116 protein-coding genes, 2 tRNA genes, 2 pseudogenes and 1 riboswitch (1 of these 121 only partly in view) are annotated in these 109523 nt (G+C 63.5%); of the genes and pseudogenes, 59 read left to right on the top strand and 61 right to left on the bottom strand.

Translation table 11 applies throughout. The features are described 5' to 3' along the window. The 4 genes in view from NMG46_RS05515 to NMG46_RS05500 are tightly spaced (at most 37 nt apart) and all read right to left on the bottom strand, a layout consistent with a single transcriptional unit that may run on beyond the window. A protein-coding gene (locus tag NMG46_RS05515; protein WP_254816701.1) for a DUF1178 family protein crosses the window boundary here: on the bottom strand, window positions 1-235 show its 5' portion. It extends 191 nt beyond the left edge of the window; 235 of the gene's 426 nt are visible here — the first part of the coding sequence; the start codon lies at window positions 233-235; its stop codon lies beyond the left edge, outside the window. Continuing rightward, a complete protein-coding gene (locus NMG46_RS05510; RefSeq protein ID WP_254816700.1) occupies window positions 232-1116 on the bottom strand; it encodes a carbon-nitrogen hydrolase family protein in 885 nt (294 codons plus the stop codon). The genes NMG46_RS05515 and NMG46_RS05510 overlap by 4 nt, the downstream gene beginning before the upstream one ends. A 10-nt stretch (window positions 1117-1126) precedes the next feature. Further along, on the bottom strand, window positions 1127-1396 hold the full coding sequence (grxC, locus tag NMG46_RS05505) for a glutaredoxin 3 (RefSeq protein WP_254816699.1): 270 nt from the start codon (window positions 1394-1396) through the stop codon (window positions 1127-1129). A 37-nt stretch (window positions 1397-1433) separates the two neighbouring features. After that, a complete protein-coding gene (locus NMG46_RS05500; protein WP_254816698.1) occupies window positions 1434-2234 on the bottom strand; it encodes a ComF family protein in 801 nt (266 codons plus the stop codon). A gap of 54 nt (window positions 2235-2288) precedes the next feature. Here NMG46_RS05500 and NMG46_RS05495 point away from each other — a divergent pair, with 54 nt between their 5' ends. Beyond that, the gene (locus NMG46_RS05495) at window positions 2289-3161 is read left to right on the top strand and encodes a methyltransferase domain-containing protein (RefSeq protein WP_254816697.1); all 873 of its coding nucleotides are present in this window, start codon (window positions 2289-2291) and stop codon (window positions 3159-3161) included. 48 nt (window positions 3162-3209) lie between these two features. Here the strand turns inward: NMG46_RS05495 and NMG46_RS05490 are convergent, their stop codons facing one another. The 5 genes from NMG46_RS05490 to argJ form a co-directional block, all read right to left on the bottom strand. Continuing rightward, complete coding sequence (locus tag NMG46_RS05490) at window positions 3210-3389, bottom strand: Flp family type IVb pilin (protein WP_254816696.1); 180 nt, start codon at window positions 3387-3389, stop codon at window positions 3210-3212. Window positions 3390-3515: 126 nt separating this feature from the next. Beyond that, window positions 3516-3821, bottom strand: coding sequence for a hypothetical protein (locus NMG46_RS05485; RefSeq protein ID WP_254816695.1), 306 nt, complete (start codon window positions 3819-3821; stop codon window positions 3516-3518). A gap of 128 nt (window positions 3822-3949) precedes the next feature. Then, window positions 3950-4372, bottom strand: coding sequence for a (deoxy)nucleoside triphosphate pyrophosphohydrolase (locus tag NMG46_RS05480; RefSeq protein ID WP_254816694.1), 423 nt, complete (start codon window positions 4370-4372; stop codon window positions 3950-3952). Then, window positions 4369-5148, bottom strand: a complete 780-nt coding sequence (locus NMG46_RS05475; RefSeq protein WP_254816693.1) for an N-acetyltransferase — start codon at window positions 5146-5148, stop codon at window positions 4369-4371. Before NMG46_RS05475 ends, NMG46_RS05480 begins: the two co-directional genes overlap by 4 nt. Further along, entirely contained in the window at window positions 5148-6389 is a 1242-nt protein-coding gene (gene argJ, locus NMG46_RS05470) for a bifunctional glutamate N-acetyltransferase/amino-acid acetyltransferase ArgJ (protein WP_254816692.1), read from the bottom strand. Before argJ ends, NMG46_RS05475 begins: the two co-directional genes overlap by 1 nt. Before the next feature lie 180 nt (window positions 6390-6569). Here argJ and NMG46_RS05465 point away from each other — a divergent pair, with 180 nt between their 5' ends. Then, window positions 6570-7796: a caspase domain-containing protein gene (locus NMG46_RS05465; RefSeq protein ID WP_254816691.1), complete on the top strand. Its 1227-nt coding sequence runs from the start codon at window positions 6570-6572 to the stop codon at window positions 7794-7796. 3 nt (window positions 7797-7799) lie between these two features. Here NMG46_RS05465 and NMG46_RS05460 read toward each other — a convergent pair whose 3' ends face one another. Further along, entirely contained in the window at window positions 7800-8036 is a 237-nt protein-coding gene (locus NMG46_RS05460; RefSeq protein WP_254816690.1) for a hypothetical protein, read from the bottom strand. Window positions 8037-8146: 110 nt separating this feature from the next. Here NMG46_RS05460 and NMG46_RS05455 point away from each other — a divergent pair, with 110 nt between their 5' ends. Then, window positions 8147-8803, top strand: coding sequence for a TetR/AcrR family transcriptional regulator (locus NMG46_RS05455; protein WP_254817069.1), 657 nt, complete (start codon window positions 8147-8149; stop codon window positions 8801-8803). Between the two features lie 43 nt (window positions 8804-8846). On the opposite strand, the gene NMG46_RS05450 is transcribed toward NMG46_RS05455, so the two are convergent. Then, window positions 8847-9764: a peptidylprolyl isomerase gene (locus NMG46_RS05450; RefSeq protein WP_254816689.1), complete on the bottom strand. Its 918-nt coding sequence runs from the start codon at window positions 9762-9764 to the stop codon at window positions 8847-8849. Between the two features lie 252 nt (window positions 9765-10016). Here NMG46_RS05450 and secA point away from each other — a divergent pair, with 252 nt between their 5' ends. Beyond that, window positions 10017-12749, top strand: coding sequence for a preprotein translocase subunit SecA (gene secA / locus NMG46_RS05445; RefSeq protein ID WP_254816688.1), 2733 nt, complete (start codon window positions 10017-10019; stop codon window positions 12747-12749). Window positions 12750-13089: 340 nt separating this feature from the next. On the opposite strand, the gene NMG46_RS05440 is transcribed toward secA, so the two are convergent. After that, on the bottom strand, window positions 13090-13275 hold the full coding sequence (locus NMG46_RS05440) for a hypothetical protein (protein ID WP_254816687.1): 186 nt from the start codon (window positions 13273-13275) through the stop codon (window positions 13090-13092). Between the two features lie 275 nt (window positions 13276-13550). Between NMG46_RS05440 and NMG46_RS05435 the strand changes: the two genes are divergently transcribed. Next, window positions 13551-14951 (top strand): lipopolysaccharide biosynthesis protein, encoded by a 1401-nt coding sequence (locus NMG46_RS05435; protein ID WP_254816686.1) that lies wholly within the window; start codon window positions 13551-13553, stop codon window positions 14949-14951. Then, on the top strand, window positions 14951-16231 hold the full coding sequence (locus NMG46_RS05430) for a GNAT family N-acetyltransferase (protein WP_254816685.1): 1281 nt from the start codon (window positions 14951-14953) through the stop codon (window positions 16229-16231). Before NMG46_RS05435 ends, NMG46_RS05430 begins: the two co-directional genes overlap by 1 nt. Before the next feature lie 10 nt (window positions 16232-16241). On the opposite strand, the gene NMG46_RS05425 is transcribed toward NMG46_RS05430, so the two are convergent. Then, window positions 16242-16586, bottom strand: coding sequence for a hypothetical protein (locus NMG46_RS05425; RefSeq protein WP_254816684.1), 345 nt, complete (start codon window positions 16584-16586; stop codon window positions 16242-16244). 396 nt (window positions 16587-16982) lie between these two features. Here NMG46_RS05425 and NMG46_RS05420 point away from each other — a divergent pair, with 396 nt between their 5' ends. After that, window positions 16983-17591: a hypothetical protein gene (locus tag NMG46_RS05420; protein WP_254816683.1), complete on the top strand. Its 609-nt coding sequence runs from the start codon at window positions 16983-16985 to the stop codon at window positions 17589-17591. 112 nt (window positions 17592-17703) lie between these two features. Here NMG46_RS05420 and NMG46_RS05415 read toward each other — a convergent pair. Continuing rightward, window positions 17704-17788: transfer RNA gene (locus NMG46_RS05415), tRNA-Leu, on the bottom strand. A gap of 274 nt (window positions 17789-18062) precedes the next feature. Between NMG46_RS05415 and NMG46_RS05410 the strand changes: the two genes are divergently transcribed. After that, window positions 18063-18650: a YqaA family protein gene (locus NMG46_RS05410; RefSeq protein ID WP_023721063.1), complete on the top strand. Its 588-nt coding sequence runs from the start codon at window positions 18063-18065 to the stop codon at window positions 18648-18650. A 19-nt stretch (window positions 18651-18669) separates the two neighbouring features. Beyond that, window positions 18670-19188 carry a disulfide bond formation protein B gene (locus NMG46_RS05405; protein WP_254816682.1) on the top strand — a complete coding sequence of 173 codons (519 nt, stop codon included), beginning with the start codon at window positions 18670-18672 and terminating at the stop codon, window positions 19186-19188. A 219-nt stretch (window positions 19189-19407) separates the two neighbouring features. Here the strand turns inward: NMG46_RS05405 and NMG46_RS05400 are convergent, their stop codons facing one another. After that, entirely contained in the window at window positions 19408-19965 is a 558-nt protein-coding gene (locus tag NMG46_RS05400; RefSeq protein ID WP_254816681.1) for an HNH endonuclease, read from the bottom strand. Window positions 19966-20094: 129 nt separating this feature from the next. Beyond that, window positions 20095-20736, bottom strand: coding sequence for a DNA-3-methyladenine glycosylase (locus NMG46_RS05395; RefSeq protein ID WP_254816680.1), 642 nt, complete (start codon window positions 20734-20736; stop codon window positions 20095-20097). Window positions 20737-20859: 123 nt separating this feature from the next. Here NMG46_RS05395 and gluQRS point away from each other — a divergent pair, with 123 nt between their 5' ends. Further along, complete coding sequence (gene gluQRS / locus NMG46_RS05390) at window positions 20860-21735, top strand: tRNA glutamyl-Q(34) synthetase GluQRS (RefSeq protein WP_254816679.1); 876 nt, start codon at window positions 20860-20862, stop codon at window positions 21733-21735. Between the two features lie 149 nt (window positions 21736-21884). Further along, the gene (locus NMG46_RS05385; protein WP_254816678.1) at window positions 21885-22760 is read left to right on the top strand and encodes a DMT family transporter; all 876 of its coding nucleotides are present in this window, start codon (window positions 21885-21887) and stop codon (window positions 22758-22760) included. A 44-nt stretch (window positions 22761-22804) separates the two neighbouring features. Here NMG46_RS05385 and NMG46_RS05380 read toward each other — a convergent pair whose 3' ends face one another. Continuing rightward, the gene (locus NMG46_RS05380; RefSeq protein WP_254816677.1) at window positions 22805-23656 is read right to left on the bottom strand and encodes a YihY/virulence factor BrkB family protein; all 852 of its coding nucleotides are present in this window, start codon (window positions 23654-23656) and stop codon (window positions 22805-22807) included. A 57-nt stretch (window positions 23657-23713) separates the two neighbouring features. Between NMG46_RS05380 and NMG46_RS05375 the strand changes: the two genes are divergently transcribed. The 7 genes from NMG46_RS05375 (at window position 23714) to NMG46_RS05345 (ending at window position 29261) form a co-directional block, all read left to right on the top strand. Beyond that, the gene (locus NMG46_RS05375) at window positions 23714-24580 is read left to right on the top strand and encodes an SDR family oxidoreductase (RefSeq protein ID WP_254816676.1); all 867 of its coding nucleotides are present in this window, start codon (window positions 23714-23716) and stop codon (window positions 24578-24580) included. 23 nt (window positions 24581-24603) lie between these two features. Beyond that, a complete protein-coding gene (locus tag NMG46_RS05370; protein ID WP_023677950.1) occupies window positions 24604-24795 on the top strand; it encodes a twin transmembrane helix small protein in 192 nt (63 codons plus the stop codon). A 25-nt stretch (window positions 24796-24820) separates the two neighbouring features. Then, a complete protein-coding gene (locus NMG46_RS05365) occupies window positions 24821-25402 on the top strand; it encodes a cob(I)yrinic acid a,c-diamide adenosyltransferase (RefSeq protein ID WP_254816675.1) in 582 nt (193 codons plus the stop codon). Window positions 25403-25424: 22 nt separating this feature from the next. Then, complete coding sequence (locus NMG46_RS05360) at window positions 25425-26228, top strand: rhomboid family intramembrane serine protease (protein ID WP_254816674.1); 804 nt, start codon at window positions 25425-25427, stop codon at window positions 26226-26228. Between the two features lie 205 nt (window positions 26229-26433). After that, a complete protein-coding gene (locus NMG46_RS05355) occupies window positions 26434-27183 on the top strand; it encodes an electron transfer flavoprotein subunit beta/FixA family protein (protein WP_254816673.1) in 750 nt (249 codons plus the stop codon). A gap of 155 nt (window positions 27184-27338) precedes the next feature. Beyond that, window positions 27339-28268 carry an electron transfer flavoprotein subunit alpha/FixB family protein gene (locus NMG46_RS05350; RefSeq protein WP_254816672.1) on the top strand — a complete coding sequence of 310 codons (930 nt, stop codon included), beginning with the start codon at window positions 27339-27341 and terminating at the stop codon, window positions 28266-28268. A gap of 114 nt (window positions 28269-28382) precedes the next feature. Then, complete coding sequence (locus NMG46_RS05345) at window positions 28383-29261, top strand: 3-hydroxybutyryl-CoA dehydrogenase (protein ID WP_023677945.1); 879 nt, start codon at window positions 28383-28385, stop codon at window positions 29259-29261. 9 nt (window positions 29262-29270) lie between these two features. On the opposite strand, the gene NMG46_RS05340 is transcribed toward NMG46_RS05345, so the two are convergent. Together NMG46_RS05340 and NMG46_RS05335 are read right to left on the bottom strand one after the other, a co-directional pair. Next, a complete protein-coding gene (locus tag NMG46_RS05340; protein ID WP_254816671.1) occupies window positions 29271-29909 on the bottom strand; it encodes an NrsF family protein in 639 nt (212 codons plus the stop codon). 2 nt (window positions 29910-29911) lie between these two features. Then, window positions 29912-30454 (bottom strand): sigma-70 family RNA polymerase sigma factor, encoded by a 543-nt coding sequence (locus NMG46_RS05335; protein WP_254816670.1) that lies wholly within the window; start codon window positions 30452-30454, stop codon window positions 29912-29914. 201 nt (window positions 30455-30655) lie between these two features. Between NMG46_RS05335 and NMG46_RS05330 the strand changes: the two genes are divergently transcribed. The 3 genes from NMG46_RS05330 (at window position 30656) to NMG46_RS05320 (ending at window position 34492) form a co-directional block, all read left to right on the top strand. Continuing rightward, the gene (locus NMG46_RS05330; protein ID WP_254817068.1) at window positions 30656-31663 is read left to right on the top strand and encodes an iron ABC transporter substrate-binding protein; all 1008 of its coding nucleotides are present in this window, start codon (window positions 30656-30658) and stop codon (window positions 31661-31663) included. A 166-nt stretch (window positions 31664-31829) separates the two neighbouring features. Next, on the top strand, window positions 31830-33413 hold the full coding sequence (locus NMG46_RS05325) for an iron ABC transporter permease (protein WP_254816669.1): 1584 nt from the start codon (window positions 31830-31832) through the stop codon (window positions 33411-33413). Continuing rightward, a complete protein-coding gene (locus NMG46_RS05320) occupies window positions 33410-34492 on the top strand; it encodes an ABC transporter ATP-binding protein (protein ID WP_254816668.1) in 1083 nt (360 codons plus the stop codon). The genes NMG46_RS05325 and NMG46_RS05320 overlap by 4 nt, the downstream gene beginning before the upstream one ends. Window positions 34493-34514: 22 nt before the next feature. Here the strand turns inward: NMG46_RS05320 and ugpC are convergent, their stop codons facing one another. The 4 genes from ugpC to ugpB all read right to left on the bottom strand — a co-directional run bounded on the left by ugpC (window position 34515) and on the right by ugpB (window position 38723). After that, window positions 34515-35582 (bottom strand): sn-glycerol-3-phosphate ABC transporter ATP-binding protein UgpC, encoded by a 1068-nt coding sequence (ugpC, locus tag NMG46_RS05315; RefSeq protein ID WP_254816667.1) that lies wholly within the window; start codon window positions 35580-35582, stop codon window positions 34515-34517. Window positions 35583-35589: 7 nt separating this feature from the next. Then, window positions 35590-36438 (bottom strand): sn-glycerol-3-phosphate ABC transporter permease UgpE, encoded by an 849-nt coding sequence (ugpE, locus tag NMG46_RS05310; protein WP_254816666.1) that lies wholly within the window; start codon window positions 36436-36438, stop codon window positions 35590-35592. A gap of 8 nt (window positions 36439-36446) precedes the next feature. Continuing rightward, a complete protein-coding gene (ugpA, locus tag NMG46_RS05305; RefSeq protein ID WP_254817067.1) occupies window positions 36447-37331 on the bottom strand; it encodes a sn-glycerol-3-phosphate ABC transporter permease UgpA in 885 nt (294 codons plus the stop codon). A gap of 81 nt (window positions 37332-37412) precedes the next feature. After that, the gene (gene ugpB / locus NMG46_RS05300) at window positions 37413-38723 is read right to left on the bottom strand and encodes a sn-glycerol-3-phosphate ABC transporter substrate-binding protein UgpB (RefSeq protein ID WP_254816665.1); all 1311 of its coding nucleotides are present in this window, start codon (window positions 38721-38723) and stop codon (window positions 37413-37415) included. 293 nt (window positions 38724-39016) lie between these two features. Between ugpB and NMG46_RS05295 the strand changes: the two genes are divergently transcribed. Next, window positions 39017-41449 carry an EAL domain-containing protein gene (locus NMG46_RS05295; protein ID WP_254816664.1) on the top strand — a complete coding sequence of 811 codons (2433 nt, stop codon included), beginning with the start codon at window positions 39017-39019 and terminating at the stop codon, window positions 41447-41449. 2 nt (window positions 41450-41451) lie between these two features. Here the strand turns inward: NMG46_RS05295 and NMG46_RS05290 are convergent, their stop codons facing one another. Then, entirely contained in the window at window positions 41452-42132 is a 681-nt protein-coding gene (locus NMG46_RS05290) for a TlpA disulfide reductase family protein (protein ID WP_254816663.1), read from the bottom strand. A gap of 35 nt (window positions 42133-42167) precedes the next feature. On the opposite strand from NMG46_RS05290, the gene argH reads away from it, so the two are divergent. From argH to lysA, 3 genes are all read left to right on the top strand, one after another. Then, window positions 42168-43568 (top strand): argininosuccinate lyase, encoded by a 1401-nt coding sequence (argH, locus tag NMG46_RS05285; protein WP_254816662.1) that lies wholly within the window; start codon window positions 42168-42170, stop codon window positions 43566-43568. Window positions 43569-43639: 71 nt separating this feature from the next. Then, window positions 43640-43846 (top strand): hypothetical protein, encoded by a 207-nt coding sequence (locus NMG46_RS05280; protein ID WP_023677931.1) that lies wholly within the window; start codon window positions 43640-43642, stop codon window positions 43844-43846. A gap of 17 nt (window positions 43847-43863) precedes the next feature. Further along, entirely contained in the window at window positions 43864-45132 is a 1269-nt protein-coding gene (gene lysA, locus NMG46_RS05275) for a diaminopimelate decarboxylase (protein WP_254816661.1), read from the top strand. Window positions 45133-45142: 10 nt separating this feature from the next. On the opposite strand, the gene NMG46_RS05270 is transcribed toward lysA, so the two are convergent. After that, a complete protein-coding gene (locus tag NMG46_RS05270; RefSeq protein WP_254816660.1) occupies window positions 45143-45445 on the bottom strand; it encodes a helix-turn-helix transcriptional regulator in 303 nt (100 codons plus the stop codon). 63 nt (window positions 45446-45508) lie between these two features. Between NMG46_RS05270 and NMG46_RS05265 the strand changes: the two genes are divergently transcribed. Further along, window positions 45509-46450 carry a threonine/serine dehydratase gene (locus NMG46_RS05265; protein WP_254816659.1) on the top strand — a complete coding sequence of 314 codons (942 nt, stop codon included), beginning with the start codon at window positions 45509-45511 and terminating at the stop codon, window positions 46448-46450. A 212-nt stretch (window positions 46451-46662) separates the two neighbouring features. Then, window positions 46663-49278, top strand: coding sequence for a TIGR02302 family protein (locus NMG46_RS05260; RefSeq protein WP_254816658.1), 2616 nt, complete (start codon window positions 46663-46665; stop codon window positions 49276-49278). 71 nt (window positions 49279-49349) lie between these two features. On the opposite strand, the gene NMG46_RS05255 is transcribed toward NMG46_RS05260, so the two are convergent. Further along, the gene (locus tag NMG46_RS05255) at window positions 49350-50207 is read right to left on the bottom strand and encodes a LysR substrate-binding domain-containing protein (protein WP_254816657.1); all 858 of its coding nucleotides are present in this window, start codon (window positions 50205-50207) and stop codon (window positions 49350-49352) included. A gap of 223 nt (window positions 50208-50430) precedes the next feature. On the opposite strand from NMG46_RS05255, the gene NMG46_RS05250 reads away from it, so the two are divergent. Continuing rightward, a complete protein-coding gene (locus NMG46_RS05250; protein ID WP_254816656.1) occupies window positions 50431-51381 on the top strand; it encodes a DMT family transporter in 951 nt (316 codons plus the stop codon). Window positions 51382-51399: 18 nt separating this feature from the next. Here NMG46_RS05250 and NMG46_RS05245 read toward each other — a convergent pair whose 3' ends face one another. The 3 genes from NMG46_RS05245 to NMG46_RS05235 all read right to left on the bottom strand — a co-directional run bounded on the left by NMG46_RS05245 (window position 51400) and on the right by NMG46_RS05235 (window position 52852). After that, the gene (locus NMG46_RS05245) at window positions 51400-51771 is read right to left on the bottom strand and encodes a response regulator (RefSeq protein ID WP_254816655.1); all 372 of its coding nucleotides are present in this window, start codon (window positions 51769-51771) and stop codon (window positions 51400-51402) included. A 61-nt stretch (window positions 51772-51832) separates the two neighbouring features. Further along, window positions 51833-52375 (bottom strand): hypoxanthine phosphoribosyltransferase, encoded by a 543-nt coding sequence (hpt, locus tag NMG46_RS05240; protein WP_254816654.1) that lies wholly within the window; start codon window positions 52373-52375, stop codon window positions 51833-51835. Window positions 52376-52561: 186 nt separating this feature from the next. Continuing rightward, a complete protein-coding gene (locus NMG46_RS05235; protein ID WP_254816653.1) occupies window positions 52562-52852 on the bottom strand; it encodes a hypothetical protein in 291 nt (96 codons plus the stop codon). Window positions 52853-53088: 236 nt separating this feature from the next. Here NMG46_RS05235 and ftsE point away from each other — a divergent pair, with 236 nt between their 5' ends. The 3 genes from ftsE to NMG46_RS05220 all read left to right on the top strand — a co-directional run bounded on the left by ftsE (window position 53089) and on the right by NMG46_RS05220 (window position 55574). After that, window positions 53089-53748, top strand: a complete 660-nt coding sequence (gene ftsE / locus NMG46_RS05230) for a cell division ATP-binding protein FtsE (RefSeq protein WP_023677923.1) — start codon at window positions 53089-53091, stop codon at window positions 53746-53748. Beyond that, window positions 53741-54724: an ABC transporter permease gene (locus tag NMG46_RS05225; RefSeq protein WP_254816652.1), complete on the top strand. Its 984-nt coding sequence runs from the start codon at window positions 53741-53743 to the stop codon at window positions 54722-54724. Before ftsE ends, NMG46_RS05225 begins: the two co-directional genes overlap by 8 nt. Before the next feature lie 88 nt (window positions 54725-54812). After that, window positions 54813-55574, top strand: a complete 762-nt coding sequence (locus NMG46_RS05220) for a YdcF family protein (protein ID WP_254816651.1) — start codon at window positions 54813-54815, stop codon at window positions 55572-55574. Between the two features lie 30 nt (window positions 55575-55604). Here NMG46_RS05220 and NMG46_RS05215 read toward each other — a convergent pair whose 3' ends face one another. Then, window positions 55605-56225, bottom strand: a complete 621-nt coding sequence (locus NMG46_RS05215; protein ID WP_254816650.1) for a pyridoxamine 5'-phosphate oxidase family protein — start codon at window positions 56223-56225, stop codon at window positions 55605-55607. 132 nt (window positions 56226-56357) lie between these two features. Here NMG46_RS05215 and NMG46_RS05210 point away from each other — a divergent pair, with 132 nt between their 5' ends. Continuing rightward, window positions 56358-57266, top strand: coding sequence for a LysR family transcriptional regulator (locus tag NMG46_RS05210; RefSeq protein ID WP_254816649.1), 909 nt, complete (start codon window positions 56358-56360; stop codon window positions 57264-57266). A 106-nt stretch (window positions 57267-57372) separates the two neighbouring features. Further along, the gene (locus tag NMG46_RS05205) at window positions 57373-58173 is read left to right on the top strand and encodes a 1-acyl-sn-glycerol-3-phosphate acyltransferase (protein WP_254816648.1); all 801 of its coding nucleotides are present in this window, start codon (window positions 57373-57375) and stop codon (window positions 58171-58173) included. Window positions 58174-58201: 28 nt separating this feature from the next. Here NMG46_RS05205 and NMG46_RS05200 read toward each other — a convergent pair whose 3' ends face one another. Together NMG46_RS05200 and NMG46_RS05195 are read right to left on the bottom strand one after the other, a co-directional pair. Then, window positions 58202-58822, bottom strand: a complete 621-nt coding sequence (locus tag NMG46_RS05200) for a LysE family translocator (protein ID WP_254816647.1) — start codon at window positions 58820-58822, stop codon at window positions 58202-58204. A 78-nt stretch (window positions 58823-58900) separates the two neighbouring features. Continuing rightward, a complete protein-coding gene (locus NMG46_RS05195) occupies window positions 58901-59848 on the bottom strand; it encodes an aldo/keto reductase (RefSeq protein WP_254816646.1) in 948 nt (315 codons plus the stop codon). A gap of 330 nt (window positions 59849-60178) precedes the next feature. On the opposite strand from NMG46_RS05195, the gene NMG46_RS05190 reads away from it, so the two are divergent. After that, a complete protein-coding gene (locus tag NMG46_RS05190) occupies window positions 60179-61159 on the top strand; it encodes a zinc-binding dehydrogenase (protein WP_254816645.1) in 981 nt (326 codons plus the stop codon). A gap of 44 nt (window positions 61160-61203) precedes the next feature. Here NMG46_RS05190 and NMG46_RS05185 read toward each other — a convergent pair whose 3' ends face one another. After that, a complete protein-coding gene (locus tag NMG46_RS05185; protein ID WP_254816644.1) occupies window positions 61204-61737 on the bottom strand; it encodes a gamma-glutamylcyclotransferase in 534 nt (177 codons plus the stop codon). A 113-nt stretch (window positions 61738-61850) separates the two neighbouring features. Here NMG46_RS05185 and NMG46_RS05180 point away from each other — a divergent pair, with 113 nt between their 5' ends. Further along, window positions 61851-62852 carry a DUF2125 domain-containing protein gene (locus tag NMG46_RS05180; RefSeq protein ID WP_254816643.1) on the top strand — a complete coding sequence of 334 codons (1002 nt, stop codon included), beginning with the start codon at window positions 61851-61853 and terminating at the stop codon, window positions 62850-62852. A gap of 31 nt (window positions 62853-62883) precedes the next feature. Here NMG46_RS05180 and NMG46_RS05175 read toward each other — a convergent pair whose 3' ends face one another. Together NMG46_RS05175 and hisC are read right to left on the bottom strand one after the other, a co-directional pair. Continuing rightward, the gene (locus NMG46_RS05175; RefSeq protein WP_254816642.1) at window positions 62884-63819 is read right to left on the bottom strand and encodes a prephenate/arogenate dehydrogenase family protein; all 936 of its coding nucleotides are present in this window, start codon (window positions 63817-63819) and stop codon (window positions 62884-62886) included. 6 nt (window positions 63820-63825) lie between these two features. Continuing rightward, window positions 63826-64935, bottom strand: coding sequence for a histidinol-phosphate transaminase (gene hisC, locus NMG46_RS05170; RefSeq protein WP_254816641.1), 1110 nt, complete (start codon window positions 64933-64935; stop codon window positions 63826-63828). A 138-nt stretch (window positions 64936-65073) separates the two neighbouring features. Then, window positions 65074-65151, top strand: a riboswitch (SAM riboswitch). Between the two features lie 95 nt (window positions 65152-65246). On the opposite strand from hisC, the gene NMG46_RS05165 reads away from it, so the two are divergent. Further along, the gene (locus tag NMG46_RS05165; RefSeq protein WP_254816640.1) at window positions 65247-66416 is read left to right on the top strand and encodes a homoserine O-acetyltransferase; all 1170 of its coding nucleotides are present in this window, start codon (window positions 65247-65249) and stop codon (window positions 66414-66416) included. Window positions 66417-66474: 58 nt separating this feature from the next. Beyond that, window positions 66475-67089 carry a methionine biosynthesis protein MetW gene (gene metW, locus NMG46_RS05160; protein WP_254817066.1) on the top strand — a complete coding sequence of 205 codons (615 nt, stop codon included), beginning with the start codon at window positions 66475-66477 and terminating at the stop codon, window positions 67087-67089. Between the two features lie 25 nt (window positions 67090-67114). On the opposite strand, the pseudogene NMG46_RS05155 reads toward metW, so the two are convergent. Next, window positions 67115-67433 (bottom strand): annotated as a pseudogene (locus NMG46_RS05155) (DUF1330 domain-containing protein). 270 nt (window positions 67434-67703) lie between these two features. On the opposite strand from NMG46_RS05155, the pseudogene NMG46_RS05150 reads away from it, so the two are divergent. From NMG46_RS05150 to NMG46_RS05140, 3 genes and pseudogenes are all read left to right on the top strand, one after another. Then, window positions 67704-68096: pseudogene (locus NMG46_RS05150) on the top strand (SDR family NAD(P)-dependent oxidoreductase); the annotation flags it as partial. Window positions 68097-68164: 68 nt separating this feature from the next. Next, window positions 68165-68449, top strand: coding sequence for a hypothetical protein (locus NMG46_RS05145; RefSeq protein WP_254817086.1), 285 nt, complete (start codon window positions 68165-68167; stop codon window positions 68447-68449). A 42-nt stretch (window positions 68450-68491) separates the two neighbouring features. Then, window positions 68492-69517 (top strand): RNA polymerase subunit sigma-70, encoded by a 1026-nt coding sequence (locus NMG46_RS05140; RefSeq protein ID WP_254816639.1) that lies wholly within the window; start codon window positions 68492-68494, stop codon window positions 69515-69517. Between the two features lie 18 nt (window positions 69518-69535). Here the strand turns inward: NMG46_RS05140 and NMG46_RS05135 are convergent, their stop codons facing one another. The 3 genes from NMG46_RS05135 to NMG46_RS05125 form a co-directional block, all read right to left on the bottom strand. Continuing rightward, on the bottom strand, window positions 69536-70342 hold the full coding sequence (locus NMG46_RS05135; RefSeq protein WP_254816638.1) for a DUF1194 domain-containing protein: 807 nt from the start codon (window positions 70340-70342) through the stop codon (window positions 69536-69538). Between the two features lie 77 nt (window positions 70343-70419). After that, window positions 70420-72252 carry an ABC transporter ATP-binding protein/permease gene (locus NMG46_RS05130; protein ID WP_254816637.1) on the bottom strand — a complete coding sequence of 611 codons (1833 nt, stop codon included), beginning with the start codon at window positions 72250-72252 and terminating at the stop codon, window positions 70420-70422. A 135-nt stretch (window positions 72253-72387) separates the two neighbouring features. Next, entirely contained in the window at window positions 72388-73170 is a 783-nt protein-coding gene (locus tag NMG46_RS05125; protein ID WP_254816636.1) for a class I SAM-dependent methyltransferase, read from the bottom strand. Window positions 73171-73268: 98 nt separating this feature from the next. On the opposite strand from NMG46_RS05125, the gene gloB reads away from it, so the two are divergent. Continuing rightward, the gene (gloB, locus tag NMG46_RS05120; protein ID WP_254816635.1) at window positions 73269-74036 is read left to right on the top strand and encodes a hydroxyacylglutathione hydrolase; all 768 of its coding nucleotides are present in this window, start codon (window positions 73269-73271) and stop codon (window positions 74034-74036) included. Between the two features lie 21 nt (window positions 74037-74057). Next, a complete protein-coding gene (locus tag NMG46_RS05115; RefSeq protein WP_254816634.1) occupies window positions 74058-74486 on the top strand; it encodes a cupin domain-containing protein in 429 nt (142 codons plus the stop codon). Window positions 74487-74490: 4 nt separating this feature from the next. Here the strand turns inward: NMG46_RS05115 and NMG46_RS05110 are convergent, their stop codons facing one another. The 3 genes from NMG46_RS05110 to NMG46_RS05100 are packed head-to-tail and all read right to left on the bottom strand — an operon-like array spanning window position 74491 to window position 76878. Further along, on the bottom strand, window positions 74491-75159 hold the full coding sequence (locus NMG46_RS05110; RefSeq protein WP_254816633.1) for a lysoplasmalogenase family protein: 669 nt from the start codon (window positions 75157-75159) through the stop codon (window positions 74491-74493). Continuing rightward, complete coding sequence (locus NMG46_RS05105) at window positions 75159-76046, bottom strand: DMT family transporter (RefSeq protein WP_254816632.1); 888 nt, start codon at window positions 76044-76046, stop codon at window positions 75159-75161. The genes NMG46_RS05110 and NMG46_RS05105 overlap by 1 nt, the downstream gene beginning before the upstream one ends. A gap of 40 nt (window positions 76047-76086) precedes the next feature. After that, window positions 76087-76878, bottom strand: a complete 792-nt coding sequence (locus tag NMG46_RS05100; RefSeq protein ID WP_254816631.1) for a DUF3108 domain-containing protein — start codon at window positions 76876-76878, stop codon at window positions 76087-76089. 600 nt (window positions 76879-77478) lie between these two features. Here NMG46_RS05100 and rpmB point away from each other — a divergent pair. The 3 genes from rpmB to NMG46_RS05085 all read left to right on the top strand — a co-directional run bounded on the left by rpmB (window position 77479) and on the right by NMG46_RS05085 (window position 79296). After that, a complete protein-coding gene (gene rpmB / locus NMG46_RS05095; protein ID WP_006328411.1) occupies window positions 77479-77775 on the top strand; it encodes a 50S ribosomal protein L28 in 297 nt (98 codons plus the stop codon). A gap of 82 nt (window positions 77776-77857) precedes the next feature. Continuing rightward, window positions 77858-78538, top strand: a complete 681-nt coding sequence (locus NMG46_RS05090) for a queuosine precursor transporter (protein WP_254816630.1) — start codon at window positions 77858-77860, stop codon at window positions 78536-78538. Between the two features lie 86 nt (window positions 78539-78624). Then, on the top strand, window positions 78625-79296 hold the full coding sequence (locus NMG46_RS05085) for a spermidine synthase (RefSeq protein ID WP_254816629.1): 672 nt from the start codon (window positions 78625-78627) through the stop codon (window positions 79294-79296). Window positions 79297-79403: 107 nt separating this feature from the next. Here NMG46_RS05085 and NMG46_RS05080 read toward each other — a convergent pair whose 3' ends face one another. The 4 genes from NMG46_RS05080 to NMG46_RS05065 form a co-directional block, all read right to left on the bottom strand. Continuing rightward, complete coding sequence (locus NMG46_RS05080) at window positions 79404-80429, bottom strand: esterase-like activity of phytase family protein (RefSeq protein ID WP_254816628.1); 1026 nt, start codon at window positions 80427-80429, stop codon at window positions 79404-79406. Further along, window positions 80426-82324, bottom strand: a complete 1899-nt coding sequence (gene cobT / locus NMG46_RS05075; protein WP_254816627.1) for a cobaltochelatase subunit CobT — start codon at window positions 82322-82324, stop codon at window positions 80426-80428. Before cobT ends, NMG46_RS05080 begins: the two co-directional genes overlap by 4 nt. Before the next feature lie 11 nt (window positions 82325-82335). Continuing rightward, on the bottom strand, window positions 82336-83322 hold the full coding sequence (gene cobS, locus NMG46_RS05070) for a cobaltochelatase subunit CobS (RefSeq protein WP_023721131.1): 987 nt from the start codon (window positions 83320-83322) through the stop codon (window positions 82336-82338). 122 nt (window positions 83323-83444) lie between these two features. Further along, the gene (locus NMG46_RS05065) at window positions 83445-84074 is read right to left on the bottom strand and encodes a J domain-containing protein (RefSeq protein ID WP_254816626.1); all 630 of its coding nucleotides are present in this window, start codon (window positions 84072-84074) and stop codon (window positions 83445-83447) included. Between the two features lie 133 nt (window positions 84075-84207). Between NMG46_RS05065 and NMG46_RS05060 the strand changes: the two genes are divergently transcribed. After that, on the top strand, window positions 84208-84510 hold the full coding sequence (locus NMG46_RS05060) for a BolA family transcriptional regulator (protein ID WP_254816625.1): 303 nt from the start codon (window positions 84208-84210) through the stop codon (window positions 84508-84510). Window positions 84511-84515: 5 nt separating this feature from the next. On the opposite strand, the gene NMG46_RS05055 is transcribed toward NMG46_RS05060, so the two are convergent. From NMG46_RS05055 to NMG46_RS05030, 6 genes are all read right to left on the bottom strand, one after another. Beyond that, the gene (locus tag NMG46_RS05055) at window positions 84516-84908 is read right to left on the bottom strand and encodes a type II toxin-antitoxin system VapC family toxin (RefSeq protein WP_254817065.1); all 393 of its coding nucleotides are present in this window, start codon (window positions 84906-84908) and stop codon (window positions 84516-84518) included. A 2-nt stretch (window positions 84909-84910) separates the two neighbouring features. Continuing rightward, entirely contained in the window at window positions 84911-85144 is a 234-nt protein-coding gene (locus NMG46_RS05050) for a type II toxin-antitoxin system Phd/YefM family antitoxin (protein ID WP_254816624.1), read from the bottom strand. Between the two features lie 162 nt (window positions 85145-85306). Then, the gene (locus NMG46_RS05045; RefSeq protein ID WP_254816623.1) at window positions 85307-86113 is read right to left on the bottom strand and encodes an alpha/beta hydrolase; all 807 of its coding nucleotides are present in this window, start codon (window positions 86111-86113) and stop codon (window positions 85307-85309) included. A 40-nt stretch (window positions 86114-86153) separates the two neighbouring features. Then, complete coding sequence (locus NMG46_RS05040) at window positions 86154-87050, bottom strand: HlyC/CorC family transporter (RefSeq protein ID WP_254816622.1); 897 nt, start codon at window positions 87048-87050, stop codon at window positions 86154-86156. Beyond that, on the bottom strand, window positions 87047-88189 hold the full coding sequence (gene aroB / locus NMG46_RS05035) for a 3-dehydroquinate synthase (RefSeq protein WP_254816621.1): 1143 nt from the start codon (window positions 88187-88189) through the stop codon (window positions 87047-87049). Before aroB ends, NMG46_RS05040 begins: the two co-directional genes overlap by 4 nt. Further along, entirely contained in the window at window positions 88186-88788 is a 603-nt protein-coding gene (locus NMG46_RS05030; RefSeq protein ID WP_254816620.1) for a shikimate kinase, read from the bottom strand. The genes aroB and NMG46_RS05030 overlap by 4 nt, the downstream gene beginning before the upstream one ends. Before the next feature lie 161 nt (window positions 88789-88949). Here NMG46_RS05030 and NMG46_RS05025 point away from each other — a divergent pair, with 161 nt between their 5' ends. From NMG46_RS05025 to NMG46_RS05005, 5 genes are all read left to right on the top strand, one after another. After that, entirely contained in the window at window positions 88950-89099 is a 150-nt protein-coding gene (locus NMG46_RS05025; protein WP_023677884.1) for a hypothetical protein, read from the top strand. Further along, on the top strand, window positions 89096-90013 hold the full coding sequence (locus NMG46_RS05020) for a site-specific tyrosine recombinase XerD (RefSeq protein WP_254816619.1): 918 nt from the start codon (window positions 89096-89098) through the stop codon (window positions 90011-90013). The genes NMG46_RS05025 and NMG46_RS05020 overlap by 4 nt, the downstream gene beginning before the upstream one ends. A gap of 99 nt (window positions 90014-90112) precedes the next feature. Further along, window positions 90113-91063, top strand: a complete 951-nt coding sequence (locus NMG46_RS05015; RefSeq protein ID WP_254816618.1) for an acetyl-CoA carboxylase carboxyltransferase subunit alpha — start codon at window positions 90113-90115, stop codon at window positions 91061-91063. Between the two features lie 210 nt (window positions 91064-91273). Continuing rightward, the gene (locus NMG46_RS05010) at window positions 91274-92602 is read left to right on the top strand and encodes a murein L,D-transpeptidase family protein (RefSeq protein WP_254817064.1); all 1329 of its coding nucleotides are present in this window, start codon (window positions 91274-91276) and stop codon (window positions 92600-92602) included. Between the two features lie 5 nt (window positions 92603-92607). Further along, window positions 92608-92877, top strand: coding sequence for a sulfurtransferase TusA family protein (locus NMG46_RS05005; protein WP_254816617.1), 270 nt, complete (start codon window positions 92608-92610; stop codon window positions 92875-92877). A 167-nt stretch (window positions 92878-93044) separates the two neighbouring features. Here NMG46_RS05005 and NMG46_RS05000 read toward each other — a convergent pair whose 3' ends face one another. Both NMG46_RS05000 and NMG46_RS04995 read right to left on the bottom strand, forming a co-directional pair. After that, window positions 93045-94184 (bottom strand): GTP-binding protein, encoded by a 1140-nt coding sequence (locus tag NMG46_RS05000; RefSeq protein ID WP_254816616.1) that lies wholly within the window; start codon window positions 94182-94184, stop codon window positions 93045-93047. A gap of 4 nt (window positions 94185-94188) precedes the next feature. Beyond that, window positions 94189-95367 (bottom strand): D-alanyl-D-alanine carboxypeptidase family protein, encoded by a 1179-nt coding sequence (locus tag NMG46_RS04995; protein ID WP_254817063.1) that lies wholly within the window; start codon window positions 95365-95367, stop codon window positions 94189-94191. 270 nt (window positions 95368-95637) lie between these two features. On the opposite strand from NMG46_RS04995, the gene NMG46_RS04990 reads away from it, so the two are divergent. Continuing rightward, complete coding sequence (locus tag NMG46_RS04990) at window positions 95638-96801, top strand: M20 aminoacylase family protein (protein ID WP_254816615.1); 1164 nt, start codon at window positions 95638-95640, stop codon at window positions 96799-96801. 15 nt (window positions 96802-96816) lie between these two features. On the opposite strand, the gene NMG46_RS04985 is transcribed toward NMG46_RS04990, so the two are convergent. From NMG46_RS04985 to NMG46_RS04975, 3 genes are all read right to left on the bottom strand, one after another. Continuing rightward, window positions 96817-97107, bottom strand: a complete 291-nt coding sequence (locus NMG46_RS04985; protein WP_254816614.1) for a hypothetical protein — start codon at window positions 97105-97107, stop codon at window positions 96817-96819. A 136-nt stretch (window positions 97108-97243) separates the two neighbouring features. Beyond that, entirely contained in the window at window positions 97244-97768 is a 525-nt protein-coding gene (locus tag NMG46_RS04980) for a hypothetical protein (protein WP_254817062.1), read from the bottom strand. A 127-nt stretch (window positions 97769-97895) separates the two neighbouring features. After that, window positions 97896-98222, bottom strand: coding sequence for a DUF1330 domain-containing protein (locus NMG46_RS04975; protein ID WP_023677873.1), 327 nt, complete (start codon window positions 98220-98222; stop codon window positions 97896-97898). Between the two features lie 173 nt (window positions 98223-98395). Here NMG46_RS04975 and NMG46_RS04970 point away from each other — a divergent pair, with 173 nt between their 5' ends. After that, window positions 98396-99088: a helix-turn-helix domain-containing protein gene (locus NMG46_RS04970; protein ID WP_254816613.1), complete on the top strand. Its 693-nt coding sequence runs from the start codon at window positions 98396-98398 to the stop codon at window positions 99086-99088. Between the two features lie 47 nt (window positions 99089-99135). Then, window positions 99136-99212, top strand: a tRNA-Arg gene (locus tag NMG46_RS04965). Between the two features lie 316 nt (window positions 99213-99528). Here NMG46_RS04965 and NMG46_RS04960 read toward each other — a convergent pair. Together NMG46_RS04960 and NMG46_RS04955 are read right to left on the bottom strand one after the other, a co-directional pair. Further along, window positions 99529-99951: a RidA family protein gene (locus tag NMG46_RS04960; protein WP_254816612.1), complete on the bottom strand. Its 423-nt coding sequence runs from the start codon at window positions 99949-99951 to the stop codon at window positions 99529-99531. Window positions 99952-100070: 119 nt separating this feature from the next. Beyond that, the gene (locus tag NMG46_RS04955) at window positions 100071-100919 is read right to left on the bottom strand and encodes an SDR family oxidoreductase (RefSeq protein WP_254816611.1); all 849 of its coding nucleotides are present in this window, start codon (window positions 100917-100919) and stop codon (window positions 100071-100073) included. A 97-nt stretch (window positions 100920-101016) separates the two neighbouring features. Here NMG46_RS04955 and NMG46_RS04950 point away from each other — a divergent pair, with 97 nt between their 5' ends. After that, on the top strand, window positions 101017-101919 hold the full coding sequence (locus tag NMG46_RS04950; protein WP_254816610.1) for a LysR family transcriptional regulator: 903 nt from the start codon (window positions 101017-101019) through the stop codon (window positions 101917-101919). Window positions 101920-102062: 143 nt separating this feature from the next. After that, entirely contained in the window at window positions 102063-102266 is a 204-nt protein-coding gene (locus NMG46_RS04945; protein ID WP_254816609.1) for a hypothetical protein, read from the top strand. Here NMG46_RS04945 and NMG46_RS04940 read toward each other — a convergent pair. Then, window positions 102263-102502 carry a VOC family protein gene (locus NMG46_RS04940; RefSeq protein ID WP_254816608.1) on the bottom strand — a complete coding sequence of 80 codons (240 nt, stop codon included), beginning with the start codon at window positions 102500-102502 and terminating at the stop codon, window positions 102263-102265. The genes NMG46_RS04945 and NMG46_RS04940 overlap by 4 nt on opposite strands. A gap of 212 nt (window positions 102503-102714) precedes the next feature. Here NMG46_RS04940 and NMG46_RS04935 point away from each other — a divergent pair, with 212 nt between their 5' ends. From NMG46_RS04935 to NMG46_RS04925, 3 genes are all read left to right on the top strand, one after another. After that, on the top strand, window positions 102715-104991 hold the full coding sequence (locus NMG46_RS04935) for a PAS domain S-box protein (protein ID WP_254816607.1): 2277 nt from the start codon (window positions 102715-102717) through the stop codon (window positions 104989-104991). A gap of 408 nt (window positions 104992-105399) precedes the next feature. After that, window positions 105400-107145 carry an adenylate/guanylate cyclase domain-containing protein gene (locus NMG46_RS04930; protein WP_254816606.1) on the top strand — a complete coding sequence of 582 codons (1746 nt, stop codon included), beginning with the start codon at window positions 105400-105402 and terminating at the stop codon, window positions 107143-107145. A 442-nt stretch (window positions 107146-107587) separates the two neighbouring features. Then, window positions 107588-108169, top strand: coding sequence for a dienelactone hydrolase family protein (locus tag NMG46_RS04925; RefSeq protein WP_254816605.1), 582 nt, complete (start codon window positions 107588-107590; stop codon window positions 108167-108169). 304 nt (window positions 108170-108473) lie between these two features. On the opposite strand, the gene NMG46_RS04920 is transcribed toward NMG46_RS04925, so the two are convergent. Then, window positions 108474-109430: an alpha/beta fold hydrolase gene (locus tag NMG46_RS04920; RefSeq protein ID WP_254816604.1), complete on the bottom strand. Its 957-nt coding sequence runs from the start codon at window positions 109428-109430 to the stop codon at window positions 108474-108476. Window positions 109431-109523 lie beyond the last annotated feature (93 nt).

The raw sequence follows: 109523 nt of genomic DNA, 5'->3' as shown, positions 1-109523 counted from the left end.
GCGCCTTGAGCTGCGCCAGCGCCTGCTTTTGTGCCTCGCCCATGGCCAGCGCGATCTTCTCCTGGCTGCGCCCGGTCGAGACGGCCGGCGCCATCAGCGCCTTCTCGACCTTGTGCGAGCCGCAGGCCGGGCAATCGATGAAACCGCGCCTCTTCTGCGTGTCGAAATCGTCGTTGCTGCGGAACCAGGCCTCGAATTCGTGCTCGTGTTCGCAGATCAGGGAAAAGCGGATCAAGAGGCGGCACCCCTGAGCGGCATTGTCTCCGCCGAACCAGCGTTTACGGCAAAATCGCGTGCGTTTTTGAGATTCGGTATCTTCTTGCGCGCGGCGACTGACTGCACCGGGTCGATCTCGGCGACGATCACCGCCGGCTCGTCATGCGGCGCCTCGGCGACGATGCGGCCCCACGGATCGACGATCAGCGAATGGCCATAGGTTGCGCGGCCGTCCTCGTGCACGCCGCCTTGCGCCGCGGCAATCACATAGGCGCCGTTCTCGATGGCGCGCGCCCTGAGCAGCACATGCCAATGCGCTTCGCCGGTCTGGCGGGTGAAGGCGGCGGGCACCGAAAGCAGATTGGCGCCGGCCAGCGCCTCGGCACGGAACAGCTGCGGAAAGCGCAGATCGTAGCAGACGGCAAAGCCGAGCTTCACGCCATTGATTTCGGCGACGACGGCCTCGGTGCCAGGCTCATAGGCGGCGGATTCGCGCCAGCTCTCGCCATTGTCGAGATCGACGTCGAACATGTGGATCTTGTCGTAGGTGGCAATCGTGGCGCCGTCCGGCCCGAACAGAAGGGCGCGGTTGGCAAGCTTGCCGTCGGCGCGCAGAATGGCGGTCGAGCCGATATGCAGGAAGATGCCGAGCTCCTTGGCCAGCCTCCGCGATGTCGAGACGACGATGTCCTTGTCTTCGGAGGTGAAGGAAGCGGCCCGCGCTTGGCTGTCGCGGATCAGCGCGCCGGTCATTTCCGGCGTCTGGACATAGGACGCGCCAAGACCTGCCGCCTCGCGGACCAGCCGTTCCAGATCGACCGCATTGCGCTCCGGGCTGGTTCCCGAACGCATCTGGATCGCCGCTGCCTTGAAAGCACCCCCCGACTTGATGGCACCCATCGTCATGTCCTTACCTGGTCGAGCCGTTGGCGAGCAATCCGTCCAGCCGTCCTTCCGCCTCCAATTCGTGGAGATCGTCAGAGCCGCCGACATGCGTATCGCCGATGAATATCTGAGGAAAGGTGGAACGGCCATGGGCCCGGGAAATCATTTCCTGGCGCAGTTCCGGCGAGAAGGAGGCGTCGTGCTCGGTATAGGCGACGCCCTTCCTGTCGAGCAGCCGCTTGGCCGCGGTGCAATAGCCGCACATCATCCGCGTGTAGATCGTCACATCGACCATCGGTCAGCAATCCTGCCTCGTTCTGCTGTCATATAGGCTATATAGGCGCCGATTCGTCGGCCCGAAAGTCCCCCGGCAGCACGCGCGCGAAGGTCAGTACGTCGACCGCGCCGGCACCGCCCTTCGTCAATGCCCTGGCGACCGCGCGGACGGTGGCGCCGGTGGTGTAGACATCATCGATCAACAGCACCCGGCGGCCGGCGATTTCGATCTCCGCCTCATCCGGCACTTTGAATGCGGCGCGCACATTTTCCTCGCGTTCCCGCCGCTCCAGCCCGACTTGCTGGCGCGTGAGTTTGACGCGCTTGATGGCTGATGGCGCGAACGGCCGCTCCCCGAGTTGCGCCACCGCCCGCGCCAGTTCCGCCGACTGGTTGAACTGCCGTCGGAAGAAACGCCGCCAGTGCAGCGGCACCGGCACGACCACGTCGGCCTCGGCGATGAGTTCGGCACCGGCGCGAAGCATCCAGCGCGCCATCCACGGCGCCAGATCGGTGCGGTCCTGGTATTTCAGCCCTTGCACCATCTGGCGGGCAACGCCGGAATAGGCAACCGCCGCCCGCGCGCGTTCGAACGGCGGCGGGTCGGCTATCGCCTCCGCCGACAGGAAACCCTCACCCATACTGTGGGTGAACGGCGTGCCCATCACCGGGCACCACGGCCGTTCCAGCAGCCTGAGTTTCGGCCAGCAGGCGCCGCACAACACGCCGGGCTGCGAGACATGGCGGCGGCAGCCGGCGCAGACCGGCGGGAACAAGAGGCGCGCTGGCCAGCCCAATGCCTTGCGGGCAATGCTCTTGATCGCAATACGCTTGATCTCTGGCATGGGATCGGCCACGTGGTTGGTCCTCCGCATCACTATATCAGAGAGCGAAGCACAAGGACCTGCCCATTGCAGCCTGTAATCGACACCTCGCTCTGGCTGGCGCGCAAGCGCCGGGCACTGGCCCGTCCCATCGTCGGCGCGGATTTCCTCATGCGGCGGGCGGCCGAGGATCTTGCCGACCGGCTCGACGCCGTCGAACGCAGGTTCGGCAAGGCGGCCTCATTGTTTTGCCAGACGCCGGCAGCAGCAGAAGTGCTCGCCGAAAGCGGCAAGGTGACGGAAAACGTGCGCGTCGAGGCCGACGCCGCTTTCCTCGGTGGCCAGCCAGGACTGTTGGCGCCGTTGGAAACCGTGCCATTCGAACCGGAAAGCCTCGACCTCGCAGTCTCGCTGCTGTCGCTGCAGGCGATGAACGACATTCCCGGCATGCTGGTGCAGATCCGCCGGGCGCTGAAACCGGACGGGCTTTTCCTCGGTGCCTTCGCCGGCACAGGCACGCTTTCCGAGCTGCGCGAAAGCCTGCTTGCCGCCGAGACCGAGCTCTATGGCGGCGCCAGCCCGCGTGTGATCCCATTCACCGACGTCCGCGACGCCGGCGCGCTGCTGCAGCGCGCCGGCCTGGCACTGCCGGTGGCGGACGTCGAGACGATCACGGTGCGCTACGATTCGGTATTTGGCCTGGTCGCAGACCTGCGCGCCATGGGCGAGACCAGCGCGCTGGTCGACCGCAGCAGGCGGCCGGGCACGCGAGCGCTGTTCGCGCGCGCCGCCGAAATCTATGCGGAGCGGTTTTCGGATGCGGATGGCCGCGTCAGGGCCAGTTTCTCGGTGGTCTGGATGTCAGGCTGGGCGCCCGATGCCTCTCAGCAAAAGCCGCTGAAGCCGGGCTCCGCAAAAATATCGCTGAAGACAATCCTGGAAAACCCCGGCGGCCCCTGAGCGTATCCTTGCGCAAAAGCTAAGCGTTTCCCATCAAGGCTAAGCGGGTCACTGCGCAAAAGCGTTGGCAAGCCTGCTGCTGTTGTCGCTGAACAGCCACTGAATCGCATCGGCAGCCCGGCCGACACCAGCGACAATGGCAAGCGACAGCACGGCAACGATCAAACCATATTCGACAACCGTCGCGCCCCTCTCGTCTTCTAAAAATCGTTGCAGCAAGATTTTCATGGGCGCCCATCCCTCTTGCCCGAACCTAGCGCCGACCCGTTAAGAAAGGTTAACGCGACAGGCTTAACGCGCGGTGAACCAGCCGCATTCTAGGAAACAGCCGAATCGTAGAGATCTGTTGAGGAGTCAGCAGTCGCCGCTGCTTCTGCCATCGGCCCGTATAACGCAGACCGAACTGGGCAGCGGCTGCAGCACGCTCTTGCGTAGCGTATAGCTATCGCGCTGGCCGATCGAGCCGGTGCTCATCGTATCAAGCCCGTCGCGGGCAAACTGCGAGCGGGTCCGGCTGTCGAGGTAGGGCGTCGCGATCAAGGCCAGAGCCACCGCGGCCGAGCCGAACAAGAGGGCGATGCGCAATATTCCCATGCCGGCATTGGCGGCGCCAGGAAGGCGGTCGGCCCAAGGCGAGTCCCAGTCCTTGTCGAGGCTCATGCAAAATCGCTCCCCAGCGGTGGAATCGGCGTAACCGCCTAGCGTCAATTTTTCACGGCTAGATAAATCTTTCATTAATGCTGCCGATATCGCGTTGAGGAGCTGCCCGGTTTACGGCAGGTCGGCCGTTAGAGCAGATCGATGAGGAACTGGATCAGCGGGGCATCGGCCGGCGGCATTGGAAAATCGCGCATCTGGCGCGGCCGCACCCATTTCAGCACCTGGCCTTCCTTCGGCCGGGCAATGCCGCGGAAGCGACGGCAGACGAACAGCGGCATCAGGAGGTGAAAATCATCGTAGGAATGGCTGGCGAAGGTGAGCGGCGCCAGGCAAGGGATGTCGGTTTCGATGCCGATCTCCTCGTACAATTCGCGGATCAGGCATTGTTCCGGCGTCTCGCCGGGCTCTACCTTGCCGCCCGGAAATTCCCACAGGCCGGCGAGTTGCTTACCTTCGGGCCGCTGCGCCAAGAGGACGCGCCCGTCGGCATCGACCAGCGCGCAGGCCGCGACCAGGAGCAGGCGTTTGCCGACCGTATCCAAGCCGCTCATGCGCCTTGTGGCCGGCGATAGTGATAGCGATAGACTTCGTCAAATCCGAGCGAACGGTAGAGCGCCAGCGCCGGCGCGTTGTCCGCCTCGACCTGCAGCCAGGCTTCCCGCGCCCCGCGCAGCCGCGCCCATTTCAGCGCCGAACGGATGAGATGGCGGCCATGGCCCTGGTTGCGCACCGATCTGTCGGTGGCGATCTCGAATAGGCCGGCAAGGTCGCCGTCATGCACACAGATCAACGTCGCCAGCGGCTCGCTGCCGGCCTCCAGCGCAAACAGCCCGGCCTCCGGCTGGATGGCGCCGATGATCTCCGACAGGCCCGGCCGCAGCGACACATCAGAACCGCTCACCTTGAGCGCCGCGCCGATGAAACGGCTGATGTCCCTCAACGGAATCTGGTCCATGGCATCGTCGAGCGCGGCGTTCGCCAGCGGCAGCCGCATGACCAGCGACTCCGCGAACGTGCTCCAGCCTTCGCTGTCGAGGTACTTTGAGAGATCGGGCCCCGACAGCGGTGAGATGCGAAAGGTCAGCGGCCTGCCATAAGCGTCGAAGCGGCGGCTGGCGCGACCGATGCGCTCGGCAATGTGCTGGATGTCGCCCGGATCGAGCGGATTGACCGAGTTCAGCCGTTTGGCCGGGTGGCCGGCCGTCAGCCGAACCACCCAGGTGCCGTCATAATGGACGGCGGCCGCCGGCCAGGCGCGAAAGCCGGCCGCCTCATAGCGGCGCACGATCGCCAACACGCTTGCCGGATGTCTGGAAGCCAACGCCATCAGCTCCGATAATCGCCGTTTATGGCGACATATTCCTTGGTGAGATCGCAGGTCCACACCGTCGCCTTGCCGCGGCCGATGCCGATATCGGCGCGGATGCGGATCTCGTCGCGCTTCATATACGCCGAAGTCGCCTCCTCGGAATAGGCGGCGTCGCGCTCGCCCTGATAGGCCAGGCGGTTGTCGCCGAACCAGATCGACAGAAGGTCGCGGTCGGCCGGCTCGCCGGCCTTGCCGACGGCCATGACGACGCGGCCCCAATTGGCGTCCTCGCCGGCGACTGCCGTCTTGACCAGCGGCGAATTGGCGATCGACAGCGCGATGCGCTTGGCCGAGCGGGCCGATTTGGCCCCGGTGACGGTGACCTCGACCTGCTTGCGGGCGCCCTCGCCGTCGCGCACCACCTGCAGTGCCAGCGATTTCAGCACCTTGCCGAGGGCACGGCGGAAGGCGCCGAGGCGCGCATCCTTGGGGTCGGAAATTGCCGGCGCGCCGCGCCTGGCGGCAGCACCCGTGGCGAACATCAGCAGCGTGTCGCTGGTCGAGGTGTCACTGTCGACGGTGACCGCGTTGAAGGTCTTGGCCGTGCCGCGCGACAAGAGATCCTGCAGCACCGGTGCTGCGATCGGCGCATCGGTGGCGACGAAGGAAAGCATCGTCGCCATGTCGGGCGCGATCATCCCGGCGCCCTTGGCGATACCGTTGATGGTGACGTCGGCATCGCCGAGCTTGACCGTCGCGGTCGCCAGTTTGGGATAGGTGTCGGTGGTCATGATCGCCTTGGCGGCTTCGGTCCACAATTCCGGCTTGCCGTCCTTGACCAGCCCGGCCAGCAGATGGCTGAACTTGCCGGTGTCGAGCGGTTCCCCGATCACGCCGGTCGAGGCCAGGAACACCTCGCCCGCCGTGCAGCCGGCCGCCCTCGCCGCCACCTCGCCCGTGAGTGCCGTCGAGGCGCGGCCCTTCTGGCCGGTGAAGGCATTGGCATTGCCGGAATTGACCACCAGCACGCGTGCCTTGCCAGCCACGAGGTTCTGCCGGCAGAAATCGACCGGCGCCGAGGGGCATTTCGACCTGGTGAACACCCCGGCGACGGTGGTGCCGGCGTCGAACACCATGGCCAGCAAGTCGGTGCGGTTCTTGTATTTTATGCCGGCTTCGGCGGTGGCGATGCGCACGCCCTCGATCACCGGCATCTTGGGATATTTCTTCGGCGCGAGCGGCGAAACCTGTGCGGACATGGAAGACCCCGGGCGGGAAAAATCGCGAAAGGAACGCCGGTTTGCCCGATAGCACGCGCCGGCGCAAGGCGTTTTCACACCCGTTATAGGTACCGGAAGCCTGACACCGTCTCATGCCGCAAGGAGGCTGTTGCAAATTTGTTGGTGTCGCTGCGACCGATAGCGCTATGATCCTGCCCCATGGGCAGGCTTGTGGTCTTGGCACTGGCGTTTCTGGGCTTTCTGCTGCTGCACGCCGATGCGCAGACGGCGCGGCGCGTCGCGCTTGTGGTCGGCAACGGCAGCTACGCCGAAGCCGGCACGCTGGCCAATCCCGTCAACGATGCGCTCGACATCGCCGACAAGCTGCGCGCCATCGGTTTCGAGGTGATCGAAGGCAACGATCTCGGCAAGCGCGAGCTCGAACGCAAGATCGGCGAATTCTCCGATGCGCTGCAAGGTGCCCGTGCCGGGCTGTTTTACTATGCCGGCCACGGCCTGCAGGTCGACGGGCGCAACTTCATCGTGCCGGTCGACGCCAGGCTGGACATGCCGGTCAAGCTGCAACTCGAGGCGGTGCCGATCGACGAGGTTCTCGACATCATGGAGCAGCAGACCAAGGTCAGCCTGGTCTTCCTCGATGCCTGCCGCAACAACCCGTTTGCCCGAAGTCTCAGCCGAAGCGCCACGACGCGCTCGGCGACGGCTCTCGCCGGCCTTGCCCAGTTCGAGTCGACACGCGGCTCCTTCATCGCCTTCTCGACGGCGCCCGGCGCCGTCGCAATGGACGGGACGGGGCGCAACTCGCCCTTCGCCGCGGCGCTTTTGCGGCACATGGCGGAGCCCGGACAGAGCATCAACGACATGATGATCGCGGTGCGCCGCGACGTCGTTTCCGCAACGCGCGAGGCGCAGCGTCCCTGGGAGCAGGGGTCGCTGCTCGAGCGTTTCGAATTCGTCCCGGGCGGAGACACTGCCCAGCAACCGAAACCGGCCGTCAGCCCGGCTCCCGCGTCGCAGGTGGCTGCGCTCGAACGCTCCGTCGGCGACGAGGGTGCCATCGAAAAATTCTTGCGCGAAAACTATCTGGTGCCTGATGCCAGGAGAATGCGCGAAACCGTCAGGCGGCTTTACGGTTCGTCGGCCACCATCTACGGCACGCGTTACGGCAGCGAGGCCATCGTCAAGGTCAAGACCGACTGGTTCGCGCAATGGGCGTCGTGGTCGTTCGGCCTCGAGCCCGGCAGCCTCGAGGTGACGCCGCACGGCAAGGATCGTGCCGACGTGGTTTTCGCCATGAAGTACGACTATGTGCCGAAAGACAAATCGGCGCAGCGCCTGACCGGCAAGGCGCGGGTGACGCTGGAACTCGTTCTGGCCGACGGCGAATGGCGCGTTGCGTCGGAAACGTCGCAAGCGCTGGAATGACCGTCACCGGACGGTCGGGTTGAGGAAGCCACGAAACATCCGCTGCACGCCCGGAATCAGTCCCCAGATCATGATCGAGACCATCAGCGGCGCGATGACCAGCGTACGCTGCCAGATTTGCCATTCCTGCGTCAGCGGAAAAACCACGTACAGAATGGCAGTGATCAGCGGATAGACGCCGAGCAGCACTAGCAGGGCGAAACGCAGGCGCGAAAAACGCGTGGCGACGGTCGAAGTCATTGCCGTCCTCCTTATCGTTACGGAACGTTTCGTTTCGAATAAAACGGATCGTTCCGTTTCGTCAAGAGTTGTATATGATGGCTGGCGAAATCGCGGGCAAGGAAGAAGAGATGGGCGAAATCACCGATCCCGGGCGCAAGTCAGCCGGCGCACGGCGCAGCCCCGAAAGCGCCGATGCCATTCTCGATGCCGCCGAGGCGGTGCTGGTCGAGACCGGCTATTCCGGCTTCTCGATCGAGGCCGTGGCGCGCCGCGCACGTGCCGGAAAACCGACGATCTATCGCTGGTGGCCAAGCAAGGCCGCCTTGCTGCTCGACGTTTACCAGCGGCAAAAGCGCGTCGACAATCCCGATACCGGGAACCTTGCGGAGGATCTCGTCGGCTTCCTGAAGAGCTTGTTCGCGCATTGGCGCGACACATCGTCGGGCAGCGTGTTCAGATCGCTGATCGCCGAGGCGCAGTCGGACGAAAAGGCCGCCGCCGCCCTCGCCGAATACGCGAGAGGGCGTCGCATCCACACCGGCCAGATGGTCGAACGCGCCAAGGCAAGGGGAGAGGTGGCAGCCGATGTCGATGCCACTGTCGTCGCCGACCTGATTGCCTCGTTTGCCTGGGCGCACCTTCTGACAGACCGCCTGGACGAGGACGAGGCGATCTTACGCAGGGCGGTCGGCTATGTCTTGAAAGGCATCGTCGCTGACGATGCCGGCGACGCCACGGCGGTCCGGCGGCGGCGTCGACGCATCCTCTCTCGCCCTGCCAAATAGAAGCGACAGGGCGGCAGCGCGCCCTGTCGTAGCCCAATCTGGCTTATTTGGCGCTTTCCAGCGCGTCGACCGTCTTCTTCAGGTTCGCATCCGGGATGTCGACCTTGGCGTTGGCACGCAGCGACTTGACCAGCGCGAAATACTTGTCGCGGATGACCGCCTGGCGCGCCTGGTCCTTGACCTGGTCGAACGCTGGCGGCTGCTTGGTGCGCTTGTCCTCAACCTTGATGACATGCCAGCCGAACTGCGACTGCACCGGCTGCTCGGTGTATTTGCCGACGGCCAGCGCAAACACCGCCTTGTCGAACTCCGGCACCATCTGGCCAGGTCCGAACCAGCCGAGATCGCCGCCGCTGGTCTTGCCGCTCGGATCGCTGGTGTGCTCGTTGGCGAGTTTCTGGAAGTCGGCGCCGCCGTCGAGCTGCTTGATGATGGCGTCGGCCTCTTCCTTCGTCTTCACGAGGATGTGACGGGCGTGCACCTCGTTGGTGGGCGGCGTGTTGGCGATTTCCTGGTCGTAGCGGGCGCGGACCTCGGCATCGGTAACCTTGTCGATGACGCCCTTCTCGACCATTTCGCCATGCAGGGCGCGCTGCTGCAGGAAGGCCATGCGGCGCTGGAAGTCGGGATCCTTGTCGAGGCCGGTGGTCACCGCCTGAGCCGCCATGACGCGGATTTCAATCGCCGCCGACAGTGCCGCGGCGCGGCGCTGCTCGGGCGGAAGCTGCGCGAACTGCTGCGACAGTTCGCCCTCGGCAAGCCCAAGGTCTGCCTCGGTCAGCGTCTGGCCGTTGATGGTGGCGACCACGGCGTTCGGATCGACCGGCTTGGCCGCCGGGGCGGGTGCTGCCGGCTGGGCAGGGGCGGCTTCCTGTGCCATCAGCGGCGACAGCGAGAGGGCCGACAGGCCGAATGCCAGACCAAGGCTGGCGAGCGACGCACGGCGGAACAATACAGACATTACGATTATCTCCAAAGCAGGGTAGCTAGAGCGGAATGGCTTCCAGACCAGCAGGATTGTGGCGGAATTTGGCGCGGTCGACAGGGCGAGCGCGGCGTTGACATCGAATGAGCCCCCTCTTATCTGTCCAACGACTTTGCGTCCAGAACCGTTTTCCGGGCGCTTTTTGCGTTTGTCCGCGTTCACGTGGATTTGATGGGGCCAGCCGGCGCCTGTCGCAACGACTTGGAATGCTATCGAAAGGGCCATTGGATGGTCAGTCTCGGCGGTCTCGCCCGTAAGGTTTTCGGCTCCTCCAACGATCGTCGGGTCAAATCGACCCGGCCCCGCGTCGAGGCGATCAATGCCATGGAAAACGAGATGCGGGCGCTCTCCGACGCCGAGCTTCAGGCCCGCACCGACAAATTCCGCCAGGACATCGCCAACCGCGCCAGCCTCGACGACCTACTGGTGCCGGCCTTCGCTACCGTCCGCGAGGCCGCCCGCCGCGTGCTCGGCATGCGCCCGTTCGACGTGCAGCTGATCGGCGGCATGGTGCTGCACAATGGTGGTATTGCCGAGATGCGGACCGGTGAAGGCAAGACACTGGTGGCGACGCTGCCGGTCTACCTTAACGCACTCGCCGGCAATGGCGTCCATGTCGTCACCGTCAACGATTATCTGGCCACGCGCGACTCCGAATGGATGGGCCGCGTCTACAAATTCCTCGGCCTTAAGGTCGGCGTCATCGTCCATGGCCTGTCCGACGAGGAGCGCCGCGTCGCCTACGCCGCCGACGTCACCTATGCCACCAACAACGAGCTCGGCTTCGACTATCTGCGCGACAACATGAAGTACGAGCGCGCCCAGATGGTGCAGCGCGGCCATAGCTACGCCATTGTCGACGAGGTCGATTCGATCCTGGTCGACGAAGCCCGCACGCCGCTGATCATTTCCGGTCCGCTCGAGGACCGTTCGGAAATGTACAACACCATCGATACCTTCATCGTCCAGCTGCAACCGCAGGACTACGAGATCGACGAGAAGCAGAAGACCTCGATCTTCACCGAGGAAGGCACCGAGAAGCTGGAGAACATGCTGCGCGATGCCGGTCTGCTCAAGGGCGAGTCGCTCTATGACGTCGAGAACGTCGCCATCGTCCACCACGTCAACAACGCGCTGAAGGCGCACCGGCTGTTCCAGAAGGACAAGGACTATATTGTCCGCAACGGCGAGATCGTCATCATCGACGAGTTCACCGGCCGCATGATGCCCGGCCGCCGCTATTCGGAAGGCCTCCACCAGGCGCTCGAAGCCAAGGAGCATGTGGCGATCCAGCCGGAGAACCAGACGCTCGCCTCGGTCACCTTCCAGAACTATTTCCGCCTCTACAAGAAGCTCGCCGGCATGACTGGCACGGCGCTGACCGAGGCCGAGGAATTCGCCAACATCTACAATCTCGACGTCACCGAGATCCCGACCAACCTGCCGGTCATCCGCATTGACGAAGACGACGAGGTCTACCGGACGGTCGAGGAGAAATACAAGGCGATCGTCAAGGAGATCAAGGAAGCCCGCGCCAAGGGTCAGCCGACGCTGGTCGGCACCACCTCGATCGAGAAATCCGAGCAACTGGCCGAGCGCCTGCGCAAGGAAGGTTTCAAGGATTTCGAGGTGCTGAACGCCCGCCATCACGAGCGCGAGGCGGCGATCGTCGCCCAGGCCGGCAAACCCGGCGCCATCACCATTGCCACCAACATGGCCGGCCGCGGCACCGACATCCAGCTCGGCGGCAATGCCGACATGCGCATCGCCGACGAGCTTGGCGACATGCCGGCCGGCCCCGAGCGCGAGGCCAAGGAAAAGGAAATCCGCGACGACATCGCCCGGCTGAAGGAAAAGGCGCTCGCCGCCGGCGGCCTCTATGTGCTGGCCACCGAACGCCATGAATCGCGCCGCATCGACAACCAGTTGCGCGGCCGCTCAGGCCGTCAGGGCGATCCCGGGCGGTCAAAGTTCTTCCTGTCGCTGCAGGACGATTTGATGCGCATCTTCGGTTCCGAGCGCATGGACGGCATGCTGCAGAAGCTCGGCCTCAAGGAAGACGAGGCGATCATCCATCCCTGGATCAACAAGGCGCTGGAAAAGGCGCAGAAGAAGGTCGAGGCGCGCAACTTCGACATCCGCAAGAACCTGTTGAAATATGACGACGTCTCCAACGACCAGCGCAAGGTGGTGTTCGAGCAGCGCCTCGAATTGATGGACGGCGAAGGCCTGTCCGAGACCATCACCGAGATGCGCGAAGGCGTCATCGAGGAGATCGTCGCCAAGAACATTCCCGAAAACGCCTATGCCGAGCAGTGGAACGTCGCCGGGCTCAAGGCCGAGATCGCCGAATTCCTCAACCTCGACCTGCCGGTAGAAGACTGGGTCAAGGAAGAAGGCATTGCCGAAGACGACATCCGCGAGCGCATCAGCCAGGCCGCCGACGCCGCCGCCAAGGAGCGCGCCGAGCGCTTCGGCCCCGACGTTATGACGTATGTCGAGCGCTCCGTGGTGCTGCAGACGCTCGACCATCTGTGGCGCGAGCACATCGTCAATCTCGACCATCTGCGCTCGGTCGTCGGCTTCCGCGGCTATGCGCAGCGCGATCCGCTGCAGGAGTACAAGAGCGAGGCGTTCGAGCTGTTCCAGGCGATGCTGGGCAATCTGCGCCAGGCGGTAACGGCGCAGCTGATGCGCGTCGAGCTGGTCCGCCAGGCGGCGGAAGCGCCGCCGCCAGAGGCGCCCGACATGTTCGGCAGCCATATCGACGGCTCGACCGGCGAGGACGATTTCGAAGGCGGCGACACGGCCGTCCTGGTCCGCCAGGAGACCAACGCCATCGTCGCCCCCGAAAACCGCGACCCGAAGAACCCGGCGACCTGGGGCAAGATCGGCCGCAACGAAGCCTGCCCCTGCGGGTCAGGGAAAAAGTACAAGCATTGCCACGGGGCGTTTGCGTAAGGCATTGCTTTGCTTCGCCCCGTTCGCGGGGAGAAGGTGCCCAAAGGGCGGATGAGGGGCAGCGGAGGCGTTGGCAATTAGCCAATCTCCGCACCTGAACGGGAGATGGCCGGCAGGCCAGAGGGGGCGCTCAGCCTTTTTGGCGATCTTAGGGCGACGCTCTGGCGTCATATTCTCGGCCCGCTTCGGGCCGCCTTTCGCGCCCAGCGCTTTCGCGGCAGGTCTTTACCGTCGTCAACCACGTCATCGGATTCCTCGCCTGTAGCAATACGCATGACGTGGACGGCATTGCCGATCACGTCGGCAGGACGCTTCTGGCCTTTAGGTCCGGTTGGCATTCCTAGTTCTCGGCATGGCTAAAGACGACAGCGCCGTTGTCCTTACGAACTTCAACGGACACGATTCCATCGTCACCCTTTCGGGTTTGAAACATGGAGGTTGCATGATCTTTCGCGGTCTTCTCGTCGTCGAAGATCAACTTGTCGACGATGCCCTGCCTTCCATACCAGATGACAGTGTAGACCATTGTTGCTGCCGTGCGTTCCGCTCAGCATATAGGCGTTTCGCATATGGGGCAAACGGGATAGGCGTTTCCGCGGATTTCAAACTGAGACACTCCCGAGCAGGTTGAAGGGTTGCGCGAATGATGAATATGAAGCAGCCAGCGCCGCGCCTCATCCGCCTGCCGGCAGCTTCTCCCCGTATAGAGACGGGGCGAAGGGAACTTCCCACCCAACCGTTTCTTAATGTGTCTCCGCTACACCAAGCCCCTGTAAATTGGCGGAAAACGGAGAGTATTGGGTGCGCTTTTCCGCGGCGACGACAGCCGGGCGGTTCCTGCCGCAGCGCCTTGCGCTGCGCATCAGGCCGCTGCTTGGCCTGATCGATGCCGTGCTGTTCACCGCCGGCGAGCGCGGCGAGGCCGGCCGCATGTCGCTGATCGCCTTTTCGGTCCGCATCGTCAGCGCCGTTATCGCCTTCGTCAGCCAGGTCCTGATGGCGCGCTGGATGGGCTCGTTCGAATATGGCATTTTCGTCCTCGTCTGGGTGACCATGGTCATCGTCGGCAATCTCGCCTGCCTCGGCTTCCACACCTCGGTCATCCGCTTCATCCCCGAATATCGCGCGCGCGGCATGATTGCCGAATTGCGCGGCATCGTGCGGGCCAGCCGGCTGTTCGTGCTGGTTGCCTCGACTGCGATCGCCGGCCTCGGGGCGCTCGCCGTCTGGCTGCTGTCGCCCTTTATCGAAGACTATTACGTCGTGCCGTTCATCCTCGGCATCATCTGCCTGCCGATGATCGCCATGTCCGACCTTCTGCAAGGGCTGGCGCGGGCCAATTCCTGGGCGCTGTTTGCGCTGTCGCCGACCTTTCTGGTGCGGCCGCTGCTGATCCTGGCCTTCATGGCGCTGATGCTGCTGGTGGGCTACGCGCCCGACGCCAGGACGGCGATCTTCGCCGCCATCGCCGCCACCTACGCCACCACACTCGGTCAGCTCATCGGCGTGACGTCACGCATGGACAGAAGGATCCCGGCCGGGCCGATGAAATTGCATTTCGGCCAATGGTTCATCGTCTCGCTGCCGATCTTCCTGGTCGAGAGCTTCTTCTTCCTGCTCACCAATGCCGACGTGCTGATGGTCGGCGCCTATCTCGATCCCAACGACGTCGCCGTCTATTTCGCCACGGTCAAGACGCTGGCGCTGGTGCATTTCGTCTATTTCGCGGTCAAGGCCGGCGTCGCCCAGCGCTACGCCCAGTTCACCCATGGCGAGCCGCAAAAGCTCGCCGCCTTTGCCCGCGAGACGGTGTCGTGGACCTTCTGGCCGTCGCTGGCGATGGCGCTGCTGGTGCTGGCGCTGGGCGAGCCTATGCTGACCTTGTTCGGCCCGGAATTTTCCGCCGGCTATCCGCTGCTGTTCCTGCTGGTGTTCGGCGTCGTCGCGCGGGCCGCCGTCGGCCCTTGCGAAAGCCTGCTCACCATGAGCGGCAACCAGAACATCTGCGCCGCGGTCTACGCCCTGACGCTGGCCTTCAACATCGCGCTGAGCGTCGTGCTGATCCCGCTCTTCGGCCTGTGGGGCGCGGCGATGGCCACCGTCTTCGCCATGATCTTCGAGGCCGGCGCGCTGTCCTTCACGGTCTGGCGCAAGCTCGGCATCGTCATGGTCATTTTCGTATCAGCCAAAGGAGCCGCCTGATGGCTGCCGTCCCCCTGCTCGAGGAAACCAGCGGCGGCCCGGCCGGCGCCATGGTGTCCGGTCTTGCCGGGCTCGCCCGCGAGGCCGATCCCGCCCATATCGAGATCCTCGCCAACCACCGGCCCGAGCGCAAGCTCGCCATCTATCCAGCCTCCGCCGGCTTCGACCTGGTCGAGGAGCTCGACTATCTCTGCACCCGCACAATCGAGCCCAACGTCTTCTTCAACCCGCGCTTCCTGGCGCCGGCCATGCCCAGGCTGGAGGACCGTGAGGTGCGGCTGGCCGTCATCCGCGACGGCGACCAGTACCGCAACCGGCTGCGCCTGCTGGTGCCGTTCTCGGTCGAGCGGCCGGCGGTGCCGCTCGGGATTCCAGTCATGCGCACCTGGTCGAGCCCGTTCGGCCCGATCGGCACGCCGCTGGTCGACCGCGACGATCCGATCGGCGTGATCGAGGATTTCTTCTCGATGCTGTCGCGGCCGCACCTCAAGCTGCCGAAAGTCTTCGTGCTGCCCGACATAAGGCTGGACGGCCCGGTGGCCAGCCTGCTCGCCAGCGTCGCCGAAACGCGCGGCCTGACGCTGGTCACCACCGGCAAGGCCGACCGCCCGGTGCTCGAAAGCGCGCTCGACGGCGAGGAATATCTGAAAGCTTCGCTGCGCGCCCACCATTATCGCGAGTTCCGCCGCCTGAAGCGCCGCCTCGCCGACCTCGGCCGGCTGGAGCATGTGGTGGCGCGCGGGCCGGACGAGATCCGCCATGCCATCGAAAATTTCCTGACATTGGAGGCCGCTGGCTGGAAAGGCCGCGAGCGCACCGCCATGGCCATCGACCGCTACCGCGCCGCCTTCGCCCGCGAGGCGGTGCACCGGCTGGCCGAGCAGGATCTCTGCCGTATCCACTCGCTGACGCTCGACGGCCGCACCATCGCCTGCCTGGTCGTCTTCGTCGAGGCCGGCGTCGGCTACACCTGGAAGACCGCCTATGACGAGACGCTCGCTGCCTATTCGCCAGGCACGCTGCTGATGATCGAGGTGACCAGGCAGCATCTCGACGACCCCAACATCATGATGACCGATTCCTGCGCCGTGCCCGACCATCCGGTGATGAGCCGGCTGTGGACGGAGCGCAGGCCGATGGGCACGCTGGTGATCGGTCTGACGCCGGATGCCGACCGCCCTGCCCGCCAGGCGGCATCGCAGCTTCACCTCTACCGCGAGACCCGCAACATGGCCCGCCTGCTGCGCAACCGGATGAAGAGCTTGCTGCGGCGGCGGTAGGAGCGATCGCCTAGAACGCGTCTGCCGGCGCGAAAAAGCAGTTTTCGTGTTCTTCGGTCGGATGAAGGCAGATGTGAAAGTTGTCGTCGCCGGACGGAATTACGCTATCGTAGGGGACAAAATATCGGTTCTGATGAGTGACCTTCTGGTGGTCGCCTGGCCGCAAAACGATCACATAGCCGTCGGGCCGCGGTGTGACGGTTATGCTGGGAATCTTGCCGCACTCTCCTGTCAGCGGATCGCCGTAGCAGCAGGCCGGTGGATAGGTCCAACCGCCATCGGAACTATGCGCAAATGCCGAAACACTCCCAAGTGCTGCAGCCGTGGCGATCACGCCTGCCAAGCTGGCGTCCATCCATCGTTTTCCGACCGCATGCACCCGAACGGCTCCAACCGCCAGTGACATTTGCGGCAATCATACATCATTAGCGTGCACTAATATAGCGAAGCGGGCGTTTCCGGATATCCATTCGAGGCATAGGCAATGCTGCTTCCGGGCTGCGGCCAAATCAATGTCCAGCAAACTAACGCCGAGGCCCAACCTGTTCCGGTTTCTGTCCGTCTGGGTTCTTCCCGCGCCATGCGCTGGGCCGGCTTGGGCCTAGGTCGTCAGGGTTAATTCTCCCAATCACCGGAAGGGACTAGCATCAACGCAGTCCCAACAGGGATGAGGCGATCAATCTCGGCCGCGCGTCCAGCACCATTGCCGCCTCGGTCCTGCACGGCCAGAAGAAAAAACTGGGAGGAATGCATGACGAAACCAACTCACCTCAGGCATCTCGGTATCCTCACATTGGCAGGTCTCGTTGGCGCGTGTCTGAGCGCCGCCGCGCCTCGGGCCGCCGAACCCGACAAGGCCGAGATAGATGCCCTGCGCAAATCGCTGTCCAGATATGAAGACTACAAGGTTGCCGTTCGCGAGCTTTATCTGTCGACGGTTGGATGCGTCTTCTACAGCGGCGAAAAGGTGGAAGGGGCGATGGACTACCCGAAGGGCGCAATGGGCATCCATTTCGTCAATGTCACGACTGTCGGCCCGACCGCCGATCCGACGCGTCCCAATGTGCTGATCTATGAGCCGGTCGGTAACGAGTTGCGCCTGGTCGGCGTGGAATGGCTCGTGCCCTTGACGCCGGACACCAAGGAGCCGCCGAAGCTTTTCGGCCAGACATTCATGGGGCCTATGGAGGGGCATTATCCGCTCATCCCGAAGGAGTTCCACCACTACGACCTTCACGCCTGGCTGTTCAAGGACAACCCGCTCGGAATGTTTAGCCCGACGAACCCGGACGTGAAATGCGACAATTATGCGTTTCCGATGCCGGAGCAGCCGACCAAGATGGTGCCGGGGCCGATGTAAGCGACCTCGTTACCGCCTGAGGCTGTCGGGCCGGCCGCCGCCTCAATAGCCGTTATCCCAGGAGGGCTCCTGGGATAACGCCAGCCGAGCTCGCGGTTTCTCAGGTGGGAAATGGTGCCCCTAGCCGGGATCGAACCAGCACTCCTTGCGGAACTCGATTTTGAGTCGAGCGCGTCTACCAATTCCGCCATAGGGGCTCAGGCCGGGCGGCCTGGATGGGCGCGGACTATACGGTTGGAGGCCTGTTCGTCAACTGGCCAAATCCCGACATCTGGGCTCGCTCAAGCCTCAGCCTTTCGATTTCGTGAAGCAGCTGCCATTGTGCAGCGCGGAAAATCTTTCTAGACAGGCGGCGCATGTCACTGAAGCGCACCTTGTCCGACGAGGTTGAGGCGGGGCGCTTCCAAGTCTTGTTTGTACATGTCGTGATCCCAAGACCGCTTCTGGTTTGGGCGTGCATTAGGAGTGCCGATGCTTCGCGGACTTTACGACTGGACCTTGTCGCTGGCGGCGAGCAAATCCGCCGAATGGTGGCTGGCCTTCATCGCCTTCGTCGAGAGTTCGGTGTTCCTGGTGCCGGCCGACGTCCTCTATCTGCCGATGGCGCTGTCGCGGCCGGATCGCGCCTATCGTTACGCGCTGGTCGCCACCGTCGCCTCGGTGCTGGGCGGCATCGCCGGCTGGTTCATCGGCCATTATGCCTATGATGCGGTGGCGCGGCCGATCCTCGAATTTTATGGCAAATATGACGAGTTCGAAGCGATGCGCGTCTCATCGGGTGTCGGCTTCATCATCCTGATGCTGGTCACCTCCGGCCTCGCCCATCTGCCGCCGATCAAGGTGGTGACGATCCTGTCGGGCGTCATCGGTGTTCCTTTGCTGCTGTTCATCGTGCTGGCAATCGTGGCGCGCGGTGCTCGCTTCCTGTTTCTCGCGTGGCTGTTGCGCCGCTATGGCGAGCCGATCCGCCACTTCATCGAAAAGCGCCTTGGCCAGATTGCGGGCGCCGGCGCCGCTGCCCTGATTTTGCTCTATATCGTCGTCAAATACGCCGTCTGAACCGAACGGACTGAGCCCGATGACAGCGACCGTGAATGCCGATACCGGACGCCAGCGGCTGCGCACCGCCCTGTTTCTCGCCGTCGCCATGGTCGCCACCGTCGGCTCGGCGCTGGCCTTCCAGTATGTTGGCGGCTACATCCCCTGCAAGCTCTGCCTCGAGCAGCGCACGCCTTACTACGTCGGCGTGCCCTTGATGCTGCTGGCGGTGCTTGCGTCGGCGCTTCGGGCGCCAGCTTGGGTAAGCCGTGGCCTGCTGGCCATTGGCGGCCTGCTGATGCTCTACGGCGTCTATCTCGGCGTTTATCACTCCGGCGTCGAATGGGCGTGGTGGCCGGGCCCGACCGATTGCACGGCAGCCGCAGGGCCGGTGGACACCGGCGGCAAGGGCGTGCTCGACGCGCTCGACAAATTCGTCCCGCCTTCCTGCGACAAGGCGGCGGTTCGCATCCTCGGCCTATCGCTGGCGGGCTGGAATGCCATCGCCAGCTTTGTCCTCGCCGCCGTCGCGTTCCGCGGCGCCTTTGCCCGCGACTGAGTGGCACAACGCAGAATTCGTTCAGAAATTCGTCAGGCCGGAGTGCATGACGTAGCTTCGAGAACCGGAGCGGAGCGTGCTAAGCTACGTGAGCACCGGCCTACGCCGGCCGTAGCCTTAACTACCACGCCACGACCGCTCATGAATGCTTCGGCCGGCGAAGGCCGGAAGCGCAGAAAGCTGCGTCAGGCGACCGGCATGGCGGATTTCTGCCGAACTCTATGGTTCGAGTTCGACATCCCAGTACAGATAATCCATCCAGCTTTGGTGCAGATGGTTGGGCGGGAACAGCCGGCCGTTATTATGCAAATCATGCACCGTCGGCTGGTAGGGCTTCTGCAGCGGCCACATCTTGGCGTGGGCCGGCATCATGCCGCCCTTCCGCAGATTGCAGGGCGAGCAGGCAGCGACGACATTCTCCCACGTCGTGGCGCCGCCGCGATGGCGCGGAATGACATGGTCGAACGTCAGATCGTCCGGCGTGCCGCAATATTGGCACTGGAAACGGTCGCGCAGGAAGACGTTGAAACGGGTAAACGCCGGATGCCTCGACGGCTTTACGTAAGCCTTCAGGCTGACGACACTCGGCAGCTTCATCGAAAAGGTCGGCGAAGAGACGGCGTGTTCGTATTCGGCGACGATGTTCACCCTCTCGAGGAACACCGCCTTGATGGCATCCTGCCAGGACCAGAGCGACAAGGGGTAATAGCTGAGCGGACGGTAATCCGCATTCAGCACCAGCGCTGGAAGCCCATCCGGAGATACGGCAACCGTCACGTCGTTGACCTCCTTCACCCTAGAACCGGTCGACGCGGATACTGTAAGCCCGACATGACAGGGATGTGAAGCGGATTGTCGATCATGCCGGGTCTCAAAAACGCATGATTTCAATGCTTTTTTGCTGATTCAGGCCGGAGGCGCGGCATCCCTGCCCTTCAATTCGCGATAATAAGCCCAGAAAAGCCGCGATGCGACACCGCGCCACGGGCTCCATGATTCGGCAAGCCGGATTAGCATTTTCTCCGGCGGACGCGGGTCGATGCCGAGCGCATGGCCGACCGCGCTCTGCAAAGCAACGTCGCGCGCCGGAAAGATATCCGGGTGTCCGGCGGCAAACAAAAGGTAGACTTCAGCCGTCCACGGGCCGATGCCCGGCACTCTGGTCATGGCCGCGATAGCCTCGCTTGCATCGAGCCGGCAGAGGTGATCGAGGTCGAGCCCGTCGGCCACCGCCTGGGCGACGGCAATCAGGCCGCGCTGCTTTGGCCGCGACAGCCCCGCGTTGCGAAAGATCGCCTCATCGGCGGCAAGGATCGCCTGCGGCGTCAGCGGATCGAGCAGTTCCGTCAGGCGGCCGAAGATGGCATCGGCGCTCGCGCGGGACACTTGTTGCGAAACGACGATGGAAGCAAGGCTCCTGAACCCCGGCTCCGACAGCCTGAGCGGCACCTCGCCGGCCATGCCGCGCACTTTTTCCAGGCGTGGGTCGAGCAAGCATAGCCTATCCAGCCCTTGCGCAATGTCGTCGAGGCTGGCGATGCGTTGCATGTCTGCTTGTTCCAAAATCAAAAGTGCCGCACGTTTCGTCACGTGTCCCTCTGGACGCACGACGCCGCCGGCGCAAAGTAGCAATTGGCGAAAGCGCCGCACAACCCGATTGCCCGCCGGACAATGACACTGCTGACATTCCGCTTCGCGCCGAGCCCGAACGGCGAACTGCATCTCGGCCATGCCTATTCGGCGCTGCTCAATCAGAAATTGGCAAAGGCGGCGGGCGGACGCCTGCTGCTGCGCATCGAGGACATCGACACGACGCGCTGCACGCCGGAATTCGAAGCAGGCATTTTTCGCGACCTGAAATGGCTGGGGCTTGGCTGGGAGGAACCGGTGCGCCGCCAGTCCGAGCATTTTGCCGAATATCGGGCTATGCTCGAACGGCTGATCGAGGCGGAGCTTGTCTATCCGGCCTTCATGAGCAGAAGTGATATCCGCGCCTTCATCGCCGACAGCCAAAAGCGCGGCCGCGACTGGCCGCGCGACCCGGACGGCGTGCCGCTCTATCCCGCCGCCGACAAGGCGCTGCCGGCGAGCGAACGCAAACGGCGCATCGCCGAAAATGTGCCATTTGCCTGGCGGTTGAACGTCGATGCGGCAATAGGGCGCGCCGGCAAGGACCTGTCATGGGCCGAATACACGGACGAGACGCTCTCCGCGACGCGTCGTGTCGAAGCCCATCCGCAGGATTGGGGCGACGTGGTCGTGGCGCGCCGCGAAATCCCGACCAGCTATCATCTCGCCGTCACCGTGGATGACGCACTGCAGGGCGTCAGCCATGTCGTGCGCGGCCAGGACCTTTATTCCGCGACCAGTGTGCAGCGGCTGCTTCAGCAGTTGCTTGGCCTGCCGCAGCCGGCCTATTTTCACCATCGCCTGATCCTCGGCCCGGACGGACGAAAACTGTCGAAGAGTCTTGGCGATACCAGCCTTGCCGCCCAGCGTGCGGCGGGCGCCTCGCCCGACGATGTTAGGCGGCTGGTCGGTCTCTAGCTAGACCGGCGAGCTGACGGCCATCAATGGCGCTCCTTCAATTCAAATGACTCTATGGATCAACCGTTTGGTTTTGCTTGCCGGCCCGAACGGCATTAAGCAGTCGCCGCAGTCGATCCCTCACCCGAATTCACCGCGGCCTCCTGAAAATGCACAGCCTCAAGCGGTTCATCCCCGCCTCTTTCGTCGTCCTGTGGGCGACCGGCTTCATCGGCGCGCGCTATGCCATGCCGTGGGCGGAGCCCTTTACTTTCCTGGCCGCGCGCTTTGTCCTGGCCGCAATCCTGCTTGTCGCTTTGATGGCCGCATTAGGTTCGAGCCGCGCCACCCGTGATGAGGCGCTGCACGCGACCGGCGCCGGCATCCTGATGCATGGGGTCTATCTCGGCGGCGTGTTCTGGGCCATCCACCGGGGCATGCCCGCTGGGCTTTCAGCCCTGATCGTCGGCCTGCAGCCGCTGATCACGGCAGTGCTCGCCGGCCGGCTTCTGGGCGAGGCCATCCTGCCGCGCCACTGGGCCGGTCTCGGTCTAGGGTTGATCGGCGTGGTAATCGTGCTCTGGCCGAAGCTCGGCGCGCTCGGCGGCGGGGTGACGGCCGAAACACTGGGCGCCTCGCTGGTCTCCGTACTCGGCATGAGTGCGGGCACGATCTGGCAGAAGCGTTTCGCCTCCGGCGGCGATCTGGTGGCTGCCACGTTCTGGCAATATGTCGGCGGCGCATCGGTGATGGCTCTGGCCTCGTTCGCCTTCGAGACCCGAACGGTCATCGTCAACGGCGAACTGATTTTCGCCATGGCCTGGCTCGTGCTGGTGCTGTCGATCGGCGCCATCTTCCTGTTGATGGTGATGATCCGCGACGGCGAGATGTCGAAGGTCGCCTCGCTGTTTTACCTCGTGCCGGCCGTCACCGCGGTCATCGCCTGGGCATTGTTCGGTGAGCAGTTGAGCCCGCTCCAGATCGCCGGCATGGCAATCGCGACGCTCGGCGTCGGGCTGGCGACCGCTCAGCCGCCAAAAGCATGATCCCAAAAAGTGGGAACCGGTTTTCGGAAAAGATCATGCTTAACTCAGCCGACTCTCGCACGCGCCTCTAAATAGCGGCTGATCGCGGCGTTGAGCTCGCCACCGAGGATGAAGATCGCCGAGACGATATAGAGGAATACGACGGCGATCATGATCGAGGCGAGGCCGGCATAGGTCGTCACATAGGACGAGAAATGATCGAGATAGGCGGCGAAGATGGTCGACCCGATAAGCCAGCCGATCAGTGTGAAGATGATGCCCGGCACGATGGAGACGAAGCGGCGCTTGCCGGCCGGCAACCAGAAATGCACGGCGAACAGGCCGCCGATGATGACGACCGAGGCGATGACGTAACGCCACAGCGTGATCGTGCCCATGTAGGGCTTTATCCATTCGAAATGCGACTCGGCCAGCCGTGCCAGCAACGGCGCGAAGACCAGCAGCACGCTGATCGCCAAAAACCCCGCCGTCGCGATCAGCACGAAGATGATGCTCTGCACCCGCCGGTAGATGATGCCCCGCGTTTCCGAGACACGATAGGCACGGTTGAGCGAAGTCCGCAGCGCCTCGATGCCGTTCGAGGCGAAGTATCCGGCAAGCACGATACCGTACGTCAACAGGTCGCTGCGCCTAACGGTAAGCACGTTGAGCACTTCGCGCGCGATCGGTTTGGCGATCTGCTCGGGCCATGTGTCGAACACAAGGTGCACGGCGGTGTCGGCGAAGGCCTGCGCGCCGAAAAAACTCGCCAGCGTCGTAGCGAAGATCAGGAAAGGAAAAAGCGCCATCAGCGCGGTGATCGCCAGATGGCTGGCCATTGCCCAGCCGTCGTCGGTGTTGAAATGGCCGAGCGCGTCGTAGAGGACGCGTTTAAGGGCTACGATCTTCCGCAACAAGAACCGCGTTCCCTTCGATTGTCCGGACGCCGCGAATATGGGAAGGGTTTGCAGTAAATGACAACCCTAGGTCAAACCACCATTCCTCCCGGAAAAGAGTTGCGCACCATCATTGTCACAGGTGCCTCTTCCGGTATAGGCGCCTATTGCGCCCATGCTCTTAAGAAGGAAGGCTGGCGGGTGTTCGCAACGGCCCGAAAGCCCGAAGATATCGCAGCGCTCGAGGCCGACGGCATCGAGGCCTTTTATCTGGACTACACCGAGCCTGGATCGATCGAGGCGCTGGTGGCGTCGGTGCTGGAACGGACCGGCGGCCGGCTCGATGCGCTCTTCAACAATGGCGCGTACGGACAGCCCGGCGCCGTCGAGGACCTGCCGGTCGAGGCTTTACGGCAGCAGTTCGAGGCCAATGTCTTTGGCTGGCATGATCTCACTCGCCGCGTCGTACCGGTGATGCGCCGCCAGGGCCATGGTCGTCTCGTTCATTGCTCGTCGATCCTCGGCCTCGCGCCGGTGCCTTTTCGCGGCGCCTACTCGGCATCGAAGCACGCTATCGAAGGGCTGATGCTGTCCCTCTATCAAGAACTCCGGGGTAGCGGCATCCATGTTTCGCTGATCGAGCCGGGGCCGGTAAAATCGAAGATCGCCAGCAACAGCCTCGCATGGTTCCTGGCGAATATCGATCACGAGAATTCCGTTCATCGCCTCGCCTATGCGGCGCAACTCAAACGCCTGCGGGCCGGCGGCAGCACATCGCGGCTGAAGCCCGGGCCGGAGGTGGTTTATGCCGCCTTGCACCATGCGCTTCTGTCGCGGCGCCCGCGCCCGCATTATGTGGTAACAGTGCCGGCCAGGATCGGCGCGATCCTTAAACGCATCCTGCCGGCATCTGCACTCTACCGTCTGCTCGCCAAACGCGCCTGAACGCAATTCATCTGGAACACATCATGGCAACCGTCTTCAACATCCTCGCCGTTCTTGTCATGGTCGCAGTGGTGATCGTGCTGATCCGCGGCCTCATCAACATGATGCGCGGCGGCTCCAGCATGACCTCCAACAAGCTGATGCAGACGCGCGTGCTCTTGCAGTTCGTGGCCTTGGTGCTGATCATGCTGGCGGTGTATTTCACCCGTAAGTGACGCAGCACCAGCCGGGAGGTACCCCTTGGTCAAGCTCAACAAGATCTACACCCGCACTGGCGACGACGGCACCACCGGTCTCGGCTCCGGCGAGCGGCGGCTGAAATCCGACCTTCGCATCGACGCCTACGGCACGGTCGACGAGGCCAATGCCTGCATCGGCATGGCCCGCATCCATACAGCGGCAGTAAATCCGGCGATCGATGCGATGCTCGGCCGCATCCAGAACGATCTTTTCGATCTCGGCGCCGATCTGGCAGTTCCCGATAATGGCAAGCCGCTGGACTACGAGCCGCTGCGCATCGTAGCCTCGCAGACCGACCGCGTCGAACAGGACATCGACCTCCTCAACAAAAATCTGCAGCCGCTCAAATCCTTCGTGCTCAATGGCGGCACGCCGGCCGCTGCCGCCCTTCACCTCGCCCGCACGGTCGCGCGCCGCGCCGAGCGCATCATGGTGGCGCTGTCGCAAGACCCAAACGAGCCCGTCAACCGCGAGGCAATAAGGTACATCAACCGCGTCTCGGACTTCCTGTTCGTTGCCGCGCGCGCGGTCAATGACAACGGAAACGCCGACGTGCTATGGGTTCCTGGCAAGAACCGCTGAAATCCGCCGAGCTGGGGACCCGATGTTCATCCCGCTTTACGACACCAACAGGCTGCGGCACATCAAGCTGCAATATGTGACCATCGGCCTAATCGCGCTCAATGTGTTGATCTACCTTGTCACCACGCTTGGCGGTGAGGACTTCTCCAACGCCGCGGTGCTGGGCCTCGGCTTCATCCCGTCGGTCGTGCATGACAGCGTCGAGCTCGCTCCGCAATTCGTCGTCATTCCCGAGAGCCTGAGCTACCTGACTTATTCCTTCCTGCACGCGGATATCTTCCACCTCGGCGGCAACATGCTTTTCCTGTGGGTATTCGGCGACAATGTCGAGGATGCACTCGGCCACATCCGCTACCTCATCTTCTACCTGCTTTGCGCCATTGCCGGCGCTTTCTTCCAGGGTCTGGTGGCCTGGGATTCGCAAGTGCCGCTGATCGGCGCGTCGGGCGCCATCGCCGGTGTCGTCGCTGCCTATCTGATCCTTTATCCGCGCGTGAAGGTGTGGGTGCTGGCCTTCGCCCGCATCCCGTTGCGTATCCCGGCTTTCATCCCGCTCATCCTGTGGATCCTGTTCCAGATCTTCATGTTTGCCCAGGGAGGCGAGGATCAGGTCTCCTGGGCCTGCCATATCGGCGGCATCATCGCCGGAGCCGTGCTGGTGCTTGTCTTGCGCAGCCGCGGCGTGCCGCTGCTCGCCGCTGCGGATGAAGAGACTGTGGTGGTCGCCGGCCATGTGCCCGTTGCCGTAGAGCCGGCGCCAAGCGAACCGCAACCTGCGCAGCAGGCGCCGCGCTGGGGCCGGGGAAGCGTTTCCGGTCCGGACTGAACTGATTTGAGTGCTTCGCCGAGGATCCGAGTGCGCCGGATATTGACGCGCGGGGTCGCCGCAACTACGGAAGCGCCACCCTACTGGCGTGGCGAAGACCAGAATTCCGTCCGGAATGTCGGCTTTCGACAACTCTGAAGAGGTGCACGCTGCTATAGCGCGTCCGACGCGCGTGAGAGACTATCGTGAAAGAGGTGACAGGCAAATGAAGATCCTTGTGCCCGTGAAGCGGGTTGTGGATGCGAACGTCAAGGTCCGGGTGAAAGCGGACGGTTCGGCGGTGGAACTCGCCAACGTCAAGATGGCGATGAACCCGTTCGACGAGATCGCGGTGGAAGAGGCGATCCGGCTGAAGGAAGCTGGTAAGGCCGAAGAGATCATCGTCGTGTCGATCGGGCCGCAGCAGGCACAGGAGACCTTGCGCACGGCGCTCGCCATGGGCGCCGACCGCGCCATCCTGGTCAAGACCGACGAGCAGACTGAGCCGCTGGGCGTCGCCAAGGTGCTGAAGGGCGTCGTCGAGGCAGAACAGCCCGGCCTTGTCATTCTCGGCAAGCAGGCGATCGACGACGATTCCAACCAGACCGGCCAGATGCTGGCCGCACTTCTCGGCTGGGCGCAGGGCACCTTCGCCTCCAAGATCGTGCTCGACGGTGACAAGGCCATGGTGACGCGCGAGGTCGATGGCGGCCTGCAGACGCTGGAACTGAAGATGCCGGCAATCGTCACGGCGGATTTGCGGCTGAACCAGCCACGCTACGCGTCGCTGCCCAACATCATGAAGGCCAAGAAGAAGCCGCTCGACGAGAAGAGCCCTGCCGACTACGGCGCCGACGTCAAGCCGCGGCTGAAGGTGATCAAAACCGAGGAGCCGGGCGGCCGCAAGGCGGGCGTCAAGGTCAAGACCGTCGCCGAACTGGTCGACAAGCTGAAGAACGAAGCCGGCGTGCTCTAAGGAATTCCGATGAGGCCGGCCGGCAAACGGCCGGTGTCTCCGCTTCCGGTGCCCACGTACTGAAGTACGCTCCGCTCCGGTTCTCGAAACCAACCGTTTTCGACTCGGCCTGACCGGATTTCAGGAGCCTCGAAGACGAAAGTCAGGAAAACATCATGGCTATTCTTCTGATTGCCGAACACGACAACGCTGCGCTTTCCGACCAGACCGCCAAGGCGCTTTCGGCGGCGCTGCAGATCGGTTCGGACGTGCATGTGCTGGTTGCCGGCAAAGATGCCAAGCCGGCAGCGGACGCAGCCGCCAAGCTCAAGGGCGTTACCAAGGTGCTGCTCGCCGACGCTGACGAACTGACCGAGCGTCTCGCCGAACCGCTGGCGGCACTCGTCGTTTCGCTTGCTGAGCCATACGAGACGATCATCGCGCCGGCGACCTCGTCGGGCAAGAACGTCGCGCCCCGCGTGGCGGCGCTGCTCGATGTCGCCCAGATATCGGAAATCATCGAAGTCTTGTCGCCCGACACCTTCAAGCGGCCGATCTATGCCGGCAACGCCATCCAGACGGTGCAGTCGAGTGACGCCAAGAAGGTCATCACGGTGCGCACCGCTTCCTTCCAGGCCGCACCCGAGGGTGGTTCCGCGCCGGTCGAGATGGTTCAGGCGGCGGCCAATCCCGGCCTGTCGAGCTTTGTCGAGAACAAGCTCTCCGAGACCGACCGTCCAGAGCTGACCTCGGCCAAGATCATCATCTCGGGTGGCCGCGCGCTGGGCTCCTCCGAGAAGTTCCAGGAGGTCATCCTGCCGGTCGCCGACAAGCTCGGTGCGGCGGTTGGCGCATCTCGCGCCGCCGTCGATGCCGGCTATGCGCCGAACGACTGGCAGGTCGGCCAGACCGGCAAGGTGGTAGCGCCCGACCTTTATATTGCCGTCGGCATCTCCGGTGCCATCCAGCACCTTGCTGGCATGAAGGATTCGAAGGTGATCGTTGCCATCAACAAGGACGAGGAGGCGCCGATCTTCCAGGTCGCCGACTACGGTCTCGTCGGCGATCTCTTCGTCATTCTGCCGGAACTGCAAAAGGCGCTTTGACGCCTTCTGCCAAAGCGTATTAAATTCCGAGGGGTGGGGTAGACGAAGTCGCCCCGCCCTTTTAGTTTGCACTGCACAAAAAACGGGCCGCAAAGGCCTCGACGGGATCGGGTAATGAGCAAGATCGAGACGATCGGCATCATCGGCGCGGGCCAGATGGGCGGCGGCATCGCCCATGTGTCGGCGCTGGCGGGCTATAAGGTGCTGGTTTACGATATTTCGCCCGACCGCATCGAAAAGGGCATCGCTACGATCAGCGGCAACATGGCCCGTCAGGTCGGCTCCGGCAAACTGGAGGAAAAGCTGCGCAATGAGGCGATGGCGCGCATTTCGGCGGCACCGGCCATGGCCGACCTTGCGGGGGCCGATCTGGTGATCGAAGCAGCGACCGAGGACGAGACGGTCAAGCGCAAGATCTATGCCCAGCTCTGCCCGCAGCTCAACCCCGAGGCCATCCTGGCGACGAACACGTCATCGATCTCGATCACACGGCTGGCTTCGCAGACCGACCGGCCGGAACGCTTCATCGGCATACATTTCATGAATCCGGTTCCGGTGATGAAGCTGGTCGAACTGGTGCGCGGCATCGCCACCGAGGACCAGACCTTCGAGGCGGCAAAAACCTATGTGAAGCAGCTCGACAAGACGATCACCGTCTCGGAGGATTTCCCGGCCTTTATCGTCAACCGCATCCTGCTGCCGATGATCAACGAGGCGATCTACACGCTCTATGAAGGTGTCGGCTCGGTCGACGCCATCGATACCGCCATGAAGCTCGGCGCCAACCATCCGATGGGGCCGCTGCAGCTTGCCGATTTCATCGGGCTCGACACCTGCCTGTCGATCATGCAGGTGCTGCATGACGGACTGTCGGATTCGAAATACCGCCCCTGCCCGCTGCTGGTCAAATATGTCGAGGCCGGCTGGCTCGGACGCAAGACCGGGCGCGGCTTTTACGACTATCGCGGCGAGCATCCCGTTCCGACACGCTGATTCTTATCGCTACCAGCGCACAAAAAGTCGTCCGCCGAGCGCCCCGAGCACGGCAAGGATGGCGACCGCGATCGTATACCAGGTGCCGACGAAAAGCGGCGAATCGTCGAAGCAATGCGCCGCATAGAAGGTCGCCGCCAGCCCGCCGGCAAGCAGGCCCGCGGCCGCACCGGCAAGCACCGGCCTTGTCGGCGCGCCATGGCGCAGGACCGCGAGAAAGACGGCAAGCGGGCCGATCCCGATCAACGGAATGAAGGTCAGGCAGATGACCATGTTCGTCCCGACCAGGCGTGTGCCCCAGTCGGACGCAGGCACGGCGAAGAGTTCGAGAATCACGGCCACAATCACCAGCAGCGGGGCGGCGATCATCCAGCTTGCCGCTCGGCGGGTCGATGCACCGGGGGTCGACAGCGCATGCACCAGGGCAAAGGCGCTGGCCGAAAGAGCGATCGTGAAGACGAATTTGGACAGGAACCGCATCGTGTGCATGGCGATTGCAATGTCGGGGCGCGGGCCGATCGTCAGCCAGAAAACCGCGGCCGCGATCACCATGGCCGCACCGGCGGCAAGCCACCAGGCGGCGCCTAGCGGCAGCGCCTTGCTGCGGGCATCGGCGTCGAGCGCCTTGATGAGATCTTCGGTCCTCATTTTTATTCCCGCCTCGCCCCGAACCGTTTGGCAATGGCGGCAAGCCCGCGGTGCAGTGACACCCGCACAGCCGTCTCGCTGATGCCGAATTTTGCCGCCGTCTCGCCGATCGAACGGCCTTCGACCGATACGGCCGAGACGACGGAACGCTGTGCCGGCGACAGGCTGTCGAGCGCCCGGTTGACGTCGCGCTCGCTCACCGTCTCCGATTCCGGCTCGGCAAAGGTCTCGGCGATTTCGTCGATCTCGACCTCGATCCGCCGGCCGCGCCGCCGGAACGCGTCGATCAGCTTGAAGCGGGCTATTGCATAGACCCAAGGCAGCACCGGCGCATTATCGCGCCAGGTGTGTCGTTTCACATGAATGGCCAGCAAGGTTTCCTGCACGACATCCTCGGGATCCACCCCACCCTGCACGATCTTGCGCCGGGCAAAGCCACGAACGAGCGCGGCGATCCGGTGCAGAAAGTCGGCATAGGCCCTTTCGTCTCCGGCGATCGCGGCCCGCAGCAGCCGTGAAAGCTCGGCTTCGTCCTTGCCGCTCACAAGAGTTCACTCCCCGATATTCGCGTCTCGGCGCTGATTTGTTACGGGGCCGGCGAAATAATGTCCAAGGCAAATTAGCTGAGCATCACGAAAGTTTGGCCTTTTGAGCAATTGAGTGGGCCAGCAATGTTGACTGCGCTAGTCATGTATTGGTAGGTGCAGCGTGCCAAGCCAATGACCATCGAAATCGAGGACGACGCCATGAAATATGCTCTTTCCGCCCTTGCCGGTGCGACAGCACTTGCAATCAGCCTGATCGCCGGCCCGGCAATAGCAGAGGACGAGGGCATCGTCGTCTACAACGCCCAGCACGAAAACCTGACCAAAGCCTGGGCGGAGGGATTCACCAAGGAAACCGGCATCAAGGTTACCGTCCGCAATGGCGGCGACAGCGATTTCTCCAATCAGATCGTTGCGGAAGGCACCGCTTCGCCCGCCGATGTATTCCTGACGGAGAATTCGCCGGCCATGGCATTAGTCGAGGCGGCCGGCCTGTTCGCACCGGTCGACACCGAGACGCTGGCCCAGGTTCCGCAGGAGTACCAGCCGGCGAGCGGCAAATGGGTCGGCGTCGCCGCGCGCAGCACGGTCTTTGCCTACAACAAGACCAAGCTGGCCGCCGACCAGCTGCCCAAATCGCTTCTCGATCTCGCCGATCCGAGCTGGAAGGGCCGTTGGGCCGCTTCGCCCTCCGGCGCCGATTTCCAGGCGATCGTCAGCGCGCTTTTGCAGCTCAAGGGTGAGGCAGCGACGGCCGAATGGCTAAAGGCGATGAAGGAGAATTTTACCGGCTATAAGGGCAACAGCACGGTGATGAAGGCGGTCAATGCCGGCGAGGTCGAAGGCGGCGTGATCTATCACTATTACTATTACGGCGATCAGGCCAAGACCGGCGAGAACAGCAAGAACGTCGAGCTGCACTATTTCAAGCATCAGGATCCCGGTGCTTTCGTCTCGGTTTCCGGCGGTGGCGTGCTGGCCTCGAGCAGGCACCCGAAGGAAGCACAGGCTTTCCTGAAATGGGTCACCGGCAAGGGCGGCCAGGACGTGCTGAAGACAGGCGATTCGTTTGAATACGCAGTCGGCAAGGGCGCCGAGTCCAATCCGAAGCTGGTGCCGCTGGCCGATCTGCAGGCGCCGAAAGTCGACCCGACGACGCTGAACTCGAAAAAGGTGACCGACCTGATGAGGGCGGCCGGCTTGCTTTAGCCGGCGTTCGTCCTAAAAGGGCAACCGACTGCGCTCCTGTGGGAATTCGCTTTCCGCGGGAGCGCTCTGTTTTCAAGATGGCATTTGTCCATGACCACAAGCTGCTCGCCGCATTCGCCGACGATTGTTTCCGCCTTCGGGCGGAAACGGCACAACGTCTGATCTGATGCAGTCGGCGATCGATCTCGCACCTTCAGGCTTGCCAGCCGATACCACGGCCGTGCGGGCACGTCGTTGGTCGGTCTCATGGATTGCGCTGGCTGCCGTCTTTGTCTCGCTTTTCGCGCTGCTGCCACTTGCCTTCATCGTCTGGGTGGCGGTGCAGACTGGCTGGGAAACCGTGGCGGCGCTGGTGTTCAGGCCGCGCGTCGGCGAACTTCTGGTCAACACCAGTCTGCTGGTGGTGCTGACCGTGCCGATTTCGATCGTGCTGTCGGTGGCGCTGGCCTGGCTCACCGAGCGCAGCGATCTGCCGGGGGCCCGCCTATGGGCCTGGTTGTCGGTGGCGCCGCTCGCCATTCCCGCCTTCGTCCACAGTTACGCCTGGATCACCATGGCGCCCAGACTGCACGGCCTGTGGGCCGGCGTGCTTGTATCGGTCATCGCTTATTTCCCGTTCCTCTATCTGCCGATAGCGGCAGCTTTGCGCCGGCTCGATCCCGCTCTCGAAGATGCAGCAGCGGCCCTCGGGCTTGGCCCATGGCGCGTGTTTCGGCGTGTCGTGCTGCCGCAGCTCCGACTCGCCATTTGCGGCGGCTCGCTGCTGGTCGGCCTGCACCTCCTGGCCGAATACGGCCTTTACGTTTTCATCCGCTTCGACACCTTCACCACCGCGATCGTCGACCAGTTTCAGTCGACCTTCAACGGTCCCGCCGCCAACATGCTGGCCGGCGTGCTGGTGACCTGCTGCCTTGTGCTGCTCGGGCTGGAGGTGCTGGTGCGCGGCGAAGAGCGCTATGCCCGCGTCGGTTCGGGTGCTGCGCGCCAGCAGCAGCGCACGAGCCTTGGGCGCGCCACCATTCCTTGCCTGCTGCTGCCTGCCATTACCACGCTACTGGCGCTCGGCGTGCCGTTCGCCACCATCGGCCGCTGGCTCATGGCCGGCGGCGCCGATGTCTGGCGGCTCGACGAGATCGGCCTGGCGCTTGGCCAAACGCTGTTCCTGGCGATTGCCGGGGCGCTGCTCGCCACCATCGCGGCAATGCCGATGGCGTGGATCTCGATCCGCGCGCCGGGAAGGCTGCAACGCGTCCTGGAGGCCTGCAACTACATCGTCGGCGCGTTGCCAGGCGTTGTCATCGCCCTGGCGCTGGTCACCATCGCCGTGCGTATCGCCATGCCGCTCTACCAGACCCTGTTCACTATCCTGGTTGCCTATGCGCTGATGTTCCTGCCGCGCGCCCTGATTAGCCTCAGGGCGTCGATCGCACAGGCGCCGGTCGAGCTCGAACGCGCCGCCTGCAGCCTCGGCCGGTCGCCGCTCAAGGCGCTGTGGTCGACGACCATCCGCCTGTCGGCGCCGGGCGCCGCAGCCGGCATGGCGTTGGTCGCGCTGGGCATCATGAACGAATTGACCGCAACCCAGATGCTGGCGCCCAACGGTACCCGCACTCTGGCCATGGCGTTCTGGTCCTATAGCGGCGAGATCGACTATGCGTCGGCAGCGCCTTATGCCCTGATCATGGTGGCGATGTCGCTGCCTTTGACCTGGCTGCTCTACGTCCAGTCGAAGCGGATGGCCGGGCGATGAGCTTTCTCGAGCTGAGCGGCATCCACAAGCACTACGGGCCCGTCGCAGCACTTGCCGGCGTCGACCTCAGCGTGGCCAGCGGCAGCCGTACGGCAATCGTCGGGCCGTCCGGTTGCGGCAAGACCACCTTGCTGCGGCTGATCGCCGGCTTCGAGGCGCCGGACCAGGGCCGCATCGTGCTCGATGGCGAGGTGCTGGCCGACGGCGACACGGCCGTGCCGGCGCATCGCCGCGGCATCGGGCTGGTGGCGCAGGACGGCGCTCTGTTCCCGCATCTGAGCATCGCCGCCAATATCGGCTTCGGCATGGGGCGTCACGAGGAAAAGCGGGGCGAGCGCATCGCCGAGCTCGCCTATGTCGTCGGGCTGGACAAAGGTATCCTGAAGCGCCGTCCGCACGAACTCTCCGGCGGCCAGCAGCAGCGCGTCGCGCTCGCCCGCGCCATGGCCATGAAGCCGCGGCTGATGCTGCTCGACGAGCCGTTCTCGGCGCTCGACACCGGCCTGCGCGCCTCGATGCGCAAGGCCGTGGCCGAGCTCCTTGAAACCGCCGGCATCACCACCATCCTGGTCACCCATGATCAGGCCGAGGCGCTGTCATTCGCCAGCCAGGTCGCGGTGATGCGCGACGGCAAATTCTCGCAGATCGGCACGCCGCGCGAGCTCTATTTCAGGCCGAAGGACAGGATGATCGCCGAGTTCCTCGGCGACGCCATCGTCTTGCCGGCCCGGATCGCCGATGGCTTCGCCACCTCGCCGCTCGGCCGCATCGCCGTCGACAGCACTGAGCGGCGCGACATCGCCCGCATCATGCTGCGGCCCGAGCAGGTGCTGCTGAAACGAACCTCGCGTGAAGGCATGTCGGGCACGCCGGACATGCTGTTCGGCGAGGTCACGGAATCCGAATTCGCCGGCTCGATGTGCACCATCGCCGTGCGTCTTTTGAACAGTCCCGATCCGCCCGACGCGGCCGCCATCGGCAACACGCCATTGATCCTGCGCAAGCCGGGCATGGACGCGCCGGCGGTCGGCGAGATCGTGCGGCTGACCGTGTCGGGCAAGGCGCATGTGTTTGCCTGAACGGTTTTGCGCAAGGCCGATTTCAATCGACCCGTTTGCCCGTCTGATCGAACCAATGCAGCTTTTCGGACCTGGCCACGACGCGCAATCGGTCGCCTGGCTTGGCGCTGGCGCGGCCTGAGACGCGCACCACGATGCGGCTGCCGGCTGCCACGCAATGGATAAAGCTTTCGGCACCGACCGGTTCGACCGCTTCCACTGTCGCCGGCAGCGCGAGCGCGCCGGCCGGCGCCTCTGCCGCGAAGGTGATATCGGCGTCCTCCGGACGAAAGCCTAGTGTCACCGCCTTGCCCTGTCGAGGCACCAAGCCAATCACCGTACCGTCGGCCAATACCGAGCTTGGGGAGGCCCCTGTGAGCGCCAGCAGATTCATCGGCGGTGCGCCTATGAACGAAGCGACGAAGGTCGAGGCCGGTTTCTCGTACACATCAAGCGGCGCGCCGGTCTGCTCGACCAGTCCGGCGTTCATGACGACGAGGATGTCGGCCAGCGTCATCGCCTCAAGCTGGTCGTGCGTGACATAAACCGAGGTGACGCCAAGCGAGCGCTGCAGATTCTTGATCTCGATGCGCATCTGCCCGCGCAATTTCGCATCGAGGTTGGACAGTGGTTCGTCGAACAGGAAGACCTTCGGGTTGCGCACGATGGCGCGACCCATGGCGACGCGCTGGCGCTGACCGCCTGAAAGCTCGCGCGGGCGCCGGTCGAGCAGCGCCGAAAGCTCCAGCACCTTGGCCGTCGAGCGTACCCTGCTGTCGATCTCGTCCTTCGGCGTGCCGCGGTTGCGCAGGCCATAGGCCATGTTGTCATAGACCTTCATATGTGGGTAGAGCGCGTAATTCTGGAACACCATGGCGATGTCGCGCTCGGTCGGGCCGATGGCGTTGACCACCTTGCCGTCGATGGCGATTGTACCGGCCGAAATGGTCTCCAACCCGGCGATCATCCTCAGCAGCGTGGACTTGCCGCAACCTGACGGGCCGACCAGCACGCAAAGCTCCTTGTCGGGAATGGCGATGGAGACGCCCTTCACGGCTTCGACGCCGCTGGGATAGACCTTCTTCACGTCCTTCAGATCGACGGTCGCCATCAGAGTCTCACTTTTCGGATTCGACCAGGCCGCGCACGAACCAGCGTTGCATCATCACCACGACGAGGATCGGCGGCACGATGGCCAGCATTGCCGTGACCATCACGAGGTGCCATTGGGTGTCGGCGTCGGCGAAGGAAACCATCTTTCTCAGCGCGATGACGATGGTGTTCATGTCGTTGCTGTTGGTGACGAGCAGCGGCCAAAGATACTGCGTCCAGCCATAGATGAAGAGGATCACGAACAGCGCGGCGATGTTTGTCCGCGACAGCGGCAGGAGGATATCGAAGAAGAAGCGCCATGGCCCGGCACCGTCGACACGCGCCGCCTCGACCAATTCGCCCGGTATGGTCATGAAGAACTGGCGAAACAGCAGCGTTGCGGTGGCTGAGGCGATCAGCGGGACGATCAGGCCGGCATAGGTGTCGATCATGCCGAGATCGACCATCACCTTGTAGGTCGGCAGGATGCGCACCTCGACTGGAAGCATCAAGGTGATGAAGATCAGCCAGAAGAAGGTCATGCGCAGCGGAAAGCGAAAGAACACGATCGCGTAGGCCGACAGGATCGAGATGAAGATCTTTCCGACCGCAACGCCGAGCGCCATGATCGTGGTGTTGAGGAGCAGCCTGCCGACGCTGACCCCGCCGATACGGCCGATGCCGCCGAACAGCGCCTCACTGTAGTTGTTCCATAGCTGGCCGCCCGGCAAGAGCGGCAGCGGCGGCCTGAGGATCGTTTGCAGCGTGTGCGTCGAGGCAACGAAGGTGTAGTAGATCGGAAAAGCCACGATCAATATGCCGAGGATGAGCACGGCATGGGCGATGAAGGTGCGGAGCGGGGACTGGCCGATCATCGCTGCCCTCAGCCGTAGTGGACTTTGCGTTCCACATAGCGGAACTGGATCGCTGTGAGCGCGATGACGATGGCCATCAAAATGACCGACTGCGCCGCCGAGTCGCCCAGGATCAGATTGACGAAGCCGTCATTGTAGACCTTGTAGACCAGCGTCTCGGTCGTCTTGCCCGGCCCGCCGCCGGTGACGGCATGAACGATGCCGAACGTGTCGAACAGGGCATAGACGGTGTTGACGACCAGCAGGAAAAAGGTTGTCGGCGCAAGCAGCGGGAAGATGATGGTCCAGAAGCGCTTGGTTTCGCCGGCGCCGTCCATGGCCGCCGCTTCAATCAGCGTTTTCGGCACCGCCTGCAGGCCGGCGACGAAGAACAGGAAATTGTAGCTGATCTGCTTCCAGGCAGCCGCCGACACCAGCAGGATCATGGCGTGGGTGCCGTTGAGCAGTGGGTCCCAGGCAATGCCGAGGCTTCTCAGCAAATAGGCCAACGAGCCTATCGAAGGGTTGAACAGAAACAGCCACAGCATGCCGGCAATCGCGGGCGCCACAGCATAAGGCCATATCAACAGTGTGCGGTAGAGGCCTTTGCCGCGCACGGCCTTCTCGGCCATGACCGCGAGCAGCAGGGCCACAACCATGGCAACGATCGCGGTCGCAAGCGAGAACATCACCGTGACCTTGATCGAGTTGAGGTAGGCCGGATCGGCCAGCACCTTCCGGAAATTGGCAAACCAGACGAACCTGCTCTTCAGCCCGAACGGGTCTTGCCTGAGCATCGACTGGTAAAGCGCCTGACCGGCCGGCCAGTAGAAGAAAACCAGGGTGATGGCGAGCTGTGGCGCCACCAGCAGGTAGGGCAGGATCTTGTTGGGAAAGACGACGCGTGGAGACAGGCTGATTTCCCTCGCTATCCAGGCATCGCCCACGCGCGCTCGCGTGGGCGATATTCCAACCGATTGACCGAGACGATCTCGTTAGTTGTCCAGGGCTTCCTTGATCGCGGCGTTGCCGCGCGCGACCGCATTGTCGAGGGCCTGCTGGGCGGTTTGCTGGCCGGCCAGCATCTTCTCCAGCTCCTCGTTCTGGATATCGCGCACCTGCGGCAGATTCGGCAGGCGCACGCCCTTCGAATTGTCGGTCGGCGGCTTGCCGATCATCTGCAGGATGGGTGTCTCGCGGCCGGCGTTCTTGTCATAGAAGCCTGATTTCTTGGTCGCCTCATACGCGGCGAGCGTCACAGGCAGGTATCCCGACTTCTGGTGCAGGTATTCCTGCACATCGGTCTTGGACAGATAGGCAAAGAAGGCGGCGACGCCCTTGTATTCCTCGTCCGACTTGTTGCCGAACACCCACAGGCTGGCACCGCCCGGCGTCGTGTTCTGCGGGGCACCCTTGGCGTCACTGTCGTAGGGAAGCTGGCCGATGCCATAATTCATGCCGGACTTGACGATATCGCCGAGGCCGCCCGACGATTCAGTGAAGATGCCGCATTCGCCGGCGAGGAAGATCTGCTTGGCTTCGGAGGTGCGTCCGCCATATTTGAACGTGCCGTCCTTGGCCAGGTCGGCGAGCGCCTGGAAGTGGTTGACGAAAATCGGCGCATTGATCTTGAGTTCGACGTCGCCGCCGGCCAGGCCGTTCTGCTGGGTGGCCCAAGGCACGTCATTCCACGCCGCGAAATTCTCCAGATGGATCCAGGTCAGCCAGGTCGAGGTATAGCCGCAAGAGGCGGCGCCGCTCGTTTTGATCTTCTTGGCGGCTTCCCAAACCTCGTTCCAGGTCTTGGGCGGATTGTTCACGTCGAGGCCTGCCTTCTGGAAGATGTCCTTGTTGTAGTAGAGGATCGGCGAGGAGGAGTTGTAGGGGAAGGACAGCATGGTGCCGTCCGGCTTGGAATAATAGCCGACGATGCCGGGCAGATACTGGCTCTTGTCGAAAGTCATCCCGGCGCCGGTCATCACATCGGCCACCGGCTTTATCGCACCCTCGGCCGCCATCATCACGCCGGTGCCGACGTCGAACACCTGGAGGATATCGGGCGCTTGCCCGGCACGAAAGGCAGCGATGCCGGCATTCAGCGTCTCCGGATAGGTGCCCTTGAACACCGGAACGAGCTCATAGTCGCTCTGGCTGGCGTTGAAATCCTTGGAGATCTTGGCGACGACCTCGGCGTTGGCGCCGGTCATGGCGTGCCACCAGCTGATCTGCGTGACGGCGAAGGCGGAGGTGGTGGAAAGCAGGGTCACGGTGGCGGCGATACCGGCCGCAAAGCCGAGGAACTTCATGTTTCATCTCCCGTTTGTCATTGGCGAAAGGGGCACCTCCGCAAAGCCAATATGTGGCGCTGATGACAATCGGACAACGGTTTTGTTGCCGATCAATGAACACCATTCCTTCCTAAAGTGCACTCGCTACCGAAACCGGGCGTCAGAAACGACATCACCGCCTTTTTCGGCGCAGCGGCATCGGTTTTCCCCCGAAAAGACCCGCCTCATGGCCCACGGGTTAACCATTCGTTAAAATCTCCAAGAGCTAATCCGTCACACCTCCCCTGTTAGTTTTGACCGAGTGAACCAGGATGCTGACGGTCTATAGTTGTATCGTAAATCAGCACGACCTGAGACTGGTTGCGCTCGCCGCACTCGTCTGTGGAATTTCTTGTTTCTCTGCGGTTAATCTCCTTAAGCATGTCGGCCGATCGACCGAGCGAAACCGGCTTGTCTGGCTGATGATCGCCGCAGCTTCGACCGGGTTCGGCATATGGGCGACGCATTTCATCGCCATGGCCGCGTTTACGCCGGGAATACCGAACGCATACAATCCGGGATTATCCGCCTTTTCGCTTGCCGCCGCCGTCATCCTGACCGCGCTTGGGATGTGGGTCGCCACCTTGCGCCGCGGCATCGACCATTTCCTCGTCGGTGGCGCCATTCTCGGCGGCGCCATCGCGACGATGCACTACATCGGCATGGCGGCTTTCGAGGTCGAAGGCCGGGTCGTATGGAACCTGCTCCTTGTCGCGATATCGCTTCTGGCCGGCGTGACCCTTGCGGCACTGGCACTCCTGGTCGTTTTGCGCCGCCCGTCAGCACTCGCGACTCTCGGCGGCGCCGCGCTTTTGACGCTGGCCATTTGCAGCTTGCATTTCATCGCGATGGCCGCGGTGTCGATCATTCCGGATTCCTCGATTGAAATATCCGAACATTCCATCGAGCCCATTTCCCAGGCCTTTGCCGCAGCGGTCGCCAGCCTTGTAATCCTTGTGCTGTCAGGTGCCGCGCTGTGGATCGATCTGCGCTTTCGCCACCAGAAGCTCGAGGCCGAGCGCATGCACGATCTCGCCAATGCGGCGGTGGAAGGTCTGATCGTTTGCGATGGCACCCGCATCGTCAGCGCCAATGACAGTATGGCGAAGCTGACCGGAACAGCGACAGCCACCCTGAACACGATGCAACTCGGCGAGCTTTTCGACGGACAGAGCGCAGCCGCTATGTCCGGCTTCGGCGAACAGGCGCAGGAAGCGAAATTAAGGGGCAGCGACGGCGCGAGAATTCCTGTCGAGCTGATCGCCAGGAAGATCACCTACTGCGGCAGGCCTCATACGGTGCTTGCCGTTCGCGACATCCGTGAGCGCAAGAAGGCAGAAGAAGAGATTCTCCGCCTCGCGCATTTCGATCCGCTTACCGGGCTTGCCAATCGGCGGAGCTTTTCTTCCCGGCTGGAAGCAGAAGTCGCCTCGATGGATCGTGGCGGCAAGGATGGATATCTGGCGCTCCTGCTGCTTGACCTCGACCGGTTCAAGCAAGTCAACGACCTCTACGGCCACAGCGCCGGTGACGCGATGCTGCAGAAGCTCGCGCACTGCATCTCCGGCATCCCGCGCAACGGACAGATGCTCGCGCGTCTCGGCGGTGACGAATTTGCCATCATAGCTCCGAACCTCCCCGACCCCTTGGCCGCAGGCCGGATAGCCGAGGACTTGCTGGCGGCGATCCGCGAGGAAAACAGGGTTTCGGTCGGCTCCGGCCTCGTCTCGGCCAGCATCGGCATCGCCTTCTTTCCGCTGGATGCCGAAGACCAGGCCGGCCTGATCAGCCATGCCGACACGGCACTCCATCGCGCCAAAACCGAAGGCAGGGACACTTACCGGTTTTTCGAGATAGCCATGGGCACCGCGGCCCGCGACAAGCGCGTGATGGAGCATGAATTGCGCCAGGCCATCGCCCGCAAGGAGTTCCACCTCGTCTACCAGCCTCAGAAGGAAATCCGCGGCGGCAGGATGATCGGCTTCGAAGCCCTGGTCCGGTGGCAGCACCCTGAGCGGGGTGATATTTCTCCGGCTGTTTTCATCCCCGTGGCCGAGGACAGTGGCGCGATCGCCCAGATCGGCGACTGGGTGCTGACGACGGCTTGTAACGATGCTGCTCGCTGGACAAATCCGCTGATGGTCGCCGTCAACGTCTCCGCCGTGCAGCTTCACAATCCGAACTTCAGCCGCAAGGTGCATGATGCACTGGCGAGGTCCGGCCTGGCACCCGGCAGGCTGGAACTGGAGATCACCGAAACAGCCCTGGTGAAGGATATGCCCCGCGCGCTGGCGGCCTTGAGGCAGGTCAAGGCGCTTGGCGTGCATGTAGCGATGGACGATTTTGGCACCGGCTACTCTTCGCTGTCCAACCTTAGCGCCTTTCCCTTCGACAAGATCAAGATCGACGGGTCGTTCATCAAATCGGTCGACAAGAACGCCCAGTTCGCGGCGATCGTCCGCGCCGTGCTGGGGCTTGGACGCGGTCTCGGCCTACCGGTCCTTGCGGAGGGCATCGAGACGCCGGGTGAATTGCAGTTCCTGGACGCCGAGGCTTGCGAGATCGGGCAAGGCTATTACCTCGGCAAACCGGCTCCGATCGAGACGTTCGGCGAACTGACGGGCGTGGCTGCTCCGGCAATCCGCACAGCCAGCCGACGCGGCGCAAGCATTGCCGTGCTCAAGCCGCGCCTGCGCACGGTCTGAGCCTATCCTGGCTGAAGCGCCGCCTCGACCAGACGCTTGGCATCCGGCCCCGACCATTCGGCCGGGCCGTTCATATGGGCGATGAGGCAGCCTTGCCCATCGATCAGCATGGTGACGGGCAGACCTAGCGCCAGGCCGCGCGTCTTGACGTCGTTGAACAGCGCCATCGTGGCATCGCGATAGTAGCCGAGCGACTTGACACCGGTGTCCTCCAGGAATTTCTTCGGTTTGGCATCGTCGCCGGCATCGACGTTGACGGCAACAACCTGAAACGCATCGCTGCCCATCTCCTTCTGCAGCGCATCGAGCGCCGGCATTTCGGCGCGGCAAGGCGCACACCATGTCGCCCACAGATTGAGCAGCACCGTCTTGCCGGCATGATCGGCTATCGTCGTCGGCTTGCCGTCGGGGCCGTTGAAGGCAAGGCTTTTCAAGGATTGCGGCGGATCCGCCGGCAAAAGCGCGGCAACCTGGCCGGTAGCAGCGGCGGCGATCTTCTTGGCACGGTCGGTCTTGGCGACGCAGGCGGCGTCGTCCTTGCCGCCGGCGGCCACTTGCGCGGGCGCCTTGTTGCCAGAACTGCTTTCCCTGACATATACCGCGACCGCGCCGGCCAGCATGCCCGCAACCAAAGCGGCGAGGATGAGACGCAAAGCCGGGAAGAATCTATTGCCGTCTGCCATTTTTGAAAAACTGCTCCGGAGCACGGGTTATAGCGATGAACGACAAGAAGGCCAGCAACCAGATGTGGGGCGGACGTTTTGCCTCGGGTCCGGCCGCAATCATGGAAGCGATCAACGCGTCGATCTCGTTCGACCGCAAACTCTATGCGCAGGATATTCGCGGCTCGATCGCCCATTGCCAGATGCTGGCGCAAACGGGCATTATTTCGGCGGCCGATCAAGAAAAAATCACTCACGGGCTGAACACGATCCTGGCAGAGATCGAGACCGGCACATTCGAGTTCTCCACCAGGCTGGAAGACATCCACATGAATATCGAGGCCCGTCTGGCCGATTTGATCGGGCCCGCAGCTGGCCGCCTGCATACCGCCCGCTCGCGCAATGACCAGGTGGCGGTCGACCTCAGGCTGTGGGTCAAGGACGAGTGCTTTCGCGTCGCCGAGGCGCTGAAGGGCCTGATCACGGCGTTCCTGGATCGGGCCGAGGAGCATGCGGCAACGGTGATGCCGGGCTTCACCCACATGCAGGCGGCGCAGCCGGTGACCTTCGGCCACCACTGCATGGCCTATGTCGAGATGTTTGCGCGCGACCTGTCTCGCGTCCGCGATGCGATTGAGCGTATGGATGAAAGCCCGCTCGGCGCTGCCGCCCTTGCCGGCACCAGCTTTCCGATTGACAGGCACGAGACAGCGAAGGCGCTTGGCTTCCGCGAGCCGATGCGCAATTCGCTCGACAGCGTTTCGGATCGCGATTTCGCGCTCGAGTTCCTGGGCGTAGCAGCGATCTGCGCGACGCATCTGTCGCGGCTGGCTGAAGAGATCATCATATGGTCGACGCCGCAATTCGGCTTCGTCAGGCTGTCGGATAGTTTCTCGACGGGTTCGTCGATCATGCCGCAGAAGAAGAATCCCGACGCTGCCGAACTGGTGCGCGGCAAGACCGGCCGCGTCACCGGGCACCTCGTCGGCTTGCTGACAGTAATGAAGGGCATGCCGCTGACCTATGGCAAGGACATGCAGGAAGACAAGGAATCCGTCTTCGACGCGGCCGAGACGCTCGACCTGATGCTGGCGGCAATGACCGGCATGGTGCGCGACATGACGGTGAACACCGCGGCGATGAAAAAGGCTGCCGGCGCCGGCTATTCGACTGCGACCGACCTCGCCGACTGGCTGGTGCGCACGCTCGGCCTGCCGTTCCGCGAGGCGCACCATATCACTGGCCGGGCGGTGGCGCTGGCCGACGACAGGAAGATCGGGCTCGACAGGCTTTCGCTGGAGGATCTGCAGTCCATTCACCCCGGTATCAGCGCCGACGTGTTTTCGGTTCTTGCCGTGCAGAATTCTGTAAAGAGCCGCACGAGCTTCGGCGGCACCGCGCCGTCCGAGGTGCGCAAGCAGATCCGCTACTGGAAAAAGCGGCTCGCCAAGGCATAAGACGCGGGGTGCAATGGCCGCAAAACTCGGCTAGAAGCGGCTGCGGGCAACAGTTTCGGACGGATGGCACGATGACCGGAAGCAGGATTTTGGTGACGCTGACGCTGTTGGCAGCAATGGCCACCGTTGCGGCCTGCGGCAGGAAGGCTGCGCTCGATACGCCCTACGCGGCCGCCGTGCAGGCCCGCAAGGACGCCGAGAAGGCCAAGCAACCTTTGCCGCCGGAGCCGGAAAAACCTGTTGAGGACAAGAAATTCATCCTCGACCCGCTGCTCTGATTTTTCGGACCAATCTCGTGAACCATTTCGACTACCGCGACGGCGCGCTGCATGCCGAGGACGTGGCGATATCAGACATCGCCGCCAGCGTCGGCACGCCCTTCTATTGTTATTCGACGGCGACGCTGACCAGGCATTTTCGCGTCTTCACAGAGGCCTTTGCCGGGCTCGACGCCCTCGTCTGCTATGCCATGAAGGCGAATTCGAACCAGGCCGTGCTGAAGGTGTTGGCAAGACTCGGCGCCGGCGCCGACGTGGTCTCGGAGGGCGAATTGCGCCGCGCTTTGGCGGCCGGCATTCCGGCAAGCAAGATCCTGTTTTCGGGCGTCGGCAAGACAGCGCGCGAAATGGATTTTGCGCTCTCGGCCGGCATTCTCTGTTTCAACGTCGAATCCGAACCGGAGCTGGAGCTGCTGTCGGCCCGCGCGACCGCGCTGGGCAAGATCGCGCCGATCTCGCTGCGCATCAATCCGGATGTCGACGCCAGGACGCACAACAAAATTTCGACTGGGAAGGCCGAGAACAAGTTCGGCATTCCCTGGCAGCAGGCACGAAAGGTTTATGCCCGCGCGGCTGAGCTGCGGGGCATCAAGGTCACCGGCATAGACACCCATATCGGCAGCCAGATCACCGAATTGCAGCCCTTCGACGAGGCCTTTGCGCTGCTGGTGGAGCTGGTCGGCGCCCTGCGCTCCGACGGTCATGCCATCGAGCACATCGATGTCGGCGGCGGCCTTGGCATTCCCTACCGCGTCGACAACACCCCGCCGCCTTTGCCCGATGCCTATGCCCGGATAGTCAGAAAGCATGTCGCCGAGCTCGGGCTGAAAGTGATGTTCGAGCCAGGCCGGCTGATCGTCGGCAATGCCGGCATCCTGGTCTCGGCGGTGATCTTCGTGAAGGAGGGCGACGCCAAGAACTTCCTCGTCGTCGACGCCGCGATGAACGACCTGATCCGGCCGACGCTTTACGATGCTTTCCACGACATCAAGCCGGTGGCGCAGCAGCCGGCCGCAGCGCCGCGCATGAAGGTCGACGTCGTCGGCCCGGTTTGCGAGACCGGCGACTATCTCGGGCTCGACCGTGACCTGCCCCGGCTGAAATCCGGCGACCTGATCGCTGTCGCCACGGCCGGCGCCTATGGCGCCGTCCAGGCCGGCACCTACAATACCAGGCTGCTGGTACCGGAAGTGCTGGTCGACGGCGACCGCTTCCACGTTGTGCGCCCGCGCCAGACCTATGACGAGCTGATCGGACTGGATTCGGTGCCGGACTGGTTGGAGTAGAACTCTGCAGCTACAGGCGGTGCTGAATGAGCGCCCTGGTTTCGGCGATCCTGTTCTCGTTCCGGCGATAGAATGTCCACTGCTTGATGCGCTTGCTGCGCAAAAGCCCTGCCTGGGTGAGCACGCGCATATGTTCGCTGAGCGTCGCCTGGGTGATCCCCAGCTTTTCAGCGATCAGCAGCGCGCAGACTCCGTCGTCGACCAGATCGCCGTCCGCCTGCGGCGGAAAATGCGCGCGCGGGTCCTTGAGCCAGTCGAGGATCTGCAGCCTGCGCTCGTTGGCAATCGCTTTGAAGACGTCGACCTCTTGCATTTAGCCACTTTGCCAAGTTACTAAGTAATGTCAACTCTGAATGTCAGCCCTGGGAGTGAAAGCATGCTGCACGGCCACACGATCACACGCGAGCGCATTGCGGCGATGGAACCACGCATCCGGCCCTTCGTGCGCCACACGCCGGTGCTGCGCGTCGACATGGCCGATTTCGGCCGCCCGGTTCTGCCGGTCGACCTGAAGCTTGAGTGCTTGCAGCATTCCGGCTCGTTCAAGGCGCGTGGTGCGTTCACCAATCTCCTCGAACGGCCGGTTCCTGCGGCCGGCGTCGTCGCCGCATCGGGCGGCAATCACGGCGCCGCCGTCGCCTATGCCGCCATGCGACTCGGCCACAAGGCGACCATCTTTGTTCCCGAAGTGAGCCCGCAGGCCAAGCTGGACCGCATCCGCGGCTACGGCGCCGAGCTGATCGTCGGCGGCGCCCGTTATGCCGAGGCGCTGGCCGCCAGCGAGAGCTTCGCCGAAAAATCCGGCGCCCTGCAGATCCACGCCTTCAACCAGGAGGAGACGCTGGTCGGGCAGGGCACGCTCGGCCTCGAAATCGAGGCCGACCTGCCGAAGCTCGACACCCTGCTGGTCGCTGTCGGCGGCGGCGGCCTGATCGGCGGCATCGCCGCCTGGTTTTCCGGCCGCATCAGGATCATCGCGGTCGAGCCGGAGGGTGCGCCGACGCTTCATCGCGCGTTCGCGGCGGGCCGACCCGTCGACGCGCCGGCTGAGGGCGTCGCCGCCGATTCGCTCGCGCCAAAGCGTGTCGGCGAAATGATGTTTCCTATCGCCGAGGCATTCGTCGAGCGCTCGATCCTGGTCGGCGACGACGACATTATCGCCGCCCAGGCGGCGCTGTGGGACCGCGTGCGAATCATCTCCGAGCCGGGCGGTGCGGCCGCCTTCGCGGCGCTCCTGTCCGGCCGCTACGCACCGGCTAGAGGCGAGCGCGTTGCCGTACTGGTCTGCGGCGCAAACGCCAATCCGGCGAAATTCTGACAATATGCGGGGCATTATTGTTCACGTTTTGGGGAACCGCCTCGCCTTCGCCGTGTTTGTTGGTATCCTTAGGGCGATGTGCATCCGCTTGGACGCACGAAGTACGCGCTAAGATTTTAGGTCTTCGCATCGTGCTTCCCGGAAATCGACTTTTCGGGCCCATGCGATAGACTCGTGAGGCCTGGGCTATCCCGCCCGGCCAGGAAGGGCCGATGACGCAACGACCCATTTTCACCAGCGACCGCAGTCTGGCCAGGCGCCTTGCCTTGAGCCGGCTGGGGACGCAGGTCTCGATAATCGTCGAACGCGGCTGGCCATTGCTGCTGCCGCTGATCATCGTCGCCAGCCTGTTCCTCAGCATTTCGTGGCTCGGCCTGTTCCCATTTTTGCCCGATCTGGCGCGGATCGGTCTTATCACGGCATTCGGCGTCGCAGCGCTTGCCGCACTCTATCCGCTGCGTTTCTTCCGCACGCCATCCAGTGCCGAGGTCGACCGCCGCATCGAGGCGGCCAACCGATTGCTGCACAGCCCGGTGCAGGTCCAGACCGATCGCCCGAGCGGCAAGGAAAGCATTTTTTCGCAAGCACTGTGGCGCGAGCATCAGCGGCGCATGGCGGACCGGCTGGGCGAGCTTGGCGGCGACGTGCCGCGCACACGCGTGCCGGAACGCGACCCGTGGGCGTTGCGCGCCGTTGCCGCGCTTTTGTTGGTCACTGCCTTTGCCTTCTCCTTCGGGCCGTCGGGCGGCAGGCTGGGCGACGGCTTTGTTGCCCGTGCCGCCCGCGACGTCGTGCCGCCGCGCATTGATGCCTGGGTGACGCCGCCGGCCTATACCGGCAGGCCGCCGATATTCCTGAACGCCCCAGTCCTTGCCAACAACGCCACTCAAGCGGCGCCGACCTTCACCGTTCCGGAGGGCAGCGATGTGTCGCTGCGCGTCACCGGCGGTTCGGGCGAGGAAACGCTGAGTTACGCCGACACCGGCGGCAACACCCGCGCCATCGATCCGACCGGGCCGCAAGCCGCCAAGACTGAGGCAGCTCCGGCAACGCCTTCCACCGTGCGCCAGTTCAGCGGCAAGTTGACGGCCGACGGCACGCTGACGCTGCAGTCCGGCGACGGCGAGCTCGGCCGCTGGGCCTTCGCCGTAATTCCCGACAAGCCGCCGCAGATCCGCTTTGTCGGCGAGCCGAAGCGCGCCGTCAACGGCGCCTTCGAACTCAACTACCAGATCGACGACGACTATGGCGCGGCCTCCGCCAAGGCGGTTTTCGCATTGGCCGATCCGCAGCCGCCCAACGCGCATCCGCTCTATGGCCCGCCGGAAATGCCGCTGACGTTGCCGCGCCGCGGCGGCAAGGCCAATGCCGCTAAGACGACGAAGGACCTGACCGACCATGTCTGGGCCGGTGGCAACGTCAAGCTGTCGCTTGTCGCCACCGATGGTGGCGGACACACGGCGACCAGCGAAACCAAGACGCTGGTGATGCCGGAGCGGCCATTCTCCAACCCGTTGGCGCGGGCTGTTGTCGAGCAGCGCCGCATGCTGGCGCTCGACGCCTATGCCAAGGACCGCGTGCTCGACCTGATGGATGCGATCACGCTCAGGCCCGAAGACACGTTCGACAACATGACGCACTACCTCGCCATCATGAGCGCCCGCACCCGGCTGAAGATGGCCGACAGCGACGACCAGTTGCGCGACGAGGTCGCCTACCTCTGGGAGATCGCGCTCGGCATCGAGGAAGGCAATCTGTCGGCGGCTGAGAAGCGGCTGCGCCAGGCGCAGCAGGCACTGCAGGATGCGATCAAGAACGGCGCCAGCGACCAGGAGATCGAGAAGGCGATGAAGGAACTGCGCGAGGCGATGAACCAGTTCCTGCAGGAATTCGCGGCGCGGGCGCAGCAGAATCCGAATGCGCCACAGATGCAGCAGAACGGCCGGGAACTGCGCCAGAGCGACATCGACCGCATGATGGACCAGATCGAGAACCTGGCGAAATCCGGCAATCGCGACCAGGCGCAGCAATTGCTGTCTGAGCTGCAGGACATGATGAACAATCTGCAGGCAGGCCGCCAGCAACAAGGCGGTCAGCAGGACAGCGAGATGCGCCAGCAGATGGATAAGCTGGGCGAGATCATGCGGCGCCAGCAGGAGATGATGAACGACACCTTCCGCATGGACCAGATGCAGCGTGGCCAGCAACAGCGCGGGCAGAACCGCGACGAGCAGCTCGGCGAGAACGGTGAGCCGGGCCCGATGGACGAACAGGGCAGGCCCGGCCTGGGCGACGACCGCGATCCGCTCGGCCGGCCGGGGCAGATGACGCCGCAGGAATTCGCCGATGCGATGAAGCAGTTGCAGGAAGGCCAGGGCAAGCTGCAGAGCGAGCTCGATCAATTGAGGAAGAGCCTCGAAGGCATGGGCCTCGACCCCAATGAGGGGTTTGGCGAGGCCGGCAAATCGATGGGCAATGCCGAACAGGCGCTCGGCGAGGGCGAAGGCGACCAGGCCGTCGGTCACCAGGGCCGCGCATTGGAAGCCTTGCGCAGGGGCGCCAAGGACATGATGAAGCAATTGCAGGCGATGCAAGGCGACCAGGGCGGCAACGGCCAGGGCGGACGACAGCAGAATGCCGACCGTGACCCGCTCGGGCGGCCCCGCACCAGCGAGGGTCCCGATGACGGGAGTTCGGTGAGAGTGCCTGACGAGATCGACGTGCAGCGTGCCCGCCAAATCCTCGAAGCGATCCGCAAGCGGCTCGGCAATGCACTCAGCCCCGATATCGAGCGCAGCTATCTGGAACGGCTGCTGGAGCTGAAGTAAGGCTGCCTGTATTCGGAAGATCGCCGCGCGCGGTCCGTGGTGGCCGCCACCGCCGGACTGAGCGGCATTCTTTAACGGTTGGTGAAAGCCTCGCGGATCGCCTCTTCCATGCCGTCGATGGCCTCGCCGGAAGCGTTCGGGTTGCGCCGCAGCACCACGTTCGAGGAATCGATGTCGCCGAACCCGTCGGCGGTCGTAAGCTCGCGGCAGCCGGCCGGGATGTTGCTGCGCGAGATCGGCGCAACCGCCAGCCCGGAGGTGACGGCGAGCCGCAGGCCGCCATTGGTATCGCTGGTGTAGGCGACACGATAGGCGAGATCGCGCTGTTCCAGCGACTTTATCGCGAAATCCTTGCACCAACCGGCACGGTTGTAGAGCGCGATCGGCACCGGCCGCTCCTCATGCATGTGATGCAGCTCTGACGTCACCCATACGGTCGGGTCATGCATCAGCACCTCACCGCCCGATAGATCCTGCCATTCGAATACCACCGCCAGATCGAGCTCGCCAGCGGCGAGCGCCGCGATCTGCGCACCGGAATGCGCGTAGCGGACGGTGATGTCGACCTGAGGATGGCGCTTGGCAAAGGCGCCGAGCGCGCGCGATAGGATCGCGTGGCCATATTCCTCCGGGATACCGATGCGCACCGGCCCGCCAAGCGGCGCCGCGACCATCGATGCCGCCGTCTCGTCGAGCAGTGAAACGATGCGCCTGGCGTTGGCGATGAGCTCGCCGCCGCGCCGTGTCAGCGCCACACCGCGCGAGCCGCGCTCGAACAGGCTGTCGCCGATCATGCCTTCAAGCTTCTTCATCTGCATCGAGACCGCCGACTGGGTGCGGCCGGCCCGCTCCGCCGCCTTGGTGAAATTGCCACTGTCGGCGACCGCCACGAAGGTTCGCAACAGGTCGCTGTCGAGATTGGGTCGCATGTGCCCGCCATAAGAACATATGATTGCTGGCATCATTCCAATTCGTTTGCAACATGTCAAACGGCGGACGATAGTTCGCCTTACCCATTGGATATGCGGCCGCGAAATCGGCCGCGGACCAATCAAAAGTCCTCACTCGTACCCGCTGCCCGAAATGGCGGCGGGTTCTTTTTACCCGGATGCAGGCCTGCTTTCGGCCGCGCACGCGGGGACAGGAGCGCCTATGCAGAATCGGCTTGTGCTCGGCATCCTCAGCCTCTGTCTCGGCGTACTGGTCTTTTCGCTGCAGGACCCGCTGGTCAAGGCGGTGTCGAGCCACTATCCGGTCACCGAGGTGATGGCGATCCGCTCGATCGTCGCCTTGCCGATCCTGGTTTTCCTCGTCCACGCCGATGTCGGATTGCAGGCAATCCTGTCGAAGCGGTTCGGCATGCTGACGATGCGCGCCTTCATCCAGTTCACCTCCTACACGGCCTACTATCTGGCAATCGCCGCCCTGCCGCTGGCTGACGCGGTGGCGCTCTATTTCATGGCGCCGCTGTTCATCATGGCGCTGGCCGGCCCCTATCTCGGCGAACGCGTGTCCTGGCAGGCGCTCGCCACCGTCCTGGTCGGCATGCTCGGCGTGCTGGTGATGGTGCGCCCAGGCGCCGGCTTGTTCGACTGGGCGGCGCTGCTGTCGCTAGGTTCGGCTCTGCTCTACGGTTTCTCGCAGCTGATGGCGCGCAAGATCGGCGACACCGAATCCTCGACCGTCATGGCGTTCTATCAGAACGGCGCCTATCTGGTCGGCGCGGCCTTGGTAGCGGCATTGTTTTGGCTGGCAGGCATTGACCACGCCGTGCATCCGAGCCTCGAGTTCCTCGTCCGGCCATGGGCCTGGCCGGCGACGCCGGATCTCCTCAAGATGGCGGCATGCGGCTTCGTTGCCTCGGCCGGAATGATCCTGTTGTCGCAGGCCTACCGGCTGGCGCCCGCCAACAGCGTCGCCACCTTCGAATACACCGGTATCATCTGGTCGCCGCTATGGGGTTTTCTGTTCTTTGCCGAAATGCCGCGACCAGCGACGGCGGCCGGCGCAGCCCTCATCATCGGCGCCGGGCTTTTTGCGCTCAATGCCGGCCGGCGCCGGAGCGGCGAGCCAGCCATTGCGGCGACCTGCGACCCTGCCTGAAGGCGGTCGGCCTTGGCGTTAGGCGAAGCAGGCGAGCGCCTGTTCCACACGGGCGCGGATTTCAGCCAGCGCGAACGGTTTTTGCACGACGTCGAGAATAATGCCGTCCAATCCCTCGGCGCGCTCGCGTTGGTCGGCATAGCCGGTCATCAGCACGATCTTCACCGCCGGGAACAGCGCCGCTGCCGCCTTGGCCATCTCGATGCCGTCCATTTCCGGCATGCGGATGTCGGACAGCACAAGGTCGTAGCCCCCCTGCGCCGCCCCGATCAGAGAAGGACCGTGCGCGCCATCGGCAGCAACAGTGACATTATGCCCGGCGCGTTCGAGCGCACGGGCGGCGAGGCTGCGGACGGATTCATCGTCCTCGACGATCAGGAGCTTTGCCATGGGCAGGATATTTGGCGAGGAAAAGTTGATGTTTCCTGAACCGCGAGCGGCGACAACCCAACTAGGCGTCGCCCTTGACGATGCCGACGAACGGCAATTCGCGAAACGCGTGGGCGACGTCCATGCCATAGCCGACGACGAAATAATCGGGGCAGTCGAAGCCGACATAGTCGGCGTTGAGCGTGGTCTGGCGGCGCATGCGCTTGTCGAGCAGCACGGCGATGGCACAGCTCCTCGCGCCGCGCGACAGCATGAGGTCGCGGGTGAAACTCAGCGTTTTGCCGGATTCCAGAATGTCGTCGATGAGAAGCACGTCGCGACCGGCGACCTCGTTGTCGATGTCGCGCAGCACCCTCACCTCACCGCTGGTCGTGCCGGCGCCATAGCTGGAGATGAAGATGAACTCGACCTCCGGCGACAGGCCGACATCGTGCATGGCACGGATAAGATCGGCGGCGAAGATGAATGATCCCTTCAGCACCGAGATTACCAGAAGGTCGTGGTAGTCGTGCCCGGCGATCTCCTTGGCAAGTTCCAGGTTCCGCCGCGCAATGGCGGACGCTGAAAACAGGACTTCGATGTCCTTGCCGCGCACAACTGGCATTGGCTGCCCTTCCAGAAATGATCGCCATGTAGGCGAAGCCGACCGAAACGGTCTTCAACCCCGTTTCTAGGCATGTCGAGCCGGCTGGCAAGGCCAAATCTTTCGCAGGACGCCCGCGAACCGTCGGATGCTCCCAGCGCGTCGCGAATCGTTTACCTGGTGACCTGTTGATTTTCTGGCGCCGTTCTAACGAACCAGCGCATGGCCGCCCGACATCCAGAAGGCGGCAAAGGCGGCACCGACGCCGACAATCCAGAAGATCGGCCCACCGTGCACCCACAGCGGCCGTTCGACGGCGGTTTCGGGCTTGCGCAACATGTCCATGCCTTCGATCGAAGGCGTGGAAATCATCCGGGCAGGCGGCGGCGCAAAGTCTGGACGTGTAAAATGGCGGGGCAGCACCTCATAGTCGGCATCGATGACGTCGGCGGTCACGTCATGCATGATGCGTTCCGGCCCGGCAGCCGGATCGGTCATGATTTCGCCGGAAACCGGGCGCGCGGTTCGATCCTCAGCCATCATGGCCTGACACTACAGCACCTGTTCGCTGTTCGTTTCTTTTGGGTAAACGGAAATGGTTAACGCTTCCCCACCGGAACCCCTGTGACTCGCTCGAAAAGCCGCCAAATTAACCGTCGGTTAACCATGCCGGCCGATGGTCTTACCACAGAAAGGGCTGGCATCTTGCCGCCAAGAATTTCAGGTCGTCGAAAGTGATCCGCTTCGAAAATGTCGGCCTCCGCTATGGCATGGGTCCGGAGATTCTCCGCGACATCTCCTTGCACATTCCGGAGCGCTCCTTTCAGTTCCTGAGCGGACCTTCAGGCGCCGGCAAGACGACGTTGCTGCGGCTTTTGTTCATGTCGCTGAAGCCGACGCGCGGCCTGATCACCATTTTCGGCAAAGACCGTTCGCGCATCTCGCGCACCGAATTGCCGCATCTGAGACGGCGCATCGGCGTGGTGTTCCAGGATTTTCGCCTGCTCGACCATATGACCACCTATGAGAACGTGGCCTTGCCGCTACGCGTGCGCGGCCGCGAGGAGGCGACCTACCGCACCGACGTCACCGAGTTGCTGAAATGGGTCGGCCTCGGCGAGCGCATGCATGTGCTGCCGCCGGTGCTGTCTGGCGGCGAGAAGCAGCGCGCCGCCATCGCCCGGGCGTTGATCGAGCAGCCCGAGATTCTGCTCGCCGACGAGCCTACCGGCAATGTCGACCCGCCGCTGGCGCGACGCTTGCTGCGGTTGTTCATCGAGCTCAACCGGCTGGGGACAGCCGTGGTGATCGCCACCCACGACCTCGGCCTGATGGAACAGGTCGACGCACGGCGAATGATCCTGGCCGGCGGAAGGCTGGACATCTATGACTGAGCTCTCCGTAGAACATTTCGAGGGTCAGGACGCCGCGGCGGCAAAGCCCCGCGTCCAGCGCAAGATGGCGCCGATCGTGCCGGCGCAGAACATCGCCGGCCGGGCGCTGGTGCTGGTCATCGCCATCATGACGTTTCTGTCCTGCCTGACGTTTGGCGCAGTCACGCTGGTGCGTGACACCGCCTCCGTCTGGGAGAACCAGATCTCGCGCGAAGCGACCATCCAGATCAAGCCGGTCGACGGCCTCGACATGGAGGCCGCACTTGCGCTTGCCTCGCAGATCGCCGGCGAGTTCCCTGGCGTGAAAAGCGCCAGGATCGTCGATCGCGAAGCAACGGCCCGACTGCTCGAGCCTTGGCTGGGCTCGGGCCTGAACATCGATGAGCTGCCGGTGCCGCGCCTGATCATCATCACCATTGACGAGAACAGTCCGCCCGATTTCGCCGCACTGCGTGCGGCAATCACGCCGAAGCTGCCGAGCGCCTCGCTCGACGATCATCGCACCTGGGTCGACCGGCTGGTTGCTATGGCCCGCACCACGGTAACGATCGGTATCGCAGTGCTGGCGCTGATGCTGTCTGCGACGGTGCTGACCGTTGTATTCGCGACGCGCGGCGCCATGGCCGGCAATGGCCACATCATCGAGGTGCTGCATTTCGTCGGCGCCGAGGCACGCTTCATCGCGCGCGAATTCCGCCGGCATTTTCTGGTCACCGGCATGAAGGGCGCCGCGGCGGGCGGCGCCGCGGCGATCCTCGTCTTCATCGCCTTCTCCTGGTGGTCGTCACGCAATATGGCGACACCGCAGGCCGACCAGGCGACCGCCCTGTTCGGCAATTTCGCCATCGGCTCGGCGGGTTATCTCGGGGTCGCTGTCATGGTGCTGGTGATCGGCGCGCTGACGGCGGCAACCTCCCATTTCACCGTGGTTACCTATCTCAGCGACATCGATATTCGCCAGCCGGACGCCGGCTAAAGGAAAGATCGATCACGGATGAAAACGCCTCGTCACGAAAATTGCATTTTTTTCCTACCAAAGGCCGTACTTCGGGATTAACCATTTCATGATGGACGTTCGGGACTCGACCGATACCGCTGGGTGCATGCCAGTGCTGGTTGCGCGTCCGCATGAATTCGCCGGGCCTGATGAATTTACCAAGCCGGATCAATCCGCCAAACATGGGCGGCTGCTGGCAGCCCGCTCCTTGCGCCTCTCGGCTCTCCTTCTGCTCGCCCTTGTGGCGTTGTTTGTCGCCGGCTTCGGCTGGTTCGCCAATACCGTCAGCCGTCTGACGACGCCCGCCAATCCGGCAAGGGCAGACGCTATCATCGTGCTGACCGGCGGCCAGTCGCGACTCGACGCTGCTATGGGCCTGCTTGCGTCAGGCAAGGGCGAGCGGCTGCTGATCAGCGGCGTCCATCCTTCCGCCAGCCGCCGCCAGCTTCAGGCCGCGACCGGCGGCGACAAGAGGCTGTTTTCATGCTGCGTCGACATCGACCGCGCTGCGCTCGACACGATCGGCAATGCCGAGGAAAGCGCCAAATGGGTCGAGGACCATGCCTACGGCACCGTCATTCTCGTCACCAACAATTATCACATGCCGCGCAGCCTGCTGGAAATGGGCCGGCTGCTGCACGGCGCAAGGCTCGAGCCCTATCCGGTGGTCAACACCAACCTCGAGAATGGCGGCTGGCTGACCAAGCCGGAAGCGCTGCGTGTACTGTTCACCGAATATAACAAATACCTGCTGGCGCTGGCCCGCGGCATCATGCCGGTGAAGCAAACCGAGAGCGTCGCGCTGGCCGACGCCGCAGGCGGAAGCTGAACGGCACCGGCACTTTTTATCCCCTGGCTCTTATTCCCTGGCTGCTGCATCCGATCGCAAGCGTGCGATCTCCTGTTCGAGCCGTTCGATGCGCTTGTCACGTTCGCCCAGCGCCGCCGCCACGTCGGCCGCTTCGAAACGCTGCGGGATGTGCTGCGAACAATTTGAATCCCAAGCCGAAACCGTAAACAGGATAACCTGCTCGGGTCGCGCCTTATAGTCTTGCGGCATCAGCCTTGCCGTCAGCTCGGCATCGCCCTCGACGACTTGCGCTTTGCCCCAGATCTTGATGCGTTGCCGGTGCGCATAATCGATCAGAAACAGGAAAGCCTGTGGGTTGTCGCTGAGGTTGCCCTGGGTGATGAACTGCCTGTTGCCGGAAAAATCGGCAAAGCCGATCGTCCGTTCGTCGAGCACCTTGAGGAAACCGGCAGGCCCGCCGCGATGCTGGATGTAAGGCTGCCCGTCCGCATTGGCGGTCGACAGAAAGACGCTGGTCTGCGCCTCGATGAAGGCGGCGAGATCGGGCGTGATTGCCGCCTGCCAGCCGCCACGCTCCTCGACACGGGCATAGGCCTGGCGCGAGCCCTTGCGGGCCTGGATCGCCTTCACCGTCGGGGTGAAGGCGACATCGCTGGTGTGAGCGTTCATGAAGATCTCCTTAGGCGCCGAGTGCGCTGCATTGTTCGCTTACAAGAATAGGGCCTTCCGTCTTCGAGATGCAGATGCCATATCTGCAACCTATCCTTCCGTTTTTCGGAAGGGCAAATTTTCGGTAGAGCTATGGATCGCCTCCAGTCCATGTCGCTTTTCGTTGCCGCGGCGGAGACAGGCAGCCTCTCGGCTGCCGGGCGTCGCTTCGGCATTCCGCTGACGACGGTCAGCCGCAAGGTTTCGGACCTGGAAAGGCACCTGAAGACACGGCTGTTGAACCGCTCGGCGCGGCAGCTGTCGCTGACCGATGCGGGCCACGCCTATCTCGCCGCCTGTCGTCGCATTCTCGATGAGATCGGCGAGGCCGAGCGAATGGCCGCCGGCGAATACAGCGCCCCGACCGGCGAACTGATCGTCACTGCGCCGATCGTCTTCGGCCGCCTGCATGTGCTGCCGGTCGTCACCGGCTTCCTCTCCGTCTATCCCGAGGTAAGTGTGCGGCTGACACTCGCCGACCGGATAACCCAGCTGATCGAAGAGCACATCGACCTCGCCATCCGCATCGGCGAGCTTGCCGATTCGAGCCTGATCGCCACCCGCCTGGGTTCAATCCGCCGCGTCGTTTGCGCGAGCCCGGCCTATCTCGCCGAGCACGGCACACCGAAAACGCCGCAAGAACTTGCAGGACACAGTGCAATCACCTTCGAAGGGCTCACCGCCGCCAGTTGGAGCTTCGCCACCGGCAAGGCTGAATTCAGCGTGCCGGTCCGCTCCAGGTTACGGGTCAACACGGCTGAGGCAGCAATCGATGCGGCGATTGCCGGCGTCGGCGTGACGAGGCTGCTTTCCTACCAGATCGCCCCCGCCGTCCGGTCTGGTACGCTGCGCCCGGTGTTGCAGGAGTTTGAGCCGGACCCATGGCCGGTGAGCCTCGTCCATGCCGGCCAGGGGCTTCTGCCGGTGAAGCTGCGTGCATTCCTCGACTTCGCCGCCCCGCGCCTGAGACAGCGCTTGCTGCAGGCGACGTGGCAAATGTGACGAAGACGGCCCATCGCAAGAGCGGCCGATCGCCCGCCTCGCAGCGTTTCCTTTTTGCCGGCGCTTGGTGTAACCAACGCACACCTCCTCACCGGGCACTTGCTGTATGCTCTATTTCCGCTCGCTGGCGTTCAATCTCGCCTTCTACCTCAACTTGATCGTCCAGATGATCCTCTGGACTCCGTATTATTTTCTGTCGCCGCGCCATCGCGCCTGGTTTGTGCCGAAATTCTGGTCGCGCACCAGCATGTGGCTTTACGACAAGATCGCCGGCACCAGAAGTGAGATCACCGGCCTGGAAAACCTGCCTGAAGGCTCCTTCATCCTGGCGCCGAAGCATCAGTCCTTCTGGGACACGATCGCTTTCCTGCCGTATCTCGACGATCCCGTTTACATATTGAAGCGGGAGCTGACCTGGATCCCGTTCTTCGGTTGGTACATCTTGAAGATGCGGATGATTCCGGTCGATCGCGGCAGCCGCTCGAAGGCATTGAAGATGGTGATCGCCGCGACCAAACAGGAATTGGCGCGCAATCCGCGCCAGCTCATCATCTATCCCGAGGGCACGCGCCGTGCGCCGGGTGACGAACCGGTCTACAAATACGGCATCGTCGAACTTTATGCGCAACTTGGCATTCCAGTGGTGCCCGTCGCTCACGTCGCCGGCCTCTATTGGCCGCGCCGCAAATTCCTGCGCTATCCCGGTACGATCAAGGCGCGCTTCCTGCCGCCGATCCCGCCGGGCCTCGGCAAGGAAGAATTCATGCACCGGCTGATCGGCGAGACGGAAGCAGCCTGCGACCAGCTCCTCGTCGAGGCGTCGCAGACGCCGAACCCGCCGCCGATGCCGCCGACGGCGGTGAAAAGGCTTGGTGAGCTGGACGCGAAACGTGAATTGAAAGGCTGAGACACCCTGCCGCGAACGCCAGAAGGGTTCACGGCAAGGCAGCCAGGCCGGCTGTTGCAATCAGCGTCACCGCAAACACCAGATTGATGATCCGCGACGCCAGCGGTTTGCGCAGCAAACGTGCAAAAGCCGCGCCGGCGAGAAGCCACAAGAGATGAATGGCAACGATCATCAAGGCGAGGACCGCCAGCTTGGCTGAAATAGCAAGACCGCCGGTGCCGGAAGACGCGCCGGCAAACACGGCGGCAATCGCCACATAGGCTTTCGGATTGGCAACGGCCAGAAGGAACCCGCCAAGGAAAGTGGGAAGCGCTGCCCTACCGACGCGTGCCGCCAGTGGCGGGGCCGTCGCTATCTTGAACGCCAAATAGAGGATGTAGGCTGCCGAGGCGACCGCCAACAGCGCTGCGAGCTTCGGCAGCGCGGTGAGAACGGCCATGATGCCCGTCGCCACCACCAAAAGCACGAGGACCGTGCCGACAACGATTCCCGAGGCATAACGGAGCGAATCGCGCAGGCCGAACGCGGCGCCGATCGCGGTGACACTTATCGTCGCCGGCCCCGGGCTGCCCATAACGATGGCCGATGCCAGCACAAGCGCCAGCAATTGCTGCCATAGCTGCTGATCGAGAAGACCCTGTCCGGCCATGCGACGTCCCTGCATCCTGTGACGATGCAGGGACGGTAGGGCAAGGCAGCGGCGCCGGTCTTGAACGATCGTGCGCGGCTATGCGCTGCCCTTGTCGAGCTCGGCGATATCGTCCGGGCTGAGCTGCAACGACGCGGCCCGCACCAGGCTGTCGAGCTGGTCGAGCGTCGTCGCGCTGGCGATCGGAGCGGTGACGCCGGGCCGCGCCATCACCCAGGCAAGCGCCACTTCCGCCGGCGTGGCCGAATGTCTGGCCGACACGGCATCGAGCGCTGAGAGGATGCGCATGCCGCGCGAATTGAGGTACCCTTTCACACCGCCACCTCGCGGGCTTTTGCCGAGGTCGGCTTCGCTGCGGTACTTGCCGCTCAAAAATCCCTTGGCGAGGCTGAAATAGGTGATGACGCCGATGTCCTCGGCCGTGCAGAGGTCACGCAGCGGACCATCGAAGGACGAGCGGTCGTAGAGGTTGTACTCCGGCTGCAGCACCTCGTAGCGCGGCAGGCCGCGCAGGCTTGCCACGTCGAGTGCGGCGCGTAACTGGGCGGCGTCGAGGTTGGAAGCGCCGGCATAACGGATTTTGCCCTTGTCGAGCAGTTTCTGGTAAGCGCCGAGCGTTTCCTCATAAGGGGTCGCCGGGTCGGGCCAGTGCGACAGATAGAGATCGACGCTGTCGACCTGCAGCCTCTTCAGCGAAGCATCGATGGCCTTTTCGATATAGGCGGCCGAAAGGTCCCTCTTGCCCTGTCCCATATCCGAGCCGACCTTGGTGATGACGACGACCTTGTCGCGGTTGCCACGGCTCTTCATCCATCTGCCGATGATGGTTTCCGATTCGCCGCCCTGGTGGCCGGCAATCCAGCGCGAATAGGAATCCGCCGTGTCGATGGCGTTGAAACCGGCCTCAATGAAGGCATCGAGCAGGTCGAACGAGGTTTTCTCATCGGCGGTCCAGCCAAACACATTGCCGCCCAGAACCAATGGCGCGATGGATAGGTCGGTGCGACCGAGACGACGTTTCTGCAAGACTGATCTCCATGGTGATTCATGCTGGGGCGGATGGGAGCCGCCGACTGGGCTAACCTATGTCGCGCCGTGGCAACGTCAAACGCATAGCCTCTTTGCCACCCCGCCGGCGCTTCACAAAGCCGCGACCCGCCGCGCCGTTTCCGGCTCAAGGCGCTGGTCCCGGATACCAAACCAGCAGCCTCTGAAGAAACGATCTGGCAAATTTGGCACATAGATTGTCAAATCTGCCAATTCTGACTTTTGCCAGCCGACCGTAGGTTCCGCCGCGCCGACGCGGTCGGCCGGGCCCAGACTGTTGCCCTAAGATCATTTGTTATGGAGAACGGCATGAAAGCAATCGTATTTGACGCCATCGGTTCGCCGCGCGACGTGCTCTACATGGACGACCTGCCGATGCCGCGCATCGGCGACGGCGAGGTGCTGGTCAGGATGGTCTCGGCTTCGATCAATCCGGGCGACTTCCTGTTTATCCAGGACCTCTATCCCGAACCGAAGAAGCCGCATTTTCCCCGGCAGATCGCGGGAAACCACGGTGCCGGCATCGTCGAAGCCGTTGGCGCGAACGTCTTGCTGGAACCGGGCACGCTTGTCGCGTTCAGCTATTATGGCAGCTGGGCCGAGTACGCGGCCATTCCCGCCGAATGGCTGATCCCGTTACCTGCGGACTATCCGGTCGAACGCGCCGGGCAGATGGTGAACCCCATTACCGCGTGGGATCTGCTGACGGATTCCCGTGTCCGGCCCGGGCAGTGGCTGGCTGTCACGGCCGGCTATTCGTCGATTTCAACAATGGTGATGCAGTTCGCCCAACGACGCGGCATCAACGTCATCGCGCTGGTGCGGCGCTCGCACCAGAGCTTCGACCTGAAGACGCTTGGCGCCTCTGCCATTCTTGACCTTTCGGACTTGAAGGCAAGTATCCGGGAAGCGGTGATGGATATCACCGCCGGCGCCGGATTGAACGGGATTATCGACAATGTCGGCGGACCTGTCAGCGGCGAATTGATCCGCACCCTGGCGCTCGGCGGGCAGATGGTGATCAATGGCGGAATGAGTGCCGAGCGCTTCGAACTGCACAATTTCGATGTGTTGCTGAGCGGCGTCGAAATCAGGGCAAATATCTATCGCTACTTCTTTTCGCCGCCTGCCGAAGCCGACCGGCCTGTCCTACGCGAGATCATCGACATCTTTGGCCAGCCGGGCTTCCACGTTCCTGTCGGCGGTCTCCACGCGCTGACCGAGTTCAAGCTTGCGGTGGCAAACAGCCTGGATCGCGCCGATCTTGGTAAACAGATTTTCAGGATGTAGCCCGCGTCACGGCACCGAAAACATCATGATAACGATAAAAGGCGCTACGTCGCGATCCGTCTCGTCACGTCTTCCAGCCAATGATCGCTTATACCCAGTGCTTCGAGGTGCTCCAGCGTGCTGAGCACGTAATCCTCATTCCTCCCCGACTGGCCGACGGCGCCGCGAACGACGGCCGCCGCCTCGGCCGGGTCGAGCGCACCGGCATATTGCTCATGGCTGCGGTCCACGACATAGGCGATGGCTTCGACCGTCCCGCTCCCATCCGTTTCACTCTTGTCGAGGCGAACGCTGAGCACACGTTCGAGATAGACGTTGGTGACCAGCTCGCGTTCGCGCAGATAGGTGATGGCCTCGTTGCGCAGCTCGCCTGGGACCCGGAACGCCAGCCCGATGCAGGAGCCGCCGCGGTCGAGTCCGAGCACCAGGCCCGGCCGTTCGCGCGTGCCGCGATGCACGAAAGAATAGACACAGAGCGAACGGCGGTAGCCATGCAGGTGGGCACGCCGCGTCTCGACATGCGCGAATCCCGGCCGCCAGATCAGTGAGCCGTAGCCAAAAACCCAAAAATCGCCCATATCGCCAAGCCTGATTGTGACGAACCACTCCACCGGTGGTGTTTCAGTCCGTCTACCGTTGTTGCCGCAAGCGACAGCCCGCCCGTGCCACCCGCGTTAACGAAAGCCGCAGCATGACGTCAAGTGACGAGCGCCAGCCGCCCAGCCAGCGTCGCCGCCTGTTGTGGCTTGCCGCTTTCATTCTCGTGCTGTTCGGCATCTACAGCGCGGGCTGGTTCTACCTGGCGGATCTGGTCGAGAGCGCCGCCGACAAGGCGGTCGCCGATCTCGATGACAAGGGCATCAAGGCCGACTGTGCCAATCTCGCGGTCAGCGGCTACCCCTTCAGCTTCACCCTTTCCTGCGACAGTCTGGCTTACGAGGACGACAGCCGCAACGTCGCGGCATCGACAGGCAAGATCAACGCTGCCACCCAGATCACGCGGCTTCTGTCGCCTGCCGCCGAGTTCAGGGGGCCACTCAGGACCTCCGTTCCCGGCATGACCCCGCTCTGGATCGACTGGGATGATCTGCGGGCCGACATGAAGCTGTCCTGGCCGCTGCCGAGACGCCTCTCGCTGCAGGCAGAAGGCCTGTCCGGCCAGACCGATCCGGCAGACGATGCCGATCCCGTCTCGCTGTTCAGCGCCGGAACTGCCAGCGGGCAATTGCGCCCAAACGGCCCGGACATCGACTATGCCGGCAATTTCACCGATCTCGAAATCGACGCGGCGGCCATCGACGGGCGCGTCTTGCCGCCGCTCGATGGCAGCGGCGATGTGACGCTGAAGAACGGCGTGATGCTGATCATGGCAAACCCGAAGAGCCTGCGCGGCCTCGCGGCCGAAATCCACGAGCTCGATCTGTCGTCCGGAACCGCGCGCGTCACCGTTTCCGGACCGCTGTCGGTCGATGACGACGGTCTCATAAATGCCGACTTGACGATCAAGCTCAATGATCCAAAGGCCGTGGCGGCGATCCTTGCCACCGCCATCCCCGAGCAGAAGAAACAGATCCAAACCGGCTTTGCCGGACTGGCGCTGCTCGGCAACCAGCCGTCGATGCCGCTGAAGATCGTCAAGGGCAAGGCCTCGCTCGGCTTCATCCCACTCGGCAAGATCAAGCCGCTTGACTAGGCGGTCTGGCCTGCGATCAGCCTGCCGCGGCTTATCCCTTCGGCGGGTGTTCGACTGCCTGGCGACCGAAATCCGGTACGTCGATGTCCTGGCCGGCCTCGATGATCGAGCGGCGGACGGCGCGGGTGCGGGTGAACAGGTCGAACAGCTTTTCGCCGTCGCCCCAGCGGATCGCCCGCTGCAGCGAGGACAGATCTTCCGAGAATCGCGCCAGCATTTCGAGGATGGCATCCTTGTTGTGCAGGCAGACGTCACGCCACATGGTCGGGTCGGATGCGGCGAGACGGGTGAAGTCGCGAAAGCCGGAAGCCGAGTATTTGATGACCTCGGACTTGGTCACCGACTCCAGATCGTCGGCGGTACCGACGATGTTATAGGCGATGATGTGCGGCAGGTGCGAAACGATGGCCAGCGTCATGTCGTGATGCTGCGGGTCCATCGTGTCGATGTTGGAGCCGCAGCGGCGCCAGAATTCCGAGAGCCTTTCCAGTGCCGCGGGATCGGTGCCGGGCAGCGGCGTGAAGATGCACCAGCGGTTCTCGAACAGTTCGGCAAAACCCGCATCTGGTCCCGACTTTTCGGTGCCGGCCAAAGGATGGCCGGGAATGAAGTGCACGCCATCAGGCACATGCGGCTGCATCTGCGCGATCACCGATGCTTTGGTCGAGCCGACATCGGTGAGGATGGCGCCCTTCTTCAGCGCCGGCGCGATCTCCGCGGCGACGATACCCGAAGAGCCGACCGGCACCGAAACGACGACCAGATCGGCATCGCGAACCGCCTCTTTCGCATCCGTCGTGTAGGTGTCGCCGAGGGCGAGTAGGCTTGCCCGCGCCAGCGTCGCTTCGCTGCGCGTCGAAATCGCGACTTGGCCGGCGAGCCCCTCGCGGCGGATGACGCGGGCCAGCGACGAGCCGATCAGGCCGATGCCGACCAGCGCGATCTTTTCGAACATCGGTGAGGTCATGGTGTTCTAGCTTTTCAGGAATGTCGCGAGTGCGGCGACAACGCCGCGGTTGGCCTCTTCGGTGCCGATGCTCATGCGCAGCGCGTTCGGAAAACCGTAGCCGGAAACGCGCCGCAATATGTAGCCGCGCGCACTGAGGTAGTCGTCGGCGGCGGCCGCCGAATGCTTTTTGTCCTCGGGAAAGTGGATAAGGATGAAATTGCCGACGCTCGGTGTCACCCGCAGCCCAAGCCCGCTTAGTTGCTCGGTCAGCCATGCCAGCCAGGTCTCGTTATGCGCCACGCTGCGCTCGATATGGACGCGGTCGCGGATCGCCGCGATACCGGCCTCGATAGCCGTCGCATTGACGTTGAAAGGCCCGCGCACGCGGTTGATCACGTCGATGATATGCATTGGCGCATACATCCAGCCGATCCGAGCGCCGCCTAGGCCCAACTTGGAGAAAGTGCGGGTCATGACCACGTTTTCCGCGCTGCCCACCAACTCGACGCCGGCTTCATAGTCGTTGCGCCGGACATATTCGGCGTAGGCGGCATCCAGCACCAGAAGCACGTTTCGCGGCAGGCCGGCATGCAGGCGGCGCACCTCCTGGAACGGCACGTAGGTGCCGGTTGGATTGTTGGGATTGGCAAGGAAGATGATCCTGGTACGCGGCGTCACCGCGGCAAGGATTGCATCGACATCGGCGCGTTCATCGGTCTCCTTGACCGTTACCGGGACGGCACCGGCCGATTGTATGTAGATCTTGTAGACCATGAAGCCGTGTTCGGTGATGATCGCTTCGTCGCCGGGTGCGAGGTAGGTCTGCGCCAGCAGGCCCAGAATCTCGTCGGAGCCGTTGGAACAGACGATGTTCGCCGGGTTGAGCCCGTGCACCTCGGCGATCGCTTCCCTCAGGCGCCTGGCGCTGCCGTCGGGATAGACCGCGAGCTTGTCGGCGACCGCGCGCGCGGCCTCTATCGCCTTTGGCGAAGGGCCGAGCGGGTTTTCATTCGACGACAATTTATGGACCTTGGCGACACCTTCAGGCGCCGTGCTCTTGCCGGGCACGTAGGCTTCGATGTCCATGATGCCGGCGCGGGGCCTTGGACGTGTCTGATCCGGTATCTGGCTCATTCCATGAAATCCGTCGAGAGTGCCTCCGTCCGGAGGCCGCAGCGGAAATACAAGCCGTGGCCCGGAATGTCGAGGGGCGGCAAATCGGGATCAAGAACTTGCCGTTGACGAAGCCATGCGTCGGTCCTAGAAGAGCAGCGAAAGTTCCGTGGTGATTTGGCCGGTCGGCTTGCAGCCACGTTAAACAACTTGCTAAAGGGCCGTTTGCATCTTGTAACCGGCTTTGCGAAGGCATGGCCGGTTTTTTGTTGCCCTGGCTGGTTGTTGCCCAGACCGGCGGTGGACAACTGAAGGCCGGGCAAGGAGATGTGATGGTCGCTTTGCGCGCGCGAAAAACCAACAACGAGGCCGACCAGCCGTCGAGCCCGGTGTTGCGTTTCGGCGCCGACAAGCCGCTCAAGCTCGACGCCGGCACGCTGCTGTCGCCGTTCCAGATCGCCTACCAGACCTATGGCACGCTCAACGACGAGCGCTCCAACGCCATCCTCGTCTGCCATGCGCTGACCGGCGACCAGCATGTCGCCAACACCAATCCCGTGACCGGCAAGCCGGGCTGGTGGGAAGTGCTGATCGGCCCCGGCAAGATCATCGACACCGATCGTTTCTTCGTCATCTCGTCCAACGTCATCGGCGGCTGTCTCGGCTCCACCGGCCCCGCCTCGACCAATCCCGCCACCGCCAAGCCCTACGGGCTCGACCTGCCGATCATCACCATCCGCGACATGGTGCGCGCGCAGCTGATGCTGGTAGAGCATTTCGGTATCGAACAGCTGTTCAGCGTGCTGGGCGGCTCGATGGGCGGCATGCAGGTGCTGCAATGGGCCTCGAGCTATCCCGAGCGCGTCTTCTCGGCGCTGCCGATCGCCACCGGCGCCCGCCATTCTTCGCAGAACATCGCTTTCCACGAGGTCGGCAGGCAGGCAGTGATGGCCGACCCGGACTGGCATGGCGGCAAATACTTCGAGCACGGCAAGCGGCCGGAAAAGGGGCTGGCGGTGGCGCGCATGGCCGCTCACATCACCTATCTGTCGGAAGCAGCGCTGCACCGCAAGTTCGGCCGCAACCTGCAGGATCGCGAAGCCCTGACCTTCGGCTTCGATGCCGACTTCCAGATCGAGAGCTATCTGCGCCATCAGGGCATGACCTTCGTCGATCGCTTCGATGCCAACTCCTATCTCTACATGACCCGGGCGATGGACTATTTCGATCTCGCCGCCGACCATGGCGGCCGGTTGGCCGATGCCTTCGCCGGCACCAAGACGCGCTTCTGCCTGGTTTCGTTCACCAGCGATTGGCTGTTCCCGACCGAGGAAAGCCGCTCGGTCGTGCACGCGCTGAACGCGGCCGGCGCCTCGGTCTCGTTCGTCGAGATCGAGACCGACCGCGGCCACGACGCCTTCCTGCTCGACGAACCGGAACTGTTCGCCGCCATCAAAGGCTTCATCGCCTCGGCGGCGCGGGCGAGAGGGCTCGGCGCATGACCCCGAAAAGTTCCGGATTGTTCGGATCAGGACCATGCGCCAGGCAAGTGACGAGCCCATGAGCGTCAACCGCGCCCAGCGCGTCGACCTCGAGGTCGTCGCCGATCTCATCCCGCCCCAATCGCGGGTGCTGGACGTCGGTTCCGGCGACGGCCTGCTGCTCGAATTGCTGCAGGCGACCAAGAAGGTCGACGGTCGCGGGCTGGAACTGTCGCAGCGCGGCGTCAACGAATGCGTGGCGCGCGGCCTGTCGGTCATCCAGGGCGATGCCGACAAGGATCTCCAATTCTATCCCGATAAGGGCTTCGACTTCGTCGTCTTGTCGCAGACCTTGCAGGCGACCCGCAATCCGAAATTGGTGCTCGACGAACTGCTCAGGATCGGCAACCGCGCCATCGTCTCATTCCCAAATTTCGGCCACTGGCGGGTGCGCTTTTCGCTACTGTTCAACGGCCGCATGCCGGTGACCAAGGACCTGCCCTATTCCTGGTATGACACCCCCAACATCCATTTCTGCACCATTCGCGATTTCGTCAATCTGTGCGACGAGCTTGGCGCGACGGTGGAAAAGGCGACCGCGCTCGACGCCAATGGCCAGCGGATCGGCTTCTCGATGCCGTGGTGGTTCTGGAATTTTTTCGGCCAGCAGGCGGTGTTTCTGCTGAAACGATAAGAGCCAATCGTCGCAGATCGTCCCCTTATTCGAGAACGTCGGTGGCCTTATGCGGGTGCTGGACGCCATCGACCAGGACCACGTCGGACTGAGAATTCTCGGTGCGCAGCGGCAAGATCTCCTGATAGGCGGGCGAGCGGTACCATGCGCGCCTGCTGCATGTCTGGAAATTCGATCATGACGAGGTGGCCCGGCCAGGTGTTTTCAACGACTTCCACCTCGCTGCCATGCACGATGAAGCGCCCGCCAAACGGCTCTAGCGTGGCATCGATCTTGTGCAGGTACTCGACGATCTGCGGCCCCGGCGTGACCTGGTGCATATGCGCGACGGCGTAGGCGGTCATGGCTGTCTCCCTGGTGGTCGAAGCCAGACAACCGGCTTGATGGGAGCAGTTTGCCGAGACCTTGCACGCTGGTCGATTAACCCCGAGGTAATGACACTGAATACAAAACCGACGCGCCTCTGCCGTTGCTGCTCCGAACAGGGCGCTGCGCGAGCCCTGCTGTCACCTGAAAATATTTCCGCCTGGCACCGATGATTTCCGCACGCCTGCGCTGTCCTTATCGATGAGCGCGCCTGGATGGTCCGGCGGCCGGGAACAGAGAGGTGATCCATGGGATCGTTGCAAGGTCAGAATGTTGTAGTCGTCGGCGGCAGCCGCGGGGTCGGCCGCTCCATCGCGGAGGCCGCCCTCAAGGAGAGAGCGACGGTGCTGGCCGTCGCCCGCGGAAAACAGGCCCTGGCGCAATTTGCCTGGGAGGTCTCGGGCGTGACGACGCTCGCGGTCGATGCGACGGTGGACTCCGCCCCCGATAAGGTCTTCGCCGCGCTGGAGCCGGACGTGCTGGTAATCTGCGCAGGCGCGCTGGCCCCTTCCGCGCCGCTGCACGAACAGAACTGGAAGGCGTTCTCGGCAAATTGGGACACGGACGTCAAGGCATCGTTCCTGTTTTGCCGGGCCGCTCTGCGGCGTCCGCTCAAGCCGGGAACCCGTATCGTTCTGATCTCCAGTGGCGCCGCCTTAACCGGCGGACCACCCAATACCGGCGGCTATGCCGGCGCAAAACGCTGCAGATGTTCCTGGCCGGTCATAGCCAGAAGGAAGCCGACCGGCTCGGGCTCGGCCTTCGCTTCATGGCGCTCGCGCCGATGCGCATCATGCCGGAAACCGGCGTGGGCAAGGCCGGCGTCGACAGCGTCGCTGCCTATATGGGCATCCAGCCGGCGGACTTCATCGCCGCCATGACCGACATGCAAACCCCGGCCGACGTCGGACGGGCGGTGGTCGCGCTCGCCACCGGCCAGCCGCAAGGCAGTTCCTTCATGGTCAGCGGTAGCGGGCTTGCACCGGCCGCCTGAGGCGCGCGTAATGCAAAGCTCACTCGTAACCGCACAGCCCGCATGACAGACGCTCAACCACCCCTGGAACCAGCACGCCAGCCGATCCTCGATCGGCTGGCCTTCGAGAAGGTCACGGCCGCCCATCGCCGCGAGCTCAAGCTGCATTGCTATCGCATGATGGGTTCGCTGCACGAGGCCGACGACCTCGTCCAGGACACGTTGCTTCGCGCCTGGCGTGCCAGGTCGGAGTTCGACGGGCGAGGTTCGGTTCGTGGTTGGCTCTACATGATCGCGACCAACGCTTGCCTCAACGCCATCAAGGCGAGGTCGAGGGCGCATCGCATTCTCCGGGAACCCGGACGGCCGCCCTCGCACGGGGCGGCCATAGGCGGGCCCGTGGCCGACATCGCCTGGCTGGAGCCCTACCCCGACGCCGAGCTTCCAGACATTGCCGGCAGCGAGCCAGGTCCGGAAGCCCGTTACGAGAGCCGCGAGGCCGTCCAGCTCGCCTTCGTCGCAGCGATCCAGGATCTGCCACCCAGGCAGCGCGCCGCGCTGCTGCTTGCCGACGTCCTGGGATGGTCGGCCGTCGAGACGGCGCGTTTGCTGGGCGGATCGACGGCTTCGATCAACAGCGCGTTGCAGCGCGCCCGCGCAACGCTGGCGGCGCGCTATCCCCAGGGACGGCCGACCAGCCGATCACGGCCCAGCCCCGAAGAAGGCCTGCTGCTCGAACGCTACATGCAGGCCTGGCAGGCCGCCAATCTCGACAGCTTGATCGAGCTGCTGCGTGAGGACGCCATCTATACAATGCCGCCTTGGCGCGAATGGTATCAAGGCCGCGAAGCGATCCGCGGTTTCCTCGAGACCGTCTGGCCGAGGTTTGGCGGCTTCCGCACGCTGGCCACTCGTGCCAATGCCCAGCCGGCGGTCGGGGTTTATTCCCGCAGCCACGATGGCCCTGAATGGCGGGCCCATTCCCTGCATGTGTTCGACGCCGCCGAGGGCGGGATCGCTTCCTTGACGATCTTCATAGGGCCGCTCGGGCCATCTCTGTTCCCGGCCTTCGGCCTGCCACCAGCCTAACCTACCCCTGGGCCAGCCTTATCGATCAAGTTCCGGGAAGTACGGGTCCGAGAAAAACCGCCGGTCGCGCTCGCCTTGCAGGCAGTCGATCGGTGCGTCGATGCGGATCGTCCTCGGATCCACCTTGGGATACTCGATGCCGCTGACCTCGAGAATCAGTTTGCGGCGAGTGGCGGTGGCGAATTCGGAAGCAGCATAGATCGGTAGCACGAACGAGCCAGGCCCGCCGGTGACGCATTCGGCATAATACCGGTCGAGATGGCTGAAGGTGGGTGACGGGCTGATCAGGATCGGCAGCCCGTTGATGACGATGCCCTTCGCCAGCGCCGCATCGCGTGCCGTCGTGACCGGCAAGCCGGTGTTGTTTGGGCCGTCGCCCGAGACGTCGATGACGCGGCGTTTGCCGGCGAAGGCCGTGCCGTTGAAAAGCTCAGCGCCGAAGGCCACTGCACCGGAAATCGAGGTGCCGCGAAAGCTCCTGAACGGGCGGGCCGCGATCTTGTCGGCGAAAGCGTTGGCGCTCTCCTTGCTGTCGACGACCTGCCAGGCAATGACCGCGTCGTCGCGGATGGTGCCGGCCCATTCGAAATAGGCGATGGCGATGCGGCCGGAGGTGCCGGCACGCACGGCGTTGATGAAGTCGGGATGGCGCAGCGCCGCGACATAGCCGGCGCGCTGCAGGGCAAACTCCCTTTCATCCATCGACTGCGAGATGTCGACGGCCAGCACCAGCTCGACATCGACGGCAAGTGCATTGGCCGGCGCGGCCGCAGGTGCTGCGGGGGCGCAGGCAAGGCAGGCGAGCAGGGCGAGAGCGTCAAGCATGGCCGATCGGAACGTTCCCATCTGAAACGATCGCGACAGTTTTTCGCCGCGATCGCGGCGAAATAAAGCTTGCCCTTCTATTTCTTGCGGCCGGCCGAGGCGATGGCCGGAGGCGGTTCGATGGCACCTGCCCTGATACGGACCGGCTTGAGGGGCGGTTGGCCGGCATCCTTGACGATGGTCAACGCCCGCCGGAAGAAGCGGGCATTGTGCTGGCCGCGGCCGATATTGAGGATCGCGGCGTCGGGAAGGCGCTTCTCCAGCATCGACAGCACTTGCCTCAGCGTCGGGCCGTCGAACGCATCCAGCGCCTCGTCGATGATCACCCATTTCGGCCGTCGCAAGGCCAGCCTGGCAAAGGCCAGCAGACGCTGCTCGTCGTCGCTGAGCTCACGCTCCCAGCGCGCCGAGCGATCGAGCGAGGACGACAGGCGCTGCAGCCCGACATCGGCCAGCACCTCCGAGATCTCGGCATCGCTCGCCTCCGCCGCGCCGTCTGCATGGTTGAGCACCTCGCGCAGCTTGCCGAGCGGGAAATAGGGGGTACGCGGAACAAAGATCGGCGCTTCTCCGGCCGGCATGCCGATCCGTCCGCTGCCCCATGGCCACAGACCGGCAATGGCGCGGAAGAACAGCGTCTTGCCGGCGCCCGGATCTCCGGTGATCATGACCCGGTCGCCGGCGCGGATTTCGACATGCGGCTCGGCAAGCTTGGTGCATCCCTCCGGCGAGGCGACCTCGAGTTTCTCGAAGGTCAGGCTGCCGTCCGGGTTTTCGCCGAACGAAATGCGCCTTTCCGTATGGTGCAGCGCGTCGGTGTCGCCAAGCGCGATGCGGAAGTCGGCGACCCGCATCAGCGTGGCGCGCCAATCGGCGATGCCGCCGATATTGTTGATGAACCAACGCAGCGAAGAATGGACCTGATTGAAGGCACCGACTGCCATCATCAGACCGCCAAAGCTGATATCGCCGGCGAAATAGACCGGTGAGGCGACCAGGATCGGCGCGACGACAGTGATCCAGCCATAGGTGTCGGTGACCCAGGAAAGATTGATCTGGGCACGGTAGATGTGCCGCATGGCGCCCAGCACCATGCCGAGATCGAATTCGAGGCGGCGCCTGGCATCGGCCTCGCCATGCGCCAGCGCGATGGCATCGACATTCTCGTTGACGCGAACCACCGAGGAACGCAGCTCCGCTTCACGCGTATAGCGATCATTGTTGAAGCGGATCAGCGGCCGCCCGACCAACCAGCTCAACCAGGAGGCGGTGCCCGCATAAAGGATTGCCGCCCAGACCATGTAACCGGGTATGGCCAGCGAATGGCCGCCTATGTGGAAGACGAAGCCGGAAGATAGCGACCACAAGACGCCGACGAATGAGGCAAGCAGGATGCAGGACTGCAGCAGGCCGATGCCGAGGCCGGTGGAAAGATCCGAGAGATGCGCGACATCCTGCTGCAGGCGCTGGTCGGGATTGACGCCGATGGCGCCGGCATGGGCCAGCCGGAAGGCGCGCGCCGGCCGCATCCACTCGCCGATCAGATCGAGCGTCAGCGCCTCGCGCAGCTTCAGGCGGATCATCTGGTCGAGCCAGGTCTGGCCCACGTTAAACAGAAGCAGCCCGCCGGCTATTGCCGCAAAGACCAGAAGCTGATGCAGGAAGGCCTGCATGTCGCGCCGCGCCAGCGCGTCGAAGAACGGCTGGTTCCAGCGGTTGAGCAGAATCTGCCCGACGGAGGTTGCGACAATGACGGCGACGATGCCGATCGCGGCCCAAAACAATTGCTTTCGCACTGGCGAGGTGGTCAGCGCTATCTTGATTGTTGCCAGCTGCTCACGCAGGCTGCTGGCTTCGATCGACGCGGCAAGCTTCTGGGCGCTGCCCTCGACATCCGGATGATCAGCCATGAGTGAATCCTTGCATTCGGAAGCGGTGCTGAAGCCCGGTCATAGAAATCGCCGGTCATAGAACCGATTGCGTATGCCTTCAATCGGGCAGCGAACCCGTCCGCGACAGATAGGTGAGAAAAAGCCTGCGTCGGATCACGAACGCGTCATCTTGGCGGCGCCGGACGTTTGGCCCGCGACAGCCCGGCCAAGCGTCGGCGCGCCATGCGGCGAGAGAACCGGCACGAAGACGCGGCGGGACGCGCGCTGGGCAACCGGCACGCCTTGATAAAGCCGCTTCTGCGCCTCGACGACGATAACGCCCGAAAAGATCGGCCAGAAGCGCCGGCCGGCGCGTTCCAGCACATTGTGGAACTGCATCATGAAACGTCGCGGCGACGGCGGGAAGAACAGCGCATCGGACCATGCCGCCGGCGTGAAATTCGCTTCGCGCAGCAATTCAGTGAGTTGACCGCGCGAGAACGGCCGGCCATTGCCGAAAGGCGTATGCTCGAAGCGCGCCCAGACGCCGCGCCGGTTGGGCACAACGATGACGACACGGCCGGCCGGCGACAGCACCCGCCAGATCTCGTTCAGCGTCTCGCGCGGGTTCTCGACATGTTCGAGCGAATGGACGAGCAGCATGCGGTCGATGCAGGAATCGACCAGCGGCAGTTCCTCGTCGAAGACCAGCGCGGTCGCCGTCGGCCCCGTCGCCGGCCAGACCACCGCGCCCTGTGTTGCCGGCATGAAGGCAAACACACGCTCGGCATCGCTGCCGAAGCGTTCCAGCCACGGCAAGGTATAGCCGAGACCGACCAGCCGCTCGTTGGGCACTACGGCCCATATCGAGGACAGCGCCATAGTGATCGAGCGTTCGGCCAGGCGGCCGAGCGTGGTCGAATAAAAAGAACGGAGATCGACAATGTCTGAATGCATGCGCGGAACGGTAGCTTCGAAGCAGTCCAAGTTCAACAAAGGCAGATGACATCGGCTGGCAGGCGCCCTATGTCTGCGGCAATAAAGGGAGAGATGCGATGCCGGTCGAGATCGAACAATTCATGTGCCGCAGCGACAATTTCGGCGTGCTGGTGCACGACCCGAAAAGCGGCCAGACGGCGCTCATCGATGCGCCCGAGGAGGCGCCCATCCTGGCGGCGATCAAGCGCACCGGCTGGACCCCGACGATGATCCTGACCACCCACCACCATCTCGACCACGTCGAGGCCAATCTGGCGCTGAAGGAGCGTTTCAAGCTGCGCATTGTCGGTCCGGAAGCCGAAAAGGCAAAGATTCCCGGCATCGACGAAACCGTCGAACAGGGCTCGGTCGTCCACCTCGGCGACGAGCGGATCGAGGTCATCGCCACACCCGGCCATACCGCGGGCCATGTCACCTACCATCTGCCGGCGTCGAAAGTGGCATTCGCCGCCGACACGCTGTTTGCGCTCGGCTGCGGGCGGCTGCTCGAATGCAAGCCGCCGGTGATGTACGAATCCCTGAAGAAGCTCGCTGCGCTGCCGGCCGACACGGTCGTCTATTGCGGCCATGAATATACGCTGGCCAACGCCCGTTTCGCGCTGACCGTCGACCCGACCAATTCGGCGCTGAAAGAGCGCGCCGCCAAGGTCGAGGCGTTGCGCGCCGACGGCAAGCCGACGCTGCCGACGACGATCGGCGAGGAACTGTCGACCAATCCGTTCCTGCGCTGGCACGATCCGGCGATCCGCAGACATCTCGGCCTGGAGAAGGCCTCCGACGCCGAAGTGTTCGCCGAGATCCGCAAGCGCAAGGACAATTTCTGAGCGGCGCCAGGAGCTAGGGTCATGACCAGTTCCGCCGAAATCATCGCTCTGCTCGGCCTGAAGCCGCATCCGGAAGGCGGCTGGTATGCCGAGACCTTTCGCGACGGCGCGGCAGGCACGCGCGGCCATTCGACGGCGATCTATTTCCTCCTCGAGAAGGACCAATTGTCGGCCTGGCACCGGGTCAAGGACGCGGCCGAGGTCTGGCATTTCTATGACGGTGCGCCGCTGGCGCTGTCGATACATCGAGAAGGCGGTCCCGTCATCGAGGAGATCCTCGGTACCGGGCTCGCTGCAGGCGAGCGGCCGCAGATCGTCGTGCCGGCGGGCTGGTGGCAGTCGGCACGCAGCCTCGGCAAATGGACCCTGGTCGGCTGCACCGTGGCGCCGGGTTTCGATTTCGCCGCCTTCGAACTTGCCGAACCAGGCTGGCTGCCGGGGACGCCCTAGGCACCTAGCCCAGCAGGAAACCCAGCGTGATCGCCAGCTGGCCGACGTAATACAGCGCCCATACCGCATAGCGCATCCAGACGCGGTGCGGCGAGATGGCGGGCAGCAGGAACCTTTCCGAAGCGAGCAGCCCGTCGGACAGCATGAGCAGGACGATGCCGCCAATGACCCCGACGCTGTTCAGGGTAAGCGCCCCAATGCCCATGGCAAGCAGTGCCCCGGCATGCACGCCGATCGGCAAACGCAAGGCGGGGCCGACGCGGCGCCGGAGCGCGAAAACCATCGCCAGCACCGACACGGCCATCGCCAGCACGATCGCTGCTCGCCACGGCTCGGCCAAAAGCAGCCCGAGGCCGCCGCCGGCACGCAGGAACAGCACGACGTAAAGCACATGCGCCGCAAGAAAACTGGCGGTGCCACCGAGAAATGCCTTCTCGCCGTCACGCGACAGGAGGGCGTCGCCGACGGCACTGACGCCGAGTGCCGCGACGAGCAGCCATGGACCGCCCTGCTGCACGACCAGCACCGCCAGCATCGCCACCGCCAACGTCCTTGCCGCCGACCGCGAAAGGCGCGGCGGCATGTCGAGGCTGAACGCGTAAATCACTGCCGCCGCCAGCGAAAATACCAGCGTCGCATTGGCATTGGCATCGATGCCGCCGGGAAACGGCATCAAGCGTTTGCCTCGCTCGTAGCCCTCTTGCGCAGGAACAGCGATTTCGCCGCGAGTGCCGCGCCGCCGGTGATCAGCACGCAGGCGGCGAGGATGCGCCATGACGGCTGGGCGAAGCCGGCGGCGATCAGCACCAGGGTGGACAGCAGCGGCGCGGCATAGCTCGCCGCCCCCAGCACCTGGATGTTGCCGCGCTTGACGCCGATGTCCCAGGCATAGAACGCCGCCCCCACCGGCATCAGACCGAGGCCGAGCACGGCCAGCCACTGGCCGGCGCCGGCGGGCAGCACCGTCTGTTCAAGCAATAGGTGGCAGACCAGCGAAAGGACCGCGGTGGCGGCGCAGAACCAGGTAACGATGCTGGTCGGCACCGACGGGAAGCGCCGCGACAACAGCGAATAGGACGACCACAGCACCGCGCAGACGCCGGCCATGGCGTAGCCGAAGGCATAACGCGCGTCGAAGGCTAGCCCGCCGCCTTTGGTGACGATCAGGACCGTGCCGGCAAGGCCGAGCAGCGCGCCGGCGACGTGGTTCCAGGCCAGCCGCTCGCCCGGCATCAGCGCCGACCCCAGCACGATCAGCAGCGGCCACAGATAGGCGATCAGGCTGGCCTCGACGGCCGGCGCATTGCGCAGCGCGGTGAAGTAGAAGAAGTGGTAGCCGAACAGGCCGGCAATGCCGATCACCCAGACCTGGCGCGGTATCTTCGCGGCGCCATCGGCTGCCGGCATCAACAGCCGGGCAACCAGCCCGACGCAAGTGCCGATCGTGAAGGTGATTGCTGAAAGCAGGAACGGCGGCACGGCGCCCGAAGCATCCGTAAGCAGCGCCAGCAGCGCCCACATGGCGACCGCGGAGAAGCCGATCAGTGTTGCGCGTGCCATATCCGTCGCCCCGTGCCCCGTTGGCGGCGCACCATCACGCCTATTCGTTTGCTTCGAACCGCTCCGCGCTGATCGTCAACGGACCGATTTGCGTGCTGACCGTGGCGCGGATCGGCGCATATACGCCGCTTTGGCCGACTGGTGCAAACGTCACCATGATGCGGCTGCGTTTCTTCAGGTAATTCAGCGCCTTGCGGTTCTTGCGGTAACCGGCCACCGGCTCGAAGCCCAGCCTGCAAGTGACCGTATCGCCCTTGTAGCCGGCCACCGAGATCGACCCTTTGGACTCGTAGGTCAGTTTGAGATCGGCACGCATTTCGCCGTCATAGAGCTTCACCGTGCGCCCGCAGACCTGGTCGAGGCTGTCGGCATGGATGACGGTCGCGGCCATCGGATCGAGGACCGATACGAGATCGCTGCCGGCCAGCGGTATCCAGTTGTTGGGATTGCGCTTCTTCGGCTCAGGCACGACCTTGGTCGAGGTGACGACGCCGTTGGCAAACCGGATGTCGATCATCGATGCCTTCTTGCCGGACGTGTAGTCGGCGTGGAACGCTTGCGGCTGCAACCGCTTGCCCGAAATCTTGCCCTTCGACGAGATCGTACCTCGCGTATCGTCGAACAAAGTGGCGAGGCCGGCAGCGGAGACGCTGCCCTCGATCGAATAGGTGTCGCCCTCGTAGTGGCTGGAGAATTTCGCTTTGGCCACGGAAAGGCCGAGGAACGATACCGAATACTCGCCCGTGAAGGATTGCGGCTCAGCGGCCGAAACCGTCGTCGACAGCGCGACGGCCGTCAGCACGACCAGGGCATGGAGGAAAGAACGAGGCATGGCGGGTCCTTGGTTGTCGACCGGACGGGCGGCTCCGGTCTGGCATGTCCTTGTGCGACCGCTTATAGGCTGAATTCCGGCCTTAATGTGAAAGGCGGCGTCGGCAGGGAACGCTGGGGAGGGTCCAGGGCCAGAAAAAAACCCGCCTCGGCGGGCGGGTCGTCGGTGCGAATCAGCACCATACCTAAATTAGTAGCATAGCTGCCGGCACAAAGCAAGAACAAAATGCGGCCATCGACGAATTTGCGGATCTGCCTCGGCCCGGATGAGGGAAAGGGTTGCGGCTTCACTCCGGCTTGGGCTCCTCGCCCCACGAAAGTGGGGAGAGCGCGACCATCATGCGGTGGGCGAGGAACCCAGGTCTTGAGACAACTGCGGGACAGCAACATCTCCTCCAGAAGAGGGCGATCAGCAGCTTCACTGACGACACCTACTCCGAAAGTGCGATTCCCCATGCCCGAAGCAACCCCCAAGCTTGACGCCTCGGCGAAATGCAACTATGGAACGCCAACTTTTTCCATGAGGCCGCCTGACCGAAACCGCGCGCCACCCGGCGCGGGTCGAATGTTTGGCCAGGACCGAGAACCGAAGGTTAGTATCATGTCCCGCACTTGCGAACTCACTGCCAAGGCAGTCATGTCCGGCAACAATGTGAGCCACGCCAACAACAAGACCAAGCGTCGCTTCCTGCCCAATCTCGTCAATGTAACGCTGATCTCGGAAGCGCTGAACCAGAATGTGCGTCTGCGCATTTCGGCCAACGCGCTGCGTTCGGTCGAGCATCGCGGCGGTCTCGATGCCTTCCTGGCCAAGGCCGATGCCAAGGAATTGTCGCAGCGCGCCCGCCTGTTGAAGAAGCAGATCGCCAAGAAGCTCGCCGAACAGCCGGCCGCCTGAGTTTTTCGGCGGCAGCCGCCTTCCAGGGCGTGACCCGGGTCCCGGATCGCGTTCCGCTGGTTCCATTACCCAGGATAAAAAAATGATCTTCCTCTCGCGGTACCTGCCTTTCGTGGCGGCCATGGCGCTCGTCGTCGTGGCCTCGAACATCCTTGTGCAGTTCCCGATGCAGGGTGCAATCGGCGGGTTGTCGTTGGCCGACATCCTGACCTGGGGCGCCTTCACCTATCCGTTCTCATTCCTGGTCACCGATCTCGCCAATCGCCGCTATGGGCCGGCGGTGGCGCGCAGGATAGTCTTTATCGGCTTCATGACAGCGGTGATCTGCTCGATCGTCATCCCGCCGCTGCTGTTTCGCCACGGCCTGATCGAATTCGAGACCGCCGCCGACCGGCTGGTGCGCATTGCCGCGGCCTCGGGCGCCGCCTTCCTCACTGCGCAGTTGCTCGACGTCACCGTGTTCAACCGGTTGCGCCGGCAGAGTTGGTGGCGCGCGCCGATTGTCGGCACGCTGGTCGGCTCTGTCTTCGACACGGTGGTGTTTTTCACCGTCGCCTTTGCGGCGGCTTTCGCCTTCGCCGGACCGAACGACGGCTTTGCGTTGGAAACCGCGCCGCTGATGGGCGTGTTGCCCGTCGAGACGATGCGCTGGGTATCCTGGGCGCTCGGCGATCTCAGCGTCAAACTGGTCATAGCGGTGGTGGCGCTGATCCCCTACCGGCTGCTTGCCGCCCGCTGGAGCCAGCCGGCACTGGCGGCCTAGACCATGACCCCGAACCGAAGGTCCGCGTTAGCGGAAAGTGGGAACCGGTCTTCGGACAAGATCATGGTCGAACAAAGGGGCAGTCTTTGATCCCCTGGCTCCAACTGGATTCGGCAAAAACGCCTGACGGCGGACAGGAACTTCGCCTGAAACGGCGCGGCGGCGAATTCTCAATCATGCTTGGTGCGAACGAGCTGATGAACAGCCGGCTCAGCGGTTCCGAAGAGGCGCTTGCGAAACTGTCCTGTCAAAGGATTGCCGGCCGTCGGAACCCAAGCATCCTGATCGGCGGCCTCGGCATGGGCTTTACCTTGCGTGCGGCGCTGGCCGAGCTTGGCGACGACGCCCAGGTCACCGTTGCCGAACTGGTGCCGGCAGTCGTGATTTGGGCTCGGGGCCCGATGGCCGAGCTGTTCGGCGGCTGCCTTGACGACCCGCGCGTCAGCATTCGTGAGGCCGATGTCGGTCAGCTCATCCGATCGCAAGCTTCGGCCTGGGACGCGATCCTGCTCGACGTCGACAACGGCCCCGAGGGCATCGTCTACAAGGGCAACGACGCGCTCTACAGCGGCGGCGGCCTGAACAGCGCGAGAGCAGCTCTCAAGCCCGGCGGTGTGCTGGCGGTCTGGTCGCAAGGCCCTGACGCAGGCTTCACCCGGCGGCTCAAGCAGGCGAGCTTCACGGTCGAGGAGATCAAGACCCGCGCCAACGGAAAGCGTGGCGCACGCCACGTCATCTGGCTCGCCAGCAAAGCCTAGCGGAAGCAATTTTGGGCGGATTGCTGTTTGGGCTCTGCCCGGCACACCGACTACTGCGGTTTCTGAAGCTCGGCGACGAGCCGCCTGCAGCAGCCCGCGGTCGCGCGTCAATCCTCGTGCAGGATGAATTCCAGATAAAGATTGCGCTGCAGGATCGAGTGATTGTCGTCGGACATCATGGACACGATCAGCGCGCCATCGTCGCGGGTCCAGACGTCGAGCGCTTCCATATTGTCGATCTGGTAACCCATGTCGGCTTCGAGCAGCACCGGCCCGTCGGCGACAGCGCCCTTCTCGACGCTTTCGCCATAGATGCGCCGCAGCCGCATCTTGACCCCGCCGGCCATCGAAAAACTGCGCTCCAGAAGCAACAGGTCGCCATCCGGCAGGAAGGCGCCGTCGGTGATGTCGAAATCGCCATTGCGCTTGACGGTGAAGACGCCCTTGTGCGGCCCTTCGATGATCGCGGCAAAGATGTTGCCGGCCTTGTCGAGGCTCTTTTCCGACACCACGACCAGCCCGCCCGCGTGCTGTCCGTAAGGATGGGCGCGGGTGACGGTCTCGAAGCCGCGATTGCGCCGAAGTTCCCAGGCCGGGATCAGGAAGTCCAATTGCCTGAACGGCGCCTTCATGTCATCCGGATCGATCTTGAACTCTGCGATACGGTGATCGCGCTCGAAACCGACCGTGGCAATGCCGTCCTGGACCGCAAGGCCTTCGGCATCGACCGCCCATTTCTCGTCGATCGGCTGGCCGGCCGCATCGACCATCTGCTGCATGCGAAAATTCTGAATGCCGGAAGGCCGCTTGTCGGCATCGTGGACGAGGGTGCCGAAGAACCAGAAGCCGGTGTCGGCGACGCCGATGAAATCGCTGCCGGGCTTGAGGAACCGAAGCGCCGACAGCGCGCCGAAATCGCGCGTCGACGAGGTCATTTCGAGCCCACCGACGAATTCAAGCGGCCCGAACTGTTTATCCGGCCGGCCGATGTGGAATTCGCTGATCGGCCGTGCCGTGATTTCGGCCGGCTCGACCGAGGCGGGGCCGGCAGCGACAGCCGGCGCCAAACCGATACCTAACAACGCAATGGCGGCCAAAAGCTTCTGCCAAAAGCCGCCGCGGGAAAAAATCATCCGGCGCGCCGTATGCCGCCGCGCCGCGTGTCGCGCACGGTTTCCTCGGCGAACAGCGAGGCCAGCTGCTCGGTCATGGCGCCGGCCAGTTCTTCGGCATCGACGATGGTTACAGCGCGGCGATAGTAGCGGGTGACGTCGTGGCCGATGCCGATGGCCAAAAGCTCGACCGGCGAGCGCGTCTCGATGAGCTCGATGATGGCGCGCAGATGCCGCTCGAGATAATTACCCGGATTGACCGACAGCGTCGAATCGTCGACCGGCGCGCCGTCCGAGATCATCATCAGGATCTTGCGCTGCTCCGGCCGCGCGATCAGCCGGTTATGCGCCCACAGCAGCGCCTCGCCGTCGATGTTTTCCTTGAGCAGGCCCTCGCGCATCATCAGCCCGAGATTGCGGCGCGCCCGCCGCCACGGATGATCGGCGGATTTGTAGATGATGTGGCGCAGATCGTTGAGACGGCCGGGGTTCGGCGGCTTGCCTTCCTTCAGCCATTTCTCGCGCGCCTGTCCGCCCTTCCAGGCGCGGGTGGTGAAGCCGAGGATTTCGACCGAGACGCCGCAGCGTTCCAGCGTGCGCGCCAGAATGTCGGCGCAGGTCGCGGCGACCGTGATCGGCCGGCCGCGCATCGAACCCGAATTATCGAGCACCAGCGACACCACGGTGTCGCGGAATTTTGTATCACGCTCCTGCTTGAAGGACAGAGGCTGCATCGGGTCGATGACGACGCGCACCAGCCGTGCCGGATCGAGATAGCCTTCTTCGAGGTCGAAATCCCAGGAGCGGTTCTGCTGCGCCATCAGCCGGCGCTGCAGCCGGTTGGCCAGCCGCCCGACCACGCCCGAAAGGTTGGCGAGCTGCTTGTCGAGGAAGGCGCGCAGCCGGTCGAGCTCCTCCTCCTCACACAGTTCCTCCGCACCTACGGTCTCGTCGAAGGCGGTGGTGAAGACCTTGTAGTCGATCTCTTTCGGCAGATTGGTGAAGGGATTGTCGTTGCGGCGCGCCTCGCCGGGCGTCTCTGCATCGGCGTCGTCGTCGTCGGAGAGATCCTCGGCGGTGGCGTCGGAGGCCTCCGTCTCGGCCGATTGCTCGTCGTCGGACGATGCCTCGGCATCCTCGGACTGCGACTGCTCGGAGCCGGAATCGTCTTCGCCGCCCTCCTCGCTCTGCTCCTCGCCTTGCGGCTGGTTTTCGTCGTTGTCCTCGGAGTCTTCCGTCTCCTGGTCGTCGCCGAGTTCCTCCGCCATTTCCATGGAGGCGAGCATCTCGCGCACGACGCGGGCGAACGCCTGCTGGTCGTCGAGCTTTGCCGACAGCCCGTCGAGATCGGCACTGGCTTTTTCCTCGACCCAAGGGCGCCAGAGATCGACCAGCCGTTCGCCGCTCTTCGGCACAGTGCGGCCGGTCAGCTTTTCGCGCACCATCAGCGCCAGCGCTTCCTCGATCGGCGCGTCGGCCTTGTCCTTGACGTCGGCGAGGTTGGCCCTGGCGTATTTGTCCTCGAGCATCGAGCCGATATTGTCGGCAACGCCCTGCATGGCGCGGCTGCCGATCGCCTCGACCCGGGCCTGCTCGACCGCGTCGTAGATGGCGCGGGCCTGTTTGCCTTCCGGCGCCAGCCTGGTGTGGATGCGCGTATCATGGCAGGCGCGCTTCAGCGCCATGGAATCGCCGAGCCCGCGGGTAATGGCGATGTCCGCCTTCGATGCCTTCTTCGGCAGTTCCGGCAGCCGGGCCCGGCTGCCGGCCAGCGCCGGCCGGTCCTTGGCGAAACCGACCTCGAGATCCTTGTCGCCGGCGATGGCGCGCATGCAGACGGTAACCGCGCGCTTGAAGCTGTCGGCCTCAGCGCCGGTCTTGGATTTGTTTCGCGTGTTGTCGCCCGGACCCGCCATCGAGACTCTGCTTAGCCCAGCACCACATTCGCCGCCGATTCCGGCAAATCTTCGCCGAAGGCGCGCTGGTAGAATTCGGCGACCAGCGAGCGTTCGAGCTCGTCGCATTTGTTGAGGAAGGTCAGCCGGAACGCCATGCCGATATTGCCGAAGATTTCGGCATTCTCGGCCCAGGTGATAACCGTGCGCGGGCTCATAACCGTCGACAAATCGCCGTTGATGAAGGCCGAGCGCGTCATGTCGGCGACACGGACCATCTTGTTGACGATCTCCTTGCCCTTGCCGTCGCGATAGTGCTTGGCCTTGGCCAGCACGATGTTCACTTCGTTGTCGTGCGGCAAATAGTTCAGCGTGGTGACGATCGACCAGCGGTCCATCTGCGCCTGATTGATCTGCTGGGTGCCGTGGTAGAGGCCTGTGGTGTCGCCAAGCCCGACCGTATTGGCGGTCGAAAACAGCCGGAAGGCCGGATGCGGGCGGATAACCCGGCTCTGGTCGAGCAGCGTCAGCCGGCCCGACGATTCCAGCACGCGCTGGATGACGAACATCACGTCCGGGCGGCCGGCATCGTACTCGTCGAAGCACAGCGCGACATTGTGCTGATAGGCCCAGGGCAGGATGCCGTCGCGGAATTCGGTGATCTGCAGCCCGTCCTTGACGACGATGGCGTCCTTGCCGACGAGGTCGATACGGCTGACATGGCTGTCGAGGTTGACACGCACGCAAGGCCAGTTGAGGCGGGCGGCGACCTGCTCGATGTGCGTCGACTTGCCGGTGCCGTGATAGCCCGACACCATGACGCGGCGGTTATAGGCAAAGCCGGCGAGGATCGCCATCGTCGTATTCTTGTCGAACAGGTAGTCCGGATCGATGTCGGGGACATGCTCGCTCGTCACCGAATAGGCCGGCACCACCATCTTGGAGTCGAAGCCGAATGTCTCCTTCACCGACACCGTGGTGTCGGGCAAGTTGGCGATGTCGCGATCGACCTTGTTCATCTCTATCACGTCTCCACAAGCGAAACGCCGCGTTTCGCTGGTAATCGATTTTGTTCGGGGGCGGTCTTAGAGCCTTTTCCAACCCTATGAAAGTTGGAAAGCGACACGAACCGTAAGGTCGCTCAGCACAAACCTGCCTGCTTGAGCACGCGATACGCCTGGAGCACATCGCGGAACCGGTCTTCCGAACCTCTGTCGCCGCCATTCGCATCCGGATGGTGGCGTTTCACAAGTTCCTTATAGCGCGCCTTGATATCCTTGCCACTTGCCTTTGTATCAAGGCCAAGCGTTTCCAGTGCCTTGGCCTCAAGCGGCTTGGCCTTGCGCTCGCGTGCTTCGCGCGGGTCCTTCGGGCCTTTGAACAGGTCGAAGGGATCGCGCATGCGATTGTAGTAGCCGGCACGGCCGGAACGCGCCTGGGCGAAGTCGGGCGAGGAGCGTGTCGAGGCGCCGTTGACGCCCATTTTCCAGGTCGGCCGGTGGCCGGTCATGGCTTCCTTCTGGAAGCGCGCGATCTCGGTGTCGGGAACGCCCGAGAAATAATTGAAGCCCTTGTTGTACTCGCGCACATGGTCGAAGCAGAACTGGAAATACTCGCCTTCCTTCATCCGCCCGACCGGGGCGCGGTGGGTACCGGCCTCCTTGCAGCCATCCCATTGGCAGATCGGCGAACGCGACTTCAGCTCCGCGTCCTTCTCCGGGCGGATGCGAATCTTCTCGAAATATTTTGGGTACGGCTTCATCTCACCCATTTATGGGCCGTTCGCGGATGCGAAACAAGAATTGACATTTTCGCGATGATCGCCCTAACCGCTGAATCGCGGCATAAAACCGGCGAATGGCGAATTTTGTGCGATGACATAGATGTGGTGAAGGGAAGCGGCGATGTCCATACAGGCAACGATGGAAGATAAGCTGAAAAAGGCGTTTTCGCCGGAACGGCTGGACGTCATCAACGAAAGCCATCTCCATGCCGGTCATCATCACGTGGATTCCGGCCATCACGCTACCTTCGACGGCGCCGGCGAGACGCATTTCCGCGTCCGTATCGTCGCGCCAGCCTTTGCCGGCATGAGCCGCGTCGAGCGTCACCGTGCAGTCAACGATCTGCTGGCCGAGGAGTTGAAGTCCGGCGTGCATGCCCTGGCGATCGAGCCGGCGGCGCCCGGCGAAAAGACCCGCTGGTAGTTGCCCTACCAGATTGTCTTTACATATCGATAGTCTCGCAGCTTCTGATCCGCGGTCACCAAAGGTGCCGCAAATTTTCGACTGGTCGCGACAATGATCCGATCAGCCGGGTCCTTGTGAAACTCTCCCGGAAGTTCGATACTATTCACGGCAATCTCATTGTCGACGGAAATGAAGCTCAGTTTTTCAAGCTTGCTGACCGTTGCCAGCCATTCGCCCACGTCCATCGATAGCAGGAGACGCCCCCTGGAAATCAGCATGGCGATTTCCCATGCTGATATCGAGGAGATCAAAATCTCGCCGCCTATCCTCTCCCGCTCGATTGCCCGAAGTGCTGGTTCTGAAAGCATATCGGTCTCACCGCCGACCCAGCGGACGAGAACATGCGTGTCCAACACGATCAATTGCTGGCTTCCCAATCATCTTCGGCCACCGGATCCGTGGGGCGGTCGTAACGCAGCACAGACCCACGCAGCACCTCCAAAGGGTCGCGCCCAACCGACTCATAGCGTCGTATCTCTAGTGTGGGCTGGCCGTGATCGGTCACAATGATTGGCTCGCCACTCGTTTCAACCTGGCGAAAATACTCGAGAGCCTTTGCCTTGAATTTCGATTTCGACACCTGCGCGGTCATACGCCACCTCAATGAACAAAATTGCCGTGCACTATGTAGGACCAGAGGTGACCGCGGTCAATGACCATGGTCACAGAATCACTTCGGCCTTAGCCGCCCCTCGTTCCCCGAGTCTGGGCGCCTCTCACTTGCTTGCTGCCATCCAAAAGACTCGCTGGTAGATCAGCCGAGGCTCGCCCTCAGGAAAGCCATCACCGCCGCTGTCAATGCATCGCCTTCGGTGCCGAAGTCGCGATTGATCGACATGTGCGAATAGGCGCTGCCGTCGAACAGCGTGACCCTGGTTCCGGTGGCGCGCAGACGCCCGGCGAAGGCCTGCGCCTCCTCAGCACGGGTTTTCGCCCGTGAATGGGCGATGAAGGTCGGCGGGTGCTTGCGGCCTTCCACATAGGTGACAGGCGACAGCGCGCGCCACTGTGCCGGATCGGGAAAGGCGCGGGCATAGACCCCTGCCATGCCGCCGCTCCTGGCCAATGCCTCCAGGTCGTAAGCCCTGGTGTCATCGAGGATCAGTGCCGCGACCCCGGGCAGGCCGCCGCGCAGGCCGGTCAATGCGACGAGATGGCAGCCGGCCGAATGGCCCATCGCGACGATCCGGTCCGGATCGCCGCCATGCCTGGCGATGTTGGCGCGGACGTAGCGATAGGCCAGTTCGACATCCGCCGCCTGGGTGGCGACGTCGGCCTCGGGCAGCATCCGGTAGTCGATCGAGACGAAGCAGAAGCCATTGTCGAGCAGGAATTGCGGCTTGGCATTGACGTTGCCGCGACTGCCGACCCGCCAGGCGCCGCCATGGACGAAGAAGACGACCGGCAGGCCGCTTGCGCCGTCGCGGGAATAGATGTCGAGCTTGGCCGGCCCATAGTCGAAGGTTTCGGGCGACGGCGAACGCAGCTGCAATGCCGCCGCCTGCCCCGGCAACAGCGCCGCCATCGAGACCAGAAGCAGGCTTCGCCGATCGATTGTCATCCGCTCCTGACCGCCCTCAGGTGCCCCAAGATGCGCGCTGTCATTCGCCAAGCATCGCCGGCTTGATCCTCAGCCGCGCGATACGGTTCTTGTCGCGCTTCATGACGACGAAGCGCTTGCCGTGAAACGTAAAGGCCTGCTTTTCGTCCGGGATCGACTGCGCCTCGTGGATGACGAGCCCGGCAATGGTGGTGGCTTCCTCGTCCGGCAGGTTCCAGTCGAGCGCCCGGTTAAGGTCGCGGATCGGCACTGTGCCGTCGACGACGACGGAGCCGTCGGCCTCCTGCTTGACGCCCTGGATGTCGATGTCGTGCTCGTCGGCGATCTCGCCGACGATCTCCTCGATGATGTCCTCCAGCGTCACCAGCCCTTCGACCTCGCCATATTCGTCGACGACAATGGCGAAATGCGCCTTGCGGCGCAGGAAGGCGTTGAGCTGCTCCTGCAGCGTCGTGGTGTCGGGCACGAACCACGGTTTGGACGCGATCTTCATCACGTCGATCCGGGAGAAATCGTTGCCGACCTCGTTCAGCGCGCGCAGCAGATCCTTCGCGTGCAGCACGCCGACAATGTTGTCGAGCGAACCCTTCCACAACGGCATGCGGGTGTGCGGGCTCTGCAGGATCTCGCGAACCACCGCTTCGGGCGGGTCATCGGCATTGACCGAGCGCATATTGGTGCGGTGGACCATGACGTCCGACACTTCGAGCTCCTCGAGGTCGAACAGGCCGCCGATGCGGGCGCGGTCCTCGCGCACCACCTGGCCGTCACGGCGGAAATCGTCGATGGCGCCGCGCAGTTCCTCGCGCGCCGAGCGCTGCGGCTCGATGCGCTGCAGCTCATAGCCGAAGGCGGCGAGCAGGTGCCGGCGCAGGACGAAGCCCAGCAGGCCGAGGCCGGCGAGCACTGCAGCCGCGATCCAGCCGGCCTGACTCATCCCGGGCGGCTTTCCTGCCGACCCGGATGGTTCTCCCTGAGGAACGCCAGCACTTCCGAGGCCGGCACATCCCTGGCGATGAAGGCCTGTCCGACGCCGCGCGTCAGGATGAAGGTCAGCGCGCCGCGCGACACCTTCTTGTCCTGGGTGATGAAGGAGAACAGCTGCTCGGCGTCGGGCAATTCGCCCGGAATGTCGGCCATGCGCCAGGGCAGGCCGACGGCGCGAAGATGCGCCTCGACGCGCCCCGCATCGTCGGGGCTCGCCAAATTGAGCCTTGACGAAAAGCGGTGCGCCAGCGCCATGCCGATGGCGACGCCTTCGCCATGCACGAGCCGTGCGCCGTCATAGCCGGTCGCCGCCTCCAGTGCATGGCCGAAGGTGTGGCCGAGATTGAGCAGGGCGCGGTCGCCGGTCTCGAACTCGTCGCGGGCAACGACGTCGGCCTTGGCACGACAGGCCTCGGCGATGGCGGCAGCCCGCTCCGGCCCGCCGGCAAACACTTGGCGCCAGTTTTCTTCCAGCCAGGCGAAGAACTCCGGCCGGTCGATCAGCCCGTATTTGGTCAGTTCGGCATAGCCGGCGCGAAACTCGCGGATCGGCAGCGTATCGAGCACTTCGGTATCGGCCAGCACCAGCTTGGGCTGGTGGAACACCCCGACGAGGTTCTTGCCGCGCTTGCTGTTGATGCCGGTCTTGCCGCCGACGGAGGAATCGACCTGCGCCAGCAGCGAGGTCGGAACCTGCACGAAATTCATGCCGCGCCGCGCGATGCCGGCGGCAAAGCCGGCCAGGTCGCCGATGACGCCGCCGCCGAGCGCGATGACGACGTCGCCGCGCTCCAGCTTGGCGGCCAGCACGCCGTCGACCACCTCTTCGAGGTGCGCAAAGCTCTTGGTCTTTTCGCCTGGCGGCAGCGTGATGATGGCATGTTGGATGCCACCGCTTGCCAGGCCGGCCGCAAGCGTTGCGAGATGCGCGCTAGCGACGTTTTCGTCGGTGACGACCGCCGCCCTTGTGCCCGGCAGACGGCGCGAAATCTCGGCGCCGGTGCGTGACAGCAGGCCGGGGCCGATCAAAATGTCGTAGGCGCGCTCGCCAAGCCCGACTTCGACAGAGACCGTTGCATCAGCGCTCACGACCGCACCTCATCGATGTCGGCAACACCGAGATGGGCGCGCAGCGCGTCCACCACCTCGGCGGCAATGATCTCCTTGCGGTCGTCGCGGGTCGGCACGGTGACATCGGCCGCGGCGTAAACCGGGTAGCGTTCCGCCATCAGCCGTTCCAGCACGGCGCGCGGATCGGCGCTTTTCAGCAGCGGCCGGTTCTGCTTCTTCGAAACGCGCTCCATCAACAGATCGATTTCGGCCTTCAGCCATACCGAAACGCCATGGCTGGCGATCGCCTCGCGCGTCTGCGCGTTCATGAAGGCGCCGCCGCCGGTCGACAGCACCTGCGGCCCGTGCTCCAGCACACGCAGGATGACGCGCTGCTCCAGTGCCCGGAACTCCGCCTCGCCATAGCGCTCGAACAGGTCCGGGACGCTCATGCGCGAAACAGTTTCGATCTCCTGATCGCTGTCGATGAAGGGCAGCGCCAGCATCGCCGCCACCTTACGGCCGATGGCCGTCTTGCCGGCGCCCATCAGCCCGACAAAGACGATGGAACGGCCGCCCAGCCGGCCGAGCAGCGCGGCATGGCTCTCGCCCGGAGGATTTGCTGGTAGCGCGTTCATGCTTCTAGGGCCTCTTTGCCGGCGTATCGACATCAAAAGCCTGTTTGCGTCAAGCGTAACGCACCCAGGACCGGATATGGCTTCTCCCTTGAATTGCCCGGATTGGCGTCTCATAAGGGCACAGGGTTGGAAATGCAGAATAAGACGACGGGCGAAAATTAATGCCAACACTGTTTCGCTTTGTCGTGACGCTCGCGATTCTGGCCGGCATTGTCTATGGCGCGATGTTCGCCTTGGTCATGTTCGTCGAGCCGAGAAAGGCGGAAATGAGCGTGCGTATCCCTCCGGAAAAGCTCAATCCGAAAAAATGAACAGCGCCGCCCGCATCGAAGCCTTCCTGGAAATGATGAGCGCCGAGCGCGGCGCCGCCGAAAACACGCTTTCGTCCTATCGCCGCGACCTCGAGGACGCTTCCGCCGGGATCGCCGGCGGACTTGCCGGTGCCACCAGCGCCGACATCCGTGCCTATCTCGACGACATCGCCGCGCGCGGCTTTGCCGCCACCTCGCAGGCGCGCAAATTGTCGGCGATTCGGCAGTTCTTCAAGTTCCTCTATACCGAGGGCCTGCGCGGCGACGATCCGACCGGCACGCTGGACAGCCCGAAGAAGGGGCGGGCGCTGCCGAAAACGATGAGCGAAGCCGATACCGGCCGGCTGCTCGACCGCGCCGCGCAAGAGGCGAAGGACCCCTCCATGCATGACGGCGACACGCTCGCGGCGCTGCGCCTCCAGGCACTGGTCGAGGTGCTCTACGCCACCGGCTTGCGCGTTTCGGAGCTGGTCGGCCTTCCTGTGACGGTGGCGCAGCGCGACGACCGCTTCTTCATGGTGCGCGGCAAGGGCAACAAGGAGCGCATGGTGCCGCTGTCGGCCAAGGCGCGCACGGCGATGCGGACCTGGCTTGCCGCACGGGCGGCGGTGCCGGCTCTTGCCGACAGCCCGTTCCTGTTTCCGGCCGCCGCCGACAGCGGCTATCTCTCGAGACAGGTCTTTGCCCGCGAGCTGAAAGCGCTTGCCGCGCGGGCCGGCATTGCCGCGGCGAAGATATCGCCGCATGTGCTGCGGCATGCTTTCGCCAGCCATCTGCTGCAGAACGGCGCCGATCTCAGGGCCGTGCAGCAGCTGCTCGGCCACGCCGATATTTCAACGACGCAGATCTACACGCATGTGCTGGAGGAGCGGCTGATGCGTCTGGTCAACGATCATCATCCGCTTGCCGACTAGGCGTCATGTCGCTATGTGAGAACGACGTTCCACCGCGCCCAGCCTGCATTTTCAGGCTTGCGTCAGTCATTGCCTTCCGACTTGCCGGTCCGCCCAAGAATGTACAATTACCTCGATTTCGAAAAGCCTGTACAGGATCTCGAAGGCAAGATCCTCGAGCTGAAGAAGCTTGCCGAGAACGGCGAGGCGGTCGATGTCGGCGATGAGATCGCCCGTCTCGAGAAGCGCTCGCGCGATGCGCTGCGCGACGCCTACAAGGCGCTGACGCCGTGGCAGAAGGTGCAGGTGGCGCGCCATCCCGACAGGCCGCACTGCATCGACTACATCAAGGGCCTGCTTACCGATTTCACGCCGCTCGCCGGCGACCGCAACTTCGGCGAGGACCAGGCGATCGTCGGCGGCTTCGCCCGCTTCCGTGGCGAGCCGGTGGCGATCATCGGCCAGGAGAAGGGTTCCGACACGGCAAGCCGGCTGAAGCATAATTTCGGCTCGGTGCGGCCGGAGGGCTACCGCAAGGCGGTGCGGCTGATGGAACTCGCCGACCGCTTCCAGATCCCGCTGCTGACGCTGGTCGACACGGCCGGCGCCTATCCCGGCGTCAACGCCGAAGAGCGCGGCCAGGCGGAAGCCATCGCCCGCTCGACTTCGGCCTGCCTTGGCCTGAAGGTGCCGTCGATCTCGGTGGTGATCGGCGAAGGCGGCTCGGGCGGCGCCATAGCGATTGCCACCGCCAACCGCGTCTACATGCTCGAACACGCCATCTATTCGGTGATCTCGCCGGAAGGCGCCGCCTCGATCCTGTGGCGCGACACCACGCGATCCAGGGATGCCGCGACCAATATGAAGATCACGGCGCAGGACCTGCTGGAGCTGAAGATCATCGACGCCATCATTGCCGAGCCGCTCGGCGGCGCCCATCGCGCCCCCGAAACGGTGATCGCCGCCACCGGCGACCTCATCGCCAGGACGATGAAGGAATTCTCCGGCGCCAACACCGACTTCCGCGAGCATCGCCGCGAGAAATACCTGGCGATGGGCCGCAATCTGTGACCAACCCAGGCACGCGGCCCGAAATGTGGCGGCGCGAACCAGTTTCGCCACAAAAATGCCGCTGCATTCGGCTCAGTGGGCTTGCCGTAAGGGGACGCGCCGCATGCTTGCGGTAAGGAATTTTCAAGGTTAACGGGCTTAGAGTCCGTCAATGGTCGGTTTAGCAGCTGCGGCATCCGCGGCGCAGAGATGAAGACGATAGCCATATCCATGTTTGCCAAGCTTGCCCGCACCGGAGTTCTGATCGCTGCGATCGGCGTCGCCGGCTGCAATGACGCTTCGATGAAGGATTTTGCGCCGCAAGCCAACAAGCCGCTGCCGGACAAGATCCTGGCCGAAATGAAAGCCAAGGGCATGGTCCGCACCTCCTCGGTGATGGCCCGCATCTTCAAGGAAGAAGGCAAGCTCGAAATCTGGAAGGCCAAGACCAACGGCCGCTACGACCTGGTCGCGAGCTACGACATCTGCAAATGGTCGGGCAAGCTCGGCCCGAAATTCACCGAAGGCGACCGGCAGGCGCCGGAAGGCTTTTACACGGTCCGCCCGGCACAGATGAACCCGCGGTCGAATTACCACCTGTCCTTCAATATCGGCTACCCCAACGCCTATGACCGTGCCAATGGCCGCACCGGTTCCAACCTGATGGTCCATGGCGCCTGCTCGTCGTCTGGCTGCTATTCGATGACCGACGCGCAGATCGAGCAGATCTACGCTTTCGGCCGAGACGCCTTCCAGGGCGGCCAGACCGAGTTCCAGATCCAGGCTTTTCCGTTCCGCATGACTGCAGCCAATATGGCGCGCTATCGCAACGACCCGAACTACGAATTCTGGAAGATGCTGAAGGTTGGCTACGACAATTTCGAGGTCACCAAGGTGCCGCCGAAAGTCGACGTCTGCGAGAAGCGCTACGTGTTCAACCAGGTTGCAGCCGACGGCTCGACCTTCAATCCGACCGGCCCCTGTCCGCCGACCACCCAGCCCGATTCGCTGAAAAGCGCCATCAACGCCTATCAGAGCACCTATGAGGCGGCCTTCAACGGCGCCATAAAGGCCAGCGTGCCGGCGCCCAAGCCGACCATCGCCGGGATCAAGGAAGCCAGCATCGTTTCCGACTGGTCGAAACGGCGCGCGCGCGGCGAACGCGTGCCGATCGAGCCGCCCTCGCTCAACCCGGACGGCACGGTGACCGAAACAGCGCGCATGGGCCGCGTCGATTCGCCGGCGGGCCGCAAGATGGCGGCGCTCGACGCCGAAAAGGCTGCCAAGCAGAAGGCCGAGGAACAGCGGCTTGCCGCGATAGAAGCGGCGAAGGCAGCGAAAGCGGCAGCCAAGGCGCAAGCCCTGGCCGAGAAGGAAGCCGCCAAGGCGCAGGCATTGGCCGAAAAGGATGCTGCCAAGGCGGCGGCCGAAGCGCCTGTCGCGACCGCAACCGTCGCGCCATCCGCGGAGGCCGTTCCGGTCGCGGAAACGCAGGCTGCGGACGCCGAAAGCACGGCGACACGGCTGAAGAAGAAGCTGCTCGGCATGTTTGGCGGCTGAGGTTCATGCTTGAACAGGAAGATGGGGGCCAAGAAGACAGGCCCTCAACCAGCCCCGCCGCCGTCTACGACCTCAAAGGCTTGAACTGTCCGTTGCCCGTGCTCAAGGCAAAAAAGCGCCTGGCTGCAATGCAGCCGGGCAGCCGCTTGTGGCTCGAAACCACCGACCCGCTCGCCGTCATCGACATTCCCGCCTTCTGCGCCGAGAGCGGCCATCGGCTGATCGAAACGACGGCGATGGCAGGCGGCCACCGCTTCCTGGTCGAGCGCGGCTGAGCGCGTGATCTCCCCCCTCGAGGGGGAGATGTCGCCGAAGGCGACAGAGGGGGTTGCCTCGGCTGGCGCGACGCCATGTACGACCAAAGAGAAAGTTGGCGCTTCACGCGCGGCAACCCCCTCTGGCCTGCCGGCCATCACCCTCTCGAGGGGGGAGATCAGCCGCTTCACCGCCCGGCGATGGCCAGCGGATTGCTCTCCAGTGCCGCCCGGTCCGGCGTGTCGATCGACGGCTGGTTGGTGAAGGCGGCGAACAGCCGGCGGACATAGTCTTCCGGCATGTCGAGCGTGATCAGCACCAGCCTGGTGCCGCGCTGGCTGTCCGGCCAGGCCGGCAGTTGCACCGGCGGATGCAGGATCTTCTGCACGCCATGGATAACCAGCGGCCGCGACGGGTCTTCTGCAAGCTCGATGACGCCCTTCATCCGCAACAGGCGCTCGCCATGCGCCGAGCGCAGCAGATCGAGGAACATCTCGATTGCCGAAAACGGCACCGGCCCGTCATGAACCAACGAATGGGAACGCACGCGGGAATCGTGCCTATGGCCATGACCATGACCATGGTGATGGTGATCGCCACCGTCATGCCCGTCGTCATCATGCCCGCTGTGGTCATGTCCGCTGTGGTCATGGTCGTCGCCGGCTTCTTCGCCGAGCCAACGCTGCACATCGACGGATTTGGTGGCCGGATTGTAGAGGCCGCAATCGAACAGGGTCGCGGCGCTTGCCTGGCTCGCGTCGAGCACCACGGCGCCCGGGTTGAGCTGCCTCAGCCGCGCCCGCAACGCCTCGACATCGCCTGCATCCGTGGCCAGGTCGGCCTTGCTGAGCACGATGCGATCGGCGACGGCCACCTGCTTCACCGCCTCGACATGGGCATCGAGCGTCGCATTGCCGTTGACGGCGTCTACCAGGGTGATGACGCCGTCGAGCCGGAAGGCCTGGACCAGGGCCGGGTGTGCCATGATCGACTGCAGCACGGGGGCGGGATCGGCGAGCCCGGTGGTCTCGACCACGACGCGGGCAAGCCGGTCGATGCGGCCGGTCTGCAGCCGGTCGACGAGATCGGCCAGCGTGTCGACCAGCTCGCCGCGCACCGTACAGCAGAGGCAGCCGTCAGAGAGCTGGATGATGCCGTCGGAGGCCTGCTCGACCAGGAGATGGTCGATCGCCACCTCGCCGAACTCGTTGATGATGACGGCGGTGTCGGCGAGCGCGGGATCCCGCAGCAGCCGGTTGAGCAGCGTCGTCTTGCCCGCACCGAGAAAGCCGGTGAGCACCGAAACGGGGATCGGGAAGCCGGCCATGCGGCTAGTTCAGCACCTTGGCCGGCTGCTGTACCTGCGCGGCGGTGGTGGATCCGGCCACAACAGGCTCGCCGCCGGCCGGCGGCGGCCGGTCCGGCCGCCATGTCGGCAGCGGCACGTCGGCATATTCCTGCCCGGAGGCGTCGAGCATCGCCTTCGGCGTCGGTCCCGTGGCGCCGCCGAGACCGACGGCGATCAGCGTCGGCACATGATCGAGCTTTTCCTGATAGGGCGACTTCGGCACGTCCTTGCCCTTGTCGCCGACGGCGGGTGCTGCTTCCGACTGCTCCTCGGCCGGTTTCTTCTTGCAGATTTCGTCATTCATATCGTTGGCCGACATCGTGTCCCCATAGGCGGGCAGCGCCGCGACCGTCAGCCAGCTCGGCGCCGGCGTTGCAAAGCCCTGGTCGAGCAGTTTTGCCGCCGTTTCGGCGCGGGTAATGGCTGACCGTTCGCCGAGCACCACGGCGACCAGGGTGCGGCCGTTGCGGGTCGCCGAGCCGATCATGTTGAAACCGGACGAGCAGACGAAACCCGTTTTCATGCCGTCGGCACCCGGATAGCGGCCAATCAGGAGGTTGTAGTTGGAGATTGCCTTTTTGCCGACGGCAAGGCCTTCGATCGAGAACCAGGGGGCATATTGCGGGAAGTCCTTGCGGATCGCCATCACCAGCAAAGCGAGATCGCGTGCTGTCGTATATTGGTCCGGCGAATAGAGCCCGTTCGGATTGACGAAGTGCGACCCGCTCATGCCGAGCCGTTGCGCTTCGGCGTTCATGCGTTCGGCAAAGGCGGCCTGCGAACCGCCGATATTCTCGCCGACCGCCATGGCGATATCGTTGGCCGATTTGACCAGCATCATCTTCAGCGCGTTGTCGAGCCGCATCACCGAGCCCGGCTTGAAGCCCATCTTGCTCGGCGGCTCGCCGGCCGAATGTTTCGTTACCTTGATCGGCGAATCGAGCTGGACCTCACCCGCGGCAATAGCCCGAAACGCCACATAGGCGGTCATCAGCTTGGTCAGCGATGCCGGGTACCAGCGCCTGAACGCCTCCTGGTGCTGCAGGATCTTGCCGCTGTTCAGGTCGAACAGGATGGTCGGATTGGCCACGGCAGGCCCGGCCAGCGCCGGAAGCACCACCGCGCCCGCCACCAACAGTTTGAGGAAATGCCTGTAGCGCATCATGAAAACCGAAATAGCCTCTTGCCGCAGTCGCACCTGGCTCCGTAAGATTTCGTTACACGATCACCAGGATAATGGTCCGGCTCTCTGTTCCCGGACCACAGTCGCGGTGCTATTTACTCTATGTGACGTCAACATGGCAAAGTGCTGCCGATCACAATGTGGAAGCAGCAGCACAATGCAAAGCAGCGTGCATGGTTGCAAGGCAGCAGGCACAATTGCAAAGCAGCAGGCCAACACCGCCTGCTCCAACAGCGAAATGGAACCATCATGCCGATCCTGAACCGAGCCGCCGAAATGCAGGACGAGGTGGCCGGCTGGCGCCGCCATTTGCACCAGACGCCGGAGCTGAATTTCGACGTCTTCAAGACCGCCGCTTTCGTCACCGAGAAGCTGAAGGCTTTCGGCTGCGACGACATCGTGACTGGTTTGGGCAAGACCGGCGTCGTCGGCATCATTCGCGGTCGCCACGGCGAAGGCTCGACCATCGGCCTGCGCGCCGACATGGATGCCCTGCCGCTCAACGAGATCACCGGCAAACCCTATGCCTCGACGGTCCCCGGCAAGATGCACGCCTGCGGCCATGACGGCCACACCGCGATGCTTTTGGGTGCCGCCAAATACCTCGCCGAAACGCGCAATTTCGCCGGCTCGGTCGCGGTCATCTTCCAGCCGGCCGAAGAGGGCGGCGGCGGCGGCAACGAGATGGTCAAGGACGGCATGATGGAGCGCTTCGGCATCTCCAAGGTGTTCGGCATGCACAACATGCCGGGCCTGCCGGTCGGCCAGTTCGCCATCAGGCCGGGCCCGATCATGGCGGCGACCGCCGAATTCACCATCACCGTCAAGGGCCGGGGCGGCCACGCGGCGATGCCGCACGGCACCATCGATCCGATCGTCATCACCAGCCAGCTCGTCGGCGCATTGCAGACGATCGCCTCGCGCAGCACCGATCCGGTCGAGGCGGTGGTCGTCTCGGTGACGAAATTCCACGCCGGCGACGCCTATAACGTCATTCCCGAGACCGCCGAGATCGCCGGCACCGTACGCACGCTGAAGAAGGAGATCGCCAAGAAAGCCGAAGAGCGCATCCGCGCCCTTTGCCAAGGCCTGGGCGCTGCCTTCGGCGCGACAATCGAGGTCGACTACAATGCCAACTACCCCGTCACCTTCAACCATCCCGAAGAGACGGTCTTTGCCAGCGACATCGCGGCCGACGTCGCCGGCGACAGTCATGTTCACCGCGCCATCCAGCCAGTGATGGGCGGCGAGGATTTCTCCTACATGCTGGAAACCCGGCCGGGCGCCTTCATCTTCATCGGCAATGGTGATACCGCCGGCCTGCACAACCCGGCCTATGACTTCAACGACGAGGTCATCCCGCACGGCATGAGCTATTGGGTGAAGCTGGCGGAAACGGCGCTGGCGGCATAGCCGTTCGGCATTGGCTTACGGCCCGCTCTTCGGATCCTCGACCTCCAGCGCTTCCATGACCGGCGCCAGCTCGTTGTCGTCGGCGGGTTGCGGTTCTTCGCCTGTCCTCGCCTTCCTCAGGGCTGCCTCGATCGCCTCCTGGATGTTGCCGAGTTCGTCTTCGCGAACCTCGTGGCCATAGCCGGCAGCGTCGGCATCCTGCTCGAATTGCTGCGCCAGGACGGCGACGCTCACTTCGCTCTCGGCCGGTAGATTGCCGACATTCTCCTGCAGCCAGGTTTCAAAGAACTCTTTTGTGGCGCTCATGCGGGTCTCTCCTTCGGGACACTAAAGCGCGCTGGCATCCCGAAAGTTCCGCTATCTGAGCCGTCTTTGCGCCCGTTGCTGGCTGTCTCGCAATTCAGAGCGGCCAGGCGGCGATGGCGCCGCCTGGCTCGGCTGCTTACTGGCTGGCAGCAGCCGTCGGTTCGCACGACACGTTCGGGTTCATATCGGCGAACGCGCCGGTCGGGTTGCCCTTCCAGGCCCAGACATGCAGCTCGTAGAAAGGTCCGAGGCCATAGCGGTTGGGCGCGCTGTTGAAATTGAACAGATGTCCATCGAGCGAGGCCGGGCCTTTCGAGGTGATGTATTCGACCGCGATCAGTTTTAACGTGCCGTCGGCCATCGGCTCGTACATGACGGCTTCAGGCTTGGCGACATCGACCGCGTCGTCCTTGAGGTAGCCGGGATTGACGTAGTGGATGCCCATGGCGCCGCCGGTGATGCCGCTGGCGCAAGGAATGGGCGCATAGCCCTCGGCGGTCGCCGCCGCCACATTCTCGAAGCGGCTGTTGGCGGCGCGCACCTTGTCGGCCAGCGGATTGGGACCGGAGGTGGGGGCTGCCTGATGCGCCTGCGCCAACGCAGTGCAGGCCGACAGCAGCGCCACGGCAGCGAGGAACTTGTTGCGAAAGTTGATTGTCATAGTCATTCCATTCTTCTTGAAAAGCACAGCCCGGCCGGCCGCCGGAAGTAGGGAGGTCCGGCAGGTGGGCGCTGTGGCTGTTGTTGCTGGGAGATCCCTGCCCCGATGCGACGAATGCAGGGGGAGATCATCCCTTCGGCAAATACGGGATGGTTCCGGCCAGATCGGAATTGTCGATCAGCTGGAAACGGCTGTCGCTACCGCCCTGACGGGCCGAAACGAAGGGTGCGTAGGCAGGATCGTCGGTAAAGGCGCGCGCCGCGGCCTCGGTCGGGAACGCCATCAAGGCAATCAGCGTGGTGTCGAGCGGCTTGCCTTCGAGCGTCTTCACATTGCCGCTGCGCGACAGATATCTGCCGCCGTGCTTGTGGACGAGGTCGTGCACCGACGCGGCATAGGCCGGCATCCACTTTGGGTCCCTCACCTTGATGTCTGCGATAACGTAAGCGGTCATGGGTCATGTCTCCTGGTCGTGCACAGGGGTATCCCGTGCAGCGGCCAAGGGGTCGCATGGCAAGCGTCGCGCCAGCCAGTCCGCGATCTGTACTGGTGTAGTACAGTTTCTGTACTCGCCGTGCCGCCGGGAAAGGCCTATTGTCCCGGCGGAGTTTGAGGGAAGGCAACATCATGACCCAGTCGGGATACAAGCAGTTTTGCCCGTTATCGATGGCCGCGGAGGTGCTGTGCACCCGCTGGACCATGGTTCTGCTTCGCGAATTGGTGGCGGGCTCGACCCGTTTCAACGATCTGCGCCGCGGCGTCCCCAAAATGTCGCCGACCCTTCTGTCGCAACGCCTCAAGGAGCTCGAGCTGGCCGGGATCGTCGAGCGCAAGGAGGTGCGCGGCGAGAAAGGCATCTTCGAATACCGGATGACCGAGGCAGGCAGGGATCTGCGTTCCGTCGTCGAGGCAATGGGTTTTTGGGGGCAGAAATGGGTCGAGTCCCGGCTGTCGCTGAAGAACCTCGATCCGTCGCTGCTGATGTGGGACATGCGGCGCAATCTGAACGCGTCGCCGCTGCCCGACGGCCGCACGGTGATACAATTTCTGTACCAGGAGCTCCCCGCCTCCAAACGGTCATGGTGGCTGATCGTCGAGAAGCACGGCGAGGTCGATCTCTGCTGGTATGACCCGGGCTTCGATGTCGATCTCTACGTCTCGACCGACCTGCACACCATGACCGAAATCTGGATGGGGCTGATCACCGTCGAGAAGGCCGGGGCGAAAGTCGTTCTGACGGGCGACCAGGATATCGCGCGCAAAATGCAGACCTGGCTCGGCCTGAGTCCATTCGCGGTGGAGCCGAAGCGAGCGGCCTAACTGCCCCTTGGCGAAACGTCCCGAAGCGGTTATGTGTCGGGCCGCGTGGTCCCGTAGCTCAGTAGGATAGAGCGGCAGATTCCTAATCTGTAGGTCACAGGTTCGATTCCTGTCGGGATCACCAAAGTTTTCAATAACTTAGTGAATTGGTGCCGTACTTTTTTGCCAATTAGTACGGCACCTCGTCTATGGCACGAGCGGCGAGGGTTATTGGACCTCTGAGGAAGTTGATTGGATTGTCTACTGTTCGCACGAAGGGACGATCACGCTTGGCGGGTCAATAACAGCAATCGCCCCATCAAAACTCCCTTGCGGCTGATTGGAGTTAACGTCCGCTCCGGGTTGGGAGTTGAATGGCAGCTATCCTTGAACCAGCACCTTTGACCGGACGGTCTGAAATCGGCCCAAATCGCCGATGCAGAAAATTGCAGGGTAAACGATCATCGCTTGTCCGCTGGCTGACCGCTTGTCGTCAAAGGGATGCGGGCGATGACCTTGATCTCGAAATCGAAACCCGCGAGCCAATTGACGCCCACTGCCGTCCAGTTCGGATAGGGAGGTGCGCCGATTTCTTCCGCGCGGACAGCCAGCACCGTTTCGATCTGTTCGTCCGGGTTGGTGTGGAAGGTGGTGACGTCGACAACGTCATCGAAGCTACACCCGGCGGCGGCCAAGACCTCACGCATATTGGCGAAGGCCCGCCGAACCTGATCCTCGAATACGGGCTCAGGCGAGCCGTCCTCACGGCTCCCGACCTGACCCGACACGAAGAGAAGATCGCCAGAGCGAATGGCCGCGGAATATCGATGAATATCGTATAACGCGTGGCGTTTGGCTGGGAAAATGGCGTCACGTGCAGGCATTTCGTGTTCCTTTCTGTCTTAATAACGGCGCCGGGCCGGAGCCGGGGGCATCTATCGGAATCAACGGGCGGAGCTGCATGCCGGTGGCCTGCGGCTCTGGATCGGCGGGAAAGGTTAGGTCACAGCCGCGCCAGCTCCTCGACGGTGAAATCCGCCGCAACCGCGATGTCCTTCTGCCGGTCGAGCTCCTCTATGCGCCCGCCGAGTGCCTTGCGGATGCCGGCATAGGCCTCGGCACCAAGCACCAGCCGTTTCGGGAGCGGACCATCCTGATCGGCAAGCCGGATCAATGCGTCCGTCATGCGGTCGGGGTCGCCCTTGATCACCCATGAGACACCCAGCGCCTTGCGGATCTGACCGGCGGGTGTTCCCTCATAGGCCGCGAGCGGCTTGGTCCGCGCGAGATTGCCGCCGAACCCGGTCCGCGCCGGCCCAGGTTCCACAAGGCTGAATTCGATGCCGAAGGGAGCAGCCTCCTGCGCCACGGACTCGACGAATCCCTCGATACCCCACTTGGTCGCGTGATAGAGGCTGAAAGCCGGATAGGCGATCTGGCCTCCCTCGCTCGATACCTGTAAAATCCGGCCGCCACCCTGGCTGCACAGATGCGGCACCGCCGCCCGGATGAGTGCGATCGAGCCGATGAGATTGGTGTCGATGATGTCCCGGACCTGCACATCGCCAGCCTCTTCAGCCGCGCCGAGGAGGCCATAGCCAGCATTGCTGACGACGATGTCGATCCGAGTGGATGCCGCGAAGGCGCGGTCGACCGCGGCGCGGACCGAGCTCTGGTCCCTGAGGTCCATTGCAACGATGCGGAGCCGTTCGGGGTAACTTGCACGCAGATCGGGAAGTGCGTCCTCGCTGCGGCTGGCACCGACGACGCGGTCTCCCCTGATCAGGGCCTTCTCCGCCAGCAGCCGGCCTAGACCGGAAGACACACCCGTTATGAGCCAGGTCTTTTCCATTTCTCATTTCTCCAATTGATCCAGGCAGGAGATAGGGCAATCGCATTGCGCGCATTAGCCGTTGAAATCGGCATGGGATAATGCAAAATCCCCATCAATGCCCCGCCCGTCGCTCAACGATCTCACCGCCTTCGTCGCCGTTGCCATACACCGCAGCTTCCGCCGCGCAGCGGACGAGATCGGCACGGCACCGTCCACATTGAGCCATGCGATGCGTGCGCTCGAGGAACGCATGGGCGTGCGACTTCTGAACCGCACCACACGCAGCGTCTCGCCGACAGAAGCCGGGTTCCGGTTGCTCGACCGTCTTCAGCCGGCGCTCGCCTCGCTGGACGAGGCGCTCGACAGCGTCGCGGGGTTCCGGGGCAATGTCGCGGGCACGGTCCGCATCAACGCACCGCGATTGGTGGCCGGGCTTCTCGTTCGCTGGGTCCTTCCGCAGATGGCGGAGCGCCATCCGGACGTGACCGTGGACATCGTCGTCGAGGGGCGGCTCATCGATATCGTGTCCAGCGGGTTCGATGCCGGCGTACGCCTCATCACATCAATTCCCAAAGACATGATCGCCGTGCCGTTTGCACGCGCGTTGACGTTCATCTGTATCGCGTCGCCCGCCTATCTCGATCGCTTCGGGGAGCCGGGAACGCCCGAGGAATTGCAACGCCACCATTGCATGGGCCACCGTATGCCCAGCGGCAAGCTCTATCGATGGGAGTTCGAACGCGCAGGCCAGGAACTGGTGATCGGGGCAAACGGCCCCATCGTCCTTGATGACGAGGAACTGATGGTCGAAGCCGCAATAGAGGGTCTGGGCATCGCCTATGTGGCGGATTGGGCCGCCGAAGCGGCGTTGTCCGATGGCCGGCTACGCAAGGTCCTGACCGCGTGGACGCCAGCACCGGAAGAAGTTGCGGTCTACTACCCCGGACATCGAGCCGTACCGCCCGCACTGCGAGCTTTTCTCGACGTAGTCAAAGACCTGCGGAAGAAAGAACCTTAACTGGATCACGAACGACGCCCTCGCGCGGAACAGCCGCTCTGCGGACAAAGCTGACCTCGCCACCGGTTCCTTGGCCATACGCGTCTGAAGTTAGTCCGTGTGTCTGAGTTGGGCTGTGTGGGCGCCTACCCACTGCGTAAGACATGGCGCAGGACAAGGACGCCTTTGACGCTAACTCCTTGGCCGATAATCAGGCGGTGACTGGCTGCATCAGTTCGAAGATGTTGCCCCAAAGATCGGAGAAGAACGCGATGCGGCTGCTGATCGCCGGAACATCGAATGGCTCATGCACGATTTTTCACGCTACGGCGCTTCAACTCGGCAACGGCCTTGTCGACGTCGTCTAGGCGAAGGCAAGGTGATGCCACCCCGACAGGCCGAGGCTGGCGCCAAGATCCGCGTATACGGGGCGCTCGGCAGCGCCGGGGCCTGCCAGAAGTTCAAGGCGGAAGCCGTCATCCACTGCCGGCGAAAGAAAGACGAAGGTCATATCGTCGCCAGACGGTACGGTATCCACGACGCTGAAATCCAGCTTTTCGGTGTACCACGAGATCGCGGCATCGCGGTCAGGCGCTCGGAGCAAAGAAGGGTCGCATCAGGTCATAGCGCGAACGGCAGGTTTCGAAACGCGCCATGAGGGTCAGCAAATGGCGCTCCTGTCCTGCTGGTGCAAGCGTTTCCCCACCCCCGCACCGTACTGCGGTCGGATTCAGGCATCTTGCCGGAACTCACGATAATCGTCATCCTTGCCAGCCCGACGGCCAGCGTTCCGACCGGTCGTCACGGAGCCCGCCCTTGCAAGAAGACGACGACGGAAACGCATTCCAAGAGGCGATCCTCGCTTCGGTGGTTCGCTCATCGCTCGACTGCGTGATCGTCACGGACGAAGCCGGATTGGTTGCGGAATTCAACGCGGCGGCCGAGGCGACCTTCGGCTATTCGCGCGCTGAAGCGGTCGGCAGACAGATCTCGGAGCTCATCGTCCCGCCGCATCTGCGCAAGGCGCACGCAAACGGGCTTGCCGCCTATCTTGCGGGTGGCGCCCCGCGGTTGCTCGGGCGTCGCACAGAGCAGACTGCCATGCGAGCGAACGGCACCGAGTTTCCGGTGGAACTCACGATCACCGAAGCCCGGAGCGGCAAACGTCGTTTCTTCACGGCGAGCTTGCGCGACCTGTCGCAGCGCCACGCTGCCGACGCAGCTCTGCGTGCCAGCGAAGCCCGCTTGGCGGCATTCATGAAGCATGCTCCCGTAGGCATGTACCTGAAGGATACCGACGGACGCTATCTGGTCGCCAATCCGGAAATGGGAAAGGTCTTCGGCCGGCCAGCCGAGAGCGCGATCGGACTAAGCGCGGCCGACATTTTCGGGCCGCAGGAGGCCGCGATGATCGCGGAAAACGATCGCCGCGTGCTGGAATCGGGACAGGCGATTGCAATCGAGGAATTTCTAAGCAACGCGGTCGACTATGCCTGGAGCCTTGTCGTCCGCTTTCCCGTGCTGTGGGCCGATCAGCAACAGGCGCGCATCGGCGGCTTCGATATCGACATCACCGAGCAGAAGCGCGCGGCCGAGCGCCTGCAGCAAAGCGAGCGGCGCTTCCGAGACCTCACTCACCATCATCCGGTTCCGGTCGTGTTCATAGACTCGCGAACGAGGCACCTGATTACCGCAAATCCCGCCTTCCGCGAGATCATGGGTATCAACCCGCGTGACGAGGACCGCTTCCGCCAGCACCGCTGGTTCGCCACACGGGAAGACTATCGGCGCCTCAAGGCCCTGTCACGTCAGCAGCCGCGCGCCGACGGCGTGGAGGCTCAACTTCGGCGGCTGGACGGCTCCGTGTTTCCCGTGTCGCTGAGTTGGCGCCACATCGAGATGGACGACCGACCGGTGATCGTCGGCAGCATTCTTGATCTCACCGCAACCAAGGCGGCTGAAGCCGAACTGGCGCGGTCGCGCGAGGCATTGGCGCAGAGCGAGCGGCTCAATGCACTTGGTTCGTTGCTTGCCGGCGTTTCGCACGAACTCAATAACCCCTTGGCGGTCGTCGTCGCGCAGGCCCAGTTGCTGGAAGAATTTCTAGCCGGAACCGCCCACGCACAGCGGGCCGGCAAGATCAGACTCGCCGCCGAGCGCTGCGCGCGCATCGTGAAGACTTTCCTGGCAATGGCGCGACAACGCCAGCCGGAGCGCCGCAGTACCGACGTCAACGATCTGATCCGCGCAGTTCTTGACATCGCCGGCTACGGTTTGCGCACGGCAGGCATCGAGGTGCAATGCCGGCTCGCCGAGGGCCTGCCGCCTTTGGAAGTCGACCCTGACCAGATGCATCAGGTGTTCTACAACCTGATCGTCAACGCGCAACACGCCCTGCAGGAGATACCGGCACCGCGGCGGATCGAGATCGAAACGTCGCTTGAAGGCAATGACCTCCAGATCGTGATCGCCGACAATGGCCCCGGTGTGCCCGCCGAGATCCGGAACCGCATTTTCGATCCGTTTTTTACCACCAAGGCTCAGGGTGCGGGCACCGGGATCGGGCTCGCTTTCTCGCTCGGCGTGGTGCAGTCGCACAATGGACGGCTGACCCTGCTTGACCGTGCGGACGGCGCGCATTTCCGGTTGCTGTTGCCGGTGGAGGCCTGCACTTCGTCGAATTCAGTCGAAGGTGTTGCGGCTCACTCGGTCGCGGACATCGGTTGTACCGCCCTTGTGGTCGATGACGAGCGGGAGGTTGGAGAAACGGTGGCAGAACTACTAGAGGCTGAAGGTTTTGCCGTCAGGATCGTCGAGGACGGTGCCGGCGCCAAGGCAGCGCTGATGAGTGCTGTCTTCGATGTGATCTTTTGCGATCTGCGGATGCCGAACATCGACGGCCCGGCCTTGTTCGACTGGGCCTGTCAGGCAACCCCGGGCATGGCGGAGCGATTCGTTTTCGTTACCGGCGACACGCTCGGCGGCGCTGCAGCGCGCTTCCTTGAACGGGCCGGTCGACCAGTTGTCGAGAAGCCATTTTCGCGCGATTCTATCCGCCGGGCACTAAGCTCGTTGGCAGACGTTCCGCGCTAGCCAACGACCTCAGCACCTCTAAGCGCGAACGTCTGGTGTGATGCCCGATGCGCGTTCGTAGGCATCTCGCTGTTACATCGCGGTGACAAAAACACCGCCACGGTGGCGTCAACCGGTTACCAAGGGCAGTAAATATCTCCGGCCTTCTGGGAGGAGTGGCGTGTCAGCGTCCCCAGAGGCTGCGTGGGCGTATCGCCGGTTGGCCGTTAGTGCGGCGACTGGATCGCTCCACGCCTCGCAAGCGGGATAGCGAAATCTCGTGAAGGCAAAGTCGAGCTGCGTTTTCCGTTCTGTATCGGCGACCGGCGGCGACTGGGAGAGACGGATACCATGCACATGGGGCGTCTGGAAGGTGCCAGGACATGGACGCGGGGCGGCCCGCGCGCAGGCGCTTGGTCGAGCGGTGCAATGACCACGCAGCGCCACCTCGCAGCGATCATGGTTTGCGACGTGGTCGGCTATTCGCGCCTGACGGAGCGCGACGAGCGCGGCACGCTCGAGCGGCTGAAGATCTACCGCAAGGACCTGCTCGAGCCGCTGGTCTCGGAGCACCGGGGTCGGATCGTCAAGCTCACCGGCGACGGCATGCTGTGTGAATTCGGGAGCGTCGTCAACGCGGTGGCGTCGGCGATGGCGATCCAGCAGGCCCTGGCAGAACACGAGGCGGAGATGCCCGAGGAAGAGCGGATTCGCTTTCGCATCGGCGTCAATCTCGGCGACGTGGTCTGCGAGGAGGACGGCGACCTCTACGGCGACGGGGTCAATATCGCAGCCCGCCTCGACGGCATCGCCGACCCCGGCACCGTGGTCGTCTCAGGCACCGCCTACGACCACCTTCAGGGCAAGCTCGACTGCAGCTTCACGCCGCTCGGCAATCTGCGCCTCAAGAACATCGAGCGGCCTGTGCGCGCCTACCGCGTCGAGACCGACGCCGGCGCCTCGGTGGCTGCATCGCCTCCGCTGCCCGCGAAACCCTCGATCGCGGTTCTGCCTTTTACCAACATGAGCGGCGATCCCGACCAGGAATACTTCGCCGACGGGCTGGTGGAGGACATCATCACGGGATTGAGCCGGGTGAACTCCTTCTTCGTGATCGCCCGCAACTCGTCCTTCACCTACAAGGGCCGGGCGGTGGACCTGCGCCAGGTCGGGCGCGAGCTGGGCGTCCGCTACGTGCTCGAAGGCAGCATCCGCCGAGCAGGGTCGCGGGTGCGCATGAGTGGGCAGTTGGTGGACGCGATCAGCGGACACCATGTCTGGGCCGACCGCTTCGAGGGCGACGTGAGGGACATCTTCGACCTGCAGGACAAGGTGACCGAGAGCGTCGTCGGCGCTGTCGAACCGAGCATCCGGCTGCAGGAGATCAAGCAGGCGCGCATGAAGCCGACCGACTACATCGGTGCCTACGACCTCTACCTTCGTGCGCTGCCGCGCTTCTACAGCATGACGCGCGAAGGCTTCGCCGACGTGCGCCGGCTCACCAACGAGGCGCTCAGCATCGACCCAGACTTCACCCTGGCGAAGGCACTCGGTGCCTATATCCGCAGCCTGTCGGTGAGTCAGTGCTGGCACGAGCCCGACGATATCCGCGTCGCCGTGCGCATGGCCCGCGAGGTGCTGGCGGACGCGCGAGACGACCCGACAAGCTTGCGTTTCGCCGCGCAGGTGATCGCCTACAGCGCCAAGGATTACGAGACGGCGCTGGACACGATCGAACGGTCCCTACTCCTCAACCCCAATTCCGCGCAGGGCCATACGGGCAGCGGCTGGGTGAACGCCCATTCCGGCCACCCCCTCGTTGCGATCGAGCACTTCCACAGGGCGATGCGGCTGAGCCCGGTCGACCCCGAGAAGGGCATCGCGCTCTCCGGCATCGGGATGAGCTACCTGATGCTCGAACGCTACGAGGAAGCGCTGGCTTGGGGAGAACGAGCGCTGCGCGAGATGCCTAATTACGGCTCCTCGCACCGGGTGGTGATCATGGCGCTGGTCAAACTCAACCGGCTGGACGAAGCGCAGGCGGCGGCGCGGCGGCTGATGGAGGCGTTCCCGACCTACACGCTCGGTCTGCAGAAGCAGATCAACCCGTGGCGGGACAAGGTGTTCGCCGAGCACTACGTCGAAGCGTTGGGTATTGCCGGCGTGCCGGAGTGATCGTCGCGGTTGCAAAGATGCCCTCTCCTGCGCGTCACGTCCGGCCAGGCGACGCGCCCCTTGATCCCGCGTCGCCTCAGGAAGGATAGTTCTCTGGCCGGCTTGTCGAGGACCGAGCGCGTAGAGCAGCTGTGAACAGCCGGCGAGCTCTAGTGGCACTTTCGTAGGCGTTTCGTGGTGACCCCAAAATTGACCTTGGCAGAAATTCGAACCAAGACTACCGTCGCGGTGCGTCCGTCTGGCGGACGCGGGTAACGCCGGAAAGCATTTTCGTCGCCGCCTATCTGTTGGTGTAGATCGGCCCCGCGTTGTCACGCCGGGAAAAGACGATGCGCCGAGGCTTGTCATCATTTGGAAGTTCTTCGATGCACAGCGAAATCGCTTGCAGCTCTGCGAAGCGATTCGCAATTATCGCCGCAATCCACGTCCCACCTGGAGGCTCATGGCCGAGGTCCTGCTGTTCCACCACGCACAAGGGTTGACTCCCGGCGTGCGCGCGTTCGCTGACGACCTGCGGGCAGCCGGGCACACCGTGCATACGCCGGACCTGTTCGACGGACGCACATTCCAGAGTATTGACGAGGGTCTCGCCTACATCGGTGAGATCGGGTTCGACGACATGCGGGAGCGCGGCGTCCGCGTCGCCGGCGAACTGACGCCCGAGCTCGTTTACGCCGGATTCTCGTTCGGCGTACTGCCGGCGCAGAAGCTCGCACAGACACGACCCGGTGCCTGCGGAGCCCTGCTCTTCCACTCCTGTCTGCCGATTAGCGGCGAGTGGGCGTTCGGACCCTGGCCGGACGGCGTCCCGGTCCAGATCCACGGTATGGATAACGACCCGATCTTCATCGGCGAGGGCGACATCGACGCCGCTCGCGAGATCGTGGAGAAGGTCGAGGACGCGGAGCTGTTCCTCTATCCCGGCGACCAGCACTACTTCGCCGACAGCTCGCTCCCGTCGTACAACGCGGCTGCCAGCGCACTGCTCACGCGGCGGGTGCTCGAGTTCCTGAACCGCGTCTAACCATGTCGGCGACGGCCTTATTGAGGGAGTATTGGCGGCTCTCGTCAAATCCCCATAGGGTCGAAATCGCGATCACCACCCGCGCGTTCGTTCCCAGGAGGGCTTCCGGACGCCGGCCCCGGCGCACGGCACCTCTCACAGAGGCCGGCATCTCCTCCAAGATCTGGCAAGGCATTTACTCGAACAAGTGGCTGCTTTGGAGTCTCGGTGCTGGTTGCCGTGAATGTCAGCTACAGGCAGCGTAATATGCTGATGAAGTTACAAACTCCTAATCTGTAGGTCACAAGTTCAATCCCTGTCGGGATCACCACGTTTTCAACAGGTTACCAGACGGTTGCATCGGTGCTCGGCTGTGAACGCGTGCGAGGAAGTCGCGCACCAACGCAAGCGCCTCATCGAAATGGGTTTCCAGTAGCCAGTGGCCGGCGCCATCGAGGAGATGGAGCTCTGCTTGCGGCAAGTCGCGCTTGTAGGCGCGGGCCGATGCGGCCGGCATATAGCCATCCTCAGGACCCCAGACGATCAGTGTCGGTGGTTGCCGTTCGCGCAGATAAGCCTGGTATTTCGGGAACCAGTTGAGGTTCGCCTCCAGCTTCTCCATCAGGCCGACCGCGAGCCGCCGACGGGGCGGCGTGTCCATCAGAGGCCAATGGAGTTTCCACAGATCCGGTGGCACGCGCTCGGCCACGACCTCGCCAACCTCACCGATGAACTCGTGGCGGAAGCCCTCCTCGCTCACCGCTTCTTCCAGCGGGCGATGCTTGTCGGGCGTCTTGTCGTTCCAATACGCCTTGATGGCTGCGTATTTCGGGCCGAGCACGTCTTCGTAGATGTCGCCGTTCTGGATGATAAGCGCGGCAACGCGCTCCGGATAGGCGATGGCGTGGCGCAATCCGATCTGCGAGCCGTAATCGTGCAGCCAGAGCGCATAGTGGGACAGGCCGAGCGCGTCCGCGAAAGCCGCCAAAAACCCGGCATAGGTCTCGAAATCGTAGCCGAATGCAGCCATGTCGGGCGTAGCGCTATAGCCGAAGCCAGGAAAGTCCGGGGCGAACGTGTGCCAGCGATCGGCCAGTCCGGGCATCAGCCTTCGAAACTGATAGGAGGAACAGGGATAGCCGTGCGGCAGCAGAAGCACGGGAGCATCGGCCGGGCCTTCCTCGCGAAAGAAGACAGTAATTCCGTCAACTCTGATTTGGCGGTGTCGCAACTTTGCCTCCTCGATTGAAAGGCTCCGAAAATGACTGGTAACCTCCCGCATCCCGTTGTGAGCGCCTGGACCCGAAACTCATGATCAGGTCGAGGGTTCCCGGTCGCGGCCGGTGGAAGCGACCAAGGAACCCCGCCGCCGATC

It is taken from the genome of Mesorhizobium sp. LMG 17147 (assembly GCF_024297145.1).
Lineage (GTDB): Bacteria > Pseudomonadota > Alphaproteobacteria > Rhizobiales > Rhizobiaceae > Mesorhizobium.
Note: the sequence above shows the minus strand (reverse complement) of the source record. Positions and strands in the feature narration are given on the sequence as shown.

Bases quoted from the DNA above. Each gene is read 5' to 3' on its own strand.
- NMG46_RS05260 (WP_254816658.1), top strand. From the start codon at position 46,663: ATGACGCAACGACCCATTTTCACCAGCGACCGCAGTCTGGCCAGGCGC.
- NMG46_RS05375 (WP_254816676.1), top strand. From the start codon at position 23,714: ATGACAACCCTAGGTCAAACCACCATTCCTCCCGGAAAAGAGTTGCGC.
- gluQRS (WP_254816679.1), top strand. From the start codon at position 20,860: ATGACACTGCTGACATTCCGCTTCGCGCCGAGCCCGAACGGCGAACTG.
- NMG46_RS05325 (WP_254816669.1), top strand. From the start codon at position 31,830: ATGCAGTCGGCGATCGATCTCGCACCTTCAGGCTTGCCAGCCGATACC.
- NMG46_RS05290 (WP_254816663.1), bottom strand. From the start codon at position 42,132: ATGGCAGACGGCAATAGATTCTTCCCGGCTTTGCGTCTCATCCTCGCC.
- NMG46_RS05395 (WP_254816680.1), bottom strand. From the start codon at position 20,736: ATGCAACGCATCGCCAGCCTCGACGACATTGCGCAAGGGCTGGATAGG.
- NMG46_RS05005 (WP_254816617.1), top strand. From the start codon at position 92,608: ATGCTTGAACAGGAAGATGGGGGCCAAGAAGACAGGCCCTCAACCAGC.
- NMG46_RS05485 (WP_254816695.1), bottom strand. From the start codon at position 3,821: ATGAGCCTCGACAAGGACTGGGACTCGCCTTGGGCCGACCGCCTTCCT.
- NMG46_RS05370 (WP_023677950.1), top strand. From the start codon at position 24,604: ATGGCAACCGTCTTCAACATCCTCGCCGTTCTTGTCATGGTCGCAGTG.
- NMG46_RS05100 (WP_254816631.1), bottom strand. From the start codon at position 76,878: ATGCCTCGTTCTTTCCTCCATGCCCTGGTCGTGCTGACGGCCGTCGCG.
- NMG46_RS05145 (WP_254817086.1), top strand. From the start codon at position 68,165: ATGTTCCTGGCCGGTCATAGCCAGAAGGAAGCCGACCGGCTCGGGCTC.
- NMG46_RS05110 (WP_254816633.1), bottom strand. From the start codon at position 75,159: ATGCCGTTTCCCGGCGGCATCGATGCCAATGCCAATGCGACGCTGGTA.
- NMG46_RS05045 (WP_254816623.1), bottom strand. From the start codon at position 86,113: ATGACAATCGATCGGCGAAGCCTGCTTCTGGTCTCGATGGCGGCGCTG.
- cobS (WP_023721131.1), bottom strand. From the start codon at position 83,322: ATGAACAAGGTCGATCGCGACATCGCCAACTTGCCCGACACCACGGTG.
- NMG46_RS05205 (WP_254816648.1), top strand. From the start codon at position 57,373: ATGCTCTATTTCCGCTCGCTGGCGTTCAATCTCGCCTTCTACCTCAAC.
- NMG46_RS04985 (WP_254816614.1), bottom strand. From the start codon at position 97,107: ATGAGCGCCACAAAAGAGTTCTTTGAAACCTGGCTGCAGGAGAATGTC.
- grxC (WP_254816699.1), bottom strand. From the start codon at position 1,396: ATGGTCGATGTGACGATCTACACGCGGATGATGTGCGGCTATTGCACC.
- NMG46_RS04930 (WP_254816606.1), top strand. From the start codon at position 105,400: ATGACCACGCAGCGCCACCTCGCAGCGATCATGGTTTGCGACGTGGTC.
- NMG46_RS05185 (WP_254816644.1), bottom strand. From the start codon at position 61,737: ATGGGCGATTTTTGGGTTTTTGGCTACGGCTCACTGATCTGGCGGCCG.
- NMG46_RS04980 (WP_254817062.1), bottom strand. From the start codon at position 97,768: ATGACAATCAACTTTCGCAACAAGTTCCTCGCTGCCGTGGCGCTGCTG.
- argJ (WP_254816692.1), bottom strand. From the start codon at position 6,389: ATGTCCGCACAGGTTTCGCCGCTCGCGCCGAAGAAATATCCCAAGATG.
- NMG46_RS05430 (WP_254816685.1), top strand. From the start codon at position 14,951: ATGGCTGCCGTCCCCCTGCTCGAGGAAACCAGCGGCGGCCCGGCCGGC.
- NMG46_RS05345 (WP_023677945.1), top strand. From the start codon at position 28,383: ATGAGCAAGATCGAGACGATCGGCATCATCGGCGCGGGCCAGATGGGC.
- NMG46_RS05355 (WP_254816673.1), top strand. From the start codon at position 26,434: ATGAAGATCCTTGTGCCCGTGAAGCGGGTTGTGGATGCGAACGTCAAG.
- NMG46_RS05015 (WP_254816618.1), top strand. From the start codon at position 90,113: ATGTACAATTACCTCGATTTCGAAAAGCCTGTACAGGATCTCGAAGGC.
- NMG46_RS05090 (WP_254816630.1), top strand. From the start codon at position 77,858: ATGATCTTCCTCTCGCGGTACCTGCCTTTCGTGGCGGCCATGGCGCTC.
- NMG46_RS05040 (WP_254816622.1), bottom strand. From the start codon at position 87,050: ATGAGTCAGGCCGGCTGGATCGCGGCTGCAGTGCTCGCCGGCCTCGGC.
- NMG46_RS05175 (WP_254816642.1), bottom strand. From the start codon at position 63,819: ATGACCTCACCGATGTTCGAAAAGATCGCGCTGGTCGGCATCGGCCTG.
- NMG46_RS05010 (WP_254817064.1), top strand. From the start codon at position 91,274: ATGTTTGCCAAGCTTGCCCGCACCGGAGTTCTGATCGCTGCGATCGGC.
- NMG46_RS05190 (WP_254816645.1), top strand. From the start codon at position 60,179: ATGAAAGCAATCGTATTTGACGCCATCGGTTCGCCGCGCGACGTGCTC.
- hpt (WP_254816654.1), bottom strand. From the start codon at position 52,375: ATGCCAGTTGTGCGCGGCAAGGACATCGAAGTCCTGTTTTCAGCGTCC.
- NMG46_RS04920 (WP_254816604.1), bottom strand. From the start codon at position 109,430: ATGCGGGAGGTTACCAGTCATTTTCGGAGCCTTTCAATCGAGGAGGCA.
- NMG46_RS05360 (WP_254816674.1), top strand. From the start codon at position 25,425: ATGTTCATCCCGCTTTACGACACCAACAGGCTGCGGCACATCAAGCTG.
- NMG46_RS05220 (WP_254816651.1), top strand. From the start codon at position 54,813: ATGATGGACGTTCGGGACTCGACCGATACCGCTGGGTGCATGCCAGTG.
- NMG46_RS04945 (WP_254816609.1), top strand. From the start codon at position 102,063: ATGGCGCAGGACAAGGACGCCTTTGACGCTAACTCCTTGGCCGATAAT.
- NMG46_RS05065 (WP_254816626.1), bottom strand. From the start codon at position 84,074: ATGGGTGAGATGAAGCCGTACCCAAAATATTTCGAGAAGATTCGCATC.
- NMG46_RS05295 (WP_254816664.1), top strand. From the start codon at position 39,017: ATGCTGACGGTCTATAGTTGTATCGTAAATCAGCACGACCTGAGACTG.
- NMG46_RS05200 (WP_254816647.1), bottom strand. From the start codon at position 58,822: ATGGCCGGACAGGGTCTTCTCGATCAGCAGCTATGGCAGCAATTGCTG.
- NMG46_RS05180 (WP_254816643.1), top strand. From the start codon at position 61,851: ATGACGTCAAGTGACGAGCGCCAGCCGCCCAGCCAGCGTCGCCGCCTG.
- NMG46_RS05405 (WP_254816682.1), top strand. From the start codon at position 18,670: ATGACAGCGACCGTGAATGCCGATACCGGACGCCAGCGGCTGCGCACC.
- ugpC (WP_254816667.1), bottom strand. From the start codon at position 35,582: ATGGCGACCGTCGATCTGAAGGACGTGAAGAAGGTCTATCCCAGCGGC.
- NMG46_RS05410 (WP_023721063.1), top strand. From the start codon at position 18,063: ATGCTTCGCGGACTTTACGACTGGACCTTGTCGCTGGCGGCGAGCAAA.
- rpmB (WP_006328411.1), top strand. From the start codon at position 77,479: ATGTCCCGCACTTGCGAACTCACTGCCAAGGCAGTCATGTCCGGCAAC.
- NMG46_RS04970 (WP_254816613.1), top strand. From the start codon at position 98,396: ATGACCCAGTCGGGATACAAGCAGTTTTGCCCGTTATCGATGGCCGCG.
- NMG46_RS05475 (WP_254816693.1), bottom strand. From the start codon at position 5,148: ATGGCGTTGGCTTCCAGACATCCGGCAAGCGTGTTGGCGATCGTGCGC.
- NMG46_RS04925 (WP_254816605.1), top strand. From the start codon at position 107,588: ATGGCCGAGGTCCTGCTGTTCCACCACGCACAAGGGTTGACTCCCGGC.
- NMG46_RS04995 (WP_254817063.1), bottom strand. From the start codon at position 95,367: ATGCGCTACAGGCATTTCCTCAAACTGTTGGTGGCGGGCGCGGTGGTG.
- NMG46_RS05280 (WP_023677931.1), top strand. From the start codon at position 43,640: ATGACCGGAAGCAGGATTTTGGTGACGCTGACGCTGTTGGCAGCAATG.
- NMG46_RS05440 (WP_254816687.1), bottom strand. From the start codon at position 13,275: ATGGTCTACACTGTCATCTGGTATGGAAGGCAGGGCATCGTCGACAAG.
- NMG46_RS05105 (WP_254816632.1), bottom strand. From the start codon at position 76,046: ATGGCACGCGCAACACTGATCGGCTTCTCCGCGGTCGCCATGTGGGCG.
- NMG46_RS05030 (WP_254816620.1), bottom strand. From the start codon at position 88,788: ATGAACGCGCTACCAGCAAATCCTCCGGGCGAGAGCCATGCCGCGCTG.
- NMG46_RS05350 (WP_254816672.1), top strand. From the start codon at position 27,339: ATGGCTATTCTTCTGATTGCCGAACACGACAACGCTGCGCTTTCCGAC.
- metW (WP_254817066.1), top strand. From the start codon at position 66,475: ATGAGCGTCAACCGCGCCCAGCGCGTCGACCTCGAGGTCGTCGCCGAT.
- NMG46_RS05020 (WP_254816619.1), top strand. From the start codon at position 89,096: ATGAACAGCGCCGCCCGCATCGAAGCCTTCCTGGAAATGATGAGCGCC.
- NMG46_RS05450 (WP_254816689.1), bottom strand. From the start codon at position 9,764: ATGTCTGTATTGTTCCGCCGTGCGTCGCTCGCCAGCCTTGGTCTGGCA.
- NMG46_RS05460 (WP_254816690.1), bottom strand. From the start codon at position 8,036: ATGACTTCGACCGTCGCCACGCGTTTTTCGCGCCTGCGTTTCGCCCTG.
- NMG46_RS05225 (WP_254816652.1), top strand. From the start codon at position 53,741: ATGACTGAGCTCTCCGTAGAACATTTCGAGGGTCAGGACGCCGCGGCG.
- NMG46_RS05215 (WP_254816650.1), bottom strand. From the start codon at position 56,225: ATGAACGCTCACACCAGCGATGTCGCCTTCACCCCGACGGTGAAGGCG.
- NMG46_RS05250 (WP_254816656.1), top strand. From the start codon at position 50,431: ATGCAGAATCGGCTTGTGCTCGGCATCCTCAGCCTCTGTCTCGGCGTA.
- secA (WP_254816688.1), top strand. From the start codon at position 10,017: ATGGTCAGTCTCGGCGGTCTCGCCCGTAAGGTTTTCGGCTCCTCCAAC.
- gloB (WP_254816635.1), top strand. From the start codon at position 73,269: ATGCCGGTCGAGATCGAACAATTCATGTGCCGCAGCGACAATTTCGGC.
- argH (WP_254816662.1), top strand. From the start codon at position 42,168: ATGAACGACAAGAAGGCCAGCAACCAGATGTGGGGCGGACGTTTTGCC.
- NMG46_RS05340 (WP_254816671.1), bottom strand. From the start codon at position 29,909: ATGAGGACCGAAGATCTCATCAAGGCGCTCGACGCCGATGCCCGCAGC.
- NMG46_RS05265 (WP_254816659.1), top strand. From the start codon at position 45,509: ATGCTGCACGGCCACACGATCACACGCGAGCGCATTGCGGCGATGGAA.
- NMG46_RS05135 (WP_254816638.1), bottom strand. From the start codon at position 70,342: ATGCTTGACGCTCTCGCCCTGCTCGCCTGCCTTGCCTGCGCCCCCGCA.
- NMG46_RS05025 (WP_023677884.1), top strand. From the start codon at position 88,950: ATGCCAACACTGTTTCGCTTTGTCGTGACGCTCGCGATTCTGGCCGGC.
- NMG46_RS05455 (WP_254817069.1), top strand. From the start codon at position 8,147: ATGGGCGAAATCACCGATCCCGGGCGCAAGTCAGCCGGCGCACGGCGC.
- NMG46_RS05255 (WP_254816657.1), bottom strand. From the start codon at position 50,207: ATGCGACCCAATCTCGACAGCGACCTGTTGCGAACCTTCGTGGCGGTC.
- NMG46_RS05330 (WP_254817068.1), top strand. From the start codon at position 30,656: ATGAAATATGCTCTTTCCGCCCTTGCCGGTGCGACAGCACTTGCAATC.
- NMG46_RS05140 (WP_254816639.1), top strand. From the start codon at position 68,492: ATGACAGACGCTCAACCACCCCTGGAACCAGCACGCCAGCCGATCCTC.
- NMG46_RS05465 (WP_254816691.1), top strand. From the start codon at position 6,570: ATGGGCAGGCTTGTGGTCTTGGCACTGGCGTTTCTGGGCTTTCTGCTG.
- NMG46_RS05050 (WP_254816624.1), bottom strand. From the start codon at position 85,144: ATGACCGCGCAGGTGTCGAAATCGAAATTCAAGGCAAAGGCTCTCGAG.
- NMG46_RS04990 (WP_254816615.1), top strand. From the start codon at position 95,638: ATGCCGATCCTGAACCGAGCCGCCGAAATGCAGGACGAGGTGGCCGGC.
- NMG46_RS04950 (WP_254816610.1), top strand. From the start codon at position 101,017: ATGCCCCGCCCGTCGCTCAACGATCTCACCGCCTTCGTCGCCGTTGCC.
- NMG46_RS04960 (WP_254816612.1), bottom strand. From the start codon at position 99,951: ATGCCTGCACGTGACGCCATTTTCCCAGCCAAACGCCACGCGTTATAC.
- NMG46_RS05115 (WP_254816634.1), top strand. From the start codon at position 74,058: ATGACCAGTTCCGCCGAAATCATCGCTCTGCTCGGCCTGAAGCCGCAT.
- NMG46_RS05060 (WP_254816625.1), top strand. From the start codon at position 84,208: ATGTCCATACAGGCAACGATGGAAGATAAGCTGAAAAAGGCGTTTTCG.
- NMG46_RS04955 (WP_254816611.1), bottom strand. From the start codon at position 100,919: ATGGAAAAGACCTGGCTCATAACGGGTGTGTCTTCCGGTCTAGGCCGG.
- NMG46_RS05420 (WP_254816683.1), top strand. From the start codon at position 16,983: ATGACGAAACCAACTCACCTCAGGCATCTCGGTATCCTCACATTGGCA.
- NMG46_RS05210 (WP_254816649.1), top strand. From the start codon at position 56,358: ATGGATCGCCTCCAGTCCATGTCGCTTTTCGTTGCCGCGGCGGAGACA.
- NMG46_RS05080 (WP_254816628.1), bottom strand. From the start codon at position 80,429: ATGATTTTTTCCCGCGGCGGCTTTTGGCAGAAGCTTTTGGCCGCCATT.
- NMG46_RS05385 (WP_254816678.1), top strand. From the start codon at position 21,885: ATGCACAGCCTCAAGCGGTTCATCCCCGCCTCTTTCGTCGTCCTGTGG.
- NMG46_RS05125 (WP_254816636.1), bottom strand. From the start codon at position 73,170: ATGCATTCAGACATTGTCGATCTCCGTTCTTTTTATTCGACCACGCTC.
- ugpB (WP_254816665.1), bottom strand. From the start codon at position 38,723: ATGAAGTTCCTCGGCTTTGCGGCCGGTATCGCCGCCACCGTGACCCTG.
- NMG46_RS05130 (WP_254816637.1), bottom strand. From the start codon at position 72,252: ATGGCTGATCATCCGGATGTCGAGGGCAGCGCCCAGAAGCTTGCCGCG.
- NMG46_RS05425 (WP_254816684.1), bottom strand. From the start codon at position 16,586: ATGGACGCCAGCTTGGCAGGCGTGATCGCCACGGCTGCAGCACTTGGG.
- hisC (WP_254816641.1), bottom strand. From the start codon at position 64,935: ATGAGCCAGATACCGGATCAGACACGTCCAAGGCCCCGCGCCGGCATC.
- NMG46_RS05235 (WP_254816653.1), bottom strand. From the start codon at position 52,852: ATGACCGATCCGGCTGCCGGGCCGGAACGCATCATGCATGACGTGACC.
- NMG46_RS04975 (WP_023677873.1), bottom strand. From the start codon at position 98,222: ATGACCGCTTACGTTATCGCAGACATCAAGGTGAGGGACCCAAAGTGG.
- NMG46_RS05510 (WP_254816700.1), bottom strand. From the start codon at position 1,116: ATGGGTGCCATCAAGTCGGGGGGTGCTTTCAAGGCAGCGGCGATCCAG.
- NMG46_RS05320 (WP_254816668.1), top strand. From the start codon at position 33,410: ATGAGCTTTCTCGAGCTGAGCGGCATCCACAAGCACTACGGGCCCGTC.
- NMG46_RS05245 (WP_254816655.1), bottom strand. From the start codon at position 51,771: ATGGCAAAGCTCCTGATCGTCGAGGACGATGAATCCGTCCGCAGCCTC.
- NMG46_RS05165 (WP_254816640.1), top strand. From the start codon at position 65,247: ATGGTCGCTTTGCGCGCGCGAAAAACCAACAACGAGGCCGACCAGCCG.
- NMG46_RS05000 (WP_254816616.1), bottom strand. From the start codon at position 94,184: ATGGCCGGCTTCCCGATCCCCGTTTCGGTGCTCACCGGCTTTCTCGGT.
- NMG46_RS05480 (WP_254816694.1), bottom strand. From the start codon at position 4,372: ATGAGCGGCTTGGATACGGTCGGCAAACGCCTGCTCCTGGTCGCGGCC.
- cobT (WP_254816627.1), bottom strand. From the start codon at position 82,324: ATGGCGGGTCCGGGCGACAACACGCGAAACAAATCCAAGACCGGCGCT.
- NMG46_RS05270 (WP_254816660.1), bottom strand. From the start codon at position 45,445: ATGCAAGAGGTCGACGTCTTCAAAGCGATTGCCAACGAGCGCAGGCTG.
- ugpE (WP_254816666.1), bottom strand. From the start codon at position 36,438: ATGATCGGCCAGTCCCCGCTCCGCACCTTCATCGCCCATGCCGTGCTC.
- NMG46_RS05490 (WP_254816696.1), bottom strand. From the start codon at position 3,389: ATGAAAATCTTGCTGCAACGATTTTTAGAAGACGAGAGGGGCGCGACG.